The organism is Roseibium sp. MMSF_3412 (genome assembly GCF_030733265.1).
Classification (GTDB): Bacteria; Pseudomonadota; Alphaproteobacteria; order Rhizobiales; family Stappiaceae; genus Roseibium.
Genome location: NZ_JASHJI010000002.1, coordinates 1 through 115343, shown reverse-complemented (window position 1 = coordinate 115343; position 115343 = coordinate 1). Strand labels below are relative to the sequence as shown.

General features: G+C 59.6%; 106 protein-coding genes. 50 read left to right on the top strand and 56 right to left on the bottom strand.

The features are described 5' to 3' along the window. Window positions 1-10: 10 nt before the first annotated feature. The 9 genes from RBB49_RS04370 to flhA all read left to right on the top strand — a co-directional run bounded on the left by RBB49_RS04370 (window position 11) and on the right by flhA (window position 11270). A complete protein-coding gene (locus RBB49_RS04370; protein WP_306141468.1) occupies window positions 11-2080 on the top strand; it encodes a flagellar hook-length control protein FliK in 2070 nt (689 codons plus the stop codon). A gap of 34 nt (window positions 2081-2114) precedes the next feature. Further along, window positions 2115-2774: a flagellar hook assembly protein FlgD gene (locus RBB49_RS04365; RefSeq protein ID WP_306141467.1), complete on the top strand. Its 660-nt coding sequence runs from the start codon at window positions 2115-2117 to the stop codon at window positions 2772-2774. A gap of 378 nt (window positions 2775-3152) precedes the next feature. After that, window positions 3153-3428: a DUF1153 domain-containing protein gene (locus RBB49_RS04360; protein ID WP_029065927.1), complete on the top strand. Its 276-nt coding sequence runs from the start codon at window positions 3153-3155 to the stop codon at window positions 3426-3428. A 496-nt stretch (window positions 3429-3924) separates the two neighbouring features. After that, the gene (gene fliF / locus RBB49_RS04355) at window positions 3925-5538 is read left to right on the top strand and encodes a flagellar basal-body MS-ring/collar protein FliF (protein WP_306141466.1); all 1614 of its coding nucleotides are present in this window, start codon (window positions 3925-3927) and stop codon (window positions 5536-5538) included. Next, window positions 5538-6587 (top strand): flagellar motor switch protein FliG, encoded by a 1050-nt coding sequence (gene fliG / locus RBB49_RS04350; RefSeq protein WP_306141465.1) that lies wholly within the window; start codon window positions 5538-5540, stop codon window positions 6585-6587. Before fliF ends, fliG begins: the two co-directional genes overlap by 1 nt. Before the next feature lie 44 nt (window positions 6588-6631). Beyond that, window positions 6632-7324, top strand: coding sequence for a FliH/SctL family protein (locus RBB49_RS04345; protein WP_306141464.1), 693 nt, complete (start codon window positions 6632-6634; stop codon window positions 7322-7324). Further along, on the top strand, window positions 7321-7656 hold the full coding sequence (gene fliN / locus RBB49_RS04340) for a flagellar motor switch protein FliN (RefSeq protein ID WP_306141463.1): 336 nt from the start codon (window positions 7321-7323) through the stop codon (window positions 7654-7656). Before RBB49_RS04345 ends, fliN begins: the two co-directional genes overlap by 4 nt. 10 nt (window positions 7657-7666) lie before the next feature. Next, window positions 7667-9019, top strand: a complete 1353-nt coding sequence (locus RBB49_RS04335; protein ID WP_306141462.1) for a sigma-54 dependent transcriptional regulator — start codon at window positions 7667-7669, stop codon at window positions 9017-9019. A 70-nt stretch (window positions 9020-9089) separates the two neighbouring features. Next, complete coding sequence (gene flhA, locus RBB49_RS04330) at window positions 9090-11270, top strand: flagellar biosynthesis protein FlhA (RefSeq protein WP_306141461.1); 2181 nt, start codon at window positions 9090-9092, stop codon at window positions 11268-11270. 9 nt (window positions 11271-11279) lie between these two features. Here flhA and RBB49_RS04325 read toward each other — a convergent pair whose 3' ends face one another. Further along, window positions 11280-11555, bottom strand: coding sequence for a flagellar biosynthesis protein (locus RBB49_RS04325; protein WP_306141460.1), 276 nt, complete (start codon window positions 11553-11555; stop codon window positions 11280-11282). A gap of 152 nt (window positions 11556-11707) precedes the next feature. Between RBB49_RS04325 and RBB49_RS04320 the strand changes: the two genes are divergently transcribed. Then, window positions 11708-12322: a GNAT family N-acetyltransferase gene (locus tag RBB49_RS04320; protein WP_306141459.1), complete on the top strand. Its 615-nt coding sequence runs from the start codon at window positions 11708-11710 to the stop codon at window positions 12320-12322. 922 nt (window positions 12323-13244) lie between these two features. On the opposite strand, the gene mtnA is transcribed toward RBB49_RS04320, so the two are convergent. Beyond that, complete coding sequence (gene mtnA / locus RBB49_RS04315; RefSeq protein WP_306141458.1) at window positions 13245-14351, bottom strand: S-methyl-5-thioribose-1-phosphate isomerase; 1107 nt, start codon at window positions 14349-14351, stop codon at window positions 13245-13247. A 403-nt stretch (window positions 14352-14754) separates the two neighbouring features. On the opposite strand from mtnA, the gene RBB49_RS04310 reads away from it, so the two are divergent. Continuing rightward, entirely contained in the window at window positions 14755-15336 is a 582-nt protein-coding gene (locus tag RBB49_RS04310; RefSeq protein WP_306141457.1) for a hypothetical protein, read from the top strand. 855 nt (window positions 15337-16191) lie between these two features. Here RBB49_RS04310 and RBB49_RS04305 read toward each other — a convergent pair. After that, a complete protein-coding gene (locus RBB49_RS04305; RefSeq protein ID WP_306141456.1) occupies window positions 16192-17121 on the bottom strand; it encodes a metallophosphoesterase in 930 nt (309 codons plus the stop codon). 530 nt (window positions 17122-17651) lie between these two features. Between RBB49_RS04305 and RBB49_RS04300 the strand changes: the two genes are divergently transcribed. After that, complete coding sequence (locus tag RBB49_RS04300; RefSeq protein ID WP_306141455.1) at window positions 17652-18137, top strand: NUDIX domain-containing protein; 486 nt, start codon at window positions 17652-17654, stop codon at window positions 18135-18137. A gap of 24 nt (window positions 18138-18161) precedes the next feature. Here the strand turns inward: RBB49_RS04300 and RBB49_RS04295 are convergent, their stop codons facing one another. After that, window positions 18162-19136, bottom strand: coding sequence for a glutathione S-transferase family protein (locus RBB49_RS04295; protein ID WP_306141454.1), 975 nt, complete (start codon window positions 19134-19136; stop codon window positions 18162-18164). 371 nt (window positions 19137-19507) lie between these two features. Here RBB49_RS04295 and RBB49_RS04290 point away from each other — a divergent pair, with 371 nt between their 5' ends. The 3 genes from RBB49_RS04290 to RBB49_RS04280 all read left to right on the top strand — a co-directional run bounded on the left by RBB49_RS04290 (window position 19508) and on the right by RBB49_RS04280 (window position 23189). Beyond that, complete coding sequence (locus tag RBB49_RS04290; protein ID WP_306141453.1) at window positions 19508-20002, top strand: GNAT family N-acetyltransferase; 495 nt, start codon at window positions 19508-19510, stop codon at window positions 20000-20002. Window positions 20003-20106: 104 nt separating this feature from the next. Beyond that, on the top strand, window positions 20107-20490 hold the full coding sequence (locus tag RBB49_RS04285) for a hypothetical protein (RefSeq protein WP_306141452.1): 384 nt from the start codon (window positions 20107-20109) through the stop codon (window positions 20488-20490). Between the two features lie 308 nt (window positions 20491-20798). Continuing rightward, entirely contained in the window at window positions 20799-23189 is a 2391-nt protein-coding gene (locus tag RBB49_RS04280) for a bifunctional diguanylate cyclase/phosphodiesterase (RefSeq protein ID WP_306141451.1), read from the top strand. 55 nt (window positions 23190-23244) lie between these two features. Here RBB49_RS04280 and RBB49_RS04275 read toward each other — a convergent pair whose 3' ends face one another. Genes RBB49_RS04275 through RBB49_RS04260 form a run of 4 tightly spaced genes read right to left on the bottom strand, consistent with a single transcriptional unit; the run spans window position 23245 to window position 30127 of the window. Further along, window positions 23245-25320 (bottom strand): hypothetical protein, encoded by a 2076-nt coding sequence (locus RBB49_RS04275; RefSeq protein WP_306141450.1) that lies wholly within the window; start codon window positions 25318-25320, stop codon window positions 23245-23247. Window positions 25321-25328: 8 nt separating this feature from the next. Then, window positions 25329-28148 carry a DUF4159 domain-containing protein gene (locus RBB49_RS04270; RefSeq protein WP_306141449.1) on the bottom strand — a complete coding sequence of 940 codons (2820 nt, stop codon included), beginning with the start codon at window positions 28146-28148 and terminating at the stop codon, window positions 25329-25331. Between the two features lie 4 nt (window positions 28149-28152). Further along, on the bottom strand, window positions 28153-29076 hold the full coding sequence (locus RBB49_RS04265; protein WP_306141448.1) for a DUF58 domain-containing protein: 924 nt from the start codon (window positions 29074-29076) through the stop codon (window positions 28153-28155). Between the two features lie 31 nt (window positions 29077-29107). Continuing rightward, window positions 29108-30127: a MoxR family ATPase gene (locus RBB49_RS04260; protein WP_306141447.1), complete on the bottom strand. Its 1020-nt coding sequence runs from the start codon at window positions 30125-30127 to the stop codon at window positions 29108-29110. A 272-nt stretch (window positions 30128-30399) separates the two neighbouring features. Here RBB49_RS04260 and RBB49_RS04255 point away from each other — a divergent pair, with 272 nt between their 5' ends. The 5 genes from RBB49_RS04255 to RBB49_RS04235 all read left to right on the top strand — a co-directional run bounded on the left by RBB49_RS04255 (window position 30400) and on the right by RBB49_RS04235 (window position 34413). After that, complete coding sequence (locus RBB49_RS04255; protein WP_306141446.1) at window positions 30400-30999, top strand: DUF1285 domain-containing protein; 600 nt, start codon at window positions 30400-30402, stop codon at window positions 30997-30999. Window positions 31000-31086: 87 nt separating this feature from the next. Further along, window positions 31087-31704: a CoA pyrophosphatase gene (locus RBB49_RS04250; RefSeq protein WP_306141445.1), complete on the top strand. Its 618-nt coding sequence runs from the start codon at window positions 31087-31089 to the stop codon at window positions 31702-31704. Next, entirely contained in the window at window positions 31704-31964 is a 261-nt protein-coding gene (locus tag RBB49_RS04245; protein ID WP_306141444.1) for a DUF6111 family protein, read from the top strand. The genes RBB49_RS04250 and RBB49_RS04245 overlap by 1 nt, the downstream gene beginning before the upstream one ends. A 4-nt stretch (window positions 31965-31968) precedes the next feature. Beyond that, window positions 31969-33213 (top strand): CCA tRNA nucleotidyltransferase, encoded by a 1245-nt coding sequence (locus RBB49_RS04240; protein WP_306141443.1) that lies wholly within the window; start codon window positions 31969-31971, stop codon window positions 33211-33213. Window positions 33214-33318: 105 nt separating this feature from the next. Next, window positions 33319-34413, top strand: coding sequence for an HD-GYP domain-containing protein (locus RBB49_RS04235; protein ID WP_306141442.1), 1095 nt, complete (start codon window positions 33319-33321; stop codon window positions 34411-34413). 15 nt (window positions 34414-34428) lie between these two features. On the opposite strand, the gene hemF is transcribed toward RBB49_RS04235, so the two are convergent. Then, a complete protein-coding gene (hemF, locus tag RBB49_RS04230; RefSeq protein ID WP_306141441.1) occupies window positions 34429-35355 on the bottom strand; it encodes an oxygen-dependent coproporphyrinogen oxidase in 927 nt (308 codons plus the stop codon). 41 nt (window positions 35356-35396) lie between these two features. Then, on the bottom strand, window positions 35397-35867 hold the full coding sequence (locus RBB49_RS04225; RefSeq protein ID WP_306141440.1) for a tRNA (cytidine(34)-2'-O)-methyltransferase: 471 nt from the start codon (window positions 35865-35867) through the stop codon (window positions 35397-35399). 185 nt (window positions 35868-36052) lie between these two features. On the opposite strand from RBB49_RS04225, the gene RBB49_RS04220 reads away from it, so the two are divergent. From RBB49_RS04220 to RBB49_RS04160, 13 genes are all read left to right on the top strand, one after another. After that, window positions 36053-37888 carry an ABC transporter ATP-binding protein gene (locus RBB49_RS04220; RefSeq protein WP_306141838.1) on the top strand — a complete coding sequence of 612 codons (1836 nt, stop codon included), beginning with the start codon at window positions 36053-36055 and terminating at the stop codon, window positions 37886-37888. Between the two features lie 89 nt (window positions 37889-37977). Then, window positions 37978-38379 carry a DUF2177 family protein gene (locus RBB49_RS04215; RefSeq protein ID WP_306141438.1) on the top strand — a complete coding sequence of 134 codons (402 nt, stop codon included), beginning with the start codon at window positions 37978-37980 and terminating at the stop codon, window positions 38377-38379. Window positions 38380-38716: 337 nt separating this feature from the next. Further along, the gene (locus RBB49_RS04210) at window positions 38717-40468 is read left to right on the top strand and encodes a bifunctional diguanylate cyclase/phosphodiesterase (protein WP_306141437.1); all 1752 of its coding nucleotides are present in this window, start codon (window positions 38717-38719) and stop codon (window positions 40466-40468) included. 392 nt (window positions 40469-40860) lie between these two features. After that, window positions 40861-41286: a hypothetical protein gene (locus RBB49_RS04205; RefSeq protein WP_306141435.1), complete on the top strand. Its 426-nt coding sequence runs from the start codon at window positions 40861-40863 to the stop codon at window positions 41284-41286. A 2-nt stretch (window positions 41287-41288) separates the two neighbouring features. Further along, complete coding sequence (locus RBB49_RS04200) at window positions 41289-43127, top strand: ABC transporter ATP-binding protein (protein ID WP_306141434.1); 1839 nt, start codon at window positions 41289-41291, stop codon at window positions 43125-43127. Between the two features lie 303 nt (window positions 43128-43430). Continuing rightward, window positions 43431-43994, top strand: coding sequence for a ubiquinol-cytochrome c reductase iron-sulfur subunit (gene petA, locus RBB49_RS04195; protein WP_306141433.1), 564 nt, complete (start codon window positions 43431-43433; stop codon window positions 43992-43994). Window positions 43995-44019: 25 nt separating this feature from the next. Beyond that, window positions 44020-45285, top strand: a complete 1266-nt coding sequence (locus RBB49_RS04190) for a cytochrome b/b6 (RefSeq protein ID WP_306141432.1) — start codon at window positions 44020-44022, stop codon at window positions 45283-45285. Window positions 45286-45315: 30 nt separating this feature from the next. Beyond that, complete coding sequence (locus RBB49_RS04185) at window positions 45316-46155, top strand: cytochrome c1 (protein WP_306141431.1); 840 nt, start codon at window positions 45316-45318, stop codon at window positions 46153-46155. 314 nt (window positions 46156-46469) lie between these two features. Continuing rightward, on the top strand, window positions 46470-47351 hold the full coding sequence (locus RBB49_RS04180; RefSeq protein ID WP_306141430.1) for an S-methyl-5'-thioadenosine phosphorylase: 882 nt from the start codon (window positions 46470-46472) through the stop codon (window positions 47349-47351). A 144-nt stretch (window positions 47352-47495) separates the two neighbouring features. Continuing rightward, window positions 47496-48044: an adenine phosphoribosyltransferase gene (locus RBB49_RS04175; protein ID WP_306141429.1), complete on the top strand. Its 549-nt coding sequence runs from the start codon at window positions 47496-47498 to the stop codon at window positions 48042-48044. Window positions 48045-48048: 4 nt separating this feature from the next. Further along, window positions 48049-48699 carry a 5,6-dimethylbenzimidazole synthase gene (gene bluB, locus RBB49_RS04170; RefSeq protein WP_306141428.1) on the top strand — a complete coding sequence of 217 codons (651 nt, stop codon included), beginning with the start codon at window positions 48049-48051 and terminating at the stop codon, window positions 48697-48699. 10 nt (window positions 48700-48709) lie between these two features. Beyond that, on the top strand, window positions 48710-49189 hold the full coding sequence (locus RBB49_RS04165; RefSeq protein WP_306141427.1) for a GNAT family N-acetyltransferase: 480 nt from the start codon (window positions 48710-48712) through the stop codon (window positions 49187-49189). A gap of 123 nt (window positions 49190-49312) precedes the next feature. Further along, window positions 49313-49699 (top strand): hypothetical protein, encoded by a 387-nt coding sequence (locus RBB49_RS04160; RefSeq protein ID WP_306141426.1) that lies wholly within the window; start codon window positions 49313-49315, stop codon window positions 49697-49699. A 16-nt stretch (window positions 49700-49715) separates the two neighbouring features. Here the strand turns inward: RBB49_RS04160 and RBB49_RS04155 are convergent, their stop codons facing one another. Beyond that, window positions 49716-50204 (bottom strand): MaoC family dehydratase, encoded by a 489-nt coding sequence (locus RBB49_RS04155; RefSeq protein WP_306141425.1) that lies wholly within the window; start codon window positions 50202-50204, stop codon window positions 49716-49718. Next, complete coding sequence (locus RBB49_RS04150) at window positions 50201-50659, bottom strand: MaoC family dehydratase (RefSeq protein WP_306141424.1); 459 nt, start codon at window positions 50657-50659, stop codon at window positions 50201-50203. The genes RBB49_RS04155 and RBB49_RS04150 overlap by 4 nt, the downstream gene beginning before the upstream one ends. A gap of 508 nt (window positions 50660-51167) precedes the next feature. On the opposite strand from RBB49_RS04150, the gene RBB49_RS04145 reads away from it, so the two are divergent. Next, window positions 51168-52067 (top strand): GyrI-like domain-containing protein, encoded by a 900-nt coding sequence (locus RBB49_RS04145; protein ID WP_306141423.1) that lies wholly within the window; start codon window positions 51168-51170, stop codon window positions 52065-52067. 4 nt (window positions 52068-52071) lie between these two features. Here the strand turns inward: RBB49_RS04145 and RBB49_RS04140 are convergent, their stop codons facing one another. Further along, window positions 52072-53853, bottom strand: coding sequence for an SLC13 family permease (locus RBB49_RS04140; protein WP_306141422.1), 1782 nt, complete (start codon window positions 53851-53853; stop codon window positions 52072-52074). A 152-nt stretch (window positions 53854-54005) separates the two neighbouring features. Here RBB49_RS04140 and RBB49_RS04135 point away from each other — a divergent pair, with 152 nt between their 5' ends. Continuing rightward, window positions 54006-54173, top strand: coding sequence for a hypothetical protein (locus RBB49_RS04135; protein ID WP_306141421.1), 168 nt, complete (start codon window positions 54006-54008; stop codon window positions 54171-54173). A gap of 238 nt (window positions 54174-54411) precedes the next feature. After that, window positions 54412-54576, top strand: coding sequence for a hypothetical protein (locus tag RBB49_RS04130; protein WP_306141420.1), 165 nt, complete (start codon window positions 54412-54414; stop codon window positions 54574-54576). A 204-nt stretch (window positions 54577-54780) separates the two neighbouring features. On the opposite strand, the gene pcp is transcribed toward RBB49_RS04130, so the two are convergent. The 5 genes from pcp to RBB49_RS04105 all read right to left on the bottom strand — a co-directional run bounded on the left by pcp (window position 54781) and on the right by RBB49_RS04105 (window position 59403). Further along, window positions 54781-55449 (bottom strand): pyroglutamyl-peptidase I, encoded by a 669-nt coding sequence (gene pcp, locus RBB49_RS04125; RefSeq protein ID WP_306141419.1) that lies wholly within the window; start codon window positions 55447-55449, stop codon window positions 54781-54783. A 71-nt stretch (window positions 55450-55520) separates the two neighbouring features. Further along, window positions 55521-56621 (bottom strand): redox-regulated ATPase YchF, encoded by a 1101-nt coding sequence (ychF, locus tag RBB49_RS04120; RefSeq protein ID WP_306141418.1) that lies wholly within the window; start codon window positions 56619-56621, stop codon window positions 55521-55523. A 140-nt stretch (window positions 56622-56761) separates the two neighbouring features. Beyond that, a complete protein-coding gene (locus tag RBB49_RS04115) occupies window positions 56762-57781 on the bottom strand; it encodes a ribonuclease T (RefSeq protein WP_306141417.1) in 1020 nt (339 codons plus the stop codon). A 135-nt stretch (window positions 57782-57916) separates the two neighbouring features. Further along, window positions 57917-58657: an aminoacyl-tRNA hydrolase gene (gene pth / locus RBB49_RS04110; RefSeq protein ID WP_306141416.1), complete on the bottom strand. Its 741-nt coding sequence runs from the start codon at window positions 58655-58657 to the stop codon at window positions 57917-57919. Window positions 58658-58761: 104 nt separating this feature from the next. Then, window positions 58762-59403 (bottom strand): 50S ribosomal protein L25/general stress protein Ctc, encoded by a 642-nt coding sequence (locus RBB49_RS04105; protein ID WP_306141415.1) that lies wholly within the window; start codon window positions 59401-59403, stop codon window positions 58762-58764. 526 nt (window positions 59404-59929) lie between these two features. On the opposite strand from RBB49_RS04105, the gene RBB49_RS04100 reads away from it, so the two are divergent. Together RBB49_RS04100 and RBB49_RS04095 are read left to right on the top strand one after the other, a co-directional pair. Then, entirely contained in the window at window positions 59930-60502 is a 573-nt protein-coding gene (locus RBB49_RS04100) for a hypothetical protein (RefSeq protein WP_306141414.1), read from the top strand. Between the two features lie 22 nt (window positions 60503-60524). Continuing rightward, complete coding sequence (locus tag RBB49_RS04095; protein ID WP_306141413.1) at window positions 60525-62681, top strand: methyl-accepting chemotaxis protein; 2157 nt, start codon at window positions 60525-60527, stop codon at window positions 62679-62681. A 539-nt stretch (window positions 62682-63220) separates the two neighbouring features. Here the strand turns inward: RBB49_RS04095 and RBB49_RS04090 are convergent. From RBB49_RS04090 to lgt, 11 genes are all read right to left on the bottom strand, one after another. Next, window positions 63221-64513, bottom strand: coding sequence for an amidohydrolase family protein (locus RBB49_RS04090; RefSeq protein ID WP_306141412.1), 1293 nt, complete (start codon window positions 64511-64513; stop codon window positions 63221-63223). Between the two features lie 11 nt (window positions 64514-64524). Next, on the bottom strand, window positions 64525-65469 hold the full coding sequence (locus tag RBB49_RS04085; RefSeq protein WP_306141411.1) for an ABC transporter permease: 945 nt from the start codon (window positions 65467-65469) through the stop codon (window positions 64525-64527). Beyond that, window positions 65466-66548: an ABC transporter permease gene (locus tag RBB49_RS04080; RefSeq protein WP_306141410.1), complete on the bottom strand. Its 1083-nt coding sequence runs from the start codon at window positions 66546-66548 to the stop codon at window positions 65466-65468. Before RBB49_RS04080 ends, RBB49_RS04085 begins: the two co-directional genes overlap by 4 nt. Further along, complete coding sequence (locus RBB49_RS04075) at window positions 66545-68089, bottom strand: ABC transporter ATP-binding protein (RefSeq protein WP_306141409.1); 1545 nt, start codon at window positions 68087-68089, stop codon at window positions 66545-66547. Before RBB49_RS04075 ends, RBB49_RS04080 begins: the two co-directional genes overlap by 4 nt. A gap of 84 nt (window positions 68090-68173) precedes the next feature. Next, complete coding sequence (locus RBB49_RS04070; RefSeq protein WP_306141408.1) at window positions 68174-69181, bottom strand: BMP family protein; 1008 nt, start codon at window positions 69179-69181, stop codon at window positions 68174-68176. Between the two features lie 215 nt (window positions 69182-69396). Beyond that, entirely contained in the window at window positions 69397-70329 is a 933-nt protein-coding gene (locus RBB49_RS04065; RefSeq protein WP_306141407.1) for a ribose-phosphate pyrophosphokinase, read from the bottom strand. 238 nt (window positions 70330-70567) lie between these two features. Further along, entirely contained in the window at window positions 70568-71089 is a 522-nt protein-coding gene (locus RBB49_RS04060; protein ID WP_306141406.1) for a hypothetical protein, read from the bottom strand. Between the two features lie 91 nt (window positions 71090-71180). Then, on the bottom strand, window positions 71181-72338 hold the full coding sequence (locus RBB49_RS04055) for a Xaa-Pro peptidase family protein (RefSeq protein ID WP_306141405.1): 1158 nt from the start codon (window positions 72336-72338) through the stop codon (window positions 71181-71183). 29 nt (window positions 72339-72367) lie between these two features. Next, window positions 72368-73135 carry a peptidoglycan editing factor PgeF gene (gene pgeF / locus RBB49_RS04050; RefSeq protein ID WP_306141404.1) on the bottom strand — a complete coding sequence of 256 codons (768 nt, stop codon included), beginning with the start codon at window positions 73133-73135 and terminating at the stop codon, window positions 72368-72370. A gap of 94 nt (window positions 73136-73229) precedes the next feature. Next, window positions 73230-74318, bottom strand: a complete 1089-nt coding sequence (locus RBB49_RS04045) for a class I SAM-dependent methyltransferase (protein WP_306141403.1) — start codon at window positions 74316-74318, stop codon at window positions 73230-73232. Continuing rightward, entirely contained in the window at window positions 74315-75148 is an 834-nt protein-coding gene (lgt, locus tag RBB49_RS04040; protein WP_306141402.1) for a prolipoprotein diacylglyceryl transferase, read from the bottom strand. The genes RBB49_RS04045 and lgt overlap by 4 nt, the downstream gene beginning before the upstream one ends. 184 nt (window positions 75149-75332) lie before the next feature. Between lgt and RBB49_RS04035 the strand changes: the two genes are divergently transcribed. From RBB49_RS04035 to RBB49_RS04015, 5 genes are all read left to right on the top strand, one after another. Beyond that, window positions 75333-75599, top strand: a complete 267-nt coding sequence (locus RBB49_RS04035) for an accessory factor UbiK family protein (protein WP_306141837.1) — start codon at window positions 75333-75335, stop codon at window positions 75597-75599. A gap of 346 nt (window positions 75600-75945) precedes the next feature. Beyond that, complete coding sequence (locus tag RBB49_RS04030) at window positions 75946-76446, top strand: YbjN domain-containing protein (protein WP_306141401.1); 501 nt, start codon at window positions 75946-75948, stop codon at window positions 76444-76446. Further along, window positions 76443-77261, top strand: coding sequence for a pyrroline-5-carboxylate reductase (gene proC, locus RBB49_RS04025; RefSeq protein ID WP_306141400.1), 819 nt, complete (start codon window positions 76443-76445; stop codon window positions 77259-77261). The genes RBB49_RS04030 and proC overlap by 4 nt, the downstream gene beginning before the upstream one ends. A gap of 160 nt (window positions 77262-77421) precedes the next feature. Further along, complete coding sequence (locus RBB49_RS04020; RefSeq protein ID WP_306141399.1) at window positions 77422-78123, top strand: TetR/AcrR family transcriptional regulator; 702 nt, start codon at window positions 77422-77424, stop codon at window positions 78121-78123. A 65-nt stretch (window positions 78124-78188) separates the two neighbouring features. Continuing rightward, window positions 78189-78530 carry a tRNA-binding protein gene (locus tag RBB49_RS04015; RefSeq protein WP_306141398.1) on the top strand — a complete coding sequence of 114 codons (342 nt, stop codon included), beginning with the start codon at window positions 78189-78191 and terminating at the stop codon, window positions 78528-78530. Between the two features lie 18 nt (window positions 78531-78548). On the opposite strand, the gene RBB49_RS04010 is transcribed toward RBB49_RS04015, so the two are convergent. From RBB49_RS04010 to RBB49_RS04000, 3 genes are all read right to left on the bottom strand, one after another. Further along, a complete protein-coding gene (locus tag RBB49_RS04010; protein WP_306141836.1) occupies window positions 78549-79841 on the bottom strand; it encodes an ATP-binding protein in 1293 nt (430 codons plus the stop codon). A 112-nt stretch (window positions 79842-79953) separates the two neighbouring features. Beyond that, on the bottom strand, window positions 79954-80652 hold the full coding sequence (locus tag RBB49_RS04005; protein ID WP_306141397.1) for a response regulator: 699 nt from the start codon (window positions 80650-80652) through the stop codon (window positions 79954-79956). Window positions 80653-80685: 33 nt separating this feature from the next. Beyond that, window positions 80686-81243 (bottom strand): MarR family winged helix-turn-helix transcriptional regulator, encoded by a 558-nt coding sequence (locus RBB49_RS04000; protein ID WP_306141396.1) that lies wholly within the window; start codon window positions 81241-81243, stop codon window positions 80686-80688. Window positions 81244-81487: 244 nt separating this feature from the next. Here RBB49_RS04000 and RBB49_RS03995 point away from each other — a divergent pair, with 244 nt between their 5' ends. Next, on the top strand, window positions 81488-82390 hold the full coding sequence (locus RBB49_RS03995) for a branched-chain amino acid aminotransferase (protein WP_306141395.1): 903 nt from the start codon (window positions 81488-81490) through the stop codon (window positions 82388-82390). Window positions 82391-82442: 52 nt separating this feature from the next. Here RBB49_RS03995 and RBB49_RS03990 read toward each other — a convergent pair whose 3' ends face one another. The 11 genes from RBB49_RS03990 to RBB49_RS03940 all read right to left on the bottom strand — a co-directional run bounded on the left by RBB49_RS03990 (window position 82443) and on the right by RBB49_RS03940 (window position 93751). Next, complete coding sequence (locus RBB49_RS03990; RefSeq protein ID WP_306141394.1) at window positions 82443-83738, bottom strand: multidrug effflux MFS transporter; 1296 nt, start codon at window positions 83736-83738, stop codon at window positions 82443-82445. Between the two features lie 107 nt (window positions 83739-83845). Then, on the bottom strand, window positions 83846-84307 hold the full coding sequence (locus RBB49_RS03985; protein WP_306141393.1) for a molybdenum cofactor biosynthesis protein MoaE: 462 nt from the start codon (window positions 84305-84307) through the stop codon (window positions 83846-83848). A gap of 2 nt (window positions 84308-84309) precedes the next feature. Further along, window positions 84310-84561 (bottom strand): molybdopterin converting factor subunit 1, encoded by a 252-nt coding sequence (moaD, locus tag RBB49_RS03980; protein WP_306141392.1) that lies wholly within the window; start codon window positions 84559-84561, stop codon window positions 84310-84312. 45 nt (window positions 84562-84606) lie between these two features. Continuing rightward, window positions 84607-85179, bottom strand: coding sequence for a CDP-diacylglycerol--glycerol-3-phosphate 3-phosphatidyltransferase (gene pgsA, locus RBB49_RS03975; protein WP_306141391.1), 573 nt, complete (start codon window positions 85177-85179; stop codon window positions 84607-84609). 126 nt (window positions 85180-85305) lie between these two features. Then, window positions 85306-85599 carry an HlyU family transcriptional regulator gene (locus RBB49_RS03970; protein ID WP_306141390.1) on the bottom strand — a complete coding sequence of 98 codons (294 nt, stop codon included), beginning with the start codon at window positions 85597-85599 and terminating at the stop codon, window positions 85306-85308. Window positions 85600-85756: 157 nt separating this feature from the next. Continuing rightward, complete coding sequence (locus tag RBB49_RS03965; RefSeq protein WP_306141389.1) at window positions 85757-87517, bottom strand: TRAP transporter fused permease subunit; 1761 nt, start codon at window positions 87515-87517, stop codon at window positions 85757-85759. Between the two features lie 113 nt (window positions 87518-87630). Next, on the bottom strand, window positions 87631-88587 hold the full coding sequence (locus RBB49_RS03960) for a TAXI family TRAP transporter solute-binding subunit (RefSeq protein ID WP_306141388.1): 957 nt from the start codon (window positions 88585-88587) through the stop codon (window positions 87631-87633). Between the two features lie 235 nt (window positions 88588-88822). After that, on the bottom strand, window positions 88823-89401 hold the full coding sequence (locus tag RBB49_RS03955) for a thymidine kinase (protein WP_306141387.1): 579 nt from the start codon (window positions 89399-89401) through the stop codon (window positions 88823-88825). 100 nt (window positions 89402-89501) lie between these two features. Further along, window positions 89502-90605 carry an endonuclease/exonuclease/phosphatase family protein gene (locus RBB49_RS03950; protein ID WP_306141386.1) on the bottom strand — a complete coding sequence of 368 codons (1104 nt, stop codon included), beginning with the start codon at window positions 90603-90605 and terminating at the stop codon, window positions 89502-89504. Window positions 90606-90683: 78 nt separating this feature from the next. Then, window positions 90684-92660, bottom strand: coding sequence for an excinuclease ABC subunit UvrC (uvrC, locus tag RBB49_RS03945; protein WP_306141835.1), 1977 nt, complete (start codon window positions 92658-92660; stop codon window positions 90684-90686). Between the two features lie 77 nt (window positions 92661-92737). Then, on the bottom strand, window positions 92738-93751 hold the full coding sequence (locus RBB49_RS03940) for a calcium/sodium antiporter (RefSeq protein WP_306141385.1): 1014 nt from the start codon (window positions 93749-93751) through the stop codon (window positions 92738-92740). Between the two features lie 345 nt (window positions 93752-94096). Here RBB49_RS03940 and RBB49_RS03935 point away from each other — a divergent pair, with 345 nt between their 5' ends. From RBB49_RS03935 to RBB49_RS03925, 3 genes are all read left to right on the top strand, one after another. Next, window positions 94097-94765 carry an outer membrane protein gene (locus RBB49_RS03935; protein WP_306141384.1) on the top strand — a complete coding sequence of 223 codons (669 nt, stop codon included), beginning with the start codon at window positions 94097-94099 and terminating at the stop codon, window positions 94763-94765. A gap of 183 nt (window positions 94766-94948) precedes the next feature. Further along, entirely contained in the window at window positions 94949-96451 is a 1503-nt protein-coding gene (locus RBB49_RS03930) for an efflux RND transporter periplasmic adaptor subunit (protein ID WP_306141383.1), read from the top strand. Window positions 96452-96499: 48 nt separating this feature from the next. Next, the gene (locus RBB49_RS03925; protein ID WP_306141382.1) at window positions 96500-99694 is read left to right on the top strand and encodes an efflux RND transporter permease subunit; all 3195 of its coding nucleotides are present in this window, start codon (window positions 96500-96502) and stop codon (window positions 99692-99694) included. A 21-nt stretch (window positions 99695-99715) separates the two neighbouring features. Here the strand turns inward: RBB49_RS03925 and RBB49_RS03920 are convergent, their stop codons facing one another. From RBB49_RS03920 to RBB49_RS03890, 7 genes are all read right to left on the bottom strand, one after another. Continuing rightward, the gene (locus RBB49_RS03920) at window positions 99716-100366 is read right to left on the bottom strand and encodes a glutathione S-transferase family protein (protein ID WP_306141381.1); all 651 of its coding nucleotides are present in this window, start codon (window positions 100364-100366) and stop codon (window positions 99716-99718) included. A gap of 62 nt (window positions 100367-100428) precedes the next feature. Then, the gene (locus RBB49_RS03915) at window positions 100429-101079 is read right to left on the bottom strand and encodes a ribonuclease T (protein ID WP_306141380.1); all 651 of its coding nucleotides are present in this window, start codon (window positions 101077-101079) and stop codon (window positions 100429-100431) included. 13 nt (window positions 101080-101092) lie between these two features. Next, complete coding sequence (locus tag RBB49_RS03910) at window positions 101093-101539, bottom strand: cytoplasmic protein (RefSeq protein ID WP_306141379.1); 447 nt, start codon at window positions 101537-101539, stop codon at window positions 101093-101095. A 96-nt stretch (window positions 101540-101635) separates the two neighbouring features. Beyond that, window positions 101636-102484, bottom strand: a complete 849-nt coding sequence (locus RBB49_RS03905; protein WP_306141378.1) for a 23S rRNA (adenine(2030)-N(6))-methyltransferase RlmJ — start codon at window positions 102482-102484, stop codon at window positions 101636-101638. 25 nt (window positions 102485-102509) lie between these two features. After that, a complete protein-coding gene (locus tag RBB49_RS03900) occupies window positions 102510-103019 on the bottom strand; it encodes a GNAT family N-acetyltransferase (protein ID WP_306141377.1) in 510 nt (169 codons plus the stop codon). Window positions 103020-103153: 134 nt separating this feature from the next. Next, window positions 103154-104020 carry a cold-shock protein gene (locus RBB49_RS03895; protein ID WP_306141376.1) on the bottom strand — a complete coding sequence of 289 codons (867 nt, stop codon included), beginning with the start codon at window positions 104018-104020 and terminating at the stop codon, window positions 103154-103156. A gap of 213 nt (window positions 104021-104233) precedes the next feature. Further along, window positions 104234-105331, bottom strand: coding sequence for a DUF1176 domain-containing protein (locus RBB49_RS03890; RefSeq protein ID WP_306141375.1), 1098 nt, complete (start codon window positions 105329-105331; stop codon window positions 104234-104236). A 167-nt stretch (window positions 105332-105498) separates the two neighbouring features. On the opposite strand from RBB49_RS03890, the gene RBB49_RS03885 reads away from it, so the two are divergent. Continuing rightward, window positions 105499-106173 (top strand): MBL fold metallo-hydrolase, encoded by a 675-nt coding sequence (locus RBB49_RS03885; RefSeq protein WP_306141374.1) that lies wholly within the window; start codon window positions 105499-105501, stop codon window positions 106171-106173. A gap of 57 nt (window positions 106174-106230) precedes the next feature. On the opposite strand, the gene RBB49_RS03880 is transcribed toward RBB49_RS03885, so the two are convergent. From RBB49_RS03880 to RBB49_RS03865, 4 genes are all read right to left on the bottom strand, one after another. After that, complete coding sequence (locus RBB49_RS03880; protein ID WP_306141373.1) at window positions 106231-107133, bottom strand: DUF1402 family protein; 903 nt, start codon at window positions 107131-107133, stop codon at window positions 106231-106233. A gap of 342 nt (window positions 107134-107475) precedes the next feature. Further along, window positions 107476-107826: a DUF6665 family protein gene (locus tag RBB49_RS03875; RefSeq protein ID WP_306141372.1), complete on the bottom strand. Its 351-nt coding sequence runs from the start codon at window positions 107824-107826 to the stop codon at window positions 107476-107478. 58 nt (window positions 107827-107884) lie between these two features. Further along, on the bottom strand, window positions 107885-109225 hold the full coding sequence (locus tag RBB49_RS03870; RefSeq protein ID WP_306141371.1) for an MFS transporter: 1341 nt from the start codon (window positions 109223-109225) through the stop codon (window positions 107885-107887). A 31-nt stretch (window positions 109226-109256) separates the two neighbouring features. Further along, window positions 109257-109820: a chalcone isomerase family protein gene (locus RBB49_RS03865; RefSeq protein ID WP_306141370.1), complete on the bottom strand. Its 564-nt coding sequence runs from the start codon at window positions 109818-109820 to the stop codon at window positions 109257-109259. Between the two features lie 433 nt (window positions 109821-110253). Here RBB49_RS03865 and clpS point away from each other — a divergent pair, with 433 nt between their 5' ends. Next, window positions 110254-110556: an ATP-dependent Clp protease adapter ClpS gene (gene clpS, locus RBB49_RS03860; RefSeq protein WP_306141369.1), complete on the top strand. Its 303-nt coding sequence runs from the start codon at window positions 110254-110256 to the stop codon at window positions 110554-110556. Between the two features lie 37 nt (window positions 110557-110593). On the opposite strand, the gene RBB49_RS03855 is transcribed toward clpS, so the two are convergent. Both RBB49_RS03855 and RBB49_RS03850 read right to left on the bottom strand, forming a co-directional pair. Beyond that, window positions 110594-112765 carry a cation:dicarboxylate symporter family transporter gene (locus tag RBB49_RS03855; protein WP_306141368.1) on the bottom strand — a complete coding sequence of 724 codons (2172 nt, stop codon included), beginning with the start codon at window positions 112763-112765 and terminating at the stop codon, window positions 110594-110596. 170 nt (window positions 112766-112935) lie between these two features. Beyond that, on the bottom strand, window positions 112936-114426 hold the full coding sequence (locus tag RBB49_RS03850) for a hypothetical protein (RefSeq protein WP_306141367.1): 1491 nt from the start codon (window positions 114424-114426) through the stop codon (window positions 112936-112938). Between the two features lie 536 nt (window positions 114427-114962). Here RBB49_RS03850 and RBB49_RS03845 point away from each other — a divergent pair. Continuing rightward, complete coding sequence (locus RBB49_RS03845) at window positions 114963-115250, top strand: GIY-YIG nuclease family protein (RefSeq protein ID WP_306141366.1); 288 nt, start codon at window positions 114963-114965, stop codon at window positions 115248-115250. Window positions 115251-115343 lie beyond the last annotated feature (93 nt).

The window sequence follows — 115343 nt, the reverse complement described above, 5'->3', positions numbered from 1 at the left end:
ATTTGGATTGATGACCGATGTATCTGCCGGAGCCCTGGCCGCCGGTACTGGTGCGCTTCCGGGCCTGGGAAAACCGCCCGGCACACCGGTCGGGAAATCTGAGTTCGAAACGGAACTGAGCGCATTTGCGGAGGTTGTTCCCGGCGCAATGCCGGCAACGCCGAACGGCGCTGAGTTGGCCGGCGGCGAATTTCCGCTTGCTTTCGCGGCCTTGTTCAATCCGGGCGAGGCCACGTCGGGCCCTGCACCTGACGGGGAGCCGCCGGCGGCGGCAGGCCCTGCCGGCTTTGTTCCGGGTCTTTCTTCCGAACCTCTTCCGGGGGCTGAAGGGGAAGCGGGTGCGCCTGCGGCCGCAGGTGCTGCGGCTCCCCCACCGGAACCATTCGTTCCTCCTGCAAGCAACGCGGCGGGTGCACCGGAAAGCGCGCCGCCGGATTTGCCGGGCACCTTGGCACCACCGCCAGCGGAAACCGCATCTTCTCCCCGGCAGCCGGTCCTTCCGTCCGATGTCCTTTCCAGGCAGCCGGAGACGCGACCGGCCGACGTTTCATCGCCATCGCCATCACCAACGCACGTGCAACCGGTTCAACTTGGTACGGGTGAGCAGGCTGCCGGTTTGTCAAATGCTCCGGCATCATCTTCTCCGGCCGCCGCTTTTGTGCCCGGGGCGCAGCAGAATGCAGGCCCGGCGCCCGTAACACAGGCTGCCAGCATCATTGTGCCGGATGCGCCTGCACCGGAAAACGAACAGGTCACCGCCACGCCACGGCTCGCTGAACCTGCGCCGAGGCCCGCACAAGAGGATCCGCCCGCCACCCTACAGAGGCCCGCACAGAGCGTTTTCCCGGACCCTGCCGCGCAGCCGGCAGCTGAGCTGCTTGCCAATGGACGCCGCTGGCAGACCGAGTTGCCGAGCGAGTTGCGCGCACCTGCACCGGCTTTGCAGAGGACGGCGCAAACCGTCCCGACGTTGCAAGCGCCGGCAGCGCCGCCGCCGGCCGGCGAGACAGCGCCACCGCCTGCTGCTTCGAACGCACCAGTTGGCAGCAGTGTGCAGGCCCCGGCAGTTCCGGCGCAACTGCCCGTTCAGCCAACCAATCCATCGGCGACAGGAACGGCCGGAATACTGCCCGTCAGCCCTCAAAGGGCGGAGACGGCCGATTCGCTCACCACGGCCAGACCCGGAGCTTCTGACGGCGCGTCCGTCGCTCCCCTGGTGCAGGCGGCACGGCCTCTATCTCAAACCGGCGGCACTGCGCCCTTGACGGCGCAAACCGCATCAGATCCTTCACCGGAAACGGAACCGGACGGTTTCGAGCCTGTCTCCCTGAAGACGGAGGCAACGGCGAGTGACAGCAAGGCGCCCGGACAAGGGCCTGCTTCCGGAACACAGACAGCCAGCCAGGGCCAGGCCGGGGCGCAGTCCGGGCCTCAGCCTGCTGCCAATGGTGTTGACGCGCGTCCTCAGGCCGCACCGCTGGCCGCTGCCGTTCTGGCGGCCCAGCTCGCTCCTGACGATCCGGATGCGGTAACGAAACCGGTTGAAATCACAACGGCCGGCGATTTCATTGCGACGGTGCGCGGTGGCGAGACGCAGGGGGCCGTCAGAACCGAGAGCCTGCAGACGCCCAACCAGGCCCAGTCCGGCCAGGTGGCGACGCAAGTGGCCGCAGAGATCGCAAGAAACCTCAAGAACGGGCAAACGCGGTTCCAGATGCGGTTCGATCCGCCGGAACTCGGCCGCGTTGATGTCAACATGCGTGTTGGCGCTGACGGCGGCGTGCATGCGCATCTTATCGTGGAGCGTCCGGAGACGCTGGACATGTTCCTGCGCGATCAGCGCGGGCTGGAGCGGGCCCTGGAAGCTGCCGGCCTGAACGCAGATTCGGAGAACCTCCAGTTTTCCCTGAAACAGGATGGCGGACGGGGCTTTGCGTCCGGTGACGGCCAGGGCGAGCAGGCGGCGCACTTGAGCGAAGGCGCGGGCGGTTCGGAGAGCGAAGATCTGGATCCGGAGACCGAAGAGATCATCCGGCTGACACTTGCCGAGAGCCGCGGCGGCCTCGACGTAAAGATTTGACGAACGGGATGGCGGGTCATCCAAGGAGCATAGCGTGACAACCGTTTCTTCCAGTACGACTGGCACCTCGCAGAGCACAAGTACGGCCAGCCAATCGGGCCTGATGGCCAACTACGAACTGTTCCTGAGCATACTGACGACCCAGATCCAGAACCAGGATCCGCTCGATCCGATGGATTCCGCAGAGTACACAAGCCAGCTCGTGCAATATTCGAACGTCGAGCAGTCGATCCAGCAGAACAAGAACCTGGAAGAGATCATCGCCATGCTCGGCAGCAACATGAGCATGAGCTATGTCGGCTATATCGGAAACGAGGTGACGGCCGATGCGTCCACCACGACGCTGTCCGGCGGCCAGGCAACCTGGAACTACGATGTGAGCGAAGACGCGACAGGAACCTATGAAGTCCGCAACTCCAGCGGGGTGGTGGTTTACACCGGCGATGCGGATCTCAAGTCCGGGTCCGGGACGGTTACCTGGAATGGCCAGCTGTCCGCCGGCGGTGAAGCGCCCGATGGCCTCTATACCATCTCGTTCGATGTGCGCGATGCGGCCAGCAACAGGGAAACCGTCAGAACGGAGACCAAGGGCATTGTTGACAGTGTCGACCTCTCCGGTTCGGAGGTTGTCCTGAATATCGGCAGTCAGAGTATTCCCATTTCTTCGGTGACGTCCGTCTCGGCTCCCTCCTGAGGCGGCTTTCAAGCCGGTTCTGCGTCCGGCTGACACGTCTTTTCCGGGAAAACAATCAGAAACTTCCGGCTTAAGTTGCAGTTTGGCCCGGAGTTTGAGGGGACTTGCAGAAATTTTCCCGGATTATCAACTCACCGCACTGAACTCCGTTTTTCCGTTTCCGTCGATATGCCTTGCAATTTGCACGCCCGGAAAATCATGGTTAACAGAACCATGCAATACAGTTAATAACTTTAGCTTTATTCTTTGCGACTTCCTAAATATCATTCACTAAATTTAGATTTTATAGTTAATAAAAACACAATTTTGCTTTAGGCGTTTGTTAAGCGTCGTCTTGTAGTCTCATCTCACCTTGGTCATGGTTAGTGTGAGAGTACAATGACCGAACAAATTCGTTCGCGTGTAAAATATGTCATCGGCCCCGATGGTAGCCCGCTCACTATTGCGGATCTGCCACCAACATCGACGAAGCGTTGGGTTATTCGTCGCAAGGCCGAAGTTGTCGCCGCCGTTCGCGGAGGCCTTCTGTCCCTCGAAGAGGCGTGCCAGAGATATACCCTGACGGTGGAGGAATTCCTCTCCTGGCAGAGTTCTATCGAAAAGCACGGGCTTGCCGGATTGCGCGCGACGCGCATTCAGCAATACAGAGGCTGAGCGCTTCCGGTCAGTGTATTACGGTCAATGATTTGGCTCGCTTGAAAGGTCGGTTTTTCCGGCCTTTTTTATTTGCCTTGCCGGTGTATCGGGCAAGCGGCGCAACGCTGCCGATGGGCTGCTTGCGATCACCCGAAGGGCCGGTCTCCTTTGCCCGCTGACATCGTTGGATCGCACGTGTGGTGGGAAACACCAAGGCGCGCAATCCGCCTCCTCAGCAAACAAAGGAGAGACGGTCAAATCGCGCACACTTTTCGCCCGATGCTTCGATCTCGGGTTTATCCAAAAGTTAATGAGATAGGCATTTTTTCCCCACCTCGCTCGCGTTTTGCAAATTCCGAAATCCCGGAAAACCGTTGTTTTGCCGAATCAGGTCAGAAACCGTTAACCAGTTGTTAACCGTCTGGGCGGCAAATTTTGCCCATTGAGGGTGTGGCATGTCTGGCCGGCTCCAAAAAAAACGGCTTGGACATGTTTCAGATGCGGGCGGGCACTCGTGAACGGCATAATTGAATTCATAAAGACTTTGGGTCCGGCGCGGATTGCCGCCATGGGGGCTGTCGCGGCCATCCTTGTGGGCGTGTTTGCGTTTATCATTCTTCGCGTGACTGCGCCGCAGATGACAACGCTCTACAATGAGCTGACGCTTGAAGATTCCGCCGCAATTGTCAGTCAGCTTGAAAGTCAGGGCGTCCAGTTTCAGCTCACCCGCCAGGGTGCGACCATCCTCGTTGCAAAAGACCAGGTCGCCAGGCTGCGGATGCAGCTTGCCGCAGAAGGCCTGCCGACCGGCGGTTCCATCGGCTATGAGATCTTTGACCGGAGCGATACGCTCGGTGCAACGAGCTTCGTGCAGAACATCAATCATCTGAGGGCGATGGAGGGCGAGCTTTCGCGGACCATCGGATCGCTTGACCGGATCAAGGCAGCACGCGTTCATCTGGTGATCCCCGAGCGCCAGCTGTTTCAGCGGGATCGCCGCCCGCCCTCGGCATCGATTGTCCTGAATGTGCGCGGTGCACTTGGCCCCGGTGAAATTCGCGCCGTTCAGCACCTCGTTGCAACGGCTGTTGACGGTCTCGACCCGGACAGGGTGTCAATCGTTGACGAAAGCGGCCGGCTGCTTGCATCCGGGGCCGGTGCCAGCGATGAGGACATGGTGTCCACGTCGCTTCAGGAGCGGACCGTTGCCATCGAGGGCCGCTTGCGCAACCAGGTCGAGGAAATTCTGAATTCCATTGTCGGTCCCGGACGGGCGCGCGTGCGCGTCAATGCGCAGGTCGATTTCAACCGGCTCACCGAAACGACGGAAACCTTCGACCCGGAGGGGCAGGTCGTGCGCTCGACGCAGACCAAGGAAGAGGCAACCTCCTCCGTCGGCCGCAACGGGCAGGTAACCGCCGGGAACCAGCTTCCGAACGCGCAGGTGCCGCAGGACGACGATGGTCGAGACACGGCCTCTCTCACCGAGGAAGTCGTCAACTACGAGATTTCACGCTCAACGCGGACCGAGGTGGTGGAGGCCGGACAGGTCAGGCGGCTTTCCGTGGCCGTTCTGGTCGATGGCACCTACGAGCCGGACGGGAACGGCAACTCCGTTTATACGCCGCGCCCGCAGGAGACGCTCGACCGTATCGCGGTGCTGGTGCGCTCCGCGGTCGGTTTCGACGAAAATCGGGGCGATCTTGTCGAGGTCGTCAATCTTCAGTTCGCGCTGCCGCCCCAGGACGATCTTCTGGCGGAAGGCGACGGGTTGTTCGAGTTCACGCGGGACGACATCATCCGGTTCGCCGAACTCGGGGTTCTGTTCCTGATCACGATCCTGCTTCTTCTGTTCGTGGTGCGGCCGTTGCTCCGCCGGATCGTCACGCCGGAAGAAAAACAGCCGCAGGAACTCATGATCGGACCTGACGGCACGCTCGTTGTCGAGACGGATGTTCCGCAGGACGAGGACATGGAAGACGAGTTTGTGATCGAATGGCTCGAGCAGGCCAAGCAGGAAGGTGCGATGCAGGCGAGCTCGATCGCGAAAGTGGGCGACATGATCAAGGACCATCCGACCGAAGCCGTTACCATCGTGCGCGGCTGGCTGGATGAGCAGGCGGCCTGATGGTGAGCGATCAACTTCAACAACACCTAACGATCAGCGCGGACGAAGAAGACCGTGAACTGAAAGGTGCCGAGCGGGCGGCGGTTCTGTTGCTTGCGCTGGGGGAATCGCATGGTTCGCCAATCTGGGAAAAGCTCGACGAAATCGAGGTCCGTCAGGTCTCGGCTGCGATGGCAAATCTTGGACCGGTGACACCGAACATGCTGGAGAACCTGTTCAAGGATTTTGTTCGCCGTGTCAGCTCAAGAGGCGCGTTGACCGGCAATGTGGATGCGACCGAACGCCTGCTCGCCAACTTTCTTCCCGGAGACAAGGTGTCGGTGATCATGGAGGAAATCCGGGGGCCGGCCGGACGGAACATGTGGGAGAAACTCTCCAATGTTCAGGAGAATGTTCTCGCGAACTATCTGAAGAACGAATACCCGCAGACAGTCGCCGTTGTTCTTTCGAAAATCAATTCCGACCATGCCGCGCGCGTTTTGGGCATCCTTCCGGAGGAACTCGCGCTTGAAGTGGTCAGCCGCATGCTGCGGATGGATGCAGTGCAGAAGGAAGTCCTTGAAAAGGTTGAGCAGACGCTCAGGGTGGAATTCATGTCCAACCTGACGAACACGTCGCGCCGGGACAGCCACGAGATGATGGCGGACATCTTCAACAATTTCGACCGGCAGACCGAAGCCCGGTTCCTGGCAGCGCTCGAAGAGGACAACCGCGAGGCGGCCGACCGGATCAAGACGCTGATGTTCACCTTCGACGATCTCCTCAAACTGGATGCGGCGAGCTGTCAGACACTGCTGCGCCACGTGGAGAAGGACCAGTTGGCCATTGCCCTCAAGGGGTCTACCGACACGGCGCGCGAGTTCTTCTTCGGCAACATGTCTTCGCGGGCCGCGAAGCTGCTCGAAGACGATATGGAAGCCCTTGGTCCCGTGCGGCTGCGTGACGTGGATGAAGCGCAGACCGGCATGGTGAACAAGGCCAAGGACCTGGCCGCGAAAGGCGAAATCATGATTTCCAAGTCGAAGGGCGATGAGGAAATCATCTACTGATGGCACATGGGCAACCGGCAGGCACTGAAAACAGAATGGGCAGCATGACCAACCCGTCTAAATTTCTGTTCAACATGGACTTTTCCGAGCCGGAAGAGCCGGAGATCGTTGCGCCGCCCGAACCGGAAATCCCGTCCATACCGCTGGCCGATCACGAGAGGTTGCTTGCCGATGCGAAGGCCAAGGCCTTCGAGGAAGGGCGCGTTCAGGCACTTACGGACCTCCAGACCAAGCAGGAGACCTTGCTGACGGAAGAGGTCAAGCGTCTGGTGGATGTCGTCGGTCAGGCGATCGGAGAGATCGACGAGGGGCTTGCGGTGCAGGAAAAGGATGCGGTCAGTCTCGCATTTCTTGTGGCCAGACGCCTTTGTGCACACCTGATTGCGCGCCAGCCGCTGGCCGAAACAGTGGCACTGGTGTCAGAATGCCTGGGCCCGCTCAGGAAAGCGCCCCACCTGGTCATCCGGATCGCGGAAAAGGATGTTGAGGGACTCAAGGCCCAGGTCGATCCGATCGTGCACGAGAAGGGCTTCGACGGGCGTCTCGTGATCCTTGGCGAGCCGGAAATCGGGCGCGGAGACTGTCACATTGAGTGGGCCGACGGCGGCATCAAGCGCGACCGGAAAGCGCTCGAAAACGAGATCGATACAAGCATTCGAAGCTATTTGCGCGCACGCGGCGCAGGCACGAAAGGCATTTCATCCGCACCGAAGGCGGAAAAGGAAACTGACGCATGAGCGACGAGCAAGATACCAATATCCCGCTTGACGAACTGGAAGCTCCGCAACGCAGTCTGGAGGACGAGGATCTCCCATCGCCGGAGTCCGCCGCGGATCTGGAAGCTGTCTTTGACGTTCCCGTCCGGATATCGGCGGTTCTCGGGCATTCGCGCATGCATGTGTCGGAGCTGTTGAAACTCGCCTCCGGAACCGTTCTGGAACTCGACCGGAAGGTGGGTGAGGCGATCGATATCTACGTCAATGACCGCCTGGTCGCGCGCGGTGAAGTTGTTCTGGTGGAGGACAAGCTGGGCGTCACCATGACGGAAATCATCAAGACCGACCGATAGGATTACTCAGATGCGTCTGCTCATAGTCGGAACACTTGGCGGTCAACTTACAACGGCGTCGAAAATCGCCATGCAGGGCGGCGCGCAGGTCACCCATGCCGATAACGTGGAAGGCGCGCTGAAGGTGCTCAGGTCCGGCCGCGGTGCCGATCTGCTGATGGTCGAAGTCCATCTCGACATTGCCGGGCTGATCGGCAAGCTCCAGGACGAACGGGTGCATGTGCCCGTGGTCGCCTGCGGCGTGGAAACGGATGCGCAGGCCGCCGTATCGGCCATCCGCGCCGGAGCCAAGGAATACATCCCGCTGCCGCCCGATCCGGAAATGATCGCCGCCGTGCTTCATGCCGTTGCACAGGAGCGGGGCGATCTCATTTACCGCGACGAGGCGATGGCCAATGTCGTCAAGCTGGCCGAGCAGGTTGCGCCGTCGGAGGCATCCGTCCTGATCACAGGCGAGTCCGGCACCGGCAAGGAAGTGATTGCGCGGCACGTGCACAAGTGCTCCAACCGCGCTTCGAAGCCGTTCATTTCCATCAACTGTGCCGCCATTCCCGAGCATCTGCTTGAATCGGAACTGTTCGGCCATGAAAAGGGGGCCTTTACCGGCGCGGTTGCGCGGCGTATCGGCAAATTCGAAGAAGCTGACGGCGGTACGCTTCTCCTTGATGAAATCTCGGAAATGGATGTGCGGCTTCAGGCCAAGCTTCTGCGCGCGCTTCAGGAGCGCGTGATCGACCGGGTCGGGGGAACCCGACCGGTGCCGGTCAATATCAGGATCCTGGCAACGTCCAACAGGGATCTTGCCGAAAGCGTCCGGCAGGGGCAGTTCCGCGAGGATCTCCTGTTCCGCCTGAACGTGGTCAATCTCAAGCTGCCGGCCCTGCGCGAGCGTCCGGCGGACATCATGGAACTCGCCCAGTTCTTCATCAAGCATTACGCCGAGGCCAACGGCGTGGCGCAGCGCCCGCTTTCGGTTGAAGCGCGCCAGGCGCTGATGTCCAATCCCTGGCAAGGCAACGTGCGCGAGCTTGAAAACACCATGCACAGGGCCATCCTGCTTGCGTCCGGCCCGGAGATCGGCGTTGAGGCAATCCGCATGCCGGACGGCTCGCCCCTGTCCGTTTCAAGAAGTCCTGCGCAGCGCGCGGCCGAGACGGCTGAAGCCGTCACAAGATCCTTTGTCGGCCGCACGGTTGCCGATGTGGAACGGGATCTCATTCTCGATACGCTCGACCATTGCCTGGGCAACCGGACGCATGCAGCGAAAATTCTGGGAATCTCCATTCGCACGCTGCGCAACAAGCTGAATCAGTATACCGATGAAGGCATTAGCGTGCCCGCTCCGGGCGAGGCGCGGCCCTGAAGTCAGGAATCAAAGCATTTTACGGCGTGGTTTTTTCTAGTCGATCGCCTGTCAGGAACCGGAAGTAGGAATGTCGGACACGGCAGCAGGCGGACAGAGCGGGGCAGCAGAGCCCGCACCCGAAAAACCGGCGGCGGCGGCAACGCAATCCGCCGGTGGTCTCTCGGGTGTTCCGGGTGTTCAGGAGCTGATCGACACGCTGCGCAAGGGCGATGTTGGCCTTGCCACCGGCATTCTGGTCATCCTGACGCTGCTCATCCTGCCGATGCCGCCGATGATGCTGGACACGTTCCTGGCCGTGTCGATCATCTTTTCGGTCATGATCCTGATGACCGGGCTGTTTATCCAAAAGCCGCTCGAATTCTCGTCTTTCCCGACCGTACTTCTGATTGCCACGATGCTCCGGCTCGGGCTGAACATAGCTTCGACGCGGCTGATCCTTTCCAACGGTCACGAAGGAACGGCCGCTGCCGGCAACGTCATCCAGTCTTTCGGCAATCTGGTGATGGGCGGCAATTTCGTCATCGGGATTATCGTTTTCGCCATTCTGGTGATCGTCAACTTCGTCGTCATCACCAAGGGTTCGGGCCGTATCGCGGAAGTCGCCGCTCGCTTTACCCTGGACGCCATGCCCGGAAAGCAGATGGCAATCGACGCCGACCTTTCCGCCGGACTGATCGACGAAGGCGAAGCCAAGGCCCGCCGCAAGGCGCTGGAGGACGAGAGTTCCTTCTTTGGTGCCATGGATGGTGCCTCGAAATTCGTTCGCGGTGATGCCATTGCGGGTCTTCTGATCACGTTCATCAACATTCTCGGCGGGATCTTCATTGGTGTCGCCCAGATGGGGCTCACCTTTTCCGAAGCTGCCAACAACTACACGCTCCTGACCATCGGTGACGGTCTGGTGTCGCAGATCCCGGCCCTGATCGTGTCGACCGCTGCCGGTCTTCTTGTCTCCAAGGCCGGTGTGCACGGTGCAGCCGACAAGGCACTGTCCAGCCAGTTCACCGGCTATCCGAAAGCGCTTGGCATGTCGGCTGCCGTCATGGTCATCTTGGCACTTTTGCCCGGCATGCCGATGGTGCCGTTTCTCGCGCTCGCCGGGATCGCCGGCTACCTGGCCTACAGGGTCGGTGCGAACAAGAAAAAGGAGGAGGTCAAGGTTGCCCAGGAAAAGGCAATCGAGGCCGCGCCTAAACCACCCCCCGAGCCGCCGATCACCGATGCGCTCAAGATGGACGAACTCCGGATCGAACTCGGCTACGCGCTGCTGCCGCTGATCAACGGCAAGGCCCAGGGCGACGGCGATATCCTGACCGAGCAGATCAAGGCGTTGCGCCGCCAGGTCGCGGGCGACATGGGCGTGATCATGCCGCCGGTGCGCATCCTCGACAATATTCAGCTCGGCGCCAACGACTATGTCATCAAGGTCAAGGAAGTCGAAGCGGGCAGAGGTATTCTCTATCCGAACCACTATATGGTCATGGATCCGGCGGGCGGACAGGTGAAGCTGCCGGGGACACACACGACAGAACCGACATTCGGTCTCCCGGCAACCTGGGTCGAGGCGCAATATCGCGAAGACGCGTCCCTGCGCGGCTACACGGTTGTCGACCCTGCAACTGTGCTGTCGACCCATCTGACCGAGACGATCAAGACCAATATCAGCGAACTCCTGACCTACGGCGACGTCCAGAAACTGCTCAAGGAACTGAAAGGCGAGCAGGCCAAGCTGGTGGAGGATCTGGTTCCCTCGCAGATCACCGTTTCCGGTCTCCAGCGCGTCTTGCAGGCACTGCTGGACGAGCGGATTTCCATTCGCGATCTCGGCACCATTCTGGAAGGTGTCTCCGAGGCGACCGGCATGACGCGCAACACCGACACGATCGCCGAGCACGTGCGCTCACGGCTCGGCCGTCAGATCTGTGCGTCCAACCTGTCCCCGGGCGGCTATCTGCCATTGATCGCGCTGTCACCACAATGGGAACAGGCCTTCCTGGAATCGATTGTCGGCGAAGGCGACGACCGCCAACTCGCCATGCAGCCGAGCAAGTTGCAGGAATTCGTCGGCAAGGTGCGGGATGCGTTCGAGGAGGCCGCCCAACAGGGCGAGGTTCCGGTGCTCCTGACATCACCCCAGACACGGCCGTTCGTTCGATCCATCGTCGAACGCTTCCGCGCGCACACAACGATCATGAGCCAGGCCGAGGTTCATCCGCGCATCAAGCTGAAGACGGTCGGATCGATTTGAGTTAGATAGCTAAACGAGCACGTTCACCCGCGCGGCGACGGCAGTCGCGTTGGCATATGGGCCGGCCTGGTTCCGGTTCTGAAACACGAAGGCCGTGTTGGCCTGAGAGGCCTGGGTGCCGATGATGTTGAAGTTGCTGGCGAGGGCGCGCAGTTCCTGCATTTTCTGCGCGGAGGCCTGACGCCGCTTGGACCAAGCCTGATTGTAATCAGACCAGGTGGATTTCCCCTGTGACCGGAACCGGCTGTGATAATCTCTCTGGACGTAATTCCCGACCTTGGGCATGCGCGCATCTTTCCTGGATACGGTTTCAATCTCTCAGGACGTGGTTAATGAAGCGTTAAACGCGTGCAAACCGCAATTGCCGCACTTGGTCAATTGCCGGCCAACTGATAAGCCGGGCTGGTGCTTTCTTTCTCTTGATCCTGGATTGTCTCATGCCTGACCAAACGCTCAATCTGACCGGATATACGGACGTGCCCGACGGCAAGATCGCCTTTGTCGTCACCTTTCTGGAAATGCTGGCGGCACCGGCCGAACCGCTTGCACCGGCGCGCGACGATGTCGAACTGGTCAGGTGGCAAGAGCCGAATCTCACCGCCTACCGGCAACTCTTCCGGCAAGTGGGCGAGGACTGGATCTGGTTCGGCAGGCTGACCCATGGCGACGAAGACCTTCGGCAGATGCTGGCCGACCCGGCGCGCGAAAACTACCTGCCCATGAAGGGGGGGACCCCGATCGGGACGCTGGAACTGGAATTCGGCAATCCCGAAGAACCCGAGATTTCCTATTTCGGTCTCGTCCCCGAGGCGATTGGTGGTGGCCTCGGACGCTGGCTGATGGCTCAGGCTGTCGATATCGCCTGGTCGCGGCCGGAAACCAAACGCCTTTGGCTGCACACCTGCACGGGCGACAGTCCGCAGGCGATGAAGTTCTACACGTCCTGCGGTTTCAAGCCCTACAAGCGCTCCATCGAGATCGACGACGATCCCCGGCTTCTCGGGCTCTATCCGCATGAAACCGCCCCGCATGTGCCGGTGATCAAGGGGTAAGTGGCAACGCAAAAAGGTCCGGCATTCCAGACAAGCGCAGCGGAGCTGCGCGCAGATCCGGAATCCAGACCTCATTCACGCTGAAAGCCGGGTCTGAGCCAGTGCATCTGTTTTCCGGGTTCGCTGCGCTCACGCTGATATCTGGTTTCCGGATCTGCGTTCGGCTGTGCCTCACTTGTCCGGAATGACAAAGAGGGCAGACGCGGCGTTCCCCACGATCGTCACCCCGGGCGAACAACGTGAGACCCGGGGCCGGGGAGCTCGAGCCTTTGGACAGACAGATTTACGGCCCGGGGCTTCTCGGGCTCTATGCGCATGAAACGGCCCCGCATGTGCCGGTGATCAAGGGGTAGGCGGGTTTAGAGGCAGAGGTGCAGTTTCACCACACGAGTGGATTGAAACCCTGATTTGCCGCCGCAGTTTTACCTCTCCCGCGTGGAGAGATCGGCCTGAAAGGCCGGGTGAGGGACACGTATTATGTCCTCTGAGGGATCCGGCCCCTCACCCTGGCCCTCTGCCAATGGGAGAGGGTAAAACGCGGCAAGCTGGGACTGCGCAATCATGGTTGTTTCGAGATTCGTTTTGCCCATGTCAGAGTAAGTTCCGCAGTCATCCCCGACTTGATCGGGGATCCACTCGTTTCCAGAGCCGAAGATGCGCGGCGACAAGTCTCTGCAATCGCTGCACCAATTGACCAAGCCCGTGGCCGCCGAGATGTGGACTGGATCCCCGATCAAGTCGGGGATGACCCTGGAGAGAGATTACGCGCCGAAGGTGCGGCCAAAGCCATTGCAGTCGTGTTTCGGGTTCGCTGCACTCACGCTGATCTCTGGTTTCCGGATCGGCGTTCGGCTTCGCCTTACTTGTCCGGGATGACCAACGGGATGTCCCGCGCGTGAGAAACCGCGGTGAAGGCGTGGCTTCAGGCGCTCATTTTCACGCGTTCGGGAAAGGCTTCGGCGATCGCCTGGCGGTTGGGCTTCAGGACACCGCGCTCGGTTATCAGGCCCGTGACCAGCCGGGCCGGGGTGACGTCGAAGGCCGGATTGCCGACGTCGGACCCCTCGGCGACGATGTTGATTGTCTGGATGTCGCCGCGATCGGTCCGTCCGGTCATCTTGCTGACTTCCGTGCCAGCCCGTTCCTCGATCGGGATTTCCCTGACGCCGTCCGACAGGGCGAAGTCGATCGTCGGAGAGGGCAGGGCGACATAGAAGGGGACCTCGTTGTCCCGGGCGGCGAGCGCTTTCAGATAGGTGCCGATCTTGTTGCAGACATCGCCGCTTGCCGTGGTCCGGTCCGTTCCGGTGATCACCATGTCCACCTGGCCATGCTGCATCAGGTGCCCGCCGGCATTGTCGACGATCACGGTATGCGGGACGCCGTGGTGGCCGAGTTCCCAGGCGGTCAGGAAGGCGCCCTGGTTCCGGGGTCTGGTCTCGTCCACCCAGACATGGACGGGGATGCCGCCGTCGTGGGACATGTAGATCGGCGCCGTCGCCGTTCCCCAGTCGACGGTGGCGAGCCAGCCGGCGTTGCAATGGGTGAGGATATTGACCGGTTCTCCCTTGCGCTTTGTCTCGGAAATCGCGGCGATCAGCTCCATGCCGTGCATGCCGATGGCCATGTTGATGCCGATGTCCTCGTCGCAGATCTCGTTGGCCAGCGTGAAGGCGGCCACGGCGCGCAAGGCTGGGGCAACCTGAATAAGGCTCTTGCGGGCGCGGTCCAGCGCCCAGTGAAGGTTGACCGCCGTCGGCCGTGTTTGAAGAAGCGCGGAGCAGGCGCTGTGCAGCGCTTCGTCGGAGGAGTCCGCCCGCATCGCCAGCGCGACGCCATAGGCAGCTGTCGCTCCGATCAGCGGCGCGCCGCGTACCTGCATCACACGGATGGCGTGGGCCGCGTCTTCCATGGTGTGCAACTTGATGATTTCAAAAGCATAGGGAAACTTCGTCTGATCAATGATCTCGACGCTTTCTCCGTCCTGTGCAAGCCAGATCGTACGGTATTTCTTGCCATCAACATTCATGATGCAGTCTCCCCGGGGCAGGTGGACGACAATCCCACTAGTCACCTGAATCTGAAGTTCGACTTCTTTATAGCTGGCTTCGAACGAACTTCAGATTCAAGAAGGTGACTAGCCAGTCTATGTTTCGAGTGCGGTTACCGAATTTGCAGTTCGCTTCGGAGGTTGCAGAAGCAATGCTGCCAAATTCAAATTCACCGCACTAGCTTTGCATAACCCATGATTTGGAGAGAGGCCAGCGCCGCCTTGCTGGCGTTACGGTTAATTTTCCCCTAAGCTTTGTTAACCATTTTCGGATCATTGCCGGTGGACAGGCGGCAGGTGAGGGCGGAGCGCGGTTCTGCCCTTGTGCGAGTCGGTTAAGACTCAAGATCACAGACGAGAGAAGAACGGAGCCAGGCACCTCATGTCTGAAATGCAGGATAACGTAGTCCCACACACGCGCATTCGCTCCTTGCGTGACGCCATCCGCAAGGTGCAATTGGGCGAAGTTGAAAGATCGGACGTGGTTGTCGAGTTGCAGGATACGGAGCGGGCTCGGCTCGACATGCTGGCCGACGAACTGAAGGACGTCTTCAAGGAAATTCCGGAAGACGATGACCAGTTTTCCCTGCAGATCATTTCCGGCTCCACGCCGCGCCTGTGGATCGATGCCACCAGCCACGTGGCCGTCGGCGGCGACCGCAAGACCTATCGTTTCCTGAAGGACACGCGCCTGGGCCGCGTCGTCATCCTTGAAACGGCAAACATCGACGATATGGCCGATTGTCTGACCGAATACATCGCCGAGCGGGTGATCGAGCGCGAAAAGGCGCTCGAAGGCGACTGGCTGAACAACCGGCTGAAGGAGGTCGCGCAGGACTCCAAGGTGGTTCGTGTCCGGGAAAGCAGAACTTCCTGGCTGGCGGTTGCCGGTGCCTTCGGCATTGGCATCGCGGCAGGTGTCGTCGGCCTGATCGCCTTTGCCTGGTTTGCCAATCCGATTTGAGCGGTCGCGGAACAAGACTTCCGCAAGGTTCCTGCCAACGCGTGTCTTACCGACCAAGCGCCAGCCAATGGTTTGACCCGTTGCCGCGCTGTTTAACCCGCAGCAGAGCTTGCGAGATGCTCGCCTGCCCGGGGGCTTGTCTTTCCGGCTGAAGCGCAGCGGAAGGCCGGAACCCAGCAAACACAGCGCTGACCGCCTTTTTCGTTTCGAGCCACACTGGATACTGGGTCCCGGTCTTGCCGCTTGGGCGGCAAACCGGGATAACAAGTCAAAAGAATGGTTGCGTATCCTGATTTTGTGCTAACGGAATTGTGTCACTCGGCGTCATCTCATGGTTCGACCCACTGCTGTCCGGTTTAACCCGGCAATGATCGATTGCGGCGATCCCTAGTCGATGAACTTGTCATCCCTGCTGAAGCGGAGCGGAAGGCAGGGAACCAGTACCCTCTTGTTTCTCCATCTTCATCTAACCCCCAGCGACACGGCGTACTGGATCCCGGTCTTGCCGCATATGCGTCAAACCGGGACGACAAATCCGGGAAGCAAGTCAGTATCCCGACTTGGTGTCGATCGGAATTGTGAAGCTTTCTCAATAGCATAAGTTCGGTCGCAACTTCTAAACCGGACAGCAGTGGGCTCGACCATTGGATCCATGCAGTTTCACGGAGGCGGTTCGCAGTCGATGACCTCTCGCATCGGGAGAGGGACTTTGGCTTCGACCCGCGTGGCCCATCTATCGAGACGTACCTGGCGGTCCTCCCCGGGATGAAGCTTTTACCGTTCGTCCTGCTTCGTCCAACCCAGCGAGGACGCATCTGGAACAGACGCGAACTGACACCAGGAAGTCAGTCCGCATCAATCAGCCTGTGGAATGCCGACCTGCCTCTCCGCGAGCAGCTTTACCGGCGTGTCGGGAGCATCGAAACCGTGTTCTTCCATGCGGCAGGTCCAGCCGGCGTTGGTTTTTTCGATCCTGAAAAGATTGTAGCGCGCAGCCGGGTGGCGACCGCCCGGAGCGCTCGTTGCCGATGGTACGCCGACGACCGGGACAGGACCGGCCGGGCCCTCGATCTCTTCGAAACTGTCAATATGGGTGTGCCCGTGCAGAATGAGTTCCGCGCCTGAATGCTTGATGGCGGCGCGCACGCGAGAAGCGTCCGACAGCCGCTTGTGCCACTTGGTTGCGTGTTTGAACGGAGGGTGATGCAGCATCACGACGCGGAAATAGCCCGCCTTTCCGAGCTCTTCGAGCGTCTCCCGCAAGCGGCGTGCCTGTTCGGCGCCGACCCTGCCGGTTGCGAACCAGGGGGCGGTGGCTCGCCCGGTTGTGACACCCACCAGGGCGATGTCCTCGCGTGTGCGGACATAGGGAAAAGTCGCCTCCGCGCGTGCGCCTTCGGGCGGTTTGTCAGCAGCGTCGTCGGAACACATGTAAGGCCACCAGGCCGCGCGTGCCTTGTAGACGGCTCCTGGAACATAAGCATCGTGATTTCCGGGCACGACGGAAACGTCGCTCGGCTCCCCGATCTCTTCGAGCCAGTCGCGTGCACTTGTGATTTCAAGCGGGAGGCCGATGTTCACAAGGTCGCCGGTGACCGCGATGTGGTCGGGTGCCTTGGTCTTCATATCCTCGACGAGCTGGTCGAGATAGCTTGTTCCCATGATCTTGGAGCGGTTCCGCTGCCAGTTGAGGTATCCCAGAATACGCTTTGAAACCAGCTGGATAAGCTTGGGGTCGGGCAAGGGGCCGAGATGAGGATCGGAGATATGCGCAAGCGTGAACATGAGGGCGCATCTTCAAAGCAAAAAGCGCCGCGTCAAGAAAATAACGCGGCGCTCCGGTTGCTGAGCATCTATTTTTTCCGGTCGCGTTTCACCCGCGACAGGATATTACTTGGCCGCAGCGGGCCTTGCAGACTTGCCCGCTGACGTGTTTGCGGTGCGCGTTGTCTCGCGCAGCGTCGCGTTCACGACATTTACAAAACCGAGCATTTGCTGCCTCCGCAGGCTTGTCCGAAGCTTAGTTGCTCGGGAACGTGGTCAGGGCTGCAACAACGCGCGGGTTGGTCAGATCAAGGGCCGGCTTCCACTGGTAGTGGTTCTGGCGGCTGCGGCGTTTGCCGAAAATTGCGTTCAACATTGTCTGTTCCTTCGTAAGGTCACGGCAGTCTCACCTGCCTTCGAATTCATCACTGTGCACGGTATATAGGCATTCCGCGGGCGCAGGAGGAGAGCTATTCCCGCGTATCAGCCCTGCAGCGGTTGCATGGGTCAATTCGGTTTACCTTCGGCGGTCTGGCGTGCAATCTGCCGTCATGTTGAAGTTGTTGTCCTTCCTGCCGAGCGGCCTGACGAAGCGCATCGTCCAGAGCGCGGTTCTCCTCAGAAACCCCTATATCCTGGGCGTCCGTGTGATCGTGGAAGACGCAGGCAGTCAGGTGCTGCTGGTCCGCCACACGTATCTGGACGGGTGGTATCTGCCGGGCGGGGCTGTCGACCGGGGCGAAACGCTGGAGCAGGCCGCAAGCCGGGAAGTGCTGGAAGAGGCCGGGATCGCTGCCGAAAGCGCTCCGCGTCTCCTCGGCATGTATCTCAACCGGGAGGCAACAGGGCGCGATCATGTCGGCCTGTTTCACCTCAGCGCATGGAAAGAAACCCCGGCCTACCTGGCACCGAATGTGGAGATTGCAGAAGCGCGCTTCTTTCCGCTCGGCAGCTTGCCCGGAAACCTGACGCCGGCAACCGCCCGGCGGCTTTCCGAATTCAAGGACGGGTCATTTCCCTCTGGTGCCTACTGGTAAGCCGCCCTTGAGACATTGACCCGTTCAGGCCGCGGCCGGGAGCCGATCCCTGTCGTGGGGTTTCAGAAAGTCGAGAGCCGGTCCGACCGGGACGATCCGGGTCGGATTGACGCTCTCGTGGGAGCCGTAATAGTGCTCCTTGATCGTTGCCATGTCGACGGTCTCTGCAACGCCTGGAACCTGATAGAGTTCAAGCAGATAGTTGGACAGGTTCGGATAGTCGATGATCCGCCTGATGTTGCATTTGAAGTGACCGACATAAACCGCATCAAAGCGCACAAGCGTGGTGAAGAGGCGCCAGTCCGCCTCCGTCAGCCTGTCTCCCGTCAGGTAGCGGTTTTCACCAAGCACGCCTTCAAGGAAATCAAGCGTTTCAAACAGCGCGGTTACGGCTTCTTCATAGGCTTCCTGGCTGGTGGCGAAGCCGGACTTGTATACGCCGTTGTTGAGCGTGTGGTAGATGCGGTCGTTGATCGTGTCGATCTCCCCGCGCAGGTCCTGGGGATAGAAATCGAGGTTGGAGCCGGTCAGGCCGTCGAACTCGGAATTGAACATCCGGATGATTTCAGACGACTCGTTGCTGACAATGGTTTGCTGCTCTTTGTCCCAGAGGATCGGCACCGTCGCCCGGCCAGTATATTCCGGATCCGCCTTGGCATAGATGTTCCAGGCGTATTTCGCACCGGTCAGCGGTTCCGTTTCAGAGAATTCCCAGCCGTTTTCCAGCATCAGCGGCTGGACGGCGGACAGCGAGATTGCCTCCTCGAGACCCTTGAGCTTGCGGAAGATCATCGTGCGGTGCGCCCAGGGACAGGCATAGGAAACGAACAGGTGGTAGCGCCCGGCTTCTGCCTTGAAGCCACCCTTGCCGCTGGCACCGGGGGATCCGTCAGCTGTAATCCAGTTGCGGAACGCGGCGTCCTTGCGGACAAAGCGGCCGCCGCTCGACTTCGTGTCGTACCATTGGTCCGTCCAGACCCCGTTTACCAGCAAACCCATGATGCGCTCCTTCGTGTTTCCTTGTGAACTAGGTTGTGCGCCTTTGCCGGAAATCAATCAATTGAATGCTGTGTTCGAAATCCATGAACAATCAAATCCGGTTCGATTTCCAAAAAACGCTGGACCGGGAAGATGTTGCGTGATAACCGCTTTTCCTCACGAATAACCGCCGGTGCATATTAGCGCCGACGATCTCTATCAAGAGACTGGGATCCATGACCGCAGGTCTGACACTCCGACGACGAACCGACCGACGAGACATGTCTCGTCCGTTCCGTCGCGGCTGACCTCATCCCGGACCATCAAGGCCTTTCATTTCGGGTTCACGGCAGGCGCGCTTTTCTTAAGATCGCTTGTTCAGGACCAATCTCATGAAACAGACCACCTGGGTTATCCGGCCGGAAGAGGCCGCCGACACCACTGCAATCGAAGACCTTCAGGCAAATGCGTTCGGACCCGGCCGGTTCGCGCGGACAGCGTTCCGTATCCGGGAAAATGTGGGTCCCCGGGCGGACCTTTCCTTTGTCGGACTTGTCGGATCGCAGATCGCCGGCTCGATCCGGTTGTCGCCGATCCTCATTGGCGATACCGGAGCCCTGCTGCTCGGCCCGCTGACCGTGTCGCCCGACTTCAAGAACAGGGGCCTTGGCAAGGCATTGATGCGCACCGCGATGGATGCCGCGGAACTGGCCGGTGACAAGGTCGTTCTCCTTGTCGGGGACGCGCCCTATTACAGTCCCTTCGGTTTTCAGCAGGTGCCGCTCGGGCGGATAACCTTGCCGGGTCCGGTCGATCCGGCACGGCTCCTGGTCGCGCTCTTGAACGGGGCACAGATGCCTGAAGGCGCGGCGCAGGGCGGCCACTGACTTTTGTTGGTCAAACGCCAAAGTAAAGAGCTTCCCCAGATGCAGCAGAGCAGAAATGAGTTACCTGTTGCTGCCGGAAGTCAAAAACGTTCCTCGAGGCAAGCATGTTTACTCCACGCCAGGACTCAGAAACCGTCATTCACGAAATCGTCGGTGATGTCTGCGAAGGTTTCCTGATTGAACAGGAGCAAGACGCAAATGAGGTTGGTGTTTTCTACATATTTACCAACAACCATCGACTCAGGGGTTTTGTTGATGCCTGGCTACTGTTCTTGAGTGAATACGAAGGCAAAAGCCTGCCAGAAGAAGCGCTTGCGGAGCGTCGTTTTGTGCCACTGGAAGAGAGGTATCCCATCAGGGGCGTCAAAGTTACTAAGGCAGAGTTTCGCGACGCGACGCTGACGATTAGGTTTGGTGAATGTGTTGAAGTCGTCATTCAGTGCACCGATGACGACCGGTCGTTGATCGAAATTCAGCCACTGAATTAGTGCGAAAACCCAGAAATTGACTCGAGTGCCGCTAACGATGCTTTCATCGACGCGCCGAAACATCAGGCGATTCTCACTGACACGTTGTGTTGCACAATGATCTCATTTTCCACTTCGTTCGCCTGAGACCGATGGATCTGGGAAAACGGGCATAGCGCGCTGCGACTTGTTCATCTTTGTGCGCACGCAGAGGAAAGTCCGCTTTATCGCGCCATTGATTATATTTCCTAATGTTGTTTTTGTTTCGAGTTAAGAGTTTCGGCATATAGAATCCCTTGCGACAGCACTTGGCCAAGGCATTCCGGAACATGAAACTCAGATATTTTTTGCTGACGTTGTTTCTTTTCCTTTCGATGACGCCTCTGTTGCTGTTTCAGGCATGGCCACACTCGGAAGTACTGGAAGGTGAACTGGACGAGGTGCATGAGCGCCACCTGCTGCTGGCGCAAAATCTTGCGGCGGCCCTGGAACGCTATTACCGCGATCTCGTGACTACATTCGACCTTCTGCTTGATACGCCCGAAGTCTGGACCGAGACGAAGTCGATGGTGCGCGTGCTCGACAATCTGAGCTTCCGGCACGTCTGCATCGCGGACTGGGACACCGGCAAGGTGACTTTGACGCTCGCCTCGGCCTCCGCGCCTTGTCCGGACACGATCCCTGAAGAGGAACTCGACCGCCTCAAGACGCTTGCAATACCGGGTGAAGTCACCTTCGGCCCCGTCGTGCAAACCGCTGACGGGGAAAATGTGCTTCACATGGTCCGCCCGCTTGAAGACGGACTCGCCGTCGGTGCCGTACGCACGACCTATTTCCGCGAACTCGGCGAAGCGATTTCGTTCGGTGTCCGTGGCCATGCCGCGATTGTCGATCACACGGGCCGGGCGCTTTCGCATCCGCTTTCCGACTGGGTTGAAACGCGCAGGGACATGTCGAAGATCTCGGCGGTTCAGCGCATGCTTGCCCGGCAAACGGGCGTCGAGAGCTTTTATTCACCAGCGCTCAAGGGCGACATGATTGCCGGGTTCACCTTCGTTCACCCGGTTGGCTGGGGTGTGATGATACCGCAGCCAATCGCCGAATTGCAGCAAAAGGCCGATGTCGCGCGCCGGTCCGGCGTCATTGTTCTGGCGATCGGAGTGGCCTCCGCCCTGGCCCTTGCGCTCCTGGTTTCCCTGCGCGTCGTCCGGCCGATCGAACAGATATCGCGCGCATCGTCGAAGATCGCAGGTGGGGAATTCGGTCTGCCAGACCTGCAGGGTTCCAGCCGGCTTCTGCCGGTCGAGTTCAATGAACTCAGCCGGCGATTCCGGGAGATGGTGCTGCGCCTGCGCGAAAACCTGTCGACCATCAACGCGCTTGCCTACCAGGATCTTGTCACCGGTCTTGGCAACAGGACCTATCTTCATCAGCAACTGGACAACGCGCTCTCCGCCGGTCATGCCGGGGCGCTCATGCTGATCGACCTCGACGGGTTCAAGGCGGTGAACGACATGCACGGACACGACGTCGGGGACAAGGTTCTGGAGGTTGTCGGCAAGCGCCTGTGCGAAGTTCTCGGTGCCGCAAGGCTCGCCGATATCGAACCGGAAGAGACACGCCAGATTTCACCGGACGCGTTCCGCAGTTCGTTGGTGACGCGTCTTGGCGGAGATGAATTCGCGGTCTGGATTCCATCCGGGCACATTCATCGCGTCGAGGAGTTTGCCGCGCTGATTGTCGGGCGCATCAAGGAGCCGATTGTTCTGGATGACGCGCAAATACGCATCGGCGTGAGTGTCGGCTTTGCCTGCTATCCGGAACATGCGCGGAACCGCTCGGACCTGATGAAGGCGTCCGACCTTGCCATGTATGATGCCAAGAAGGCAGGCAAGGACCGTTTTGTAGCCTATTCCCCGGCCCTCAGAGCTGCGATCCAGACGGAGCGAAAATTGACGGCGGAAATTCTGAGCGGCCTGGAGAAGGGTGAGTTCCTGCCGTTCTTCCAGCCTCAATTCAAGCTGCCGGACAAGACGGTCGCCGGCGTTGAAGCGCTTGTCAGATGGAACCACCCGGAACGCGGACTGCTGTCGCCGCAGGATTTTCTGGAGACAGCCAGGGAGCTCAGTCTCCTTGCCGAGATTGATGCCATGATGCTGGAACAGTCGACAGGTCTTTTGAAAGGCCTGAGTGAACAGGGCCTCGATGTCCCCGCGCTTGCCGTGAACCTGTCGGAAGAAAGACTGACGTCACCTGGTTTTCCGGATGCACTTCAGATGGTCCGGGACCTGCCGTTCGAGTTGCGCTTTGAACTTGCGGAGACCATGGCGCTCGACAATCTTGATGCCGGGATCGCCGCAGTCCTGGACCAAATCAGGGCGGCGGGCTGCCTTCTGGATCTCGACGATTTCGGCGTTGCCAATGCATCTGTCCTCGGCCTGATGAATATCGAGCCTGCTCACATCAAGATCGATCGCAACCTGGTGTCCGGCATCGAACAGGGCAACACATTCGAGCGTCTGGTGCGCTCCATCGTCGACATGGGGCATTCCCTGAATATTCCCGTCGTCGCAGAAGGAGCCGACAGGCTGGAACAGGTCGAACGCCTGGCGCTGATCAGGTGTGATTATGCCCAAGGGTATGCCCTTGCCAAGCCGATGCATATCGACGACCTTGCCGTTTTCCTGAAAACGCATGCACAAGAAGAAAGAACCGCCTGAAGATCAGGCGGTTCCGAGGGTCAGAATGCGGCTTTTGCGCAGAAAATCTGCCTGTTCAACGCCCTTCGCGATACCATGTCAGGGACAGCATCCCGAGCAGCAGCGCCAGGCCAAGAAGCCCGATCATCAGTGGATATCGGTCGACGCCATTCAGGACGCTGGCTTCCGTCGCCTTCAAACCGATCCAGCCGTTTCCGGCATAAGTCGCTGAAGGCTGCATGGAAACGACGCGGGGAATGTCCAGATCGCCGCCAACATCTCTCAGCCGCTGGGTGCTGCCACCCGTTGCCTCACTGATCGGAGACAGTGCATCGGCGGTGGACAGAACGTCGGTGTATTCTTTCGGATTTTGCGGGCCGACATGGATCAGCGCGCTCAGGGTGCCGTCCGTCACGGAGAACAGCCCGGTCTGGTTGGCAGCCGTGTCGCCGCGCCAGAGGCCCGGCTCCCGTTCGCTCATTTCAACCAGTGTCGTGTCGCCCGCAGGCGCGGTGACGGTCACTTCGCCCACGGTGTCGCCGAGGGTCTGGCGTTCGACGACAAGGTCCGAACCGCGGATGGAGACATTCAGCGCCTCTTCCTCAAGATCGGGTTCCTGCATCAGCCAGTGCGCCAGTCGCCGCAGCAGGGGCACGTGAGGACCGCCGCCCTCGAAACCGCGCGCCCAGAGCCAGACGTGATCGGAAAGGAGCATCGCCACCCTGCCTTCACCCTCGCGGTTGAGAACGAGAAGCGGTGTGTCGCTCGGGCCGGACATCAGCTGCTGGCCGGCGTCAAGCTGGGTGTCGACCGCGCGGAACCAGCGGCTCCATGCCGGCGGATCCTGTTCGGAGCCGGGCAGACCTCTCGTCACGGGATGGCGTTCGCCCAGGCTTGCGAGTGTCGCGTGGAACGGTTCTTCAAGGATGCCGCCGGTCGGGCTGGCGGGAAGGATGGGCGCGAGCGGGGTCCGGTAAAGACTGCCCGCTTCGGCATAGTCCGGACCACCTGCGAGCAGCACAGCACCGCCGTCCTGAACGTAGCGCGCGATGTTGTCGAAATAGAGCATCGGCAAAACGCCACGTCTCACGTAGCGGTCGAAGATGATCAGATCGAATTCGTCAATCTTGACGGAGAAGAGTTCGCGTGTCGGGAAGGCAATCAGCGAAAGCTGGTTGATCGGCGTGCCATCCTGCTTTTCCGGCGGGCGCAGGATGGTGAAATGAACCAGATCGACGGAGGCATCCGACTTCAGAAGATTGCGCCATGTGCGTTCGCCCGAGTGCGGCGAGCCCGAGACAAGCAGAACCCGGAGGTTCTCGCGGATACCGTCAATCGTGACCACGGCGCGATTGTTCAGCGTCGTCAATTCGTTTTCGAGCGGCGCGGCCTCGAATTCGAAGATATTGTCGCCGCCATGCGCGATCTCGACCGGAATGTCGATCTTCTCGCCGGTACGCGCCGTGCGTTCGCTGACGATGCTGCCGTCGCGCTTGACCGAGAGCTGAACAAGGTCACCCGGTCCTGTGCCCTGTCCCTGGTCAACCACCGTGAGGCTAACCGTCTGCTCGGAGCCGACCAGTCCGAATCTCGGTGCCTTGTCGAGTACGATGCGGCGATCGCGTTCATCCGGAGCGCCGGTGATGACACCGTGGACGGGCGCGTCGAAGCCAAGCGCACCAGCACTTTCCGGGACATCATGTATCTGTCCGTCGGAAACAATGATCGCGCCGCCAACCCGTTCGGGCGGCACATCCGCCAGTCCGTTGCTGAGCGTCTGAAACAGTTCTGTTCCGTTGCCCGAGCCCGCATTGCGGGATTCCAGGACGCGCAGGTCGAAACCCTTGAGCGCGGCGACGCGGCGCTGGATCTCCGCAGCTGCTTCGTCAGTGGTTGCCTCGCGGTCAGCAAGGCGCTGGCTCTGGCTCTTGTCGACAACGAGGGCAACGACGCTGGAAAGCGGTTCGCGATCTTCGCGTTCGACTGCGGGGTTGGCGAGGGCGAACAGCAAAAGGGCCATTGTCAGGGAACGCAAAACCCATCCGCGCAAACTCAAATACCCGGAGAGGGCCGCGAGAAACAGGGCAATCGCTCCTCCGGCAACAAGCGCCCAGAGTGGCAGCAGCGGGTCGAAGGAAAGAGACCAGACCATCAGCGCTCCTATTGTCCCAGCCGTTCAAGCAGGGCAGGTATGTGAACCTGATCGGCCTTGTAGTTGCCGGTCAGACTGTACATGACGATGTTGACGCCGGATCTGAAGGCATAGTCGCGCTGCACCGGGCTGTTCGGCACCGTCGGATACATGAACTCGCCATCTTCCGTGATTGCCCAGGCCGATGCGAAATCGTTGCCCGTGATCATGATGGGCGACACGCCGTCGCCTGCACGAACCGGCCTGTCGCCGCGCGCCGCAATTTCCTCAAGGCTTTCCACCCAGAGCGGGCTTCCGGCATAGCGCCCGGGAAAGGCATCGAGCAGGTAAAAGGCCTTGGTCAGGACGTGATCGGGTGGAACCGGCTGCAGGGGCGGCACATCAAGGTCTTCGAGGATCTCGCGCAGTTTCAGGGTCGCCGGTGTTGATGAAAAGCCTGTTGCGGACGCGTTGATGTGATCCCGCGTGTCGAAAAGGATGGTGCCGCCGTTTCGCATGAAGGTGTCTATGCGGGCAATTGTCTGATCATTCGGTTTGTCTGCAACCGGGTCGATCGGCCAGTAAAGCAGGGAATAGAACGCCAGTTCGTCATTTGCGATATCGATCGCGACGGGTGATCCCGGCTCCAGTGCCGTTCTTTCAGCCAGGAAGCGGGTCAGGCCTGCAAGCCCGGCAGCGCTTGCGTCGTCGATCTCCGGGTTGCCGGTGATGACATAGGCAAGCCGCGTTTCCAGTGTCGATTCGAGCGCCAGCAATTCGTCAGATGTTGACTGCGCCTCGGCCGGAGCCGGTGCGACAGTTGCCGCAAAAGCGAGCGAGAGTGCAAGCAACCCGGTCACGCCCGCGGCGCGGCTGCGCAGGCCAATGCGGCTGAGTCCCCCGGCAAGGAGGAAAACGGCAATGGCGTCGGCGACAAGGAGCAGAAATGCGAGTGAGAAGAAGAACGCCCTGAGATCGACCGGATCGGAAGCCGGGTAAGCGGTCTTTGTCGCCCTGTCTCCGAGCAACGTCAGGTCGAGCGTTGACAGGGTGTCATCCGCACGCATGAGGTTCAGTGCGCGGAACCCGTCTTCGGTTCCGTAAAGGCCCGGAGGTGTGCGTCTGCTGGCGGCTGCCTCGCGGAAATCGGCCGCGCTGACAGGCGTGACCTCGACCGGAGGCGCACTGAAGCGTCCGTAGCCGTCTAGCAGGCGCAGCGGAGGCAGGACGCTTGATGCCGACGTGCTGTCATCCGTCGTCTCCGAAGCGGCTGCAACATTCGAAACGGCAAGGATCCTGCGCAACATGTTGAGGAACACACCGGAAAGCGGCAGGTTGGACCAGGCAGAGTCGGCTGTGACGTGGAAGAGCACAACGCTGCCTGCGCCAATCGGCGCCGCCGTTACAAGCGGTGTACCGTCTTCGAGCATCGCCCAGGTCCGGTCGGGCAGGTCCGATGTCGGTTCTGCCAGCACCTGCCGGTTGACGGTCACTTCCTCCGGGACCTTAAGGCCGAAGAAGGGGGAATCGTCCGGAAAATCGGCGAGGTGTTGCGGCTGTTTCCAGGAAAGAGACCCGCCGAGCGAACGATCACCGGCGCGCAGGCGCACGGGGATCAGGTCGTCGCTTCCGCCCGCCGTCCGCGGACCCGCGAAGCGCACGAGCGTGCCGCCATTCTCGATCCATTCCCTGAGTTCAAAAGCTGTCGTGTCCGGAAGACGGCCGACATCGGCAAGGACCAGCACGGAGATGCCCTGGTCGATCAGTTCCGGCACCGCCGAAGCAATGTCGCTGTCCTTGGACCGGCGGATATCTGAAAACGGCAACAACGCCCGTTCCAGGTAGTAAACCGGCGACAACAGGGGCTGATCGAGATCTCCCGACTGGCCGGAGATGAGACCGATCGTGCGGCGGCGCCAGCTGTCGTCCACAAGCTGGACGGCTCCGGCTGCGGCCTCCCCGGAGATTTCAACGCGGGCAATGTCGTTGCGCAATTCGCTCGGCAATTCAAATCGTGCGGTTGTTTCTGTGTTTCCGGCGTCGAAGGTGGCCTGTACCTCGCCAAGGACCAGGCCCTTCAGATCGAGGGCCCTGACGTTGGCAGTTCCCAGAGGCTGGTCGTCGTGGCGGACGACAGTAACGGAAAGCGCATCTGTGTCGTTTTGCAGGTTCTTGAGGCCCATCGGCGTGTCGAGGCCGGTCAGGACCGTGACCGGGACATTCCCCGTCATGGTGGCCAGGTCGGTCATGAACGGACCTTCCAGCTCGGTGTCGTCGGACAGCCAGACAATGGCACCGGGCATGGCATCCTGCGCGGTCTTGCGAAGACCGATATTCAGTTCGCTGCGCTGCGGCGGATAGGGGCGCGGTTCCAGCGCGCGCAGTTTCTCCAGTGCGGCGCTTGCAGCTTCCGGAGTGAAACTCTGATTGGGGCCTTCAGCTGTCGCGACGAAGACAACGGGCTGGCCGGACTGTTCAGCTGTCGTGAGTATCTGTTCGGCCGCGCTTAGCTGCGCGTCCCAGCTTTTTGCAGAAGTCCAGCCATTGTCCACAAGTAGCCAGAGCACGCCGTCTCCTGTGGCAACAGGTTCGGATGTACGCCAGACCGGTCCGGCCAGGGCAATGATCAGGATCGCTGCAAGGAGCAGGCGCAACAGCGTGAGCCACCAGGGGCTTCGCTGCGGCGTTTCCTCGTGCTGGTCGATATCAAGAAGAAGGCGCGTGGGTGGAAACGCAATTTCGCGCGGACGTGGCGGCGTCAGCCGCAGCAGCCACCAGATTACCGGCAGGAGCGCAAGCGCCGCGAGGATCCAGGGTGCGGTGAAAGTCAGGGGCAGACCGGCAAACATCAGCTCAGATACCCCCCCTGTTCATTACATCAAGCGCACCGGAAAGCGCGCTGTGCAGGACCAGAAGCGGTTCGGCCGCCGGCCGGTCGGTATGGTGAAGCACGTAGGTCCAGCCCGCGCGCCGGGCCATGTCCCGGACTTCCGCCCGGTGCGCTTCCAGCTTGGTGTGGTAGTCCTCGCGCCAGTTTTCCGCGCGGCCCGCGGTCAGGCGCGTTCCAAGCTCCGGATCGGTAAACTCGATCCGGCCATCGAACGGAAAGGTCTCTTCGATCGGATCGAGCACCTGGACCAGGTGTCCTTTCGCGCCGGTGCTGGCAACGCGGGCGACCCATTCGGCAATATCGTCCAGCGGATCGAGGAAATCGGAGACCAGAACCACGTCGGCAAAGCGTTTCACCGATGTCGTGTCGGGAAAGGCAACAGGCTTTGACAGATGGGCAAGGGCATCGGCGAGCCGCTCTGCGGCGCGTCTGTCGGAAAAGGGCCGGGTCAGTCCCGGAAGTCCGATTCGTTCGCCGGTCTCCGCCAGCATATCGGCGAGGGCGAGCATCAGCACGATGGCCCGGTCCCGTTTGCTGACCTCGGACAGGCGCGACTGGAACACCATCGAAGAGGACAGGTCGGACCACAGCCAGACCGTATGCGCGGCCTCCCACTCGCGCTCGCGCACATACAAATGGTCATCCCGTGCGGAACGGCGCCAGTCAATCCGTTTTGCCGGTTCACCCATGTTGAAGGGGCGGAACTGCCAGAAGCTTTCGCCCGGGCCGGCTCTGCGCCGGCCATGCCAGCCGGCTATGATCGAACTGGCGACGTGGCTTGCCTCCACAAGAAGGTCCGGCAACGCATCGGCGACGGACCTTGCTTCGCCAATGACGCTGGGCCACGTTTCCTGATCTATGCCTGCCTTGTTTGTCCGGGGATCCATATGGTCTGGGGCTCCTGCGAAAGACTTGGTCTCAGGCGATTGTCTCTTTGACGCGCTGTATGACGTCTCTCACAGTGTGACCATCAGCTCTGGCGGCGAAAGTCAGCGCCATCCGGTGCTGAAGAACCGGCTCGGCGAGCGCGAGCACGTCGTCCACGGACGGAGCCAGCCGCCCATCCACAAGAGCTCTTGCACGCACGGTCAGCATAAGGGCCTGGCTCGCACGCGGTCCCGGACCCCATGCAATCAGCTTGGTGACGTCGCTTTCGGCCGAGCCTTCGTCTGGCCGCGCCGAACGGACAAGTTTCAGGATGGCTTCAACAACCGATTCGCCAACCGGCATGCGGCGCACGAGTTGCTGATAGTCCATCAGTTCCTCGGCGTTCATGGCAACCTGCGCCTCCGCCTGATCCGCGCCCGTCGTTTCCAGAAGGATGCGGCGCTCCGCCTCAAGGTCGGGATAGTGAACGTCGATCTGCATGAGAAACCGGTCGAGCTGTGCTTCCGGCAGCGGATAGGTGCCTTCCTGTTCGAGCGGGTTTTGCGTCGCCAGAACATGGAACGGGCGCGGCAGGTCATGCGGATGACCGGCCACAGTTACATGATACTCCTGCATGGCCTGCAGCAGCGCCGACTGTGTGCGCGGGCTCGCCCGGTTGATTTCGTCGGCCATCAGCAACTGCGAAAACACCGGCCCGGGAATGAAGCGGAAAGAACGGCCGCCGTCGGCCGATTGTTCCATGACTTCGGCTCCGAGAATGTCGGAGGGCATCAGGTCCGGCGTGAACTGAATACGGCGCGCGTCGAGACCAAGAACCGTGCCGAGTGTTTCAACAAGCTTTGTCTTTGCCAGTCCCGGGACCCCGACAAGAAGACCATGCCCGCCCGCCAGGATGGTCACGAGCGACTGCTCGACAACGGTTTCCTGACCGAAAATGATCCGCGCGATATCGGCCTTGGCATCGCTGATGCGCGAAACCGCCCGCTCCGCGTTTTCGGCTACGGCGGCGAGATCCTCGTCACTGGGGCTGGATGGAGAAACAACGCTCATGAATCACCTTTCCCGTCTTGTCTTTTCGCGAACCCTGGCGTGGTCCGGCGCATTGTCTTCGGTTGCTGCGACTCATGCAGTCTGACACCATATAAATCTGTAGATAAGGCGCAATTGTGCGCCATACAGTGGAAAGGTCCAAGATTCTTTCCAGGTGTTGGGGAAAAGGCTGTGCCTAAAGCACGCGTTCCAGGGCCGGCAACCGACAGGTAAGTTAGTGTCTCGGCAATTTTCCGGAGGAGCCGGATTTTCTGATTAGGACTGTGAAACACATGCCAGAAAACGACAACGTTGCTGCCGCGGGCATGCCCGAAGGGTTGAAGGCGCTTATGAGCAGGGCGGACGGAAAGGACAAGTCGCTTCCTCCCGTGGAGAAGTGGAACCCGCCGTTTTGCGGGGATCTCGATATCAGGATTGCCCGGGATGGAACGTGGTTCTACCTCGGGTCGCCCATCGGCCGGCAGCCGCTGGTGAAGTTGTTCGCTTCGGTCCTGAGACGTGATGCCGACGACAGGCACTACCTCGTAACACCCGTCGAAAAGATTGGTATCACTGTTGATGATGCCCCATTTCTGGCCGTTGAAATGGCAATGTCCGGATCAGGGGAAGACCAGGACCTGACGCTTCGGACAAATCTCGGTGAACTCGTGAAAGTGGATGCAGAACACCCTCTGCGATTTGAAAAAGAAACGGACAGCGGCGGCCTGAAACCCTATGTTCTGGTCAGAGGCCGGCTGGAGGCCCTGTTCACGCGCGCACTCATGTATCAGCTTGCAGACCTGATCGTGGAGCACGATGGGGAAACGGGGCGCGAAACGGGGATCTGGAGCGGTGGATGCTTTTTTGCGATCGGTGCACACTTGCTGAAATGAATGGAATAACCACTTGCTTGTGCAGACAATAACCAAATCAGAGCCCGTTGCCGGATGAGCGCTCCCGTCGTCGGAAACAGAATTCAATTGAACCGTTGGTCGCAAGATCTGAGGGATCGTCTGGATATTGCGGCCCGGGAAACCGCACAGCCTGAAACCGGTGATCACATTCTCAACCCGGACCTTCCTCCCTATGCGCGGTGGCAGGGACCTCCCAGAGATGCGGCGGTGCTGATCGGCATTCTGGAGCGCGAAAGCGGTCTCAGCGTCGTCCTGACACAGCGCACCGGACATCTGAAATCCCATGCCGGCCAGGTTGCTTTTCCCGGGGGCAAGATCGACCCCACCGATGCAGGACCGGTCGACGCGGCGCTGCGCGAAGCGGACGAGGAAATCGGACTGGTGCCGAACAAGGTCGAACCGCTCGGCATGCTCGCCCCGTACCTGACAGGCTCCGGCTACAAGATCATTCCGGTTATCGGCAAAGTACGGGCCACCGGTCCGTTCCGGCCGAATCCGGACGAGGTCGAAGATGTTTTTGAAGTTCCGCTGAATTTCCTGATGGACCCGGTAAACCACCAGAAACAAAGCCGGGACTGGCAGGGCAAGCGGCGCTATTTCTACGCCATGCCCTTCGGCGAACGCTATATCTGGGGCGTTACCGCCGGAATCATAAGATCCCTATACGAAACGGTTTATCGCTGATGTTGCGTGTTGCACTGACTCACCTGCTCCTGTTTCTGCTGCCCTTCCTGTGTTACGCGATCTGGCTTTGGCTGACGAAGCGGAGCAAGGATCCAGACCGCTGGGCACGTGGGCCACTTGCCTGGCTGACGGTGTCGGGTCTTGTCCTTGTGATTGCCGGTTTCGTGGTGATGTCCACGTTGAACCGCGGACCCGAGGGCAGCGACTACCGGCCCACGCAAATGAAAGATGGCGTTTTCGTCCCCGGTGGTTTCGAATAGACAGATGACCCTCGGCGTTGACGAAAAGCTCTCGAAAGCCGACTGGCTTTCCGCGCCTGGAATCCAGGCTGTCTTTTCCGCCATCGAGCGGGACGGAGAAGAAGCTCGGGTCGTCGGCGGAGCGGTGCGCAACACCTTGCTGAACCACCCGGTTCCTGATGTCGATATCGCGACAACAGCGAGCCCTGAGACCGTCATGGCCCGGGCGCAGGATGCGGGCCTGAAAGCGATCGGCACAGGGATTGAGCACGGCACGATCACCGTCATAGCCGATGATTTCCCCTATGAAGTCACAACGCTGCGGGAAGACATCGAGACGTTTGGCCGCCAGGCGCGAGTGGTCTTTGGCCGGGATTGGGAAAAGGATGCAAGGCGCCGCGATTTCACGATGAATGCGCTCTATGTGGACCGCAACGGGCATCTTCACGATCCGCTTGGAGGCCTCGGCGATTGTCTTGCTCGGCGGGTCAGGTTCATCGGCGACGCGGATGGCCGGATAAAGGAAGACTATCTCCGTATCCTGAGGTTTTTCCGGATTTATGCCGCTTACGGGGAAGGCGAACTCGACCCGGAAGGCCTTGGTGCGTGTCTCAGGCAGAGGAACGGATTGCGGCAACTCTCCGCCGAGCGAATCGGTCATGAGATGCGCAGGCTGCTGCGGGCACCACGCGCCGCCTACGCCCTGCGCATGATGAATGATTGCGGCCTCTGGGAAATCGCGACCGGCGGGTTGGCCCGCATCGACGATTACGAAGCGCTTCGTTCCCTGGACGAGCTTGCGCCTCACACGCGCGACCCCGAACTCGGTCTGGTGGTGCTTGCAGGTTTTGTGCGCGAGGATTTAGCGCGTGTTTCCGACCGCCTCCGGCTGTCCAACGGCGAGCGCAAACGCATGGAGACGGCCTGGGGTGCCAGGAAAAGACTTCTTCAAGCAGACGCAAGCCCGAGTGCTGCGGCGATGGCATATGCATTCGGGCGCCAGGGCGCGATCGATGGCCTGCTGGCCGTGTGGTCCGCGCAGATTGCGGGGAAAGCGGATGACAGCGCCCGTTTCAAGGAAATGCTGTCCGCGTTCGGATCGCAGGTCATCCCCGAGTTTCCCCTGAAAGGGGCGGACCTGATATCCAGCGGGCACAAGGCCGGGCCGGAACTTGGTGCGCTCCTGAAACGACTGGAAAACGAGTGGATCGACAGTGAGTTCGCGCTCACCAGGGAACACCTGCTCGAACGGTCCAAGACTGCGTCTTAGCGAAATTTTAAAAGTAATCTCTGCAAGATATAAGTTGCCGTTCCGTTCAGGAAACCACTTGTATTTCAACTCGCACATGGCTTGAGGGTGCGAACGAGTCGATCGATGGAAATAGTTCTCATTTCAGACGGGCCGTTGCCGCTGGATTCCCCGGTCAGAAAACTTCCGTTTTTCTTTCCGGCCCGCCTCATCAACATGAACATGGTTTCGCCGAATACGGTTGGAGCGAGCAAGGTTGCGGTTGTTGAGTTGTCTGGAGCGAGTGATGCCGGGCTGACAGCGCTGAAATCGTCCTGGAACAGTATCGCGGCCATTCCGGTTATCTGCCTCGTTTCGCAGAAAAACCGGAGGGAAGTCATTCAGGCCGGTGCGCTCGGCAAGACGGAAACAATTGAACGCGATGCGCCATTCGCACTTCTTTTGAAGCGGCTCAAGAAATTCATGGAAGCCGACCTGGTTGAGGCGCTGCCGTGCACGACGCCGGAAACCACCGCAAGAGCCTACAAATCGAGCAATACATTCCTTGAGAGCCTTTGCCTTTCGACGGTTGAGGGCGCCAAGATCCGTATCAGCCTTATGAACGAGAGCGCCGAGGAAATGCTGACCGCGCTCAAGAAGGATGGCCTGTCGTGCTGGCTGAATGCCGTTGAGACCCATCATAGTGCAACATACAGCCATTCCCTGCAGGTCGCAGGCCTTGCGGGCATGCTTGCCAAACATGTCGGCTGGAGCGAGGAAGACTGCACGGAAGTCATTGCGGGCGGACTGGTGCACGATATCGGCAAAATGCGCATTCCACTGACCATCCTCGACAAACCCGGCAAGCTGACGCAGCAAGAGCGTGACCTCATCGACAAGCACCCGGTCTTCGGAAGAGACATCCTGAAATCGCGGGCGGAAGTGTCCCTGGCCGTGAAACGCATGGCCATCCAGCACCACGAGATGCTGGACGGATCGGGTTATCCAAAGGGACTGTGCGGTGATCAGATCGTGCCGAAAGTTCGCCTGCTCACGGTTTGCGACATATTCGTCGCGCTTACCGAACAACGATCCTACCGCGAGAGTGTACCGTCGCGCGTAGCCGTGGCGATGCTGAAAGACATGGGGCCAAAGCTCGACCAGAAAATTGTTGCCTGCCTCTCCCAGATGCTCTTCGGGCGCGCATTTGGCGCTGTCACCCGGGAAGCGCCGGCTGCCTGACCGCCCGCGTGGTGTTCAAGGCCACTTAACGACCGGGGGCATGGACGAGAGGATGGAGGCAACGTTGCCGCCGGTCTTGAGCCCGAAGATTGTTCCACGATCATAGAGCAGGTTGTACTCCACGTATCTGCCGCGCCTGATGAGTTGTTCTTCCCGTTCGGCCTCCGACCATTCCTTTTCGAAGTTTGCCCTCACCAGTTCCGGGTAAATGCCCAGGAAAGCCTCGCCGACGGCTTTGGTGAAAGCAAAGTCGGCGTTCCAGTCACCGCTGTGCAGATAGTCGTAGAATATGCCGCCGATACCGCGGGCCTCGTTCCGGTGCTTGAGATAGAAATAGTCGTCGCACCAGGCCTTGTAGGCGTCGTAGTCGGCAACGGCGTGGTCTGCACAGGCAGAGCGCATCGCCTCGTGAAATGCGATCGTGTCCGGATCCTGCTGTGTCCGCCGGGCATCCAGCACCGGCGTCAGATCCGCTCCGCCGCCAAACCATTGCCGGGTTGTCACGACCATGCGCGTGTTCATGTGTACTGCGGGCACATGGGGATTGTGCAGATGCGCGATCAGGCTGATGCCGGATGCCCAGAAGCGCGGATCTTCCGATGCGCCTGGTATCTGCCCGCGAAACTCGGGCGAAAACTCCCCGTGGACCGTCGAGACGTGAACGCCGACTTTCTCGAAGACGCGCCCATGCATCATGGACATGACGCCGCCGCCTCCCTTCTGACCGGAACTGTCGGTGCGTTCCCAGGGGGTGCGCTTGAACCGGCCCGCGGGCTGATCTGAGAAGGGACCGGAGCGTGCGCCGATTTCATCTTCAAGGTCTTCGAATGCGTTGCAGATCCTGTCCCGCAGGCTCTCAAACCAGGCAGGTGCCGCTGCCTTCTTGTCCTCGATATCCTCAGGGATCGGACCGCCGCGATTTTCAGGAGCAGGTGCATTCATGTGATGGGCCTTGGTTCAACGGAGACACGCCGGAGCGTGTTTCAATCCGGCTTCTTAGGAAATGTGTCTGTTTGCCGCAAGGCTTCGCCAAGTGCCATACCGGCGGATACGGCGACATTGATTGATCGCAGGCCTTCGGCCATCGGAATCGTCAGTCGCGCGTCGACCAGGTCGTGCACGCTCTGCGGAACCCCGGTGCTTTCGCGGCCCATGACCAGAATGTCGTCGGCTCGAAATTCGAAATCCGTATAGCTCTGATCCGACTTCGTGGTGAGCAGGATCAGCCGCCGGTTTTGTGTCAGCCTGAACAGTTCGAAATCCGCAAAGCTCCGGTGCCGACGCATCGACGCGCGTTCCAGATAGTCCATGCCTGCGCGCTTGAGGGCACTGTCTGAAATCGGAAAGCCTGCCGGCTCGATCAGATGAACCGTCACACTCATGCAGGCGCACAGGCGCAGGATCGTGCCCGTGTTCTGCGGTATGTCAGGCTGATAGAGAGCTATGTCGGGCATTGCTTGCGGCACTTTTTTCAACGCGGGATTTCGGGCTCGGCTGGATAACAGTTTGGCCGGTGAATGTCATTCGCGTTTGCAAAAACCACAAGTTTATTTGTTGGCCCGGCAACAGCCGGCGCGCGTAGAATGACTTTCAGAATCGCACCAGTCCCCGGAGACGGCACGTGTCCCCACTCTTTCGTATGTTTGAAACATGGATCGATCCGTTCCGCGGCCCGCCGCAAAAGGACATGCCGCGGAACGGGGTCGCTTTCCTGACCTATTTCGTGATGCAGGTCAGATGGCCGTTTGTGGCCATGCTGGTGCTCGGAGGCCTGTCGGCGTTCGTGGAAGTGACGATCTTCAATTTCCTCGGCAGGATCGTTGATCTTCTCGAAGCAGGCAACAGGCAGAGTTTCTTCTCCGACCACGCCTGGACGCTGGCCGGCATGGCGTTCGTGGTTCTTGTTCTGCGGCTGATCGTGAACGCGCTCATGGCGCTTGTCGAAGAGCAGACCGTCGTACCGGGTTTCTTCAACCTGGTCAGATGGCAGTGCCACCAGCGGGTCATGAAGCAAAGCCTGAGTTATTTTCAGGATGACCTCGCCGGGCGTCTTGCACAAAAGGTTTTGCAATCGGGTTTGTCCGCCGGCGACTTCATGGTCAATCTGCTGCAGGTCGCGTGGTTCATTATTGTCTATGCGATCACGACGCTGGTACTGGTCACGCAACTCGATCCGCGGCTCGGACTGATCGTTGCGGTCTGGCTCGTGTGTTTTTCAGGCACAGCCCTTTACTTTGTGCCCCGCATTCGGCTGGCGGCCAAGGAAACCGCGAACACCTATTCCGGCGTTACCGGTCGTCTCGTCGACACATACACCAATATCCAGTCGGTCAAGCTGTTCGGTTCGACGGAACAGGAAAACCGCGGTGCACGCGAGGCGGTTGAACACTTCATTTCCAAACTTCAGCGCTTCACGCGTTACCTGACCTCGATCAGGATGGTCATGTCGCTGATCAACGGCGTGATGATCGTGTCGATTACGGCGGTCTCGCTGCTCGTCTGGCAGGATGGCGGTATCAGCACAGGCCACGTTGCCTTCGCGCTCAGCCTGATCCTGCGGCTCAACATTCTCCTCAACCGGCTGTTCAACCAGCTCAACGGGCTGTTCCGGCATTTCGGATCGCTCCAGGACAGCATGGAGACGGTTGTCAAGCCCATTACACTGACAGACGCGGCAGGCGCTGCCGCGCTGAAGGTCGAAAAGGGTGCGATCGGGTTCGAGAATGTCAGGTTCCACTATGGCAAGGACGGCGGCGTGATCGATCATCTGAACCTTTCCATCCAACCCGGCGAGCGGGTCGGTCTTGTTGGGCCCTCAGGTGCCGGAAAGACAACGCTGGTGAGCCTGCTTCTCCGCTTTTTCGATCTGGAAAACGGACGCATCCTGATCGATGGCCAGGACATCAGCCTGGTTGCGCAGGAAACGCTGCGCCGGTCGATCGGCATGGTGACGCAGGATACGTCGCTTCTGCACAGGTCGATCCGGGAAAACATCCTTTACGGGCGCATGACGGCCAGTGAAACGGATCTGATCGAAGCGGTCCGCAAGGCGCACGCAACGGAGTTTATCGAACAGCTGGAGGACAAGCGGGGCCGGAGCGGACTTGATGCCTTCGTCGGAGAACGCGGCGTTAAACTGTCCGGCGGTCAGAGACAGCGCATCGCGATCGCGCGTGTTCTGCTGAAAGACGCGCCTATCCTGGTGCTTGACGAGGCGACATCGGCGCTCGATTCCGAAGTCGAAGCCGCCATACAGGATAATCTGCAAAGCCTGATGGCGGGAAAAACCGTCATTGCGATCGCGCATCGGCTGTCCACAATCGCCGCCATGGACCGCCTGATCGTGATGGACAAGGGGCAGATCGTGCAAGAAGGAACGCATGATGCGCTTCTGGCAGACGAGAGCGGCCTATATGCGCAACTCTGGCGCAGGCAGTCGGGTGGATTTCTCAAAGCCGATATGCAATCGGCGTGAAAGGGGCGAGAAAGAAACGGACCGGTTGCAACTGATGATCCGACGCCCGCGCGCGTACGTATCAGCCATATCTTGTTTCCGAGGGTCCCATGGTTCAATACGTCACTGCCTATTTTGCGACTGCACTGGTTTTTCTTGCGGTTGACTATGTCTGGCTGTCGCAGATCGCAACCCGGTTCTATTTCGACCGGATCGGGCACCTGTTGATGGATAAACCCAACATGGGTGCGGCCGGTGCATTCTACATCATTTACGTCGTCGGGATCGTCATCTTCGCTGTTGCACCGGCGCTGAAATCGGAAAGCCTTGCGATTGCTATCGTTTACGGCGCGATGTTCGGGTTCTTCACCTATGCGACCTACGACGTCACGAACTATGCGACGCTTCGTAACTGGCCGGTTGTCGTGACGGTGGTCGACGTGGCCTGGGGAACCGTTCTTTCGGCTTTCTCCGCAGGCATGGGCTACGTGCTGACGCGCATGGTCACATAACGGGTCACGATGTGAGCATCGTACTGTTCCGGCACCGTCCAACGAGGCCACGATCACAGGTTTTTCGCATCCGAACCGGTATTCGTTGCGTGCCCGGGTCCTGAAGCCTGTTCAGTTCTTTCGTTCCAAGCATTGTCAATATTACGACTGTATTCGTGCCGCTCGTTTAGCGTTTCCTTCAAGTTATTCTGTCACGATAGTCTTCAACGGGTGGAGCTATTGACGGGCTTGCATGGTAACCTCTCCGGCCGAGTGGCCTGCATTGTTTTTGATTGCTTGCGCCGGAGTGGGTGTCCTGACCCTCTGCGCCGGATACGCCGTGGGCAGGCGTCAGTCCGTGCGATCAGTTAAGCCTGGGTCATCCGAGTTCGGAAATGACGCCGCAATCCTGAAAACCGTTGTCGAGCATGCGCATGAAGGACTTGTGGTACAGGATATTTACGGCCGGATCGAATGGTCCAACCCTGCCTATACCCGCATAACCGGCTTTACCGCCGATGAAATCCGCGGGCGCCGGCCTCAGGAATTCATCCTGCCGCCTGACAAGCAACTCTCGCCCGACGAGCTGGAAAACTTCAAATTTGATCTCGACAAGTTTTCTTCGGGTTTCAAGGAACTGATCCAGAACCGCCGGAAGAACGGCGAGTTGTTCTGGAACCAGCTGACATTTGCGCGCATCGAATCGGAAACCGAAGACGATACGCGTATGATCATTCTTTGCCAGGATGTGACCCGCGAGGTCGAGCGCTTTGCCGAATTGGAGGAAACGCGCAAGCGTCTCAAGTTCCAGGCGGAGCATGATGAACTGACCGGTTTGGTCACACGGGCAAAGATCACGGAGTTTCTGCAGGAACACCTGAGCGCCGGCCGCGCTGATGGGCATCACATTGGATTGCTGCTGCTGGACCTGGATCACTTCAAGGACATCAACGACAGCCATGGGCACAGCGCAGGCGATGCCGTGCTGAGGCACGTCGCAGGCATTCTCAAGACGGTGGTTGGCGACCTGGGCCTGGCGGCAAGGATCGGCGGCGATGAGTTCATGGTTGCCTTCTTCAAACCTGTCGAAAGGGCGCAGCTGGAAAGCCTGGCCAGCCGGCTGCTTGATGAACTGGTCAAGCCGGTGCTGGTCGCGCACCAGCGGTTCAAGATCGGCGCAAGTGCCGGTCTTGTGCTGGCCGAGTGTTCCAAGGTCGGTCTCGAAGAGTTCATAAACTGCGGCGACATTGCCCTTTATGCCGCCAAAAAATCGGGACGTGGACGGTTTTCCTGGTACACCGAAGCACTTGGTGCGGCGTACAGGCACCGGCGCATGAACATGGCGCGGTTGGATCACGACCTGGAGAACGGCAACCTGACCCTGCTGATGCAGCCGCAATTTGATCTGCACGCGCGGCGCATCACCGGATACGAGGTCTCCGCCCACTGGCTGCACCCTTCCGAGGGACTCGTTGATCCCAGGACGCTGTTGAGCAATCAGGACGATGTGAAGCGCATTGCGCAGGTCGAGAAGTATGCGCTGGTGCAGGGGTTTTCTGAAATGGGGCGTCTTCTGGAAGCGTCGGGGACACCGCTGCGGCTTACGGTCGACCTGACGGCGGCCAGTCTGAACGATCCGGAGTTCATGGCTCTTCTGGTCCACTTGTGTGAGGACACGGGCTTTCCAATGACCGGTCTGACGATCGAACTCGATCCGGCGATCGTCGATTTCGAGGCATGTACCAGTTTGAAAAACACACTGGAGGACCTAAAGGCCATCGGATGCCGCATTGCGCTCGACAAGTTCGGAAGCCTTCAGAGCGGATTGGGACAGCTCATCGAGAGCGGGGCAAACCTTCTGAAGATCAGTCCTTCACTTGTCACCGATCTGGAAACGAGCATCGACAAGAGGCACCTGGTCGAAGCCATCATAAATCTCGCCGGAAAGTTTGACTACCAGGTCGTTGCCCTGGGCGTTGAGAGGCCGGAACAGGAGAAAATCCTGCGGCAACTGGGGTGCGGGCACATCCAGGGTGCACTCATTTCGCAATGGGTTTCGCCGCGGGAAGCCGAGATTCACGTTCGTGAGTTCGTGTTCGAGAGCCATTGACGTATCACCCCGCCGGCATCGGCCCCCGCGCGATGTGTCCGATTGGCAACAGGTGTCAGTTTCCTGAAGGTGGCGGCAAGATAGCTCTTTCCATTTTCGCTTAAAACGGTTACCAACGGCACTAGTCAACCTCACGTCGTTGACCTTTTTTGATTTTCCTTGTGGCCAACGGCCGCGCAACCAGGAGGGCTTACATGATAGATCATCATATGATCCAGGCATTTCCAGTCCCCACTGGCTGCACCAAGGTTGTCAGGCAGCTCTAGGCGCCAACACTTCCTTTTTCACATCTTAGATCTTCGGTGACCGGCTTAAGCCGTCAGTGAGCTGCGCGATTCCCGCTTCGTGTCTGCCGTCACCATTGACCAAATTCCCGTTTCGGAGCCGTTCCGATGAATTCGTTCTACCCGAAGGACCCGTCCGTGCTGGCGGACCGTCCGGATGTTGAAGTGCCGCCGCCTGCTCCGCGAGGACATGCGAGGCGCAGTCTGCTGCGTGGCCTGTTGCGCGCCGCTGCGTTTGCCGGTGTAACCTTTGTTGTTGCCGTGGTGTTGTTCGTGCCTGTGCTTGCCTACAACCTGAGCCGTGTCGAAGCTCTGGAGATTGCAGGTCAGCACATCCCCGTTTCCGTCTTCATTGACGATCTGGGTGCCTTGTTCTGGGGCACGGCGATCATTGCGCTTTCCTTTACAAGTTTGATGTCCGGCCTGTTCTTCATGAGCGCCGAGACAGTCATTCGTCCGCGTGCACAAACGATCAGCGGCCGGGATGCCATGGCGCATCTGACCGTGCTACGTTTGAGCCGCTCTGAGAGGTAGTCATGTTTGACCGTTTCGAAAAGCTCGTCGATCCATTCGAGAAGACCGAGCTCGACGTTCCGCCAAGCGGGTTCTGGGCATTTTGCTGGTATTACACCAAGCCCGTCTGGCCAATCCTGCTTGTCGTTTCCATTCTGGGAGCGCTGATCGCCGTTCTCGAAGTGATGATTTTCACGTTTCTTGGCGAGCTGGTGACCTGGCTCGGCACCGAGAACGCGGAAACGTTCTTTCAGGACAACTGGGGACAGCTTGTCTGGATGGGAATCGTCGTGCTCATTCTGCTGCCCGGGATTGCCGCCATCTGGGAGATGCTGTTTCACCAGGGGCTGATGGGCACCTACCCGATGTCGGTGCGGTGGCGCGTCCACCGCTACCTTCTCCGGCAGAGCATCTCGTTCTACCAGAACGATTTCGCAGGCCGGATCGCCAACAAGCTGATGCAGACCGCGCTCGCGGTGCGCGAGGTGGTTACGCGGATCGCGGATATCCTGGTCTATGTTGTCGTCTATTTCGTCGCGGCGCTGTTCGTGGTTGCCGAGGCCAGCATCTATTTCGCGATACCGTTCATGGCCTGGCTCGGCTGCTACCTGATCACCATGCGTGTGTTCATTCCGCGGCTCAAGGATGTCTCGCGGGAGCAGGCCGACGCCCGGTCGGTGATGACAGGCCACGTGGTGGATGCCTACACCAACATATCGACGGTAAAGCTGTTTTCCCACGCGGAGCGCGAAGAAGACTATGCCAGGTCTTCGATGACGTCGTTCCTGAAGACAGTGTTCCTGCAGATGCGTCTTGTGACCGGCATGAACATCACGCTGACAACGCTCAACATGGTGTTGCTGTTTGCCGTCGCGGCCATGTCCATCGTGCTCTGGCAGGCGGGCAAGGTGACGACCGGCGAAATCGCCGTTGCCGTTGCTCTGGTCCTGCGGTTCCAGGGCATGTCGCAATGGATCCTCTGGGAAGTATCGGGCCTGTTTGAAAACATCGGGACCGTGCAGGACGGCATCAACACGATCTCGCGTGAGCGGGATGTGGTGGATGTCCCCAATGCGCAGGCGCTTTCCGTGCCGAGGGGCGAGATCCGTTTTGACGGGATCGGCTTTCACTACGGCAAGAAATCCGGCGTGATCGAGGATCTGGACCTGACAATCGCTCCTGGAGAGAAAATCGGTCTGATCGGCCGTTCGGGCGCGGGCAAGTCGACCATCGTCAACCTGCTGCTGCGCTTTTATGACCTTGAGCGCGGGCGGATCCGCGTTGACGGACAGGACATTGCCGGCGTGCGACAGGACGATATCCGGGCGAATGTGGGTGTCGTTACGCAGGACACATCTCTCCTGCACCGGTCGATTTTCGAAAACGTTGCCTATGGCAAGCCGGACGTCGAGCGGGATGAAGTCGAGGCAGCGCTTGAAAAGGCGCATGCAATGGACTTCGTCAAAGGCCTGACCGATCTCAACGGTCGCACGGGTCTTGATGCCCATGTGGGTGAACGTGGTGTCAAGCTGTCAGGCGGCCAGCGGCAGAGAATTGCGATTGCCCGGGTCCTGCTCAAGGATGCGCCCATTCTTGTGCTGGACGAGGCGACGTCTGCGCTGGATTCGGAAGTCGAGCTGGCGATCCAGGAGAGTCTCTTCGAACTGATGAAGGGCAAGACCGTGATCGCGATCGCTCACAGGCTGTCGACAATCGCGGCTCTGGACCGCCTGATCGTCATGGATCAGGGTCGAATCATCGAGGAAGGCTCGCACCAGGAACTGCTGGATGCCAATGGTCTCTACGCGCAGCTCTGGCGGCATCAGTCCGGCGGCTTCCTGGCACCTGTGCAGGCGGCATAATTCACAATACGAAACGGCAGGACCGGGATTCATTTGAATTCCGGTCTTGCGCTTTTTCCCCAAAAAAGGGCAGAAAAGCGGCGTGGCTGTTGTTTTGCCTGCGACATATGCGTTTTGTGGCGTTTGTTTGTCTGGACAAGCGTTTCGAAGGGTGCAAAAAGACAAGCCGCTTGGCCGATGTGGAAACAGTCCGCATGCGGCCACCGAAGAGCCCGGCATGGTTCCGATCGTCCTTCTCCCGAGAGAGGGCTCGGACATGGTGCGGGCTATCGGTACAGGTAGAACTTTTGAGGGGACGCGACCTTGGCACACAACACGGATGCGGAAGAACCGAACCGCCGTGACTTTCTCTACATCGCGACCGGTGCAATGGGCGTTGTGGGCGCCGGCGCTTTGGTATGGCCGTTCATTGATCAGATGAACCCGGACGCCTCGGCTCTTGCCCTGGCATCCATCGAGGTTGATGTGTCTGCCGTCGAGGAAGGGCAGTCAATCACAGTCAAATGGCGCGGCAAGCCGGTGTTCATCCGTAACCGCACGGAAACGGAAGTTGCCGAAGCCACCGACGTTCCGATTTCGGATCTGCCCGACAAACTGGCCCGGAACGCCAACCTTCCCGCCGACGCCGAGGCAACCGACCCGAACCGCGGTGTCAAGGACAAGGAAAACTGGCTCGTACAGATCGGTATCTGCACGCACCTTGGGTGCGTTCCGATTGGCGATGCCGGTGAGTTCGGCGGGTGGTTCTGCCCCTGCCACGGCTCCCACTACGATACGGCCGGCCGCATTCGCAAAGGCCCGGCTCCCGAGAATTTGCTGATTCCGCCGCTCGAATTCGTCAGCGACACGACAATCAAGATCGGTTAACGGCAGAAATTTTTAGGAGACAGCCATGGCTGGACATTCAAACTACGTACCGCAGAGCGCTGCGGCCAAGTGGCTCGAAAGCCGCCTGCCGGTCATTTCGCTCATGCGCGGTTCCTTCGTGGACTTCCCGACACCGAAAAACCTGAACTACTGGTGGACCTTCGGCGGGATCCTGTTCTTCGTGCTGATCGCGCAGATCCTCACCGGGATCGTTCTGGTTATGCACTACACACCCAGCACCGACGCCGCATTCGACAGTGTCGAGCACATCATGCGTGATGTGAACTTCGGCTGGCTGCTGCGGTATCTTCATTCAAACGGCGCGTCGATGTTCTTCATCGCGGTCTATATCCATATTTTCCGCGGCCTCTACTACGGTTCCTACAAGGCGCCGCGCGAAATATCCTGGATCCTCGGCGTGATCATCTTCCTGATCATGATGGGAACGGCCTTCATGGGTTACGTTCTGCCCTGGGGCCAGATGTCCTTCTGGGGTGCGACCGTTATCACGAACCTGTTCTCGGCGATCCCTCTCGTCGGCGAAGCGATCGTGACGTGGCTGTGGGGCGGATTTGCCGTCGACAATCCGACGCTGAACCGGTTCTTCTCACTTCACTACCTGCTACCGTTCATGATCTTCGGCGTTGTGATCCTGCACGTGTGGGCGTTCCACACCACGGGCAACAACAACCCCACGGGCGTGCAGCCGAAGACCAAGCAGGACACGCTGCCGTTCCACCCGTACTACACGGTGAAGGACCTGTTCGCGATTGTCGTGTTCATGATCTTCTTCTCCTGGTTCGCCTTCTACCTGCCCAACTACCTGGGCCACGCGGACAACTACATCGAGGCGAACCCGCTGGTAACGCCGGCGCACATCGTTCCTGAATGGTACTTCCTGCCGTTCTACGCGATCCTGCGTGCCGTTCCGGACAAGCTTGGCGGCGTCGTTCTCATGTTCGGTGCCATCGCGGTTCTGTTCATCCTGCCCTGGCTCGACACGTCGAAGGTCCGCTCCGGAACCTACCGGCCGCTGTTCAAGCAGTTCTTCTGGATCTTCGCACTGACCTGCGTTGCTCTGGGATACCTGGGTGCGATGCCGGCGGAAGGCATTTACGTCACGCTGTCCCGTATCTTCACCGCCTACTACTTCGCTCACTTCCTGATCATCCTGCCGATGCTCGGTTTCCTTGAGAAACCGCGTCCGTTGCCGGCATCGATCTCCGAAGCGGTGCTGAAGGGCGGATCAGGGCAACCCGCCGGTGCAGCCGCCGCGCCGGAAACGAAATAACGCGAACCGGATCAGGAGTTATTTGAGACAATGAGCACCATGATCAATATGGTTCGTTCCCTTGTGGCGGTGGCATCACTTGCCATCGCGACACCAGCGCTTGCCGCCGGTGCCAAGGTGGAAATCGACTATCAGAACTGGTCCTTTGCAGGTCCGTTCGGATCCTACGACCGCGGTCAGCTGCAACGCGGCTTCAAGGTCTATCGTGAAAACTGTTCCGCCTGTCACGGCCTGAGGCTTGTCGCCTTCAGGAACCTGGCAGAAAACGGCGGACCAAGCTTCTCCGAAGACCAGGCCAAGGCGATTGCTGCCGAGTATACCGTTGTCGACGGTCCGGACGATTTCGGCGACATGTATGACCGGCCGGCAATCCTGGCCGACCGCTTCCCGTCGCCTTTCCCGAACGAGCAGGCAGCCCGTGCGGCGAATAACGGTGCATACCCGCCCGATTTCTCGCTGCTGGCAAAGGCACGTGCAGCTCAGCGCGGCTTCCCGGCCTTCGTGTTCGACATCTTCACGCAGTACCAGGAAAACGGCCCTGACTACATCTACTCGCTTCTGACCGGGTATGTGGATGCGCCAGAAGGCGTTGTTGTACCGGATGGCCAGTACTACAACCATTCGTTCCTGGCTGGTGAATTCATCTCGATGGCACCGCCGCTGTTCGACGAGGCCGTTGAATATACTGATGGCACGCCGATGACGGTCGAACAATATGCGAAAGACGTTTCCGCATTCATGATGTGGGCCGCAGAGCCGCATCTTGAAGACCGCAAGAAGATCGGTTTCCGCGTGATGGTGTTCCTGATCGTGTTCGCGGGCCTGCTCTACTTCACCAAGAAGCAGCTCTGGCGCAACGCGGACCACTGATCGGCTCAAGCACCGAGAGATCTTAGAAGGCGGGCCCCGGGCCCGCCTTTTTTGTTGACTTGCAACCTCAGCCGCACCCCACACCTCATCTAGAGGTGCAGAGCGCAGCGGAGCTTCGAAAGATGGCGGCAAAGTCGGCCTGGCGGTCCCTCCTTCGAGACGAACCCCGCGGTCCTCCTCAGGACGAGGCTGAGGTATGTTGCGGTGCTGATGGGCCCGGGCGCTGCCTTTTTTGTTTTTTGACCTGTTCAAGGTTCCCACTGCTTGTTAATCAGCTGACAGAACTGGTTCTTGTTTCAACTGGAGACTTGGCAATGGCTGATGCGGTACTTGGCATTATCGGCGGATCGGGTATCTACGATCTTCCGGGGTTGGAGAATGCAGAGTGGATCACTGTTGCGAGCCCTTGGGGAACACCCTCCGACCAGGTTCGTATCGGCGAAATCGACGGGCTGAAAGTCGTGTTTCTGCCGCGCCATGGCAGGGGACACGTCTATTCGCCGACAACGATCAATTACCGGGCAAACATCGACGTGATGAAGCGTTGCGGCGTGACCGATCTCCTGTCTGTTTCGGCCTGCGGCTCGCTGAAGGAAGAACATGCGCCCGGAACATTCGTGCTGGTGGACCAGTTTATCGACCGGACGATCGCCCGTGAAAAGAGCTTCTTCGGCACCGGCTGCGTTGCCCATGTCTCCATGGCGACCCCGGTCAGTCCCAAACTGATCGAGGCGGTTGCGGCGGCGGCGGAAGCCGAGGGTCTGGCTTATGCCAAGGGCGGAACCTATCTGGCGATGGAAGGCCCGCAGTTTTCCTCGCTTGCCGAGAGCCATCTCTACCGGTCCTGGGAATGCGACGTGATCGGCATGACCAACATGCCGGAGGCCAAACTGGCGCGCGAAGCGGAGATCTGTTACGCGACCGTCGCGATGGTCACCGATTATGACAGCTGGCATCCCGACCACGGCGAGGTCGACATTCAGGCCATCATCAAGGTGCTGCACGACAATGCCGAAAACGCGCAGCGTCTTGTTGCCAGGGTCGCAAGGGATCTGCCTCGGGACCATCAGTCCTGCCCGGCCGGTTCCGACACGGCGCTGGAATTTGCCTTCATGACGGCCCCCGAAAAACGGGATCCGGCACTGGTGGCGAAACTCGATGCCGTGGCCGGACGTGTCCTGAACAGGGCCTCCTAGGTCATGCCGCTCACCGGGCCGACCGAATAGGTTGCGACAACAATCATTGCAACATGCTGAAATCGCTTCGATAGAAGACGCAAACTTGATATAAGCGTCGGTCGGGGCATGTGCCGGAACAATCAGCCGAAGAAAGAGAGCTCGATGACCGAACAGACGATCCATGACGAATTGGTCGATTCGATCCGCACGATCAGGGACTATCCGAAAGAGGGAATTCTGTTTCGCGACATCACGACGCTGCTCGGCAACGCGCGTGCATTTCGCCGCGCCGTCGATGCGCTCGTGCAGCCGTGGGCCGGTTCGAAGGTCGACCAGATTGCCGGGATCGAGGCCCGGGGGTTCATCCTGGGCGGCGCGGTGGCGCACCAGTTGTCGGCCGGTTTCGTTCCCATCCGCAAGAAGGGCAAGCTGCCGCATGAAACGGTGCGGATCGCCTATTCGCTCGAATACGGCCTCGACGAGATGGAAATGCACAAGGACGCCATCCAGCCCGGGGACAGGGTGATCCTTGTCGACGACCTGATCGCGACGGGCGGAACCGCGGAAGCGGCCTGCAAGCTGCTGAAGTCCATGGGAGCGAATATCGAAGCCGCCTGCTTTATCGTCGACCTGCCGGATCTTGGCGGGCGCGCGAAGCTGGAAGCGCTCAATGTGCCCGTGCGCACGCTGGTGGAATTTCCCGGGCACTGACCTCATGCCTCCTCCAGCGGACGGGCCGCAGTTTTCCCTTCAGTTCCGGCAAGACTTCGAGACGCTGCTGAAATGGCGGCGCGATGTGCGCCGCTTTCGGACCGAGCCTTTACCAGACGGCATGCTCGACCATCTGCTTCAACTCGCAGATCTCGCGCCTTCGGTTGGCAACAGCCAGCCCTGGCGTATTGTCGTCGTGGAGAACCAGGAAAAACGGGACGAGGTGAGGGCCTGTTTCGAGACGGAAAACGAGGCAGCGGCACAGGAATATCCGGATGACAGGGCAACCCGGTACAGGCAGCTCAAGCTGGCCGGTTTCAAGGAGGCACCTGTTCATCTCGCCATCTTCAGCGACACAGACCCGGATCAGGGTCATGGACTTGGCCGTGCGACCATGCCTGAAATGCTGGCTTATTCCACGGTCAGCATGGTGCACACGTTCTGGCTTGCCGCAAGGGCTGAAGGAATAGGCGTGGGTTGGGTCTCGATCCTCGACCCGGCAACAATTTGCCAAATCCTTCAGGTTGACGGGAACTGGCAGCTCGTGGCTTATCTATGTGTTGGCTATCCTGAAGAAGAACATGTCGACCCGGAACTGGAGCGAGCGCGATGGCAGGCGCGCAGTCCAATTTCAAGCAGGGTTTTTCACCGGTAGGAGCGCTTAAATGCCTGTAGTCATTCGCCGAACGGAAGAAGGGGACTATCCCGCGGTGCGTCAGCTCTTGACCGAACGCTGGACCGCCCCGGAGATCATGCTGGACAACGAGATGGTCGATGCGTCCCGGCTCCCCGGCTATGTCGCCTTCGACGGAAATGATCTGGTGGGTCTGGTTACGCTGATCAAGCGGGACGGGGAGTGGGAAATCCTGACGCTGGATTCGATCAATCGCTGGGGCGGGGTCGGCAGCCAGTTGCTGGATGCCGTCGTTACGGAAGCGCGCTCACAGTCCGTTCCGCGTCTGACGGTCAGAACATCCAATGACAATCTGGATGCCTTCCGCTTCTACCAGCGGCGAGGGTTCCGCTTCGAACGGATCGGGCAGGGCGTCATTGACGAGGAGCGCGAACAGAAGCCCGGCATTCCGCTGCGCGGCGACTACGGGATCGAGATCCGCGACGAAATCCTGTTCGCGCGGACCCTTTAAGCACATTTGACCCCGATCCATTGCGGGCGAGCTGTTTCCTGACATCTGGTCCCTTGGGATTTGCCGACCCAATTGCTGTATGCTTGAGCGCACACGATGCCCTGTACGGAGGATCGAACACGCATGGCCCAGCAGCTGAAACGGCAAGAGAACCTGGTGACCGTTGCGCGCGCTTATGGTCCGATGGAATGGGCGCTGGCGGCGTCTTTTCTGGAGAGTGCCAATATCCGCGTCTGGACCTTTGATCAGGCGATTGCCTCGGTCTCGTGGGACAAGATGATCGCCTGGGGCGGTGTTTCAATCCGCGTACCGGCATCGCAGGCCGATGCGGCCTCCGCGCTGCTGGACGGGTTCTCGCCCGTGCGTGGCAGACGCGCAGTGGACAGACTGCTTGTCGCGATCCTGGTGTTCTTTCTCTTTCAGGTGCCCCCACCACCCTCTGGCTTCTTTCATCAGCGTGCCCCGGCGGTCTCCGGCAAGGAAACGGAGGATACGTCGCGCGAACCGTAGGCGGATGCAAAGGTCGTCAGTCTGACCGGGCGCCCAGCCTTTCGACAAAGACGGTTGCCTTGAAGGAGAACACAAGCACTCCGTCCTGATTGTGCGCCAGCATGTCGGAGTGAACGAGACCCCATTCAGGCCTGCTGCGGCTTTCGGTCTTGCCGGTCACGATGCGGGTGTAGGTCAGGGTGTCACCGGCAAAAACCGGCTTGATCCATTTCAGATCCTCAAAGCCGGGCGAGGGGCCGATCTTCGCAAAAGGGGCGCCGGATTCACGCGCCTCTTCCTGCATCGTTTTCAGTTTCGCGACGAACAGCTTCATGAAGACGGAAGCCGTGTGCCAGCCCGAAGCGCAAAGGCGCCCGAAGTGGGTTTTCGCCGCCCCTTCTTCGCTCAGGTGAAAAGGCTGCGGATCGTATTTTTCCGCAAATCGGATGATGTCGTCCTTTCGGAACGTGTGGCGCCCGAGTTCCAGCGTGCTGCCTTCGCGGATATCTTCAAAAAATTCGATCATAGGGCCGGCTCCCGTCTTTCAAACAGGACGGGGTTCTCCCAGTCGATGACATCCTTGCCGTTCTGGTTGGCGGCGCGGATGCGGATGAAAACGAGGCCGAGGCCGGGTTTTGAGCGCAGGGGTTTGGTTCCCAGGATCTCGGCATGCGCCGACAGGGTGTCGCCGGCAAAAACCGGGTGTTTCCATCTCAGCCTGCTGACGCCGGGCGATCCGCGGCCCGTGCTCTTGTTGAAGAGGTTCAGCGCCAGAAGACGCATGACGATACTGGCCGTGTGCCAGCCGGATGCCGCCAGACCGCCGAGCATCGACGCCTTGCCGCCTTCCTCGCTCATGTGAAAGTCCTGGGGATCGAACTCGGTCGCGAACTCGATGATGTCGTCCCGGGTGACCTCAATCGACCCGAGCGGGATCTCCTGCCCGGCGGCGAAGTCTTCAAAATATTGGGGATGTGTCATGTGGTTGGGCTGTGTTGTCTGGAACCTGAGCCGGTCAAGGATGTGGCGGGAGAGCGTTGGTGTCTTCTGTCGTAGCACAGGACCGGATGCAATTTCGATAGGCAGGACACAAAGACGCGCTCACAGGAGTGTGTGTGTTTAAAAAAAATGCCACGGCACATAGCTCAGATTCCTTCTCAACAAGTCAGCAAGATTTGTCAGATGACCCGGTGCTAGAGTCCTTTTGAATGATACGGAGTCGTTTGATGGAACCAATTCAGCTCATATCCAAGGCGCGGAGCGCAGCGCGATGCGGGGTATCGAGTAAGCTCTGCAACGCTGTAGATGGGCTGAATTGGCCCACCGAAGGCCCGGTTTTCGGGCTCGCCGGACGTTGTTGCGCTCCGCTTCCGGTCAACCAGACCGCTGCACAGAGCGCGCCTAGCCGACAAACCCGAAAAGGGGTCAAATGGCCCCGTATCATTCAAAAGGGCTCTAGATTTCCGAAATCAAGCAAGGGCCGTTTCCAATGACACAGCACGAGAAACCAGGAATATCGCCGAAGGATGATGGTTATCTCCGGCGCTTTACGCGGGTGATCGAATACATCTATGCGCATCTCGACGAAGATCCGGACCTGGCGATGCTTGCTGAAGTCGCAGCCCTGTCTCCGTGGCACTGGCATCGCGTCTGGCAGTCAGCTTATGGCGAATCTATCGTCGCGACCGTCAAACGACTGCGGCTGCACCGGGCCTCTGCGGATCTGACCTATTCCAGGATGCCGATTGCCGAGATCGCAACGCGTGCCGGTTACAGCAGCCTGGAGGCCTTCAGCCGCAGTTTCAAGAAAGTCTACGGCCAGTCTCCCTCAGTTTACCGGGAGGCCGGTGTCGAAGGCCGTCTCAAGCCCGCCAATGGCGGTGCTCCCATTCCAAAAACAAGAGGAACTCTTCTTATGCACCAGGTTGAAATCAAATCCATTCCCACCGAAAAGCTTGCCGTTATCCCGCACAAGGGTGCCTATATGGAGATCGGCAAGGCGTTTGAAAAAGCCATTGGCGTTCTGGCCAGCCGCAACCTGCTGGGGCAGGTGGGGATCATGAAAGGGCTCTACTATTCAGACCCGACCCATGTTCCCGAAGACGAACTCCAGTCGGCCGCCGGTGTGGCGGTGTCCGACGGGTTCGAGGTGGAAGCCCCTTTCGAGGCGGTGCAGACCTATGGCGGCGACTACGCCGTTCTTCACTACAAGGGACCTTACGCTGACATGAAATGGGCCTACGAGTGGCTTTACGGCGAGTGGCTCACCCAATCGGGGCGCGAGCCGGCGGATGCGCCCTGCATGGAAGTCTACCTCAACAATCCGAGGGACACGGCGCCCACCGATCTCCTGACCGACATCTGCCTGCCACTGAAACCGGCCGCCTGACGGGTCAGGCGGACAGGGGCCAGAAGACAAGGATCGCCGGGATGGCCACCGCCAGCACGAGGATCTCCAGAGGCAGGCCGATGCGCCAGTAGTCTCCGAAGCGGTAACCGCCCGGTCCCATGATGATCGTGTTGTTCTTGTGCCCGATCGGCGTCAGGAAAGCGCACGAGGCGGCAACCGCGACGGCCATCAGAAAGGGGTCGGGGTTGACGCCGAGGCTCCCGGCGATCTGCACCGAAATGGGTGCCGCGATCAGGCAGGTCGCGACATTGTTCAGAAAATCGGACAGGGTCATGGTCACGATCATCAGCACCGTGAGCGTGACCCACGCCGGCGCGCCCGCCGTCAGGGCGACGATGCCGTCGGCTATCAACTGCGCGTTGCCGGCATTTTCAAAGGCCTGGCCAAGCGGGATCAGTGATCCGAGCAGAACGATCACTTTCCATTCCACCGCGTTATAGACCTCCGAGCCGCTGACAAGGCCGGTCGCGGCATAAAGCACGACACAGGCCGCGAGAGCCACCGGCAGATAGACAAATCCGGCAACAGCCACGGCGATTGCCAGGATGAAGCCGGCAATCGCCAGCCACGCCTTGTTTCGCTGGATCATGTCTGTCCTGCGCCCCTCCAGAGGCAGGACGCCAAGCCAGGAAAAGGCATTTTCCAGGCGCTCCTGCGTACCGATCATCAAAAGCACGTCGCCAGGCCGGATGATCTCGTGCCGGACCCGTTTCTGGATACGGCGTCCCTCGCGCGAAATACCGAGCAGGGTGACACCGTGACCGTAAAGGAGACGCAGCTTGAAGGCGGTCGTCCCGGTAATGCGGGCGCTGTCGGGGGCAATTGCCTCGGCCAGAGACAGGGAGGCGCCGCCAAGGCCGCCCTTGTGCTGTTCAGAGCCGGCAAAGTCGAGCTTGGCCGCTCCCATGAAGCCTTCGATGGCCTTCGGGTCGCCCTCGACCACGAGAAAGTCACCGCTCTTGATCGGCTCGCGGCGCGCAAAGCCCTTGATCCGCCGGCCGTTCCGGATGAGGCCGATTATGGTGACATCCTTTTCTTCGGCGACCGGATAGAGATCGCCCACGGCCACGGGCTTTTCTTCCGAGACCTTGCTGATCTTCAACTCGGCCGAATAGAGACTGTCGGCGAATCCTTCGTCCTTCGGCTTTTCCCTGAAATGTGCAGGCAGAAAACGCCAGCCGAACAGGGCAACGAAGGCGATGCCGAAGACGGCCACCGTGAGCCCGACCGGTGCGAAATCGAACATGGCAAACGGGCGGCCGAGCGCGTCGGACCGGTATTCGGCAATGACGATGTTCGGCGGTGTACCGATCAGGGTGATCATGCCGCCCAAAATGGTCGCGAAAGACAGCGGCATCAGCGACAGGCCGGGAGAGCGGCCCGCTTTCTTTGCCGCTTCCAGGTCGAGCGGCATCAGCAGGGCAAGCGCTGCCACGTTGTTGATGATGCCGGAAAGGCCTGCGCCGACCACCGACATTATCGAGATGTGGCGCGCAAGGCCTCTGGAGGCTGACAAGAGATGGTTTGCGATCAGCTCGACCGCGCCTGAGTTCATCAGACCCTTTGAGACGATCAGGACCAGCGCGATGATGATGACGGCAGAATGTCCGAACCCGTTGAAAATCTCGCCGGAGGGCACGAGCCCGAGAAACGCACCGGTGATCAGCGCGGCGAAGGCGACCAGATCAAACCTGATCCGGCCCCAGACTAGCAGCGCGAAAACAATTCCGAAAAGCACAAACAAAGCGATCTGGTCAAAAGTCACGAAAGAAGCCCCCGGAGAAATGACAGTGACAACGGGCAAAGCTGAACATGGCCGAACGTTAATCTCAAGGCCACTCATCGGACATCTGCCGTGACCATATCTCGTTCAGACGCAAGGCAATGATGCACTTGCAAGAAAGGGAGTGAGTTAAAATGAACAGCAAACGCAGATCTTACGACAGTGTCGATATCATGGCCCGCGCGGCGCAAAGCCAACAGGACTTTTTCGGATCCTTCTTCGGATTTGGAAAAAACAAGGGCAAATGGCATGACAGGAAAGGTCCGAACCCGCTGACCATGCAGGGTCTGGACCGCAGCTGACAAAACCCCCGCCGGACGACCGGCGGGGGTTTTGTCGTGCGGGCCCCAAGATTGTCAAATTCTCCCGGCACACGCATCTCGATTCAACCTATAAATCTCTATTTTTTCCATTAAATCAATGTATTAGATCCTTGTGTCCGATCCGTAATGTGGCCTTCACACATTGGACATCTGGGCTCCCCATATCTCTGTCAGACGCAAGGGCAAAGGGTCCTTGCACAGGAAAGGGAGCGAGACCATGGAATACAACATTCGTCCCAACTACCAAACGCACCGCCTTGCACAGGAATACGGTGCACCGAAAACAGGCTGGAGTTCACGGTCCGGCCATCACAAGCGGCGCAAGTGGCGGGACCAGCAAGGTCCGAACCCGCTGATGATGATGGGACTTGACCGAAGCTGAGAAAAAACCCCGTTGGCAGGCCAACGGGGTTTTTCTTTACGCTGAAATTGGTCGGGCATGGTCACAGACAGGGCCGTGAGGCCCGCAGGATCCGAATGGCGGTCGCTGGAAAGCCGCGCTTGCCGTGATCGACCGATGCGCCAGGGCCGATTCTATTCTCGTGCTCCAATGAGGGTATGACCCGGAGCGCCTGTACAAGCACATCTAGATTTGCAGGCGCCCCGAGATCGGGTCGTCGATATCCTGCGGGTGCGTGACGAGCGCGGCGAGCGCAAGGCGCAGGCCTTCGGCCGCCGTTTCGACGGACATGCTCGGTGCGCCGAGATTGTTCTCCATTGCAGCGACTTCCGGCAGGTGAGGGAGGTGAACCCAGCCAGCCGGCGTTGTCCTGCCCGACTTCGCGATGTGGTGCAGGATGCCGTAAAAAAGATGGTTGCAGCAGAACGTGCCGGCGGCGTCCGAAATGTCAGCGGGTATGCCGCCTTCGCGCATGGCCCTGACCATGGCCCTGAGGGGCAGAGTGCTTTGATAGGCCAGTGGGCCGTCCGGCGCTGTCGGCTCTCCCTGAAGTGAGATGCCGGCGTTGTCCTTCAGGCCGTAGCGCGACGAATCGTTGAAATTGAGGGCGATCCGTTCAACCGTGATCGTGGCCCGGCCGCCGAACTCGCCCATCATGACAACGGCATCAGCGCCTGTTTCCGCCATGGCTTCCCTTACCGCGTCTATGCAGACGAAGAACGTGTTCGGTATGACCCTTGAGGCGATCCGCGCGCCTTCGACCGTTTCCCCCTCCAGACGGCGGGCGACCATTTCGGCCGGATTGACCGGGGTTGTCCCGAAAGCCTCGAAGCCGGTAAGCAGGATCGTTTTCATCTGCGCCTCCCTCCCGGAGATCTTATGAATCTTCCGTCACAGATGCTATCACAAGAGGCTCACCGTCTCGATCAGGTATTGAACTTGAAAAGCAGAACATCGCCGTCCTTGACGATGTACTCCTTGCCTTCGTCGCGGGCCTTGCCGGCCTCTTTCGCAGCACTTTCACCGCCGAGCGACACGTAGTCGTCATAGGCGATGGTCTGGGCGCGGATGAAGCCCCGTTCAAAGTCGGTATGAATGACACCCGCAGCACCGGGTGCCTTCGTGCCCTCGGTGATCGTCCAGGCTCTCGTTTCCTTCGGGCCGGCGGTGAAATAGGTGATCAGGCCGAGGAGGTCATATCCGGCGCGGATCATGCGGTCGAGACCGGGTTCTTCCAGGCCGATTGTTTCCAGGAACTCGTCCTGCTCTTCCTTTTCGAGCTGGGATATCTCCGCCTCGATTGCAGCGGAAATGACGACGGCAACGGCACCTTCCTGTGCCGCCCTTTCAGCAACCTTCCGCGAAAGCGCGTTGCCTTCCGCAGCTGAAGCCTCATCGACATTACAGACATAAAGAACAGGCTTCGAAGACAGAAGGTTCAGGCCCCTCAGCATCTTTGCTTCTTCCGCATCCGCGGTTTCAAGCATGCGGGCCGGTTTGCCTTCCTGAAGAAGCGCGAGCGCAGCTTCCATGATCGGCAGGAGCGTCTTGGCCTCCTTGTCACCGCCGGTTGCCTTTTTCTTCAGAGGCGCGATGCGGCGTTCCAGGCTTTCCATGTCGGCGACCATAAGCTCGGTTTCCACCGTCTCGGCATCCGCGATCGGATCGATCGTGCCGTCGACATGGGTGATGTCGTCGTCTTCAAAGCACCGCAACACATGGGCGATGGCGTCGACTTCGCGGATATTGGCGAGGAACTGGTTGCCCAGACCTTCGCCCTTGGACGCCCCGCGCACGAGGCCGGCAATATCAACGAAGGTAATCCGTGTCGGAATAAGTTCCTTCGACTGTGCGATCTCTCGGATCGCGTCGAGCCGTGTGTCCGGTACGGCAACCTCACCGGTATTCGGTTCGATGGTGCAGAACGGATAGTTGGCGGCCTGGGCCGCAGCGGTTTTTGTGAGCGCGTTGAAAAGCGTGGACTTGCCGACATTCGGCAGCCCGACAATGCCGCACTGAAATCCCATGGGAGATCGCTTTCGGTTCGTTTGTGAAACTGTCGCCGCGCTACATGCCCGAGCGGGCCGGGCAGGTCAAGACTTGCCGCCCGGCGCGCTGCTTTTTCCAGGCCTTGCCGGGAGTTGATGCGGTAGACGGAGCCCGTCGACTATTGCAGTCCTGCAGGGTCTATAACGCCTTTCCTGCAGCCCATGGCCGCCGGTTGTGCAGCGCGCATCAGGTCACCGATATCCGACGTCTGCGTGATCGTTCCGCCGAGACTGAGCCAGATCTCGTTGATCAGGGTCCTTCCGGCATCGGGTGTGCATTTGATCTGGACCCTTTCGCCGCTCCCGCTTCCGAAGCTTGCATCGAACGCGGCCCTGATTTCAGCGCCGGTGATTTCCTTGCCGACATTGTCGAAGAAAAGATCGCCGACCGCGCTGTCGTTGACCAGTCCAGTGAGATGGAGCGTGTCGTCATAATATTCATCGGCGCCGCCTTTGCCGAAGTAACAGGTGCCGTGCTTGATCCATTCATGATGGTGCAGGAAGCTCGCGAAACCAGGCATGGCGGCCTGAAGCGCATCGGCGGTGTCCGTGTCGATTTCAGGCGCGGGCAGGCGATGCCAGTTCTCCGGCGTGTCGAGGTTTTTGACGGACGCGGGCACGCCGCAATAGTCATTGCCCCTTGGCTGGGGCCAAAGTCCATGGATCGACAATTGCCGCGTTGTATGCGGCAGGTTGCCGTCATTCAGGGCCTTGCATTCCGTCTTGCCCGGCCGGGTCTCGCAAAAGGCGGGCTGCCAGCTGAGGGTCAAAAGGTTGTCGGTCGATTCCGCGCCGTTCCGGTCCACGACCGGGCCATTGTCGTGCTGAGTATCCGCGCTGGTCGTTGTATCCGCCCTGACAACGTGAAGACCGCAAGCGGCGTTGACCCAGCGCGATGTCGTGACAGGCGCGTCCGGCACCTCGACCTGAAAGAAATCTCCGCCTGTCCTGTTGATGCCGAGCATCTTATAGGCAGTGCGCGGAAGCGTGGTGATGTTGCCGGGATTTGTCTGCCGGTTCTTGCTCTGAAAGGCCTCGCAGGTTTTTTCGGCAATGAAATAACCTTCGAGTTTGACGAAGGCGAGGGCCGAGCTCAGACAGGCAAACGAAAACAAGAAGAAACACAAAGCTCTCAACATGGCGTTTCCCCCAAGGCGAACCAGGTAACATACTGATTTTGCTGGATAAACATGTCCATTTTGTGACGCGAGTCACATTTTTCGTTCTTGTTAAAGTTGTGTCTTGGTCAGGCAACAGAGCCTTGGATCTGCATTTCAGCTGCCGCCAAGCAGCTTTTTCAGCATCGCCGCCATCGGTCCCGATTTCGGGAGTTCCGGCGGCTTTCCCTGGCGGGCCTGCCTGATGTGGCTCTGTCCCTTGGGCTTGCTGGATTTTGCGTCGGCCGCGGAAGATTTGCCGGCCTTGTCCTTCCGTTGTGCCTTTTCGGGCTCCAGTGCCAGCGTAAGCTTGTTGGCGAACTGGCTGTCCTTGCCTTCGGCGAGAAGGTTTGCGTGGTCGGCAATGTTCGACAGGAGCGGTTCGAGCCAGTCGCGGTCAGCCTTGGCAAAGTCGCCGAGCACATAGTTGGACACGAGCTTCTTGTCGCCCGGATGGCCGATGCCCAAACGGAGCCTGCGATAGTCCGCACCAATATGCGCGGTGAGGGACCTCAGGCCGTTGTGACCACCGTGACCACCGCCTTTCTTCATCCGGAATTTGGCCGGCGGCAGATCGAGTTCGTCATAAAGAACGACAATGTCCTCCGGTTCGATCTTGTAAAAGCGCATGGCTTCGCCGACGGAGCGGCCGGATTCGTTCATGTAGGTTGACGGCTTCAGCAGCAGGACTTTCTCGGATCCCAGGCGTCCCTCGGAGACCTGGCCCTGGAAACGGGCACGCCAGGGCTGGAAGCCGGAATGACGGCGGTGGATCTCGTCGACCGCCATGAAACCGATATTGTGCCGGTGTCCGGCATATTTGGCTCCCGGATTGCCAAGTCCGACGATCAGTTTCATCTGGCACCTACATCATCAGCGCTGAAACGAAAAGGCAGCCGAAAACGGCTGCCGGGGGAGGGAGGCGGTGGCCGCCTCCCGCAAAATCCAGTCGAAGCGATAGCTTACTCGCTTGCAGCCTCTTCTTCGGTTGTTTCTTCATCCGAAGCCTCGCCGTCGGCGTCTTCTTCTTCCTGAACGCCGGCCGGTGCAGCGATCGTCGCGATGGTGAAGTCGCGATCGGTGATCGTCGGCTGGCAGCCTTCGGGAATTGTGACCGCGGAAATGTGCAGGCTGTCACCCGGCTCCGCATTTGCAAGGTCAAGCTCGAGGGCTTCCGGAATGGAATCCGCCGGTACCGTCATTTCAACGGTGTGGCGAACAACGTTCAGAACGCCGCCCTTCTTGAGGCCCGGGCAGATTTCTTCATTGAGGAACTGAACCGGAATTTCGACCGTGAGTGTCGCACCTTTTGCGACGCGCAGGAAATCGACGTGAAGGACATCGTCGCGCACGGGGTGCAGCTGATAATCCTTGGCGATGACCTGGTGCTTTTCACCGTCGACATTGATGATACCGATCTGTGCGGTGAAACCGCCCTTGTGCAGGGTGATGGTGGTTTCCTTCACCGGAATGGTGATCGGCATTGCAGGTTTCTTGTCGCCGTAGATTACGGCAGGTAGAAGGCCTTCGCGACGCAGTGCCCGTGCGGCCCCCTTGCCCACCCGGTCCCGTGCCGACGCCTTCAGCTCATAGCTGGCAGCCATGGCAAACTCCTTGAGTGTATGGTAGCGGACCGGCGAACCGCCGTATCAACATGACGCAAGCTGTTCGGGATCGGTCCAGATGCGCCTCCTCCAGGGGTGCAGGCGCGAGCGCGCGTATAGCGGAAAAGCAAAACCGATGCAATAGTTCGCGTGAAATCTCTGTCGGTTGCAGCCGATTCCGCAGAGCGGACGGGGTGGTCAAGAGGCGCTGCCGACTTGTTGCAAGGCGGGTACACGTCATGCGGGTGTTTTCCGGATTACCTGCCATTTCGTAAGCCTCTAATGGGCTGCCTTTGAAGCGAAATTTGACTTTCTTGGATTCGGGTACAACTTTGATTTTCATTCTGAGATTGTATTTTTCAATCAAAAATAGTGTAATGTGAAAAATGTATTCGTTTGGTATATTAGTATTTTTCTCGGCATTCGACTTAACATATTGTTATTTTAAGCATTAAGTTCTTCATATACTGAATTTTAATCTGCTGAGTGCATCATTTCCCCGGGTTAAACACCTTGGGAGAGCAGAATGAAACATCTCGTCTACACTACAACCGCCCTTTGCTTCCTGTTCGCCGGCACGGCGACGGCAAACGAATTCGAAAGCGAGCTGCAGACGCTTGCTGCAGGTAAGATCGCCGAGATCGCCGCCTCCAGCGAAGTCATTGATGCGGTCCGCGCCCAGAACGGCGAAACGGCTGCATTCGATCAGGCCAAGATCGATGAACTCGACAAGACCTGGCGTGCGGAAGCCGAGGCAGTCGACCAGCCGATGATCGATACGGTGCTGGAGCGCCCGCTGTCGACCTTCCTGGCCGATGTCCAGGAAAGCAGCGATGGTCTCTTCACCGAGATCTTCGTCATGGATGGCAAGGGACTGAATGTCGGCCAGAGCGATGTGACCTCCGACTACTGGCAGGGTGACGAAGCGAAGTGGCAGGACACCTATTCCAACGGCAAGGGTGCCGTTCACATCAGTGAATTGGAAGAAGATGAGAGCACGCAGACCCTCCAGAGCCAGGTCAGCGTTACGGTGGTCGACCCGGATAGCGGCAAAGCAATTGGCGCCGTTACCTTCGGCGTCAACGTAGAAAACCTCTGATCTTGACACATGCGGGAAGGCGATGCCTTCCCGCGAAATTCTGGAGAATTCCGTGAAGGTTGCGGCAAAACTTCCTGCGCTGGTCCTTGGGATCGCGCTTCTGTGTTCTGCAGGCGTGGGCATTGCAAGTTACGTTTCGAGTGCAAACACCGTCAAAGGACAGGCAGAACAAAGACTGATGGCCTTGGCGGAAAGCCGCCGGGACAGCCTGCTGGAACTTTATCACGGGAAACAGAGAACGATTGAAGGGCATGTGCAGGGCAAGACGCTCCGGGCAGCCTACAGTGCGTTCGACGCCGCCTGGGCGAAATACAAGGACAAGGCGTCCGCAACACTCACGAAGATCTACGTCACGGATAATCCGCACCCGGTCGAAGAGCGGGACCAACTGGTCAAGGCCGGCCGCAAGCCCTACGACAAGGCGCATGCCAAGCACCACACACCGCTCCGCGACTTTGCGGATGCGAACAATTTTCCCGACCTTCTGCTTGTGAACCTAAGCGGCGACGTCATCTACAGCGCGCGCAAGCTGGGTGACTTCGGTGTCAATGTTCAGACGGAAGGCTGGCAGAACACACCCCTGGCCGATGCCTACAAGACGATTGTCGTCGACGGCAGCCCGTCAGTGGTTGCCTACGATCCGGAGCACTATCCGGGGCGGGACAACGAGGCCACGGGTTTTCTCGCCGCGCCGATTTCCGTCGGCAGCAAGACGATCGGCATGGTGGTCTATGAAGCGCCGACAGGGGAGGTCACAACGCTGCTCGGCAAGTTTGCAGGCCTGGGAGACACCGGCGAAACCCTGCTTCTCAATGCAGACGGCCTTGCGATGAATGACAGTCTGCGCACGGCCGACGTCTCTGAACTGCTCAGCGACAAGTTCAACGCACCGGAAATCGCGGCATCGATGGGAGGCGGCAAGACCTTTGCACGGTTGCCGGATTTCAACGGACAGGACGTTTTCGCCGCGATCGTGCCCGTGACCGCATTCGGGCAGAACTATACCGTCGTCGTCGTGCAGGCCGCCAGCGAGGTCCTGGCGCCGCTGACGACGCTGCAAATCTGGATTTTTGCAAGCGCGATCGTCTGCGCGCTGATCGCCGGCGTGTTCGGGCTGGTCACGGCCAGGGGGCTGTCAGGCCGTATCTCCGGCCTCGGCGACGTCATGAACAAGCTTGCCGGCGGCGACACGAGCGTCGATGTTCCGGCACAAGCGGCACGCGACGAAATTGCCGAGATGGCGGCCTCTGTGCGCGTTTTCCGCGAGAACGCCCTGGAGCGTGGGCGGCTGGAACTGGAACAGAAGGAAACAACCGTCGAGCAGGCGCGCCAGGCGGACGCGGTCGCAAGCCTAATTTCCGATTTCAGGTCGGAAGTTACTGAAATGCTTGACGCCGTTTACAGCAACAGCGAGCAGATGCGGACGGCAGCCGAAGAACTCAACGGCGTTGCCGACGAAACGGCAGGCGAGGCTTCCAATGCGTCCAGCGCCTCGGAAGCAGCCTCGACCAACGTGCAGACCGTTGCTTCCGCCTCGGAAGAGCTGTCGGCATCGATCCAGGAAATTCGCCGCCAGGTCCAGTCGACGACCGATATCGTTCAGAGCGCAACCCAGGCCGCGATGCAGACGAACACCAAGATCGAAGGTCTCGCTGAATCCGCACAACGGATCGGTGATGTCGTCAACCTGATTTCGGCAATCGCCGAACAGACCAACCTGCTTGCGCTCAACGCGACCATCGAGGCGGCGCGGGCCGGAGAGGCCGGACGCGGGTTCGCCGTCGTTGCCTCCGAGGTCAAGGAACTCGCCACGCAGACGGCCAAGGCCACGGAAGAGATCGAAGGACAGATCACGGAAGTCCAGGCGGCCACCAAGGAAGCGGTATCCGCGATTGCAGGGATCACCGAGACGATGAGCCAGGTGGACGAATACACCGGCACGATCGCAGCTGCCGTCGAGCAGCAGGGTGCTGCGACCAACGAGATCTCCGGCAATGTCCAGGATGCCGCCAAGGGAACCCAGGACGTTGCGCAGACCATCATCACGATCTCCGAGAAGGCCCAGGTGACCAGCTCATCTGCCGGCCAGGTTCTGAACGCATCCACCGATGTGAATGCCCGCACCACGGATCTGCGCGAGACTGTCGACCGTTTCCTCAAGGCGGTGGCAGCTGCCTAGCCGCATCTGGCTTCAGCTACTTTCCCCGACGTGCCATGGTTCAACCATGGCATCCATGCCGTTTCGTGTCCAAGGCACGCTGGTTGTCCAGTTGAAACGTGACGGCATGGATTGCCGGATCAAGTCCAATGCTGTCCGGCTTATCGCTAAACAGGTCGCTCGCATCTGCAGACTTGTCGTCCCTGCTGAAGCGCAGCGGAAGGCAGGGACCCAGTAACCGCATGTTTCTCCGCCTTCTTCCAACTTCAGCGATACGGCGTACTGGCTCCCGGTCTTGCCGCGCGTGCGGCAAACCGGGACGACAAGCCGGAGAAAATTCGCTATCCCGATTTGGCACCGCAAAGAATTGTGCCGCTCTCTCAACTGCATAAATTCGACAGCACTTTCTAAACCGGACAGCAGTGAATCAAGTCCGGCAATGACGAGGGTGAAAGCATCCTGAGAAAGGCGAAAGGCCAGCCCCGAAAGGGGGGAGACGCACCCGGAGCGCGGCCTATGTTATCGGCGTGGCTGCTCAGATCACTTTCCCGATATCCCGGTCAGTCTTCGTCGGGTGCATAGCTGCTCGGATCGACGGTCGCGGGCCGGTCTGCGAGGAAAAGGTCAGCCTTGCGTTCCGGCGTTGCGGCGATGACCCTGCCGCCCTTGACCACCTTAAGCCGCGTCGCCTTCAAGCGGATGGCTTCGATCGTATCGCGGGCCTGAAGGACGACAAAGTCGGCCTTGCATCCTTTTTCGAGACCATAGCCTTCGAGACCCATTGCCTTTGCCGGGTGCGCGGTGACGCAGTCATAGGCGTAGCGGATGTCATCGCGGCTGGTCATCTGGGCGACGTGCAGCCCCATGGAAGCGACTTCGAGCATGTCGCCCGATCCCATGGAGTACCAGGGGTCCATCACACAGTCGTGGCCGAAGGAAACGTTGACGCCATAGGCACGCAGTTCCGGCACGCGGGTCTGGCCGCGCCGTTTGGGATAGGTGTCGTGGCGGCCCTGAAGGGTGATGTTGATCAGCGGGTTGGCGATTGCATGCACCCCGGCCTCGGCAATGAGCGGAAGCAGCTTGGACACATAGTAGTTGTCCATGGAGTGCATGGAGGTCAGGTGAGAACCGGCAACGCGGCCCTGAAGTCCCAGCCGCTGGGTTTCGTACGCGAGCGTTTCGATGTGGCGCGACATCGGATCGTCCGTTTCATCGCAATGCATGTCGACCATGAGGCCGCGTTCAGCGGCGATCTCGCACAGTCTTGCGACCGACTTGGCGCCATCGTCCATGGTGCGTTCGAAATGGGGAATGCCGCCGACAATGTCGACACCCATATCAAGCGCCGTGAGCAGGTTCCTTTCCGCGTTTGCCGAGCGGTAGAGGCCATCCTGAGGGAAGGCGACCAGTTGCAGATCGATATAGTCCCGGACCTTTTCGCGGACTTCCAGAAGGCCTTTCACACCGGTCAGCCGGTCGTCGCAGACATCCACGTGTGTGCGGATGGCCAGAAGGCCCTGTGATACGGCAAGATCGCAGTATTTAAGGGCCCGTTCGACAACGGCCTCGACCGTCAGGATCTCCTTGAGTTCACCCCAAAGCGCAATCCCTTCCAGCAGCGTGCCGCTGCGGTTCATGCGCGGCAGCCCGAGTGAGAGCGTTGCATCCATGTGAAAGTGACTGTCGATGAAGGGCGGCGAGACCAGTTTTCCGGCCGCATCGATGATCTCGCCGGCGTCCGCACCTATACCAGCCTCGACGGCCTCGATCCTGCCGTTCCTACAGGCAATGTCGATCCCGGTTCTTCCGTCGGGCAGGTTTGCGTTCTTAACCAGAAGATCAAGTGTCATCGGGTGTTACCTCAGCGTTGGCCCCTGAAATACGGAACGAGCAGTGCGCGCGGATAATCGGCCCGCCTCGCCACCACGATCAGCGCCGCGATCGACAGGATGTAGGGCATCATCAGGAAGACCTGGCCGGGGATGAAGCTGCCGACTTCGGTTTGCAGCCTTACCTGGAAGGCGTCGAACGCACCAAAGAGCAGGGCGCCGACCAGTGCCTTGCCGGGACGCCAGGAGGCGAAGACGGTGAGAGCGATACAAATCCAGCCGCGCCCGTTGACCATGCCGAAGAAAAATGCGTCGAATGCGGACATCGTCAGGAAAGCACCACCGAGCGCCATGATCGCCGAACCGGCAACCACGGTTCCCATGCGGATCGCATAAACGGACAGCCCTTGCGACTCGACCGCTGCCGGGTTGTCTCCGACGGCCTGGATCGCTAGCCCGAGCGGGGTTCTGTACAGGACATAGGCTGTGGCAAGCACCAGGAAGAGAGCCAGGAAGGTCAGCGGCGTCTGTTGAAACAGCGCAGGGCCGATGAAGGGCAGCTCGCTCAGAACCGGAATGTCGAGGGGCTGGAAGGCATCGATCCGGGGAGGCGAGGACACATCCGGCAAGGCCGTGCGATAGATGAAATAACTCAAGGACGTGGCAAAGAGCGTTACGCCAATGCCCGAAACATGCTGGGAAAGCCCCAGCGGTACGGTGAGGATCGCGTGGATCAGCCCGAAGAGGGCACCAGCACCTGCGGCCACCAGCACACCGCCCCATAGACCGGCGCCCAGCCAGACGGCCATCCAGCCGGCCATGGCGCCGGCTGTGAATATCCCCTCGATGCCGAGATTGAGCACGCCAGCGCGCTCGCAAATCAGCGCTCCGATCACGCCGAAGATCAGCGGGGTGGCGATGCGCAGGGCAGCTGCCCAGAAATTGGCGGACAACAGGATTTCGATGATCTCGATCATTGTCCTGCCTCCCTGGCTGACGGTGCTGTAATGAACTTCACCTTGAAGCGCAGGAACAGACCTGAGACGAGGACACACAGCAGCGCCATCGCAACGATGAGATCCGCCAGATAGTTGGAGACGCCGGTGGCACGGGACATGGAGTCCGCTCCGACAAAGATACTGGCGATGAAAAGGGCCGCAAAGACAACGCCGATGGGCGACAGGCCCGCCAGCATGGCAACGACAATGCCGGAATAGCCGAAGCCGGGCGACAGATCCGCTGTCAGATATCCCTTGAGCCCGGCAACTTCACCGACACCGGCGATCCCGGCAAGTGCGCCGGAAAGGAGGCCGACACGCATGAACGTCGCCGTGACCGGAATGCCCGCGTGGCGGGCGGCCGCCGCGTTTTCGCCGACGGCGCGGATTTCAAAACCCCAGACGGTTCGCTTGAGCAGGAAATAGACGCCGAGCGAGGCCGCCAGCGCAAGAACGAGACCCCAGTGGATGCGCATGCGGTCGAGCAGCTTGGGCAGGGCGGCTTCATCGACGATCGGCTCCGACTGCGGCCAGCCCATGCCCATCGGGTCCTGCATGGGACCTTCCAGCATCATCTGCACAAACAGCAGGACGATGAAGTTCAAGAGGAGCGTCGTGACGACCTCGTCCACGCCCAGGCGGGTCTTCAGCAGGGTCGGACCAAGCATCAGCAAGCCGCCTGCCAACGCGCCTGCAATGACGACCAGAGGTATGAGAACAAAAGCCGGGGCGGCGATTGCGCCGGTGCCGACGGCAACGGCGGCAAGTGCCCCCACGTAGAGCTGACCCTCGGCGCCGATGTTCCAGAGCTTGGCGCGGAAGGCAACGGCTGCCGCAAGCCCGGTCAGGATTAGCGGCGTTGCCCGTGTCAGCATCTCGGTGAAGGCAAACAGCGACCCGAAGGCTCCCTTGACCATCAGACCGTAGGCCTCGAACACCGACAATCCGGCAAAGAGCATGGGAATGGCTGCCAGAACCAGAGCGGCCAGGGCCGCAGCAAGGGACACGCCGAGCATGCGCGACACGGACGCCGGCGGGCGCGGTTCAAACCGGATCATGCTGCTTCTCCACTCTGGCCGGCCATGCGCAATCCGAGCGTTCCGCGATCAAGCGCTTCGGTCGGATCAGCGGCTGAAAGACGTCCCCTGTGTATCACCGCGATGCGGTCGGACAGGCGCATCAGTTCGTCGAGATCCTCGGAAATCAGGATCACGCCGGCTCCCCGGTCGCGCGCCGCCAGCAGGCGTTTGTGGACGTCCGAGGTCGCGCCGACATCCAGACCCCGGGACGGCTGTGCGGCAAGAACCACTTGCGGTTCGGGATCGAGCGTTCGCGCGAGCACGATTTTCTGGATGTTGCCGCCGGAAAGAAGCCGTGCCGGGCTGTCCTCACCCTGGCAACGGATGTCGTAGGTTTCTATCAGCCGCCTGGCGGTTTCGCGCATGGCGGAAAAGCGCAGCAGCCCGAAGCGCTGGTTCTGGGGCTTGCGGATGGATTCGATTGCAAGGTTTTCCGAAACGCTCATGGCGCCGACGATGCCGTCGTGATGACGGTCTTCGGGAATACGGGCGAGGCCTTCGTCGATCATCTTGCGCGCATTCGCACCCGTCTCGTCGTTTCCGGCAAGTGTCATTGTTCCCGAGGCCGGCACCTGCAGGCCCGAGATAACGCGTGCGAGCATGGTCTGGCCATTGCCCGAGACGCCCGCGATCCCCAGGATCTCGCCCGAATTCAAGGTCAGATCGACCTCGTGCAGGGCGTCCCGTCCTTCGCCGGCTGAAACAGCGTTCAAGGCGAGAAGCGGTGCTCCTGGCGATCCCTTGCTGCGCACCGTTTCCACGATTTCGTGGCCAACCATGAGTTCCGCCAGTTTCCTGAGATCGCAATCGGCGGTGGGAAGATCTGCCACCTTGCGTCCGCCTCGAAGAACGGCGACGCGATGGGACGAGGCGATGACCTCGGCAAGTTTGTGGGAGATGAAAATGATGGCGAGCCCGTCGTCCGCGAGCTTTTTCAGTGTGGCGAACAGGGTGTCGGATTCCTGCGGTGTCAGCACGGCGGTCGGCTCGTCGAGAACCAGGACGCGGGCATCGCGGTAGAGCGCCTTCAAGATTTCCACGCGCTGCTTTTCGCCGACCGAAAGCTGCGAAATCCGGGCATCCAGCGGCACGCTCAATCCGGAGCGTGCAATCAGGTCTTCAAGTTTCTGTCGGGCAGGTTTGCGGGCGGAGGTCAGGGCGGAGAGGTTTTCGGTGCCGAGCACAATGTTGTCGAGGGCACTCAGGTTCTCTGCAAGCGTGAAGTGCTGATGGACCATGCCGATGCCCGCTTCAAGCGCGGCATGGGGCGAGCCGGCTTCCAGTTCACTCAACCCGGTTCCGGGCGAGGCGATATACACCTGACCCTCGTCGGCCACATAGTGACCGAACAGGATGTTCATCAGGGTGGTTTTCCCGGCACCGTTCTCGCCCAGAAGAGCCAGAATTTCCCCCCTGGCGAGGTCGAGCGACACGTCGCAATTTGCCGTCAAGTCGCCAAAGCGCTTGGTGATACCGTCCAGCCTGAGAACGGTCTCCGCCGCTTGTATGGGGTCCGTCATGCGGAGCTCCGGAATTTGGTTTGTCGGCCGTAAAGGCGGCTTGGGCGGGAACTGCCGGCGGCGGTCAGCCGCCGGCAGAGGTCTTTACATCGTCGACTTGGGTTCGCTGTCGTTCACATTGACGCGGAAGAGACCGTCCAGAATTTCCTGTTCCTTCTCCTTGGCAGCCGCCACGGCTTCCGGATCGGCCAGGCTTTCATCCACGATGAAGCTGCCGCCGCCATAGGACATGAAGCTGAACGGACCGTAGTCGGCCGGCTCAAAGCTGCCGTCGACAACAGCGGTAACCGCGCGGTCGATGGTCGGTTCCATGTGCCAGAGCGCGGAAGACAGGATCGTTCCGGGATAGTCCGCGGACGTGTCGATCACGTTGCCGATCGCAAGGATTTCTTTTTCCTTTGCCGCGTCGGAAACACCGAAGCGCTCGGCGTAAAGAATGTCGGCTCCCTTGTCGATCATGGCAAAGGCTGCTTCCTTGGCCTTGGGCGGGTCATACCAGGAGTTGATGAAGGTCACGAGGAACTTCACGTCCGGATTGACGGAGGTCGCGCCATCCATGAAGGCATGCATCAGGCGGTTGACTTCCGGAATGGCATATCCGCCGACCATGCCGATCACGTTCGACTTCGTGCTGGCACCGGCGATCATGCCCGACAGGTAGCTGGGTTCGTGGATCCAGTTGTCGAAAACGGCGAAATTCGGCTTGGCCGGACCGAAGGAAGACCCCATCAGGAAAGCCGTGTCCGGGTATTCGGCTGCGACCTTGCGCGCTGCGCGCTCCACGGCGAAGGCTTCTCCGACCACGAGATCCATGCCCTGTTCGGCATATTCGCGCATCACGCGCTCATAGTCGGTGTTGGCGACATTTTCGGAGAAGGTGTACGTGATTTCACCCCGCTCCTGCGCCGCTTTCAGCGCCTTGTCGATCCGGCTGACCCATTGCTGTTCAACCGGAACCGTGTAGATCGCGGCCACCTTGATCGGATCGGCGGCCATCGCGCCGGCAGCCGGCAATGCGACGGTGGCTGTGACGGCCAACGCGGCCGACAACAGGGCCCTGCGGACCCTGGAAAATTGTTTTGATACGAGCATCGGAATCCCCTGGAAGTATTTTTACCCGAAAAGTTGATCACAAAATATGCGTGCTCACAAGCTGTGCACGGGCTCTCAAAGCGAATTTTTTGATCAATTGGGAAAATTTTTTGGGCGCATGCCCGTCAGGCGCGAAGCTTGCCGCCTTGCATGACCGGCACCAACAAAAAAACGCCGGTGCGACCGGCGTTTTTGAAGCGTCCCTTTGGCCGGTCTCAGCTGAACAGGCTGGAGACAGACTTCTCCAGGGCCGTTCGATTGATCGCCTCGCCGATGAGGGGGGCAATCGAGATCGTGCGGATGTTGGCTGCAGCAGTTATTGCCGCTGTCGGTTCGATCGAATTGGTGATGACAAGCTCTTTCAGCTTCGAAGACGTCACCCGTGCCACGGCCCCGCCCGAAAGCACGCCATGGGTGATGTAGGCCGTGACGGATTCCGCTCCCTGGGACAGCAGGGCCTCGGCCGCATTGCAGAGCGTGCCGCCACTGTCGACGATGTCATCGACAAGAATGCAGTCATAGCCCTTCACCTCTCCGATGATGTTCATCACTTCCGATTCCCCGGGCTTGTCACGCCGTTTGTCGACGATCGAAAGCGGGGCGTCGATCCGTTTGGCGAGTGCACGGGCGCGGACAACACCGCCGACATCGGGCGACACCACCATCACGTTGTCGGTCGCGTAGCGCTCCTTGATATCGCGGGTCATCACGGGAGCGGCGAAGAGGTTGTCTGTCGGTATGTCGAAAAAACCCTGGATCTGTCCGGCGTGGAGATCCAGGGTCAAAACACGGTCAGCGCCTGCGTTGGTGATCAGATTGGCCACCAGTTTCGCCGAGATCGGTGTGCGGCCGGAGGCCCGGCGATCCTGACGCGCATACCCGAAATAGGGGATCGCGGCTGTGATGCGCCTGGCGGAGGAGCGGCGGAGCGCATCGATGATGATGAGCAACTCCATCAGGTGATCGTTTGCCGGGTAGCTGGTCGGCTGCACGACGAATACATCTTCGCCGCGCACATTTTCTTGAATTTCTACGAAGATTTCCTGGTCGGCGAAGCGCCTGACCTGGCATTTGGCGAGAGGTACATCCAGGTAGTTGGAAATTTCCTCAGCCAGGGCTCGGTTCGAATTGCCCGCGACGATCTTCATGAGCCGCAAGTCCTTCTGGTGCGACGGCGGGAAAGAGGGCTGTCATGACCCTGCAAACACGCTGAAAAGGCCTATGTCGTGTCGAGTGCCCGGTGCCGCAGGTTGTGTTCAGGCGACCCCCGGCAGGCGGCGGCGTTGTAACAACCAAGCAACCGGACCACAACAGGTGATAGGCCCTCAAACAGTCTTTTTTTGATTTTTTGTGACGCAGAGCGATCATTGCCCGGCTAAGAGAGCATTATCGGTTGAGCCAGGCCTCGATTTCCACCATCGAGCGCGTTGCGATTCGCGACAGGGTCGACGAGCTGACCGCCTGCCAGGGGTCGCCGGATGCTCCCCCCGTCGACTCGGTTCCGGAGATTCGTTTCAGCCGGCTGCCGTTGGCGTCAACGATATCGAAGACATAGAACACGGTTCCGTTGGACGGTTGACCCGTGGCGGCAAGGTAACCGTTGACCCGATAGGTTGCGGCTGCTCCGACACGCCTGACAAGTGTAATTCCCTGCTGGCGCGCTTCCCTGCCGATATATTCCGAAAGTTCGTCGGCAATATTGCCCGGAGCACCGGTAAATGGCTCGAACGCGAAGGTTACGACGTTTTCGTCAACTGCCTGCCCGGCAATGGAAGGCGCGGAGACCGGCCCGGAAATCGGTGCCGGCGTCTGTGTCGACGACTGGCATGCGGCGAGGAAGCCGAGAAGCAGCAGACCCGCCGCCGCCCGCAAAACGGAATAGGAGTTCTTGCTGGAAAATGAGAGCATAAAATGGTCCGGCTCTAGATGTCTGCGTCATTCCGATCCAGGACCCGCCATACAGATACACCGTCAGGCCGATCCCCGGTTCGCATTTGGTTTATCCTGACTTTACCGGCAGGTCGAGGGGCAGCGTGGATAAGCACTCCGGCGCTCCTTCGGTCGTGAGGTAGGTCTGGCCAAGCGTCATGGCGGTGTCTGTGATCGAATCCATCAAGATCATGTGCATGAAGATCACCATGTTCGGTTTCACTTCGGCCGGATTGGATCTGTAGGCCATCGGCGTGTCCATCCAGCTTGGCGTGAAGCGGGCTCCCAGAGAATAGCCGCAGGCGTTGAGCCGGTGCTGCATCATGCCGTGCGCATCCACGCGCTCCGCGTGCGCGTCGAAGATATCTCCGAAGGTCTTTCCGGGTACCATCTGCGTTTCGACCGCCGCCAGCGCCTCGCGGGTTGCAAGATACATCTCCTGATGCCGGTCGGACGGCGTGCCGATCACGATCGTTCGCATGGCGGCCACATGATAATGCCGGTAGCTTCCTGCCCATTCGAGCGTGATCTGGTCGCGTTCGTCCAGAATGCGGCGGCCGGATTTGTAACGGCACAGAAGGGCATCGTGGCCGGAGCCGATGATGAACTCGTTGCCGGGGTAATCTCCGCCGCCCTCGAAAATCGCACCCTGCATGGCGGAGAGGATCCGGCCTTCATCGGCGCCCGGGCCGATTTCGTCCATGGCGGCGTGAAACGCCTTGTCCGTCAGTTCCGCTGCCTTACGGACATAGGCGATTTCCTCCGGGCTCTTGACCGAGCGAAGCTCCGGTATCAGCGTGGACGCGTCGCGCAGATCGGCAAAACTGGTCAGCTCGGCGTTGATCTGAAGTGCGATCTTGCCGGTCATGCCATGCGTGTCGTATTCGATCCCGATCCGGCTGCCGAGCAGATCCATGTCGAACAGCATCTCCTTGAGCTGCATCACGGGGCTTGCCGAGCCCCGGTCGATCCAGATCCGGATGTCGGATATGTTGGAGGTGTGGCGCGCCTGACGCTGATCGGCTGAGCGCGTGAGCAGAACCTTTTCACCGTTCTTTGTCACGACCAGGCACTGAAAGAAGCAGAAGCCGAACGTGTCGTATCCCGTCAGCCAGTACATGCTTTCCTGCGCGAAAAGCAGCATGGCGTCGAGCTTCTCGGTCTCCATGACCGCCTTCAATTCGGTAAGGCGGCGTTCAAATTCGGCGTCTGAAAAATGAAGTGCCATGATTGTCCTCACATTCGCTCGACCTGGCGTCAAGCCTCAAGGGATATCGCGCTGATCTGGCGGCCATAATCCGGCTCGCCGCGGTGGGTTGTCCGCCTGTAGGAAAAGAAGCGGTCTTCGTCGCAATAGGTGCACAGGTTCAGGTCGGCGACCTTGCCCAATCCGGTCTCCCGCAGACGGTCGGTGATGAATGCCGGGAGATCAAACATGAAGTGGCCATCGCGTTCGGACGGCTTGAAATAAACATCGTTGCCTGCCGCATCGTTGACAAAGCGGTCATGGAACTCCGGTCCCACCTCATAGGATTGCCGGGAAATTGTCGGTCCGAGAACGGCAACGGTATTTTCACGTGCTGCGCCGCGCGCTTCCATCGCCGAGACCGTGTTCTCAAGGACACCGGTGAGCGCGCCTTTCCAGCCCGAATGCGCCGCACCGACGACGCCGGCAGCCGGATCGGCAAAGAGGATCGGACCGCAATCTGCAGTCAGTATGCCGATCGCCAGCCCCGGTCTGTCAGTGACCAGCGCATCTGCCTTTTTGTGTTGGCCGTCTTCCCAGGGCCCTTCCACGATCAGGACGTCAGGCGAGTGTATCTGATAGGGCGACAACAGCCGGTCAGTGGACACGCGAAGCGCATCGGCGACGCGGCCGCGGTTCTCCAGCACCGTGTCGCGCACGTCTTCGGAGCCGAGGCCGACATTGAGGCTCTCGTAAATGCCTTTCGAAACACCGCCTTCCCGTGTGAAAAAGCCGTGGCGGATTCCTTCCAGGTTCAGTGCTTCTGCTTCGATCTTCATGAACTGCCCTAAAACTGACGCGCGCGATCGCAGCGTCCGGACCCTGACCTCCGGTTTGCTTCGATTCGTTCCCGACCTGTGATCCTTGGTTGCTTCATGAGGCGCTGTCAAATGGTGGAAAGGGTGCGGATGTGCTTGCAAGGGCCAGAACCTTGAACAGGTCCCCCATCTGACCGGGGGCTGCGAGGCGCTCGACCGCGTCGCGAATGGCTTCCTGGTCCTTGTGCGTCTTTCCCGCACCAAGTGATCCTGCCCGCTCCAGAAGACCCGACTGCAGCAGGAAGTCGCCCTGGGTCAGCACAGCATGCGAAGCCGCGCCGCCGTGAACTGCCGCGCCCGCCAGGGCTTCAAAGTTCACGTGGGCCGTCAGGTCGGCCTCTCCGGGATGTGCCAGAACATCATCATATGCGTGCCGGTAGAGCGCCTGCAACGTGTCGCCGGTCGCCGATTTCAGATAGCCGTAGTCGAAAATGATCGCCGCGCCACCATCGCGCGCGAGCCTTTGTCCCAGTCTCTCGGCGATCGCATTGGCGGCTGGTTGTGTCTCGAATACCGATCCGGTCGAAGCGTTCATGAATTCGTCAGGTATGTCACCGTACGTGATACGCGCGGCGCCGGCGCCGAATGCGAGCTCGCCGTCCGCATCCAGCCCCACGACGCGTTCGTGCCAGCCGCCGGGAGTTTTGACGAACTGGTGTATCGGCAGCGCGTCGAAAAACTCATTCGCGACGACAAGAACAGGTCCGTCCGGGATGGTGTCGAACGTGTCATGGAAGGCTGCTGTCAGAGGTGCTCCGGCCAGCGTTCTTTCCTGGATCTGTCTGAGACGCGGGCTCGTCTCCACCAGATGCAGACGGGCCGCCGCAACAAAGCCCGGGCGCAGTGACGCTGCCCGCAACAAATCGGCCATCAGGGTTCCGCGCCCCGGACCCAGCTCCACCAGATGGAAGGCCTCCGGATGCCCGAGACGGTCGAAGGCAGAAACACAGGCGGCACCGACAAGTTCACCGAACATCTGGCTGATTTCCGGAGCGGTGACGAAGTCGCCCCGGCTGCCAAAGGGTTCCCGCGTTGTATAATAGCCCAGTTCCGGGTCTCCGAGACAGATGGCCATGTACTGCGCCACCGGCATGGGGCCATCATTGGCGATGGCGGCCCGGATCTTTTCCTTCAGGCCGGTCAAGCCGCCGCGGTCCCTGATGGTCGGCGTGCAGCCCAGATCATGAGGGCAAGTCCGGCGAGTATCATCGGCAGCGACAGCAGAATCCCCATCGTCAGGAAGCCTGAGAGGTAACCGATGTGTGCGTCTGGCACCCGGTAGAATTCCGCGATCGAGCGGCCTATGCCGTAGCCGAAGGCGAATGCGCCGGCGAGAAAACCGGGTTTTTTCAGCAATTCAAACCGATGGCTCAGGAGCCGAAGGACAAAGAACAGAACCACGCCTTCGAGCGCGGCCTCGTAAAGCTGGCTCGGATGCCGCGGTTCCGGCCCCGCTCCGGGAAAAACCATGGCCCAGGGCACATCTGTGGGCCGTCCCCACAGTTCGGCATTTATGAAGTTGGCCATGCGGCCGAAAAAAAGACCGATCGGAGCCGCACAGCCGGCAAGGTCGAACAGCGTCCAGATGGGCAATCCCCTGCGCCAGGCGAACAGGATCATGGCGATGACAGTGCCGGCAAAGCCGCCGTGGAAGGACATGCCGCCGGACCAGATCGCGAGCGCCTCACCCGGATTGGCAAGATAATAGGCCGGATTGTAGAACAGCACGTAACCAAGGCGTCCGCCTATGATGATGCCGAGCGTTCCCCAGAGGACAAAATCGTCGAGTTCCGCAGGTGAGGGCCGCTTTGCGCCACTCCAGAGCCGGTCATTCAGGACGAGGCCGCGCATGTAGCGCCATGCGAGAAGGATGCCGACAATATAGGCCAGTGCGTACCAGCGGAGCGCGAAGGGGCCGACTTCGATGATCACCGGATCAATTGCCGGAAACGGCAGGACGAAAACAGCTGGCACGTGAGGTCCTTCCTGGCAGCTTGTCGCACTCGTAAATTCGGGCAAACGCTTGCGCTATCTTTTCCGCGCCGTCAAGCGTGGTGGCCGGCCCGCACAATCCGGTGCGACGGAAATGGAGCTTGAACTTGCCACGTTTCACCCATACCTGTTTGGTGTTGAACTTCTTTTGTACAAGGAGGGTCTGATGACCCAAGGTCCGAACCGCCTTCTCGATGATTTTGCCAAACTGATGACGGATGCCGCAGGTGTCGCCCAGGGCGCACGGCGCGAGGTGGAGACCGCTTTCCGGGCGCAGGCCGAGCGTTTCCTGTCGGATATGGACATGGTTTCGCGCGAAGAACATGAGGCCGTGAAGGACATGGCGGTGCGTGCACTCGACCGGATCGAGGAACTCGAATCACGGCTGGCCAAACTGGAAGGCGGCGACACGGCGGAAAGCGGAGACGCCTGATCAGGCTGATTGACGCCGAAGTGAGCAGTTTCTGTTAATTGTTGATGACAGAATTGCGACCAAAAAAGTTGGCGGGAATGCAGAGATTTTGGGCAGGTTGATCAGAATTTCTCCAAATTCTTCCACAAGTTTCAGCTTTTTGATCCGGTTTGGTGTGTATCCATTAAATCATTCCTGATCCTATACTCGAAGCAACAGGGATTCGTCGGAGCAAGACGGAACCGGTTCGATCGTTACGGGCCACAAAAGGACGCGTTTTGCTCCTCAGGCATGGGACTTTTCCCGGCGGCCCGCCCGGTTATCCTGATCGGGTTCCCGGCCTCCGGCTCGGAAGGGGAGTAGGCAAATGAGCCTCATCGAGATCGAATTCGAGCGACCTGGCAATCCCGTTGATACCATCGAAACCGTTGCCGCGCTTAACGACTGGGCGTTCGAGCGCTCGGACGATGACGAAATCACAATCTCCCTTGGAGGCAGTTGGTGTGATTACCACGTCTCTTTTTCCTGGATGGAAGAGGTGGAAGCCCTGCATCTGGCCTGCGCGTTCGACCTCAAGGTGACCGAACCGCGCAAGACGGAAGTCCTGCGGCTGCTGGCGCTCGTCAATGAACAGCTCTGGATGGGGCATTTCGACCTCTGGCACAAAGAAAACGTGATCATGTTCAGACAGTCGTTGCTTCTGAGTGGAGGTGCCGAGGCGTCGTCCGCGCAGATCGAAGGCATGCTGACCAACGCGCTGGAGAATTGCGAGCGATTTTATCAGGCCTTCCAGTTTGTCGTCTGGGCCGGGCATTCGGCCACCGAGGCGATGAACTCGGCCTTGTTCGAGACCGCAGGAGAAGCATGATTTTTTCGAAACAGCGCCCTTTTCTTCTTGTCGGCGCCGGCAAGATGGGCGGGGCCATGTTGTCCGGATGGATGGCGGAAGGGATCGACCCTTCTGCCATCGTCGTTTGTGATCCGGGTCTGTCTGACGAGATGGATCAGTTGCTGACCCGGCACGGCATCCGGCACGTGACGGCGGTCCCGGACGATCTCAAGGCGGGCATTGTCCTTGTCGCGATCAAACCTCAAATGATGGACACGGTACTGCCGGGAATAAAGCCTGCGGTTCTTCCCGACACGCTGGTCATGTCGGTCGCTGCGGGAACGCCTGTTTCAAAGTTCCTGTCGGTCTTTGGAGATGTTCCGGTCTGCCGCTGCATGCCGAACACGCCGGCAATGGTCAAACGCGGCATAACGGCTGTCTATCCGACCGAACTGGTCAGCGAAGGCCAGAAGGAAGCCGTTGCAAACCTGCTGTCGGCCGTCGGCAAGGTTGTCTGGCTCGACGGCGAAGACCAGATCGATCTGGTGACAGGTGTCAGCGGATCAGGACCCGCCTATGTCTTTTATCTCGCGGAAGCGCTCAGCAAGGCAGGCCAGGATGCCGGACTGCCGGAAGAGATCGCCCATGAACTGGCGGTCGCGACCGTCAGCGGCGCGGGGGAACTGCTGCATCAGTCAGGTGAGCACCCATCCGTTCTGCGTCAGAACGTGACCAGCCCGAACGGAACAACGGCAGCGGCGCTCGATGTTCTCATGCATGACGAGGGGCTTCAGCCTGTTCTTACCGAAGCCGTTGCGGCTGCCGTGAAGCGGGCCCGCGAACTCGCCGGCTGAGAGGTGAAACCGCAACGTTGTTTTTCGTGTCACACAGGAACCAGTGCGGCCTAAACGGGCGCGTCTGCACGCAAATTCCTGAACTGCGGCAGTGCGCCACCCTTTTCGGCGTGACTTCCATCTCCTATCTTTGTCGGCAAGAGCCAAGGGAGATTGCTCCATGACGACCGCCAAGACGAAGCAGAAGATCCTCCAGACATTTCTCGACCTCCTTTCAGAACATGACTATGAAGATGTCTCGTTGCCGCTGATCGCGGACAAGGCCAAGGTCAAACTCTCGGAGATGCGCAGCGCATTCGGATCGAAACTGGATCTTGTCGCGGCTTTTGCCGAAAGTGTCGACAAGGCGGTGCTGGATGAACGCGACGAGGACATGCACGACCAGCCTCCGCGCGATCGCCTGTTCGATGTCCTCATGTCACGGATAGATGCGCTGGAGGCCAACAAGGACGCGGTCAGAGCCCTTCACAGGGCAGCGCGCAAGGATCCATCGCTTGCGCTGGAGTTCAACCGTCTGGAAATGCGTTCGCAGAAATGGATGCTGATTGCAGCCGGGATCGATATATCCGGACTGAAGGCTGGTATCGTCGCACAGGGATTGTCGGTTGCTTTTGCGCGTGTCGTCAGGGTCTGGCTGGACGAAGACGATGAAGGCATGCCCCGGACCATGGCGCGGCTGGACAGGGAACTGGACAACGGCACTCAGTTCATGAAACGCCTGAACGGGATCGAGGGGATTGCCAAGGGCATGCGTTCCTTTCTCAAAAAGGCGTCCTCGGGCCGGCGCAGACGGCGCGGACGCGGGGAAGATGACGCCGATCACGAGACGGGGTATTCCGGCGAGGAGCCAGTCGGCGCCTGACGCGATTTCCGCTTGCAGCAGACGCCGCCACCGGTCATGGTCGCCCGGGAAAAGAGGGGTAGACCATGAGCAACGAAATCAGTTTCGACGACTTTCTGAAAGTGGATGTCCGGGTTGGCCGGGTCGTTGAAGCGGAAGAGTTTCCCGAAGCACGCAAGCCTGCCTACAAGATGAAGATCGATTTCGGTCCGGAAATCGGCATCAAGAAAACCTCGGCCCAGATCACGAAGCACTACACCCCGGAAACGCTTGTCGGAAAACTTGTCATGGCGGTCGTCAATTTTCCGCCGCGCCAGATCGGGCCGGTCATGTCGGAAGTCCTGACCCTCGGTGTTCCGGACGAGGAAGGCGAGGTTGTTCTGCTGACGCCCGGCAAGGATGTTCCGATCGGAGGACGGCTCTATTGAACACTGGAGGCTGTGCCGTCAGGCGGGAATCCTGAGCCTTGCCCTCAGGCCGCCGAGCGGACTGTCTTCCAGGTAAAGGTCCCCTCCATGGGACCGGGCGACGTCCCGCGCAATGGCAAGGCCAAGGCCGCTGCCCGACTCGTCCTGGTTCCTGGCGAGGTCGAGGCGATGAAAGGCGCGAAATGCAAGTTCGCGGTCTTCGTCCGGAATGCCGGGTCCATCGTCGTCGACCACGATCGTCAGCCAGTCCCTTTCGATCGAGCCGGTGACTTCGACCCTGTTTCCATATTTGCAGCCATTGGTTACCAGGTTGGACAGGCACCTCTTCAGGGATAGCCGTTTGACCTGCGCATCCGTCGGCCCCTCGAAACGGGTGGTCACGTGAAGTCCGGAGATTTCGGCCTCTTCCTCAAGCTCTTCCAGCAGGAGGCTGATATCCGTTGTCTGTGCTTCCTCGTCGCCATCGCCGCTTGCGAAGGCGAGATAGTCTTCGAGCATGTGGCTCATCTCGTCGACATCCTTGCGCATGGCCTCGCTTTCCGGCGATTCAGACAGGAAGGCGAGCTGCAGCCTGAGACGGGTCAGGATGGTTCTCAGATCATGGCTGACGCCGGCCAGCATCGTGGTGCGCTGCTCAATCTGCCGTTCGATGCGCCGCCGCATGTCGATGAAGGCAACGCTGGCGCGGCGGACCTCGCGCGCACCGCTGGCGCGGAAATTCTCAACCGGGCGGCCCTTGCCGAACGCTTCCGACGCGTCGGCCAGCCGAATGATCGGCCTGATCTGGTTCCTGAGGAACAGCAACGCGATGATCAGAAGGACAAGGGAGGTGGAAAACATCCAGACCAGGAAGATGTGCGAGTTCGATGCGAAGGTCTGGCTGCGGCGCGTAAAGACGCGCAGGATCGAATCCTCGAGCTGAATGCGAATTTCCACAAATCGCGAGCGGCCAACCGTGTCGATCCAGAAAGGCTTTCTGATTTTCTGGCTGATCGCCAGGCTGAGTTCCTTGTCGATGACGTCGAAAAACGGTTTGGGTGCAGGCGGCGGCAAGGGTTCGAGCGGCAGAATTGTCGTTGACATGCCGAGCGCGCTCGACGCGAGCTGTTCGATTTTCGCGTGATTGGCGTCCTGCGGATAATTCTCCAGAACATATACGATCGCGGCGATCTCGCGGACAACCGCTTCCGACATGCGTCGCGACACCAACTGGTAGTGCCGCTCCATAAACACGAATACCAGGACCGACTGCAAGATGACGATCGGGGCGACGATGATCAGAAATGTCCGCGTATACAGGCCCTTCGGCATGAGCCGGTACAAGAGACGGGAGACAGACCTGTAGGCACGCAGAAACGGTCTGAAAAAAGCCGACTTCGTTATTTTCTGGAACAGGACTTCTGTGTTGGCCATTGGGACCCGTTCAATCGCAGGCCAGACGGTAGCCGATGCCGCGCACGGTCTGCAGATAGATCGGATTGCCCGGGTCCGTTTCCAGCTTGCGCCGCAGTCTGTTTATCTGAACATCCACGGTGCGTTCGCCAAGTCCGCTTTCGCCACCAACGATCTTGTGGCGCGGAACCGTGGCGCCGGGCTGTTCCGCAAAAATCGACAGGATCTGTTTTTCACGATCCGTCAGCCGGACGATTGCATCGCCATTCTTGAGTTCACCGCGGGAACTGTTGAAGGAAAACGGGCCAAACCGGATTTCCTCGCTCACGATGACGGGCTGGCTGTTGCCGCGCCTGAGAATGGCAGCCATCCGCAGCATGAGCTCGCGCGGTTCGAAGGGCTTGGGAAGATAATCGTCAACACCTGCTTCCAGACCCGCGATCCTGTCGGTTGCTTCCGATCTCGCCGTCAGCATCAAGATAGGCACTTCGGAGTCTTCCCGCAGCGAGGCTGCCAGCTCCAGGCCGGTCTCTCCGGGCATCATCACATCGAGTATGATCAGGTCGAACTCCAGCCCGGACAGGCACTTTCTTGCCTCGGCGGAATTGGCAGCCGTCGAGACGCGGTAGCCGTTCTCTTTCAGCAGCCTGGAAAGCAGATCCCGGATGCGCTTGTCGTCATCGACGAGAAGGATGTGATTGGCGTTGTCGTCGGGCACATGGGCTTTCATGTCGGCAGCTGTTCCCTCTGCTATCGGCGGCGTTCAGTCCTTGAGATGAAAAGGGCTTCTGACAAGTTTCAGAATGTCTGCATGGGCGTCGGGATCGATCATCTGCAGCAGAAACCGCCGCACGATTTCCTCGCTGCCATCAGGCAATCCAATTAGGGCGCGTTCAAGGCGCTCCTGCTGCAACCGGGCGAGTTTTTCCGCGAGCGTGTGGCCGCGATCGGTCGTGTAAAGCAGACGCTGGCGGCGATCGTTCATCCCTTCGCGCTGCTCGATGATGCCCGCGTCGACAAGCTGCTTCAGAACCCGGCCGAGACTTTGCTTGGTGATGCGCAGGATACCGAGAAGATCCGTCACCATGATGCCGGGGTTGCGTTCGACGAAATGCAGCACGCGGTGATGTGCCCGGCCAAATTCGAACTTGGCCAGAACGTCGTCCGGATCGCCGGTAAAATCCTTGTAGGCAAAGAACAGAAGTTCAATCAGGTCGTAGGGCAAAGTGTCTTCAGCCGGTTGCTGAGCCGGATCGGACAGGGCACCAGCCCGGTCTTGCAAAGCGGCGGAAAGGGCAGTTTTGAAATTTACGTCAGTCATATTGACATAATTCTGGTCGATTGTTACTTGTCAGCAGCCGCGCGCGAAATGATCGGTCTCAAAGATGCATTTTTGGGCATCCGTCGACAACCGAATCCGTTCAACGCCGCTGCGGTCATCAGGATACCGATAGTTCGCGTGCTGTGCAAAAGATACAGCAGCAAAACAGGCGCAAGTCTCTGGCGTTACTCGTGTCTGTTGAAAGAAATCAATAATCGCTCTTTGAGCGGGCGGGAGAAGAAACATGGCGGGAGCGCCTTTTGATCAGCTCAGTGGTGACATCTGGTATGATGGCGAGTTCGTGCCATGGTCGGATGCAAAACTCCACATCCTCAGTCATGGTCTGCACTACGGCAGCAGTGTCTTTGAGGGGGAGAGAGCCTACGGCGGGCGGATCTTCAAGTCTGAAGAACACACCGAGCGCCTGCTGGAGTCCGCGCGTACCCTCGGTTTTGAGATTCCCTGGACGGCCGAGCAGATCAATGAGGCCAAGGAAGCGACCCTGGCGCGCATGAAACTCACCGATGCCTATATCCGTCCTGTTGCCTGGCGCGGCAGCGAGATGATGGGTATCTCCGCGCAGAACAACACGATCCATCTCGCCATCGCGGCCTGGGAATGGCCGAGCTATTTCAAACCCGAGGAACGGCTCAAGGGCATTCGCCTGGACATGGCCCAGTATCGTCGGCCCGATCCGGCAACGGCACCTTTCAAGGCAAAAGCCGCGGGCCTCTACATGATCTGCACGGTGTCGAAACACGCAGCCGAAGCCAAAGGCTACACGGACGCCCTGATGCTGGACTGGCGGGGACAGGTTGCGGAATGTACCGGTGCGAACGTGTTCTTCATCAAGGACGGCACGATCCACACGCCGGTCCCGGACTGTTTCCTGGACGGTATCACCCGCCGCACCGTGATCGATCTGGCAAGGGCCCGCGGTCTCGAAGTGGTCGAGCGTGTAATCATGCCTGAGGAAATCCCCGGGTTCGAACAGTGCTTTGTCACAGGAACGGCAGCGGAAGTCACACCGGTTTCGGAAATTGCCGGCACGACATTCGAAGTCGGTGAAATCATCGAGACACTGATGAAGGACTATGATGCTGCCGTCAGACCCGATGCTCCGGCGCTGCAGGCGGCAGCCGGCTGATCAGTTCCGAATGTTAGCAGATCCACGAGGCGGGCCGATCAGCCCGCCTTTTTCATTTTCTGCCGTCATGCAGGGCGTTGAACAGGCGGCCCTTTTCGGCAAACAGGACGCAGGCGATCGCCGCCAGTCCATAAATCGCGAAAGCCAGCCCGAGCGGTTCGGTGGTGCCGTCGAACAGCTGTCCCATGAAGTGTCCCAAGAGAGCGCCGCCAAGTGTCGTGATGAAACCGATCACGGATGCTGCCGTTCCGGCGATCTTGCCGAGCGGTTCCATGGCCATGGCATTGAAGTTGGCTCCAACGAAGCCGAAGCACATCATGACGATCGTTGTCAGAATGAAGAACGACGCGAGGCTCTCCAGGCCAAGGGCGGAAACGGCGAAGATCAGGAAACCGAAGACCGTGTAGACAAGAAGCGCGGCGTGCGACAGGCGGCGCAGCCCCATCGCTTCGACCAGTTGTGCGTTGGTGAAGGAGGAAATCGCCATCGCGATCGCGATCGATGCAAAAACCACCGGAAACAGGTGTCCCAGATCGAAGATGTCGACGAAGATCTGCTGTGACATGGCAAGAAATGCAAACAAACCGGCGAAGACGAACGCGGTCGCGACCGCGTAGCCGACACAAACGCGCGTCGTGACTGCCGTCCCGTAGGCGTTGACGATTGCCGACAACTCGATCGGGCGGCGGCGGTCAGGGGCCAGCGTTTCGGGCATGCGCAGCATCGACCATGCCAGAACCGCCAAACCGGAAAACAGCAAAAACGCGAAGATCCAGTGCCAGCCGGCCATCAGCAGAACCACCTGGCCAACCGACGGCGCTATGACCGGAACCGCCATGAAGACCATCATGACCAGCGACATGACCTTGCCCATGCTGCGCCCGGTGTAGCAGTCCCGCACCACCGAAAGCGCGGCCACGCGGGCTCCGGCGCAGCCGACCCCCTGGAGCACGCGTGCGACCAGAAGCGTATCCAGGTCCGCTGCAAAAATCGCCCAGACGCTCGCAAGGCTGTAAAGCGTGAGCCCGCCTATGAGCACCTTCCGGCGGCCCAGGGCGTCGGTGAGCGGGCCGAAGAACAATTGAGCCCCGCCAAAACCGGCGAGATACATCGTCAGAATGAGTTGGCGATTGTTTTCCTCGATGATGTTCAGCGCATCGCCGATCGCGGGCAGGGCCGGCAGCATGACATCAATCGCCATGGCGTTGAGCGCCATGATCATCGCAATGATCGCGACAAATTCCGTGAACGGGATGCCGGGTTCACGCAGGACTTCGCCAGCGGTCCGGGGAACGCCTGCGGACGAGTCGGCAACGGCAGCATCGGAATGCTCGATGTCGTGTTTCACTGTATCGGAACCAGTTCAAAGATTTAGGCCGCTTGGAGGCCGCCGCGGAAAAAAGTTGCGGGGCTGCTGACGGACTGAGAGAACCCCAGTCTATGCGGTTGGAACGCTCAGGTCCAGCGTGCGGCGTCCTTGTCGTCACAATCCCTGGCTTCAACCCATTCGCTTTCACCACCGGTAACGAGGTGTTCCTTTTTCCAGAACGGGGCGCGCGTCTTGAGATAGTCCATGAGAAAATCGGCTGCCTCGAAGGCTGCGCGGCGGTGGGACGAGGCCGCAATCACCAGAACGATGTTTTCGCCGGGCGGTATCTTTCCGAAACGGTGAATCACAGTCAGGCCGGTCAAGGGCCAGCGTTCGATCGCCTGTTCGGCAATGCGGGTCAGTTCGGCTTCCGCCATGCCCGGATAGTGTTCCAGTTCAAGCGCGCTCAATGTACCGGCTTCGTCGCGGCAAAGCCCGGTGAATGTCACCAGCGCTCCAACGTCCTTGCGGCCTTCGGTGAGCAAGCGGGCTTCGTCCTGGGCGCTGAAATCGTCCGCCTGAACCACGATCCTGGGCTTGACCGGCATCCTTATCCACCTGTCATGGGAGGGAAGAAGGCAACTTCGCGAGCGCTTCCGAGTTCGGCGTCCGCCTCCACATGTTCCTGATCAAGCGCCACGCGTATCGCGTCTTCTTCCTCGAAGGCGGCGGCGTGATAGTCGTCGAGCCCCTTGAGGTGCGAAATCAGGTCGGCAACCGTTTTCACGTCGGCCGGAAGTTCCAGAGTTTCTTCTTCCTTGCCAACGCGTTCACGTACCCAGGCAAAATAGCGAATGTTCATGAGACCTCTTACTGAACTGCCCTTACGGCTACGGAAACAACTGGCCTACTCCGTGATGAGATGACCGATGCCGGCGCGGAAATAGTCGTAACCCGTATATAGGGTAAGAACGGCGGCGATCCAAAGTGCGGTCAGTCCCGTCAGGGTCGTGTATGGAAAGATCGTGTCACCGGCAGGTCCGGCAAGCAGCACCGCGATGGCAACCAGCTGGACCGTGGTTTTCCACTTGGCAAGTTTGGTCACCGGAACGCTGACCTGCAACTCGGCCAGAAACTCTCTCAGGCCCGAAACCAGGATTTCTCGGCACAAGATGATGATCGCGGCAACAAGCGACCAGCCCCCGATCGTGCCATCGGCGGCCAGCATCAGAAGCGAGACGGAGACGAGCAGCTTGTCGGCAATCGGATCGAGCATCCGCCCGAGGGCTGATTGCTGTTGCCAGGCGCGGGCGAGATAGCCGTCGAAGAAATCGGTGATCGCCGCCACGATGAAAATGCCGAGCGCAATCCAGCGCGGGGTCGTTCCTTCGAAATAGAAACAGAACGCGACTGCCGGCACAGCCAGAATGCGCCCATAGGTCAAAAGGTTGGGCAGGCTTAGGGCTACGTTACGTTTCATGTCTGCTTTCAATTCGGGGACAGTGCGGGACGCCGGTCCGGTCCGCATTGGTTCGGGGCCGCTCAGCTGTTTCAGGCAAATCTGGATCGTGCTTTGCCTTCGCTTAACATCTCAGCGCCGTTCGCCTCAATCGAATATTCGCTCACCCTGCTGATCGATCATCATTTTCGCCTTGCGGATCATCTCGTTGGCGGCGTCCGCTTCTCCCGGCATCACGTCGGCGCGTATGAACCGGTGCGATTTGGTCTCTTCGCCGACCTGCTTTTCGATCCGGCCCGCGACCTGCCACTGGCCACCTGAGGATTGCGGCTCAGCGATGATCTGAAAGCCCTCGTGGTCAACGATGGTGGCTTTTGCAGAGCTCTTGGCCTGGCCCCCTTCGGACGATCCGAAAAGGGATTTGAACATTTTGCCGAGCATAACGCCCACTCCTTACTGTTTGTTCCCTTTTAGGGGCAGTAACAAGGGGCTTCAAGAGGGACAGGTTTACGATTTCGTCATGCTCGGACTGCCGGCTGTCCGCCTCAAGGCCTCAGTCAGAGATCACGCAGCGCGGAAAGTTACGAGGGCAGCGGGTTCAGGTTACGAACAAGGAGCCGAAGATGATCGCCAGACCGGCACCTCCTGCGAGCAATCGATACACGGGGTTCCGGAAGCCGATGATGGCGTAGGAGATCAGGGACAGCCCCAGTCCGATCTGAACAGCGGCCAGCAGCGCACCGAGCGGATTGCCCTCAAGGCGGATGAGCGCCGGGTTTGCGATCATGGCGAGCGGAATGATGTAGAGGCCGATACCAAGCGCCATCGCAGTGAGCGCGACCTTCAGCCAGTTTTCGTTGATCATGCCTGCGGCGATGAAGACCGCGCCGCAAACGGGCGGTGTAATTGTCGAGAGCAGGGCGAACCAGAAGACAAACAGGTGCGCCTGCAAAGGTTCCAGGCCCAGTTGAATGAGGGCAGGGCCTGCCACAGACACGCAGATCACATAGGCTGCGGTCGTCGGGACTTCCATTCCGAGTACCATGCAGGCGAGTGCCGTGAGGAACAGGGACGGCCACAGAAGGCCGCCGGACCCGGAAAGGATCAGCGAGGTGATCTTCACGCCGAGACCGGTGATCGACAAAACGCCTATGATGATCGACGCACAGACGATGATGGCGGCGATCATCGACACCTGGCGCGCCGAATTGACCAGGGCACGTTCAATCCGGGCCAGGCTTTCCTTCAGGGTTCCGAGCCCCCTTGCGTTGAAAAACAGGAGCAGAAAACTGGCGAGGATTGCCATCGACGCGGAGTATTGCGGTGTAAACCGGATCCAGAACATGCCGACAAGCAGAACGGTGAACGGGATCAGGAAGAAACAGGAAGTGATGACCACATCCCGGCCCGAGGGCTGGTCTTCCGCGTCAAGCCCGGCGAGATCGTGGTGGCTGGCATAGGCGTTGACACCGATCCAGACCGCGAGAAAGTACAAGATGGCGGGCAGGAGCGCCGCGGCCATGATGGACGTGTAGGGTACGCCCGTCAGCTCGACCATCACGAAGGCACCGGCTCCCATCAACGGCGGCATGATCTGCCCCCCGGAAGAGGCAACGGCTTCAACGGCGGCGGCAAGGCGCTTGGGATAGCCCAGCCGCGTCATCGCCGGCAGCGTGATCGCGCCGGTGGAGGCGACATTCGCCGATGCCGAACCGGATATTGAGCCGAACAGCGCCGACGAAAGGACCGACACCTTGGCAGCGCCGCCCTTCAGCCGTCCCGCAGCCGCCGAAGCGATGTTCATGAAACCCTGTCCGGCTTCGCCCGCGTTCAGGACCGCTCCGAAGATGACAAAAATCGCAACCACGTTGACCGACACACCGGTCAGGCTGCCCCAGATGCCACCTTCGGCAATGGTCAGCGTTCCAAGGAAGCTCGCAATCGGCGTGCCGGAGTGGCCGAATTCACCGGGGATATGCTGGCCGAAGAGGCCGTAAAGGAGGGCCAGCAGCGCCACGAGCGGCAATGGCCAGCCGATTGCGCGCCGGGCAGCCTCCAGAACGACAACAAGCAGGAGGGCGGCGACCGCGAACTGGAAGTCGCCTTCAAGAAACCCGTACTGGTCCGAGAGCCTGTTGTGCGACAGCGCCACCCAGAGACACGCGCCGACGCCGAGCACGCTCAGGATGATGCCGCTCACCCTTGAAAACAGGCCCTGCCGGGCCGCGATCAGGATCCACGGAAGCGCGAAGGCAAGATGGAGCGGACGGCTCACGAGGTTGGGAACGAGCCCTGAAAAGATCAAAGCAAGGTGAAACGCAACAAGACCGAGCGCTGCTGCGATGATCAATGGTCTCAAGACGGTGTTCCCGGTAGACGCAACGAGCGCACGAGGAACCGGCGCGGTCGGCGAGGCTGGAAGGAGAGGCTTCTGCGCGCGGGCGCGCAGAAGCAATGCGCTAGCGCGGACGTTTACTGCTGCTCAGGGGTCAGTTCAAACCCGGCTTCCTTGTAGTAACGCAAGGCGCCCGGGTGAATTTTGCCGGTGATATTGCCCATCAGGCCCTTGTCGACACCGTTCCACCACGGGGCAGCATTGCCCATGTCACCCTTCTGTTCCCAGAAGGTCTTCGTCAGCTCATAGGCCGCGTCGTCATCCATCGCGGTGGTGGTGTAGGCGACGACCGGAAGCGATGTGGTGACAATGTCTTCCGACTGGCCGGCATAGGTTCCGGCGGGAATGACAAGCCGGGTGCGTTTGGTTTGCGCGATCTGGTCGTCATTCAGGGAGATGACTTTCACGCCTGTCGACGCGGCAGCCTCGATCACGTTGGGAGCCGGGAACGATCCGGCGGTCACGAAGCCGTCGATCTGGCCGTTTTTCAGCGCGGCAACGGCATTGGAGAGTTCAACTTCGGCAAGGTCCACCTTGCCTTCAAGGCCGAACAGCTTGAGGTATTTTTCACCTTCGCGCGCGCCGAAGGAGCCCTTGCCGAGCAGGATGGTCTTGCCTTCCATGCCTGAGAAATCGGTCACGCCGCTGTCTTCGGACATGACGAAATGCATGGTGAGCGAGGGGATCGGGAAAAGCGCGCGGATGTCATTGAACTTGGGGTCAGACTTGCCCTCGAACATGGCCTTGCCGCCCTGGGCCAGTCTCACGAGCACCGGTGGCGTCGTGAAGACGTAGTCACCGCCGCGGGCCCTGACTTCCATGACGTTCTGCACCGAGCCCTGGCTTTCCTCCACCGTGACGATGATGTCGCCATCGGACCCTGCCTTCATGGCTTCCGCGATCTGCACGGCCATCTGATAATAGGACGACGTCGACTTGGCGGATTTATAGGTGATGCGCGTCTCAGCTGACGCCAAGCCGGATGCCAGTCCCATCGAGGCTGCAAGCGCGAGGGACAATAGGGTCTTCTTCATGGATTTCCTCCCTTAAATGAAAGTCTTTGTTGTTCGCCGGCCGGTCAGACCGAAGAATTTTGAAAATACGGATCGTTTGACCGAACCCTGTCCCGATCTGTTTTATGCCTCACCTTAGGTCGCATCAAGAGGTTGAGAGGGTGTCATTGTGCGAAGTTGCCATACCTGCCTGATGCGGCTCAGGCGGTCTTATGAACCCGGTTCTCAAGCGCGGATCGCGGAACATTTCCCATGACTACGCCAGCTCCCGGCGGCTCCAGTGTTTTCGGCAAAGGGAAACATATGTCTCGTTGCCGCCGATCACGACCTGCTCACCTTCCTCGACAATGCGGCCATTGCCGTCGAGACGGGCAACCATGGTCGCCTTGCGTCCGCACCAGCAGATCGTCTTGATCTCCTTGAGATTGTCCGCCACGGCCAGCAAAGTGGCGCTGCCGGGAAAGAGTTTTCCCTGGAAGTCGGTTCGTAGCCCGAAACACATCACCGGAATGCCCATTTGGTCCGCGAGGCCGGCCAGTTGCCAGACCTGCTCTTCGGTCAGAAACTGTGCCTCGTCGACCAGAACGGCGTCGACCGGGGTTTTTTCGTTCACCTTTTCAACATGCCGGAAAACGTTGTCCTCGGCGGTGAAGATGTCGGCATCCGCCGCCAGACCGATGCGGGACGCGATCCGTCCCTTGCCACCCCGGTCGTCGAAGGCGGCGATCATGAGCAGGGCATTCATGCCGCGCTCTTCGTAGTTATAGGCAGCCTGCAGCAGCACGGTGGATTTGCCGGCATTCATGGAGGAATAGTTGAAATAGAGCTTGGCCATTCTGATCGTCGGAGAATCGGATTGAAGATCTCCGCAGTGTTCCCAATCTGCGCGGCAGCCTCAAACACTTTTGCCCTGAAGTCACAGGGAATAGCCGGGATCAGTTCTTCGCAGGCAGTTCGATCTCCACAATGAGCGGCAGATGATCGGAGCCGATGTTGGGTCCTGTCGATACATTCAGAACCTTGACGTCTTTCGAGACGGCGAACTGGTCGACGGGAGACCCCAGGATCCAGTAGAGGCGGTAGTCGAAGAAGAACCGCGTCGTTCTTGGCCAACCGCCGGGATAGGCGGTCCGCAGTTCGTTTTCAAACAGCGTTCTTTGAAAGCGCGCGGACCAGGGCGCGCTGTTCCAGTCCCCGATTACGAGCAGCGGATCGTCGTTTTCGTCCTGAAGACCACGGATGGTTCTATCGGCCTCTTCAAAGTACCGCCTCTTGTTTTGCCATCTGATTTCGTTTCTTGGACTGTCGGGATGGACGGAAATCAGGTTCAGGGGCCGGGCTCCCGTGTCCAGTGTCGCTTCAAGGAGTTCCCGGTCGGCCTGGTGGATCACGCTGGCGCCCTCGTGCAGGTCTCCAGGCACGATTTTCGATCTGGTCTCCAGAATGGGAAGTTTCGAGTAGACAACGAGGTTCTCGTCCGCGCCGACGGCCAGGTGTTCCGGAAAACCGTTTTCGCCCCGGCTTCCCACGGGAAGCTCAAGACGTTTCCAGCGGCGCTGCTGGAGCCACCACAACACTTCCTGAAAAACGACTATGTCGGGATTTTCCCGCTCCAGGAAGCTCGTCAGTCTCTTGTCGCCCAGGAACATGCCTTCAATGTTGATCGAGGCGATTTTCAGGACGCGTCCATCCGGGCCCTGATCCTCGATCGCAGCCGTGTTTTCCAGGGTGCGGGTTACGGTTGCGATAGTCAGGATCGCGAAAGCGACAAAGGCAAGGCCGAACGCCGACCTGTAGAGCCAGACAAGCCTGTGAGGCAGCATCAGTCCAAGCGCACCGGCAGCGCATCCCGCAAGTCCGCCGGCAAGAAACTGCCTCAAAAAGAAGCTCATGTTGTCAGTGAACCAGAAGTCCGGCGCGACGAAAGCAGAGATACCGAGCGAACAGAAGACCAATGCGCCGAGCGATCCGCACCAGCAAATGAATGACGCGAGCGAAGGGAGAATGCGCAGCCGTCGTTTGGGTTTTGAAGAAGACATTATGTGGTCAGGTCCTTGGCGCACGTACGGCTTTCAATGTCACGGTCCGCACTCATGATCCGGTTCGGGAGCCGGCGATCATTCATGGAAGTGGTCGTAGACCAGTTTGGCAATCGCTTCGGAAATTCCGGGGACCGAGGCAAGATCGTCCACGCCTGCCTTCGAGACGGCCTTGGCCGTACCGAAATGCTGCAAAAGCGCCTTCTTGCGGGTCGGTCCGATCCCGGCAATCTCGTCCAGCGGGTTCCTGGCAATGTCCTTCTTCCGCCGTGCCCGGTGGCTGCCGATCGCAAAACGGTGGGCTTCGTCTCGCAGTCGTTGCACGAAGTAGAGCACGGGATCGCGTTCCGGCAGCATGAACGATGGTTTGCCGGGAATGAAGAACTTCTCGCGTCCGGCGTCGCGGTCCGGTCCCTTGGCGATGCCGACAAGGGGAACGTCCGTGATACCGAGTTCTTCCAGGGTTTCCCTTGCCGCGTTCAACTGCCCGAGCCCGCCGTCAATCAGAACCAGATCGGGCCAGTCAGGCATGTCAGCGGTGCTTTCCTGCGCGCTTGCGTCGGCTTCGGTGCCGTCAGCTGCGAGATCTTCTTGCGAAGCGGGGTTCGCCGCACGGGCACTTTCTTTCAGCAGGCGAGAGAAACGCCGTGTCAGAACCTCGCGCATCATGCCGTAGTCGTCTCCGGGGACGAGGTCTTCGGACTTGATGTTGAACTTTCGATACTGACCTTTCGCGAACCCTTCCGCGCCAGCAACGATCATGCCGCCAACCGCGTTGGTGCCCATGATGTGGGAGTTGTCGTACACCTCTATCCGGCGCGGGGCTGCGCTCAGCGCAAAGGCTTCCGAGACCCCCTTGAGCAGACGGGCCTGGCTGGAGGTTTCCGCAAGCCGCCGTCCGAGCGCTTCGCGCGCGTTGGTCAGCGCATGATCGACCAGATCCTTTTTTTCGCCGCGCTTGGGAACGGCGACATCGACCTTGCGGGCCGTCCGTTCGCTCAGCGCCTCGGCGAGCAAATCCTGCTCGGCAAGTCCATGCGACAACAGGATCTGTTTCGGGGCGGGTTTGTCGTCATAGAACTGTGCCAGAAAGCTCTCCAGCACTTCCGCTTCGCCGAGGGTCTTGTCGGCTTTCGGGAAATAGGCCCTGTTTCCCCAGTTCTGACCTGTCCGGAAGAAAAAGACCTGCACGCAGGACTGGCCGCCTTCCTGATGAATGGCAAAGACGTCCGCTTCCTGAACCGACTGTGGGTTGATCCCCTGATGCGCCTGCACGTGGGACAGGGCGGACAGTCTGTCCCGGTAGATTGCCGCGCGCTCGAATTCCAGGTCCGCGGAGGCAGCTTCCATCTGCTCGGCAAGCTGCTTCTTGATCAACTGGCTGCGGCCCGACAGAAAGGCCTTTGCCTCGGAGACCAGGCCTGCATAGTCCTGCGGATCGATCTCGCCTGTGCAGGGTCCGGCGCAGCGCTTGATCTGATACTGGAGACAGGGGCGCGACCGGTTCTCGTAATAGCTGTCCGAACACGTGCGGATGAGAAACGCTTTCTGAAGCGCGTTGATTGTCCTGTCGACCGCACCGGCGGAGGCAAAGGGGCCGAAATAGTCGCCCTTGCGCTTGCGGGCGCCCCTGTGCTTGACGATCGCGGCCGCCTCGTGGTCGCCGGTCACCAGGATATAGGGAAACGACTTGTCGTCCCTGAGCAGGACATTGAACCTCGGCCTGAGCCGCTTGATCAGGTTGGCTTCCAGAAGCAGGGCTTCGGGTTCCGTCTTCGTGACCACAAATTCCATCGCGGCCGTCGACAGGATCATCCGCATGATCCGGTTGGACTGTCCCTGGAGCCGGGTGTAGCTGGTTACTCTTTTCTTGAGGCTTCGCGCCTTGCCGACGTAAAGAACGTCACCGTTTTCGTCCAGCATCCGGTAGACGCCGGGACCGTTCGGCAAACGCTTTACTTCATTGGCAATGACCTCCACGCCCTTTTTGGTTTGAGCGCGGTCTTCGGCTGGCGTGTCGCCGCCGGCGACTGGAGAATCGGATCCGTCCTGCATACCAGACATTTAAGCGCCCCAGGCCCTTTGGGAAAGAGGGTTTGCCTAGTGGCTCCCGCGATCAACTGCCTCATACGTCAGTTGACGTGGCCGAGCATGTAGACCGTGGTGATGTAAAGGCAGTAGGCGGCCGTCATCGCGAGGCCCGAAATCTTGCCCAGACAAATGCGGAAGCCTGAGAGAACCGCCAGCAACACGGCGCAAGCCAGCATGACCCAGACATCGAGCTTGAGAACCTCCGGCGGCACATCGATCGGAACAACGACCGCCGTGATGCCGATGATTGCAAGCAGGTTGAAGATGTTCGAACCGATGACGTTGCCGATCGCGACGGCGCCGTGCTGCCGGATGGCGGCCATCACCGTTGTGGCGAGTTCGGGCAGCGACGTTCCAAGCGCGATGACCGTCAGGCCGATGACGGCTTCGCTGACGCCCCAATGGGACGCAATGTCGGTGGCCCCGGTAATCGTGAAATGCGCACCCAGTGGAAGTCCGACGAGACCAAGCACAATATAGACAAGAGCGATCCAGACCGAGTCGGGCACATCCTCGACATCATCCAGCGTATCGTCCTGTTCGATCTCGGCGTCGGCAACGGCAGCTCCCGCCGATGCGGCGGAGATGGACCTCTGCTCCTTCCGGTGACGGCGTGCGGTGATTGTCGAAGCGGTGAGAAACATCGCAAGCAGAACCAGCAGCACGATCCCGGCCGGAAGCCCGATTGGCGTAAAAAAGCACAGGCCGATGAAAACGACGGTGACAGCAACCATGAAAATGGCGTTGCGGGTCGCCCCGTCCTCTCCGCAGGGTGTCGCCGCGATGAGCGCCGGCATTCCGAGCACGAGCAGAACATTGGCAATGTTGGAGCCGACCACGTTACCGATCGCGATGCCGCCCGCGTCTTCCAGCGCGGCCTTCAGAGAAATGACGAGTTCCGGTGCGGACGTTCCGAAGGCGACAATAGTCAGACCGATGACCAGATTGGGAATCCCCAGCCGCTGCGCGATACCCACAGAGCCCCTGACCAAGACATCGCCGGCAATAATCAGCACAACCAATCCGCCAGCGAGGCTAATATAGTCAAACAGCATCTACGAGTTCCGGTTCGGGTTTTTGCGATCCGCGCGCACGGTTTCGGAGGGAGCGCGCAAATCAGTTGGGCGCCTTATACGCAATAGATTGGTACGGGGAAACCCGGGGACAAGCATCTTTGTTCCGGTTTCATCGCAAATTGCAACTCGCTTAACGCCGCGTTCATCTTGACAGATTGTTGCCCTGATTTGTCATCAAAACTCCCAAATCTAAATCCCGATCCGCCACAAACGCTCCCCATATGTCGTTACCGGGGGAGTGAGGGCGCGGCATAACCGTCCCTTTTGCCTGGTCAAAGAACTTGGCCAGCTCAGTATGGATAGTATGGATCTGGAGTATCATTCATGAAACGTCTTGCGCTTGCAGGCCTGGCAGTGACTGCCGCAACAGTGGGAACCGCCCCGGTTCTGGCTGCGGACCTTCCTCAGGCACCGGCCCCTGCCTATGAGGCTGTTCCGGCCCAGCAGCAGAGCATCGACTGGACCGGCATCTATGTCGGCGGCAATCTCGGCTGGTCATTCGGAAGTTTCGACAACCGGTTCGGCGGAACCAACCTCGATACCGATGCCAATGGCGTCGCAGGCGGTCTTTACACCGGCTACAACTACCAGGTTACGCCCAACGTCGTCGTTGGTGCGGAAGCGGACTTCACCTTGTCCGATCTGGAAGACACGAAGTCGGCCGGCGGTGTCTCGCTGAAGTCCAAATCGGACTGGAACTCGAACATTCGCGCCCGCATCGGTTATGCCTTCGACCGGTATCTGGTCTACGGTGCAGGCGGTCTGGCACTGGCGGATCTTGAAGTCTCCGGCAACGGCGACAAGGACAGCAAAACCGCTGTCGGATGGACGCTGGGTGTCGGCGGTGAAGCTGCAATCACCAACAACGTGACCGCGCGCCTCGATTACGCCTACCAGGATTTCGGCGACCAGGATTTCAACCTGAACGGGACTGGCGTGACGTCCGACTTCAGCAATCAGCTCGTGCGTTTCGGTGTCGGCTACAAGTTCTGACACCCGTCGCATCTGATTTCAAAAAAGACCGGTTCCGGAAGGGGCCGGTTTTTTTGTTACAAGTGGATACAAGCTTTTACGAAATTTGCTCCAAGTCCATGGTAAAACAGGGTCTCGGCGCCATATTGGATGTCAGGACAGCGCACTTGGCAGGTTGGCACGGCGGTTAAAGTGGAGAGGTGAATGCGGTTTTTGATGCGCGGACTTGTCGGTCTGGCATTGATGGCGATCATGGTCGGCTTCGCAGGTTTCGGAGCCTACAGGTTGTATGGTGCCATGACGGCCGAGGAAACCGTGCGCGAACGGCCGGCGCGCGAGCGCAGCTACACCGTCAATGTTGCGCCGCTCACGCCGCAATCGATCAGCCCGGTCACGATTGCCTATGGTGAAATCGAAAGCTGGCGAACCCTCCAGCTGAGGGCAAGTTCCGAAGGGCGTCTCGTTGATGTCGCGAGCAAGTTTCGTGACGGTGCGGCCGTTGCCGAAGGTGAACTCCTCCTGAGAATTGACCCTGCGAACGCAGAATTCCAGTTCCTCGATGCGGAGGCTGCGCTTGCCGATGCCGAAGCGCAAAAGGCCGAGGCCGAAGAAGCCATCATTGTCGCCGAACAGGAACTGGAAGCCGCGCGCCGCCAGCTGGACCTGCGCAAACAGGCGCTGGAACGGCAGTCTCAGTTGAAGGACAAGGGCTATTCGACCGCCGTGCAGGTTGAAACGGAAGAACTTGCAGTCGCTTCGCTGGAGCAGTCTTTGAACAACCGGCTGCAGTCCGTGATCGCTGCGCGCAGGCGCGTGGAACGCATGGACCTGACGGTGCAGCGCGCCAGCCTGGCTCTTGAAGATGCCGAACGTGTCCTGCAGGAAACCACACTCACAGCGCCGTTTTACGGGTATCTGGCGGAAGTTGATGCAACGCTCGGACGCCGCGTGAGTCCTTCCGAAACGCTGGCGATGCTGATTGATCCCACGGCCCTTGAAGTGAAGTTCTCGCTGTCGACCGCTGAATTTTCGCGTCTTCTCGACCAAAGCGGAAAGCTGGTCAAGGCACCCGTCACGGTCACCCTTCAACTCGGCGGCAGGTCCGTCGAGGTTCCCGGACGCATAGACAGGGCAGCTGCGATCGTGTCCGAAGGCGAAGCCGGAAGAACATTGTTCGCAACTCTGGAGATCGAGGCCGGAACGGTTCTGCGCCCGGGGGATTTTGTCAAGGTTGCGGTTGAGGAACCGGAACTGGCGAATGTTGTCGCGGTGCCGGCGGCGGCCGTCACGGAGGACGGACGGCTCCTGATCGTTACCGAAGACGAGCGCCTGGATGAGATCAGGGCGCGCGTCCTGCGGCGCATGGCGAATGATGTGCTGATCGCCGACGTTCCGTTCGGCACCGATTACGTGCGCGAACGCCTTCCGCAACTCGGCAAGGGCCTGAAGGTGTCGCCGCGCCGAGGTCAGGGAGCGGAGCCTCAGAACGACTCTCCCGTTACCGCAAGCGCAACAGAAGGGGCCGCACAGCCCGCTGGCGACCTGGTTGCCCTGGAACCGGAACGGCGCGCGGCGCTGATTGCCCAGCTGACGAATTCCAACATGCCCGAAAACCGCAAGGCGCGTCTGCTCGCGCTGTTGAACGAGCCGATGGTGCCCAAGGACCTGGTTGACCGGCTTGAAGAGCGGCAGGGGCGCAAGGGTTAGGGCAGGTTCACCGCGCGTGCCCGTTCGTGCCGAGACTGGAGTGATTGAATGCGTTCTCCCGGCGGACCACGGTTTGCATCCTTTCTGGACTACATGGTGCGCCACCGCACAGCGGCGAACCTGCTTCTGGCGTTGATGCTTCTCGCCGGTATTGCAGCCGGATCGCAGATCAGAACGCAGTTCTTTCCCGATTTCGTGCGAGAGGAAGTCGACGTCGACATTTCCTGGCCCGGCGCCGGCCCCGACGATCTCGACCTGTCGGTGGTGGAAATTCTCGGTCCTCAGCTTCTGGCCATCAACGGTGTCGACGAGGCGACGTCGGTGTCGCGTGAAGGCCGCGCGTCGATCAATCTTGAGTTTGAAGACGGCTGGGACATGGGCCAGGCGACCGACGAGGTCAAGGCCGCCGTGGATCAGGCACGATCCAGCCTGCCAGAAGGGATTGAAGAGCCTGTCGTCAGCCGCGGTGTCTATAGGGACCGGGTCACGGATGTCGTGATTTACGGTCCCGTGGATATCGACCAGTTGGCCCGATTTGCCGAAGATCTGCAAACCGTGCTGTTCCGTGATGGCGTTACACGCGTGTCGATCCAGGGGCTGGCAAATCCGATTATCCGGATCAATGTCGGCGAAGGTATGCTGGTGCGGCATGATCTGACCCTTCGTGATGTCGCCGATGTCGTAACCTCGGAAATGGAAACCACACCGGCGGGAGATGTCAGCGGCAGCGGTGCGCGCCTGAGAACCGGTCAGACGCGGCGCAGTGAGCAGGAACTGGGGGAGATCGTTCTGAGGGCTCCGAGCCAGGGTGAGAAGCTGGAACTTCGAGCCGTCGCGGATATCGTGACCGAAGGCGTGGAGAGCGGCCGGGCCTATTATCACAAGGGTATGCCTGCGGTCGTTCTGCGTGTTGACCGGAGTGCCCAGGGAGACACGATTTCGATCCAGCGTGCGGTCGAGCGCATCACTGCGGAGTATCAGAAGACGCTTCCGGAAAATGTCGTGGTTCAGCTGACGCGGACACGTTCGCAGAACATCATCGACCGGATGAATATCCTGGTCGAAAACGGTCTGTTCGGCCTCGGGCTGGTTCTGGCCTTCCTGTTTCTGTTCCTGTCCGCGCGCACGGCCTTCTGGGTTGCGGCGGGGATTCCCGTCGCCATGTTTGCAACCATTGGCCTGATGTATGCCTTCGGTCTGACCCTCAACATGGTGTCTGTGTTCGCACTGATCATCTGTCTCGGTATCGTGGTGGATGATGCCATTGTGGTGGGCGAACACGCGGACTCGCTGCATCGGAAAGGCTACCCGCCCCCGGAGGCCGCAAGCCTTGCCGCGCGGCGGATGACGGCGCCCGTCTTCACCGCATCCATTACAACCCTGATTGCCTTTGTCGGGCTGATCTTTGTCGGCGGCCGGTTCGGAACGCTCATTGCCGACATTCCCTTCACGGTGGCCGTGGTGCTGATCGCGAGCCTGGTGGAGTGTTTTCTCATCCTGCCCGCGCATATGAACCATGCCCTTTCCGCCAGCAAGAAACAGCGCTGGTACGACATGCCCAACAGGGTCTTCAATCGTGGCTTCGTCTGGTTCCGGGAGCGCGTCTTCCGGCGGTTTATCGGCTGGATCCTCACCGTCCGCTATCCGGCGCTCGGGTTTGCGTCAATGGTGCTGCTGCTGTCGCTGGCGCTGTTTTTTGACGGCAGTGTCCGCTGGCGGTTCTTCAATGCTCCGGAACGCTCGGTTGTTTCCGCCAGCATCGCCATGATGCCCGGCGCGGACCGGGACGACACCAAGGCGATGATCGCGGAAATGGAGCGGGCCCTGGATGTCGTCAACCAGCGGTATGGCGAGCAATACGGCGATGCTCCGGTCCGGTTCGCCCTGTCGACCGTCGGTGGCACCGCCGGACGCGGTCTGAGCGGTGCCGACAGCAAGGACGTCGATCAGCTCGGCGGGATCTCGATTGAACTGATCGATCCGGATCTGCGGCCCTATTCCGCGTTCAAGTTCATCGGCGACTGGCGCAAGGAAATCCAACGACCGCCACTGCTTGAAACGCTTGCCGTGCGTGGTGAACGTTCGGGCCCGGGCGGCGATGCGATCGATGTCCGGCTTTACGGAACCTCGACGGAGAACCTGAAGGCGGCGGCGGAAAGCCTCAAGCAGGCACTGGCACCGCTTCCGGGCGTCAGTGCGCTCGAGGATACGCTGGCCTATGACAAGCCGGAGCTCAATCTCAGCCTGACACCCAAGGGAGAGGCGCTCGGTTTCAGCACCGATGATGTAGCGCGCATCCTGCGCAATCGTCTTGAGGGCATCGAGGTCGCGGAGTTTCCGGTCGGCCGGCGCACCGCAAAGGTGAAGGTGCTGATGCCGGACGAGGAAACGGACGCGTCGTTCCTCTATTCCACACGCATTCGCACGGAGGCGGGCACCTATGTTTCCCTGAGCGAGATCGTCCAGGCCGACAGCACCTACGGATTTGCGTCCATCCGGCGCAGCGACGGCCTGCGAACCCTGACGGTCAGCGGGGATGTTTCGGAAGACGATCCCGAGGCGGCGGCCCGGGTGACGGCTTTCCTGGAAAACGAACTGTTGCCGCAGCTGGCTGCCGAGTTCGATGTTGAGAGCGAGTTGGCCGGACTGGCCGAGCAGGAAAGGTCCTTCCTGTCGGACGCAATGATCGGCTTCGCGCTTTGCCTTGCCGGGATCTATCTCGTGCTGTGCTGGATTTTCGAATCCTGGACGCGGCCGCTGATGATCATGATCATCATACCCTTCGGTTCGATCGGCATGCTTTGGGGGCACTACATCCACGGTGTGCCGCTATCGATGTTCTCGGTCGTCGGCTTTATCGGCATGTCCGGAATCATCATCAATGACAGCATTGTGCTTGTGACCACGATTGATGAATACGCGCGCAACCACCCGTTCCGGCAGGCACTCATCAACGGGGTCTGCGACCGGCTGCGTGCTGTTGTCCTGACAACCGCGACGACCGTGTTCGGCCTGGCGCCGCTGCTCTTTGAGACCAGCCGCCAGGCGCAGTTCCTCAAGCCGACCGTCATCACGCTTTCCTACGGGTTGGGCGTCGGCCTGTTTCTGGTGATCCTGCTTGTGCCGTCGATGCTTGCGATCCAGAGGGATTTCGGCCAGTCCGTCGCGAGCGGACGCCGGCTGCTCAGGGCAAAAGGACGCCCTGCGCTGCCCGGCAAAGGCAGCGAAACGCCAACAAGCTAAGCTGCCGTCGTTTGCGCCTGTCTAGCGAAGCTCGACGGCGGCGTTGTCCGGAACCGGCGCTGCCGGCTGACGGGTGCCGGCAAAGGCAGGGACGGCGGCTTCAAAGGCCTTCAACCAGGCAACAAGTTTGGGATGGCTCTCGCGCCAGCCATCGCCAAAGCGCATGTCAAGGTAACCGAGCGCGCAGGCCAGCGTCAGGGTGGCTGCGTCCACGTCAGCGGCTGTTGCCGGTGCCGGGGGAGTGTTCTGTTCGAAATGGGCAAGACCGCGTTCCACCTTCGAGCCCTGGTAGGCATCCCAGGCCGGATCCCGGTAGTTGGGCTGCTTGAAGCGCTTTTCGTAAACACGCAGCAGCGCGGCATCCATGACGCCGTCAGCAAGCGCCTGGTCGCGCAGAACCGCAAAACGGGCTTCTCCGAGCGGAAACAGTTTTCCGCCTCCCGCCAGAAAGTCCAGATATTCCAGAATGACCGCGCTGTCGTAAAGGACATCGCCATTTTCAAGAACGAGGGCAGGGATTTTTCCAAGCGGATTTTGCCCCCGAAGACTGTCGTCCGGGTCCGCGGTGTTGGCATCAACGACCTCGATCCGGTCCTTGAGGCCAAGCATTGCCATGGCCACTTTCACCTTGCGCCCGAATGGCGAGGGCGGCGACGAACGAAGTTTCATCATGATCGTGTCTCCTGGAAATGAGCAAATGGGTCCGCTCGGGAGGTGGTTTCCTGTGACCGCTGTCAACGGCCTGGTGGCGGAACCGAAAGGCTGTCGGTGCGGCAGCCACGCCGGTCGACATTGGGGCAGGATCTGAACTCAAGGTCTTTGGTCAGACAGATCCGTATCTCGTCGAATTCCCCGCGGGAACAGGTAACTGCCATCGCACTTTCGTCAAGGCCCGGGTTTGCCAGACGAAAGGCTTTCTCCACGGTCTTCGGGGAGGTCTTGCCGCGCCTTTGCAGCTTGGCGAACGCACCGGGTACCGAGATCTTCTCAAAGGCGCGCCGCGTCAGGTCGAAATATTCCTCCGGTTCCAGACCCGAACAGGTTCCGTGCTTGCGCCATTGATGAAAGACAAGCCCGTGACTGGGCATAATGTCCTCCATTTCGACCGCAATGCGTCTGTCGATCCTCTTGGGACCCCGGCACGATTGAGGGTAGCCGCGCTCATATTGCGGCCACAGACCGTGCACCACGAAGCGAAAAGGGTCTCGAACGTCGCATTGATGCGGGTTCGCATCCGCGCCTTCCTGTTTGCAGTAGGTCGGCGACCAGGAGAGGGACAGTACATAGAAATCAAAGTTACCGGGCTCATCCGCGGCAACTGCCGCAGACAAGAGAACGGACACCAGAAGTGCGGTCAGACCGCACGCACGGCACAGAAGGGCCATGGCAGGGGCAGACTTACTGAGGTTTTGTGGTTCTGCAGTGAGATCCGTAAACGCGCCACTTGTCGAGTTCGGACAGGCAGGCCTCAACGTTCCAGCTCACGCCCACGAAACCGGCATGTTCCTCGATCAGGTAATGCAGATGCTGGTTGGAACCATCCGACATGCTGGCGGTGCCGGTGCAGTGACGGCGGGCAAGCGGGCTGACTTCGTTCACCTTGAAGGCGATTTCGGTAATACCGTCGATACCGACGATCCGTCTGCCTTCGTAATAGTCAGCGTAGGCCCGGGCGACAGATCTGCGGACCGCTTTCTGTACCGAGTTGGCAGTGCATTCCGGCAAACGGTTCTTGCCGCTCAAGGAGAGATAGGCGCGATTTTCCTCAGCCACGGAAGGAGAGGCGAGAAAAGCGCAGACGGCGAGAGTGGAGAGGATCAATCGGGCGAAACGGGCGATGTGCACGGCATGGTCTCCGAGAGGCAAATAATGTGACAGACGATGGGGGAGGGAAGCCTCAAGGTCAAGGACTTGCTGCATCAAAAGAGCCAGAATATGCAGTTATTCGCCAATCAGTTGGGTTACTTCCCAGCCTGACCCGGGTCCCTGGCGCAAAACGTCGCCAAACCAGGGCAGAAGTGTTCGCATCTCGTCAGCAAGCGTGAAGGGTGGATTGATGAGCGTCATGCCGGACCCGAGCATTCGGGTATCGGGTCCGCTCTTGCCGACCTTCAGTTCAAGCGAGAGCAGATCCCGGACGCCCGCGGCGGCAAATGCATCATGCATCGCCTTGATCGCACGCGCGTCTTTCAGGGGGTACCAGAGCGCATAGGTTCCGCCCGCCCATTTCTTCCAGGCCTTGAGCACCGAAACGGTCATACGCTCAAACTCGTCGGTAACCTCGAAAGCAGGGTCGATCAGCACAAAGCCTCTCTTCTCCTTTGGCGGCAGGAAGCTGCCCATTGCCAGCCATCCGTCCAGATGAATGGTCTTGACCTGGAAATCACCGGCGAAGCGTTCCGACAGGGTCCTGAAGTCATCCGGGTGAAGTTCGGTCAGCGTCAGCCTGTCGGACCTGCGCATCAGCCGGCGCGCAAGCACAGGAGAACCGGGGTAGGTTTCCAGCGCGTTGCCGGGGTTCATGTCTCGCACGGCTCCCAGCCAGGGTTGCAGCAGCGCAGCGACCCTGTCCGGCATGTCCGCCTCCAGCACGCGGGCAATGCCCTGCTGCCATTCGCCTGTTTTCAGGGTTTCTTCCGAAGTCAGATCGTATTGACCGATACCCGCATGCGTATCCAGCATTCGAAACGGCTTTTCCTTGCGCTGGAAATAGACGATCAGGCGTGCAAGCACCGTGTGTTTGAGCACGTCGCCGATGTTGCCGGCGTGATAGGCGTGTCTGTAATTCATGTCGCTTTGTCAAACCTGATAGGTATCACCGCGCGGGTTCCGGATCGCGCCGCATGTAAATCACGGATGTTGCGCCGTTGTCCGCGCGTCCGATTTCCTCAAATCCCAACCGGGAGTGAAATCGCAACGAACCCGGGTTTGGCGGACGTTCGTTGACCTCACACGTGAAACACCTGCCCGTTCCGGCCATGCGGTTAAACAGTTCCGAATAGAGCGCGTCTCCGATCTTCTGACCGCGCTGGGTATCGTCCACGAAAATGCGGTCGGTATAGGCGAAGTGCTCGAACCTGTCGCTGAGCCAGCGGTAATTCGGACTGGCATAGTCGGCACCTTCGCCAAAGCAGAGGAGCATGCCGACGGGTGTGTCATCGAGGAGCGCGACAAGGCACTCAAGGGACTGGTTCACGAGATCGAGCATGTCCTCCGCGCTCAACTCGTTGACGGCCGGAACCGCCGCGCTGTTCAGCGAAAGCAGGAGGCTGAGATCGCCAGGCTGAAATGACCGGATCTTTGCCGGCGAGAGTGATTGTGTCATTGCAAACGCACCTTGACGGGTGGCGATCCGCTGCAGGTGCGGCTCGATGCTTGCTGCAAAAAGAGATGGGCGGAAAAAAGAACGAGCGCAGACAAGCTGCGCTCGGTCATGTCGGTCAAGCCTTCAAGGCGGACTTACTCGTCTTCGGGCGTTCCTGCCTCAGGCGCAGCGTCTTCGGCTTCTCCGGCCTCTGCGCCTTCTTCGATCACCTGCAGGTTCACCGCTTTCGGGCCCTTGCCGCGGCGATCCGGTTCGGTTTCGAACGAAATGCGCTGACCGCTGTCAAGCGTAGCAAGGCCGGAGCGTTCCACGGCTGAAATATGCACGAACACATCGGCTTCACCCTCATCGGGTGTGATGAAGCCAAATCCCTTGTCCGTCTTGAAAAACTTCACGGTTCCGCTTTGACGCGGGCCGCGTTCCACGGGTGGCCCGTCACGCCGGGGCGGGCGTCCCTGACGGAAGCCGTCACCGTCACCGCCGTCACGGCCGCCATAACCACCGCGGCCACCGCCGCCGCCGCCATAGCCGCCATCGCGTCCGCCACCGCCGTAGCCGCCGCGGCCACCGCCACCGTAGCCACCGCCGTCGCGTCCGCCACCGCCATAGCCGCCGTCGCGCCCGCCGCCATAGCCGCCGTCGCGTCCGCCACCACCGTAACCGCCGCGGCCGCCACCGCCGCCGCCATATCCACCGTCGCGGCCACCGCCGCCGTCGCCGTATCCGCCACGACCACCGCCGCCGTATCCGCCATCACGACCGCCGCCGCCGTATCCGCCATCACGACCGCCGCCGTAGCCGCCGTCCCTGTTGTTGTCGCGGCCGTAGCCGCCACCAAAATCATTGTCGCGTCCGCCACGGTAGCCGCCATCCCGGCCACCGCCATAATCACCGCCGTAGTCGCCGCCGCCAAAATCGCTGCCGAAGTCTTGCGGACCGCCAAACTCGCGCTTGCCGCCGCGTCGACCACGCGACCGCCGGTCCGAATCGCCATCGTGCATTACTGAATCACCTTAATTTCCGTGCCCCTCCGGCACATGCCAGCCTATCTCACCCGCCTTCTCAGTCGAGTCACTCCACCGGACGCACTTGGTGCGTCTTTCCAACATTCTGGGATCGGGCTGAAACAAGTTTGCCGCATCCCTCACCAGCCGCTGCGGCACTATCATAAGGGCGTGAGGCATGAAATCGCAAGAAATTCCTTGGTCGGCGGCCTAATCGAGCGCGTTTTTTAAAGGCCAGGTGCTTGACCAGTTGGACAAGTCAGGTTCCGTACCGTCACATGTCTTTCGCGTTGCTTCTTCCATTAGAACAAGACCCGTGCCGTTCCAGAACCACCTGTTCCAGAGACCGCATTCTCCAACGCCTGATCCCTTGAAATAGCTGACGAGCTGCTGATCAGCCGGAATCCACCTTGCATTGTAGATCAGGTCCGAGGCGATCGGACCTTTTTCCGACATGCGGGCAACGTGTATTTGACGGGCCGCTCCATCCTTGCCCGAGAGAACCGCGACATAAGGGCTGTTATAGGGCGTCGGCGCACCGCAGGGGATGATATACAGGGACGCATTTTCTGCCAGCGGCACACGAACCGCATTAAGGCTTGCGAAAATCGCCGGATCGATCGCAGAGCAGAGCCGGTTTGCCGACCAGATCGCGGCGACCTCGGGTGGAAGCTGATCGGCGCTCAGGATCGGCAGTGCATGTGGTGCGTCCTTGGCAGGGTTGGTGCCCGGCGAAACGATCGCGGCCTCCGTTCCCGTGCGGTCCTGCCTGTTGTCGAGCCACAGCAGGCTCGATTTCAGGCCCTGAAGCGGCACCGGCACGGATATCGGGTCCGCGTCTTCACCTGCCGGCATGCGCACGGTCAGAACCTTTCCCTTCTGCATCGCGTCCAGGAGAGTTGCCGAGGCAGGGCCCGCCGGATACCAGAAGCCATCGCCGCCCAGCGGACGGAAACCGGTTGGAGGCGTAATCGATGACTGCATCTCACGCAGTTGCTCGATGGGCAGTTCTTCAATCGTCGATCCGTCGACATCAAAGAGCAGCGTGCCTTCCTGCGGCAGCTCCGTGTTTGTTGTCAGGCGGACGAGCGGCTGGGCCTCCGCCTGCCAGTCCCGGACGATCCTGACATCCACCCAGACGGACTGGCTGCGCGTGAATGTTGATGCAAAGCAGGCTCCGGTATTGCCGCAATCGACCGTCCAGCCCTCGAAGCTGGGCGCAGTCCGACCGGGCTGCGCCGAGCTTGCGGTTGCACTCAGAAAGCCGATCGCCGCAATCGTCAGGAAAGTTTGCAATCTAAACGTCATTCTATCCGGTTACCCGATTTTGATTGCCATTTTCTCATGGGCTTTTACATCTTGTACGAAATGCAGGCCGCAAGGTGAAGCCGATAAGCTACATTAAGTCGACGCGGGTTCCGATTGTCCCGCGTTTGTTAGCGTGTCGGGGAAGGTTGTTTCAAAAGGAGACAGGTGTGTCGGAAGAAACCAGCAACAGCGAAACGGATGACATGCCGCCGATCCAGGTCATGGTCGTGCCGGTAACGCCGTTTCAGCAGAACTGTTCCATCATCTGGGACCCGCAGACAATGCGCGGAACCGTCGTCGATCCAGGCGGCGATGTCGAACATGTTCAGGAAGCGATCCGCAAGCACGACGTGAAGGTCGAGAAGATTGTGCTTACGCACGGTCATATCGATCACATTGGTGGTGCCGCGGACCTGGCGGCTGCACTCGACGTTCCCGTCGAAGGCCCGCATGAGGCCGACAAACCGCTTATTGAACGCGTTGCGGATCAGGCCGCCCAGTTCGGCGTGCCTGAAGCAAAACCCGTTTCACCGGACCGGTGGATGGAAGACGGCGACGAGGTCGAGATCGCCGGCCGCACGTTCGAAGTGCTGCATTGCCCGGGCCATTCTCCGGGGCATCTCGTTTTCTTCGACAAGGAATTGCGGTTTGCGATTTCGGGCGATGTCCTGTTTGCAGGATCCATCGGCAGGACGGATCTGCCACTTGCCGATCATGCGACACTCATAAAGTCTATCCACGAACGCTTGCTGCCGCTCGGCGACGATGTTTCGTTTCTGCCCGGACACGGTCAGGCGTCGACACTCGGGCAGGAACGGCAGACAAACCCGTTTTTGACCTGACGTGGATCGGCCAGGGACAGGTCTTGTCGGCTCAAGTTTTGAGGAAGACGTCGCGGCTCAAAGAAGCGCGCGCAGGTCATCGATCCGGTCGTTGACCAGCCAGCCGTAGTAGTTCTCGCGCGGCCAGGACCGCCCGGTGCGGCGGAACTTGGCGGCGCGGCTCCAGGGATCGCCGAGATTGTAAAGGGTTGCCGTCAGGCCCGGGTTGTTGGAAATGTCCACCTTGCCGACGGATTTGTAGGCTGCGATCGAGTCCTGGATGATCGCGGCCATGTAGTGCAACGAGATGTTCGGGTCCATCGTCGCCTTGTAGACCGCATCGGAATTGGACGCCTTGAGCTTGCGGAAATTGCTCTGACGCGACACGCGGTCGGTCATTTTCAAGACGGTGAGCGGGCTGAGCTGGCCGAGCCCGAAACTCTGACCCGCATAAAGAGGCTGGAAAAAAGCCTCGTTGAAATTCTTCTTCGGATAGCGGACGCCTTCAACCCGTTTGCCGCGGAACTTGCTGTTCCAGACATTTTCGTAACAGGACCAGCGCCGGTCGCTGCTTTTTTGAATATGTTCCTTGCGGCACCGCTCGAACTGAGGCCGCTCGACAAAGGTGTCGACATGTTCCCCGTTGAGCTCGAAGTCGAAATTGATGCCGGCATAGGCCAGCGCTTTCACGTAATAGGACTGGGCACTGTCGAGCGTGTCGTAATTGTAGGTGTGCTCTCCCACGATCGCGCCGATGATATGGATGGGATCAATGTTGTATTTGCGCGAAACACGCTTGATCGATCCCATGAGCCGCCTGTCACGTTTCAGGACCGCCAGCACTTTGTTGAACTTGGCATCGTAGCTGGATTTCGCCGAAGAGGTACGCCGCGCGGATGCATACGGGATCTTCGGCTGGTTCTTGTATCTGTTGCCTTCCGGCACAGTGCGAACGGACTGGGCGTGGGCCGACTGTGTCAAACCTATTGTCGGCAAAGCCGGGCTCAGCAACAGCGCCAAAGCGAGAATGCAGGTCAATAAATTCGGAAAAACGCTCAAGGGGCCAATCTTTCTGCACATATTAATCGCTCTGCGCTTGGCATTTTTGTCTAATCGGGTGCCGGGCGAAATTCTGGGTACCGGTCAACCTGCATTATCTACATAGTTCAAACTATGCGCCGGTAAATAACATACATATCGATAACCACCCGTAAAAAACATTGCTATGGCACAGATGCAACATCTTCCTGTCGTTACGGCATTTCAATCAACAAAGAAGTGATCACCGTCACACGCAAACTTTCCCGGTACAGCAGGTGATTTTCACCGGTTAACACGGTCCTTGATAATACTTGCAGGGCCCATGCAAAGACGCACGGACCTGGGGACGCGCAGATGATCATTGAATTCCCGGTGCTGCCGCAATCCGCAAAGTTCCCGCTGTATCGTCACGTGCCAGAGTGCCTCGCCGGCCTCGGCCAGACGGTCGCGTTTCAGATCATCCGTGGCTGCCGGGTCGGCTTCCGCGTCGCGCAGATGCTCCAGAGCCTTCTCAAGCTTCTTGATCAAACGCGACAGCGTGGACGCCTTTTCGCTGAAGATTTCCTGCTCCAGCGCGGCAGCCAGCGGATCCTTGTCCGCGGGGTTTGTGAATTGAGGCGGTCGAACTGACATGGCCGGTCCCAAAAGACGTCTGCATTGTGACGGAGTTTCGCGCCAGGCGCGCTGCGGATCAGGTTGAACGCCGGGCCTTCAGATCGGTCTCGAAGAGCAGCAACCCACCAAGGGCAGCCAGTTTCAGGACGCAGGGCAACCCGGCATAGGTAACGCTTAGCACGAAATTGAGCTGGGGTGTCATTGCAATGTTCGGATGGTATCCGAACAGGCCAAGCAACGGCAGTGCAAGCCCCGTGGCCACCGCGAGCGCCGATTTGGACAGAAACGCCATCACGGAAAAGAGGCGCGAGGCCTGCTGCTGCTTTGCATCTGCCTCGATGTGGTCGGCAAGAATGGCAGGGGGCAAGGCGAGATCAGCGCCAAGTGCAAGACCCGACAGCGCGCATACGATTGCATATGCAACAAGATCGCCGTCCTGCAGGAGTGCCGCCCAACAGAACGTGAAAATCGCGGCAGCAAGGGAAAACTGCCACGCGCGCAGCTTGCCGAACTTGCGCGCTGCTGCGGTCCAGATGGGCATCGACAACGCGCCGGACAGAAAATAGGTCAACAAAAAGAGCCCGGTATAGGCTTCCGCGCCAAGTCGGTCGCGAATGAAAAAAAGCACGAGCACCGCTGGAATGGCGCTTGCGAACGTGTTCAGGAAAACCAGGCCGAAGAAAATCGCTCGCCAGCGATTTTTCATGAGAGAGATCCAGCTTGCCTGTCTGCCGTGTTCCTGGGGAAGATCGAGCGCGGTAGCGTGCATCCAGCGCACCAGAAGCCAGAGCGCTATGCACAGGAGCGGCAGGTAGGCGAAAGACAGCCAGTGGAACGCCTGGGACGGCCCGACGATCTGTGTGAGCACCGGCGGCGTGACGGCGGCGACCAGCAGGCCCACGAGACCGATCGCCTCCCGGCTCGCCGTGACCCTGGTCCTTTGCGCGGACGTTGTGTGCCAAAGGCCGCCAAGCGCCTGAAAATTGATCGAAACGACCGAAAAACCGGTTGTGCAGATAAACACCGACGCAGCGAACCAGAGCACGGGATAGGCCGCTGCCGGATGAAACAGCATCCAGAAACCAACCCCGAGCATCACCGCGCCAAGTGCAAGGATGAAGGTTCGTGCGCTATGAAACCTGTCACTCAGGTCGCCGATGATCGGATCCTGGATGGCGTCTACAAGCCTGAGGGCGAGCAGAACGGACCCGAGTGTTGCCAATGGCAGTTGCATCGTCACGGCGTAAAAGTCCGGGGCGTGCAGGTAGATCGGCAATCCGACGAAGGCCAGTGGAAACGCCATGGTGCCATAGGCAACGAGGCTTTTCACACTCAGTGGCGATAAGGTCTGATCCGCAGCGTTTCGATGACTGTTTTCAAGCCGGACCGAAGGCGCGTGTCTCTCGTCAACGGACACTGCAAGCTGTTCCTGTTTCTATCTTGCGGCCTTACGAACCAGCCCCGACCAGTCGTGCCCGCAGCCGTGGATTGCGGGTCTTGTTGCCAAGCCAGATTGAGAAGAACTTCTTTGTGAAAGCAGGATCGCTGATCGTGCCGAGCTTGCGCCCGCCGAGATAGAACACTGTGCTGCCTTTCGCGGTTCTGACACCGGTGATCGCTTGCCCGGCGGAGACGTTCGGGAAGATGGCACTCATCTGCTTTTCCCAGGACGCCAGTTGCGCCGCGGACGCACCGCCCTGCCGCTTCATCTCCTTGACAGAGCTTTCAGTGATCGCCGAGCCCTTGAAATTTCTCAGGTATTTCAGTTTGAGCGCGAACGGGCCGGATGCGCTGTAAACACCGTTTGGCGCATAAAGCTCCGCGTCAAAGACCTTGAAACCGAGATAGGTCATGCGTCCCTTGCCGACGAGTTCCGCCGACGGAACGGTTCGTGCTGCCGGGCCGATATCCGCCGCAGCCGGTGCCGTTGCCATGCCGGCAAAGGCGAAAAAGAGACAGACAAGGGAAAGAATGGGCCAGTTCAAGCCTGCCGACATGATACGCGAAGTCACGGGACAATCCTCCGGGTGGTTTCAGCACTTACCTCGGATTGCATACGCAGCCGGCAGGAAGACGGATTTCCGTTTCTTTCCGTAAAGTCGTCTTCAGAGGCTCATCGGCTGGACGCGTGATGGAATTCCGGGCCTGGCAACCGGAATTCCGGGCTGTCCATGTTTCCTTTGATGGTGCGATGCATTATAATACGCTCATTAGGTTGCTGACCGATCCGATTGCGCTTGTCCGCACCGGCGTTTCGTTGGCGATCGAACCTGCCGGGAATAGCCCGGCTCAGCTTCTATGATATCGGCGCATGGTTTCCCTGTTTCGGGACGCAGGCGCGCATTCTGATTTCAGATGGTTGGCTGAAAAGTCCGGGCATTTGAAGCTCAGCCAATATGGTGAAGCTCCCGCCATCTGGAGGGGGCACAAGTTTGGGCCAGTGTTATGAGCGATTCCGACCTGAAACCGAAATTGAAGCAGAAGACCAAGGTCCAGAAACCGAAACTCTACAAGGTCATTCTCCTCAATGACGACTTCACACCGCGCGAGTTCGTGGTGCTGATCCTGAAGGCGGAGTTCCGTCTCGACATGTCCCAGGCCGAGGTCGTCATGATGACGGCGCATCAGAAGGGGGCCTGCGTCGTGTCCGTCTATCCCAAGGACGTCGCCGAGACAAAGGCAACGCGGGCCATCGATGCGGCGAGCCAGCTTGGCTATCCGCTGCAATTCACCGTCGAACCAGAGTGAGATTGCGACAGGTGCAACAGCCTTCGATGCGAAAAAGCTAGTCGGTCGTCACCGTGTTCACCGGGCTGATCCAGCGGCGATGCATGTCCTGAATAACCCCTGCCTTGCGTGACAGGTCCATCCAATAGTCAAAATAGGCTGCCAGACCCGGCGAAGACGGCGGCATCAGGTAGGCGAACAGGAAACGGCTGGCGGTGTTTTCCGGGACAACGGCCGAGTAGCCGTCGAGCGATATTGCCAGCGCGCGGGCTTGTTCACGCGTCCAGAGCGCCGCATCAACGTCCTGAACATCGCTGAGCTTGCTGTAGTCCGGCAAGACGCGGAGCTTTGCGGACGGAAATGTCCGTTTGGCGAGCGGGATCAGTACCGGATCGTCGAATACGGCAATCGTCAGATCCTTGTTCTGCGAAATGACCGACTTCGACTTGAACTCGTCGACACGATCGCTTTTGACAATGAGCGCGAGCGGGCTCTCGAAGTAAGGCTCGCTGACTGTGAGCGTGTTCAGTCGTTCGTCGGTTATGTAAAGTCCGCCGACGGCGATATCGAATTTCTGCTGCTTGAGATCGTCGGCGAGGCTCTGCCAGTCATAGGGCACGAATTCCAGGCGCACATTCATGCTCTGCGCGAAACGGTACATCAGTTCGACATCGTAGCCGACGAGCCTGCCGTCATTGTTCCGGTAGGCGAAAGGCATGACATTGGGGTTGATGCCAACACGCAGGACGCTTGTTGTCTCGATCCGGTCGATGGTGTTGCGCGCGGACAGCTCACTTGTTTGCGGCGCCGTTGTTTTCTGCGGGGCGTCGGTATCCGCTGCCGGTTCAACGCTCGCTAGCCGGTTCGCATCGCTGAGCTGCTGTACGTAGTCCGGAAGGCCTGCCGCCCGGTAGCTGACTTCGGAATGCAAAGGAGCGTGCGTGCCGCCATAACTGCCGATCGCCCAGATCCCTGAAAACGCGGCCGCAGAGACAGCCAGGGTCACGACCAGTGCCCGCGGGTTGAAACGCACCTTGCCATGAAAGAGGAACGTTATGGCGGTCGCCACAAAGGCAAAAGCGGACACGGACGTGATGACCTGGCCATAACGCGTGATGGCCATCGTTTCCACGTAGAGGTCCGTTGTTCCTTGCGGCAGGCCCAGCCAGTCGGCCATGAAGGTGACGGCACCAATGGAAGAGGTGGGGGAGCCGATGCTGGAAATCAGGGTGACGAAGGGCAACTCCAGCAGCTGCTGCTTCTCGATTGGCAGGTAATAGTAGTAGGCGGCGTAGACAAGGAAGACCAGAATGAAGAAGTTTCCGATCTGGGCCAGGGGATAGCTGACGGAAAGGGTCGTTTCGATGATTTCCTTCTGCTGCTGTTCTTCGCCTTCGTTCTCGTTCAGTTTCCGCGCGAGTTTCTGCGTGGCCTGCTGTATCAGCGGCAGGGAGGCGACAGACAGGGAGGTCACCACGGCCACCATGAAGGCTTCACGCAGACCGGTCAGGATTTCGCGGTAGGTGAGCGGCAGGAACACCGTCAGCAGCATCGGCAGCACCCAAAGCGCAATTACCAGCGAGCTCAGCATGACGACGGCGATATAGATCGACAGGGCGGCAAAGCCGGTCAGGCTGACAGAGCTGATGGATTCTGCAAACAGCGCGCAGACGCCCACGGGTGCCAGGTAGACAATCCAGCCCCAGATACGCACGCATGCGTTCCGGATGATCGTCAGCATGTCGAGCAGCGGCGTCGGCTTGACACTATGCTGGATCGCGATACCGAAGATCACGCCCATGAGGACGACCGAGGGGATGTAGTTCTGGCTGAGCGCTTCAAAGAAATTGTCCGGTATCAGCAATTCGACGAGCGAAACCGCGGAACCCTTCTCGTCGGGCAGGCTTGCCGAAAAATCGACGACGGTTGCCGTGCCGACAAGCGGGACCGTCGAAGCAGCGACAATCAGACATGCGAAAGTGACGCCCCACAAGAGCAGATAGACAGGCCAGCTCTTGCGAAAGAGCATCAGCGCGGTCGCCGGGGACAATCGGCCAAGCCCAAGAAGCAGAGAGGAGATCAGATAAGGGAGGACAACCACCTCCATCAGACGAATGTAAGCATCGCCGAACGGCTGCAGGAATGCTGTCAATGCCGGGCTCACCGAACCGATGGTGATCCCGAGCGCACCGCCGATCAGCACAAGGAGGGGCAGCAACTTGCTATTCACAAAGAGCGCTCCTCACCCGGAATGATGTGAATGCATTTCGCACAGGTACCAGCACATGCGCTCCTGTCGGATGCGCATGTGCTGGTGTTTCCTGTTCGTGATCTTGCCGGAAAATCAACCGCTTGGGAAGCAGGCAGGCCGTGCCGGGCGGGGGGCTGCCTGCGGGTCGATCAATCGCGCAGTTTGACGATCTTGTCGTCGCCGCCGGGGTTGTCATCGTCGGGACCGTCTGTCTCCGGCACCACGGTTTCGTCGACGTCGATTGCGACCGTCCCGGCGTCCCCTTCAAACGGTTCGGTGATGCCCAGATCGGCGGCCGGATCGTATGTTTCCGTCAGGCCGAGCTCCTCGGCCGGGCCCTTGCCTTCCATGGCCATCTGGTAATTGGCAATCACGGACTTCAGCTGAACGATCTGCTCGTTGGCGGTGTCGACCTGGATCTTGTAGCGCTGCAGGCGCTTGTTCTCATCCACGAGGTCTTCCAGATTGTCGGCAAATTTCTGGTTCTGGTTGCGCTGGTGGTTCAGGTCTGTGAGCGCGGAATTGTAGCGCAGATTGACTTCCCGCAGCTTGGCCGATGTCGCCATCAGTTCGTTGCGGTCCTTCTCGTGGTTCGTCTGCGCGCTGTCCAGCAGGTGTTCGACTTCCTGCATCCGCTTGAGGATATCGCGGCCGCGCTCTTTAAGGGCCGAGTTCTCGCGGGCCATTTCCTGAAGCGATTGCGCCCCGATGCGGCGCTGCGACGAGAGGTTCTCGATCTCTGCGTTCAGCGCGTAGATCTCATTGTCGTGCTTGCGCTGTTCTTCCTCGAGGCGCGACTTGGCATAGACAAGTTCCTGGTTGGCGACATCAAGATGCGACTTCAGGTCGATGTTGTCATTGCGGAATTCAATCAATTCGCGCTTGGCCGCTTCCAGATCGCTTGTCGCCTGGTTGTTCTTGCGGATCTCGTCTTCCAGGAGCTTGGCGCTTTCGGCAAGGTTCTGCTGGAGTTCCTTTTCGCGGTGCTTCACCGCTTCAAGGTCTTCCTTCAGGCTGTCGGCATGGCGCTCCAGCGTTTCATGCTTGGCAAGCAGGTCGTTGTACTTGCCGCTGAGGTCGGCAATCTGGGTGTTCGCCTCCACCAGCTTGGCGCTCTGCAGGCGATATTCCTCGTTGACCTTCTTGTTGTTGTCGCGGATCGACACGATGTCGTTGCGTGCCGTTTCAAGCGCCGTTCGGGTTTCGGTGGCGCGCTTGCGGAGGGAATGGACCTCTGCCTGGGCGTCTTCAAGCTGAGTCGTCAGCGAGCGCACCTTGTGTTCGGCATCCAGCAGATCGGTCGAAATCTTCGCATTTTCCGATTTCAGCCGGACCTCGGTTTCCACGCTGTGGCGCGAGGTCTCGATATATTCCGCCATCATGCGGATGCTGGTCTGGCTCTCGGAGGCGAAGGCCGCCATCTGGTCGAACATCTGGTTGAGCCCGCCGACGCGCGACTTCAGACCGTCCAGATGGTTCATCTTTTCCTGCATCTTGAGCGCGAAAGGAGACAGTTTCTCCACGTTGCCGGTCTGATCGGGCGCGTCCGATGTCTCGTTTGTGACTTTTGCCTCGTTCTGGCTCTCGGCCCGCTGCTCCTGACCGCTGCCCGGGCGCGGGGACTTCGAGAAAATGCCCATTCCTGTCTCCTGAATTTCCCACCGGTGCCGCTCCGGTGGAATTTACGCACTCTTTACTCTTTCTTAACTCATGTGTCGTGGGCGTTTCAACGACTCAGACGGTTTGACAAACAGAATATATCTGCAAGCGGAACCCCAAAAAGTGAAATGTCCCCGGCAAGCGGCGGGGTTTAAACCTATGGTTAAAAAATCACCACTGCCCGGTTGTGTTTTTCAGTTTGAGGCACTGGAAGAATTGCTGATGCGCGTGACGAGGGAGGATCAGCCACTATGCACCTTACATGCCCCATGCTGGCGTGTGTCTCGCCGCGAGATAGTGGCGTGTAACTTCGCTTTCGCTCAGGCTGATGTCTGGATTCCGGATCTGGCCATGCAGCTTCGCTGCAGACCGTCCGGAATGACGGAAAAAGGAAGCAAGCACCGTCATTCCAGACAAGTGCAGCCGTGCTGCACGCTGATCTGGAATCCAGATGTATTCCTGCCGCAGGCAGTCGAAGTCACTTGAAGAATTCATTTTTACACGCAAAAGTAGCGCAATGACCGCATACGTCTATATGCTTGCCTCCGGTCGAAACGGCACGCTTTATCTCGGCGTGACCACCGATCTCAGCCGCAGGCTTTACGAGCATCAGAAGGGCCTGCTGGATGGGTTCTCGAAGCGCTATGGTGTCACGCGGTTGGTCTATGTTGAAGAGCATGAACGGGTGGATGACGCGATCGGTCGCGAAAAGCAGCTCAAGGGGTGGCGTCGAGCCTGGAAGATCGCGTTGATCGAGGAGAGTAATCCGGAGTGGCATGACCTAAGCGAAGGTGGACTTTTCTAAAACGATCAGGATTGGTCTTCGCTTTCGCTCAGGCTGATGTCTGGATTCCGGATCTGGCCATGCAGCTTCGCTGCAGACCGTCCGGAATGACGG

Coding starts and splice junctions, on each gene's coding strand:
- RBB49_RS04370 (WP_306141468.1), top strand. CDS start 11: ATGACCGATGTATCTGCCGGAGCCCTGGCCGCCGGTACTGGTGCGCTT.
- RBB49_RS04360 (WP_029065927.1), top strand. CDS start 3,153: ATGACCGAACAAATTCGTTCGCGTGTAAAATATGTCATCGGCCCCGAT.
- fliG (WP_306141465.1), top strand. CDS start 5,538: ATGGTGAGCGATCAACTTCAACAACACCTAACGATCAGCGCGGACGAA.
- RBB49_RS04345 (WP_306141464.1), top strand. CDS start 6,632: ATGACCAACCCGTCTAAATTTCTGTTCAACATGGACTTTTCCGAGCCG.
- fliN (WP_306141463.1), top strand. CDS start 7,321: ATGAGCGACGAGCAAGATACCAATATCCCGCTTGACGAACTGGAAGCT.
- RBB49_RS04335 (WP_306141462.1), top strand. CDS start 7,667: ATGCGTCTGCTCATAGTCGGAACACTTGGCGGTCAACTTACAACGGCG.
- flhA (WP_306141461.1), top strand. CDS start 9,090: ATGTCGGACACGGCAGCAGGCGGACAGAGCGGGGCAGCAGAGCCCGCA.
- RBB49_RS04325 (WP_306141460.1), bottom strand. CDS start 11,555: ATGCCCAAGGTCGGGAATTACGTCCAGAGAGATTATCACAGCCGGTTC.
- RBB49_RS04320 (WP_306141459.1), top strand. CDS start 11,708: ATGCCTGACCAAACGCTCAATCTGACCGGATATACGGACGTGCCCGAC.
- mtnA (WP_306141458.1), bottom strand. CDS start 14,351: ATGAATGTTGATGGCAAGAAATACCGTACGATCTGGCTTGCACAGGAC.
- RBB49_RS04310 (WP_306141457.1), top strand. CDS start 14,755: ATGTCTGAAATGCAGGATAACGTAGTCCCACACACGCGCATTCGCTCC.
- RBB49_RS04305 (WP_306141456.1), bottom strand. CDS start 17,121: ATGTTCACGCTTGCGCATATCTCCGATCCTCATCTCGGCCCCTTGCCC.
- RBB49_RS04300 (WP_306141455.1), top strand. CDS start 17,652: ATGTTGAAGTTGTTGTCCTTCCTGCCGAGCGGCCTGACGAAGCGCATC.
- RBB49_RS04295 (WP_306141454.1), bottom strand. CDS start 19,136: ATGGGTTTGCTGGTAAACGGGGTCTGGACGGACCAATGGTACGACACG.
- RBB49_RS04290 (WP_306141453.1), top strand. CDS start 19,508: ATGAAACAGACCACCTGGGTTATCCGGCCGGAAGAGGCCGCCGACACC.
- RBB49_RS04285 (WP_306141452.1), top strand. CDS start 20,107: ATGTTTACTCCACGCCAGGACTCAGAAACCGTCATTCACGAAATCGTC.
- RBB49_RS04280 (WP_306141451.1), top strand. CDS start 20,799: ATGAAACTCAGATATTTTTTGCTGACGTTGTTTCTTTTCCTTTCGATG.
- RBB49_RS04275 (WP_306141450.1), bottom strand. CDS start 25,320: ATGGTCTGGTCTCTTTCCTTCGACCCGCTGCTGCCACTCTGGGCGCTT.
- RBB49_RS04270 (WP_306141449.1), bottom strand. CDS start 28,148: ATGTTTGCCGGTCTGCCCCTGACTTTCACCGCACCCTGGATCCTCGCG.
- RBB49_RS04265 (WP_306141448.1), bottom strand. CDS start 29,076: ATGGATCCCCGGACAAACAAGGCAGGCATAGATCAGGAAACGTGGCCC.
- RBB49_RS04260 (WP_306141447.1), bottom strand. CDS start 30,127: ATGAGCGTTGTTTCTCCATCCAGCCCCAGTGACGAGGATCTCGCCGCC.
- RBB49_RS04255 (WP_306141446.1), top strand. CDS start 30,400: ATGCCAGAAAACGACAACGTTGCTGCCGCGGGCATGCCCGAAGGGTTG.
- RBB49_RS04245 (WP_306141444.1), top strand. CDS start 31,704: ATGTTGCGTGTTGCACTGACTCACCTGCTCCTGTTTCTGCTGCCCTTC.
- RBB49_RS04240 (WP_306141443.1), top strand. CDS start 31,969: ATGACCCTCGGCGTTGACGAAAAGCTCTCGAAAGCCGACTGGCTTTCC.
- RBB49_RS04235 (WP_306141442.1), top strand. CDS start 33,319: ATGGAAATAGTTCTCATTTCAGACGGGCCGTTGCCGCTGGATTCCCCG.
- hemF (WP_306141441.1), bottom strand. CDS start 35,355: ATGAATGCACCTGCTCCTGAAAATCGCGGCGGTCCGATCCCTGAGGAT.
- RBB49_RS04225 (WP_306141440.1), bottom strand. CDS start 35,867: ATGCCCGACATAGCTCTCTATCAGCCTGACATACCGCAGAACACGGGC.
- RBB49_RS04220 (WP_306141838.1), top strand. CDS start 36,053: ATGTTTGAAACATGGATCGATCCGTTCCGCGGCCCGCCGCAAAAGGAC.
- RBB49_RS04215 (WP_306141438.1), top strand. CDS start 37,978: ATGGTTCAATACGTCACTGCCTATTTTGCGACTGCACTGGTTTTTCTT.
- RBB49_RS04205 (WP_306141435.1), top strand. CDS start 40,861: ATGAATTCGTTCTACCCGAAGGACCCGTCCGTGCTGGCGGACCGTCCG.
- RBB49_RS04200 (WP_306141434.1), top strand. CDS start 41,289: ATGTTTGACCGTTTCGAAAAGCTCGTCGATCCATTCGAGAAGACCGAG.
- RBB49_RS04190 (WP_306141432.1), top strand. CDS start 44,020: ATGGCTGGACATTCAAACTACGTACCGCAGAGCGCTGCGGCCAAGTGG.
- RBB49_RS04185 (WP_306141431.1), top strand. CDS start 45,316: ATGAGCACCATGATCAATATGGTTCGTTCCCTTGTGGCGGTGGCATCA.
- RBB49_RS04180 (WP_306141430.1), top strand. CDS start 46,470: ATGGCTGATGCGGTACTTGGCATTATCGGCGGATCGGGTATCTACGAT.
- RBB49_RS04175 (WP_306141429.1), top strand. CDS start 47,496: ATGACCGAACAGACGATCCATGACGAATTGGTCGATTCGATCCGCACG.
- bluB (WP_306141428.1), top strand. CDS start 48,049: ATGCCTCCTCCAGCGGACGGGCCGCAGTTTTCCCTTCAGTTCCGGCAA.
- RBB49_RS04165 (WP_306141427.1), top strand. CDS start 48,710: ATGCCTGTAGTCATTCGCCGAACGGAAGAAGGGGACTATCCCGCGGTG.
- RBB49_RS04160 (WP_306141426.1), top strand. CDS start 49,313: ATGGCCCAGCAGCTGAAACGGCAAGAGAACCTGGTGACCGTTGCGCGC.
- RBB49_RS04155 (WP_306141425.1), bottom strand. CDS start 50,204: ATGATCGAATTTTTTGAAGATATCCGCGAAGGCAGCACGCTGGAACTC.
- RBB49_RS04150 (WP_306141424.1), bottom strand. CDS start 50,659: ATGACACATCCCCAATATTTTGAAGACTTCGCCGCCGGGCAGGAGATC.
- RBB49_RS04145 (WP_306141423.1), top strand. CDS start 51,168: ATGACACAGCACGAGAAACCAGGAATATCGCCGAAGGATGATGGTTAT.
- RBB49_RS04135 (WP_306141421.1), top strand. CDS start 54,006: ATGAACAGCAAACGCAGATCTTACGACAGTGTCGATATCATGGCCCGC.
- RBB49_RS04130 (WP_306141420.1), top strand. CDS start 54,412: ATGGAATACAACATTCGTCCCAACTACCAAACGCACCGCCTTGCACAG.
- pcp (WP_306141419.1), bottom strand. CDS start 55,449: ATGAAAACGATCCTGCTTACCGGCTTCGAGGCTTTCGGGACAACCCCG.
- ychF (WP_306141418.1), bottom strand. CDS start 56,621: ATGGGATTTCAGTGCGGCATTGTCGGGCTGCCGAATGTCGGCAAGTCC.
- RBB49_RS04115 (WP_306141417.1), bottom strand. CDS start 57,781: ATGTTGAGAGCTTTGTGTTTCTTCTTGTTTTCGTTTGCCTGTCTGAGC.
- pth (WP_306141416.1), bottom strand. CDS start 58,657: ATGAAACTGATCGTCGGACTTGGCAATCCGGGAGCCAAATATGCCGGA.
- RBB49_RS04105 (WP_306141415.1), bottom strand. CDS start 59,403: ATGGCTGCCAGCTATGAGCTGAAGGCGTCGGCACGGGACCGGGTGGGC.
- RBB49_RS04100 (WP_306141414.1), top strand. CDS start 59,930: ATGAAACATCTCGTCTACACTACAACCGCCCTTTGCTTCCTGTTCGCC.
- RBB49_RS04095 (WP_306141413.1), top strand. CDS start 60,525: ATGCCTTCCCGCGAAATTCTGGAGAATTCCGTGAAGGTTGCGGCAAAA.
- RBB49_RS04090 (WP_306141412.1), bottom strand. CDS start 64,513: ATGACACTTGATCTTCTGGTTAAGAACGCAAACCTGCCCGACGGAAGA.
- RBB49_RS04085 (WP_306141411.1), bottom strand. CDS start 65,469: ATGATCGAGATCATCGAAATCCTGTTGTCCGCCAATTTCTGGGCAGCT.
- RBB49_RS04080 (WP_306141410.1), bottom strand. CDS start 66,548: ATGATCCGGTTTGAACCGCGCCCGCCGGCGTCCGTGTCGCGCATGCTC.
- RBB49_RS04075 (WP_306141409.1), bottom strand. CDS start 68,089: ATGACGGACCCCATACAAGCGGCGGAGACCGTTCTCAGGCTGGACGGT.
- RBB49_RS04070 (WP_306141408.1), bottom strand. CDS start 69,181: ATGCTCGTATCAAAACAATTTTCCAGGGTCCGCAGGGCCCTGTTGTCG.
- RBB49_RS04065 (WP_306141407.1), bottom strand. CDS start 70,329: ATGAAGATCGTCGCGGGCAATTCGAACCGAGCCCTGGCTGAGGAAATT.
- RBB49_RS04060 (WP_306141406.1), bottom strand. CDS start 71,089: ATGCTCTCATTTTCCAGCAAGAACTCCTATTCCGTTTTGCGGGCGGCG.
- RBB49_RS04055 (WP_306141405.1), bottom strand. CDS start 72,338: ATGGCACTTCATTTTTCAGACGCCGAATTTGAACGCCGCCTTACCGAA.
- pgeF (WP_306141404.1), bottom strand. CDS start 73,135: ATGAAGATCGAAGCAGAAGCACTGAACCTGGAAGGAATCCGCCACGGC.
- RBB49_RS04035 (WP_306141837.1), top strand. CDS start 75,333: ATGACCCAAGGTCCGAACCGCCTTCTCGATGATTTTGCCAAACTGATG.
- RBB49_RS04030 (WP_306141401.1), top strand. CDS start 75,946: ATGAGCCTCATCGAGATCGAATTCGAGCGACCTGGCAATCCCGTTGAT.
- proC (WP_306141400.1), top strand. CDS start 76,443: ATGATTTTTTCGAAACAGCGCCCTTTTCTTCTTGTCGGCGCCGGCAAG.
- RBB49_RS04020 (WP_306141399.1), top strand. CDS start 77,422: ATGACGACCGCCAAGACGAAGCAGAAGATCCTCCAGACATTTCTCGAC.
- RBB49_RS04015 (WP_306141398.1), top strand. CDS start 78,189: ATGAGCAACGAAATCAGTTTCGACGACTTTCTGAAAGTGGATGTCCGG.
- RBB49_RS04010 (WP_306141836.1), bottom strand. CDS start 79,841: ATGCCGAAGGGCCTGTATACGCGGACATTTCTGATCATCGTCGCCCCG.
- RBB49_RS04005 (WP_306141397.1), bottom strand. CDS start 80,652: ATGAAAGCCCATGTGCCCGACGACAACGCCAATCACATCCTTCTCGTC.
- RBB49_RS04000 (WP_306141396.1), bottom strand. CDS start 81,243: ATGACTGACGTAAATTTCAAAACTGCCCTTTCCGCCGCTTTGCAAGAC.
- RBB49_RS03995 (WP_306141395.1), top strand. CDS start 81,488: ATGGCGGGAGCGCCTTTTGATCAGCTCAGTGGTGACATCTGGTATGAT.
- RBB49_RS03985 (WP_306141393.1), bottom strand. CDS start 84,307: ATGCCGGTCAAGCCCAGGATCGTGGTTCAGGCGGACGATTTCAGCGCC.
- moaD (WP_306141392.1), bottom strand. CDS start 84,561: ATGAACATTCGCTATTTTGCCTGGGTACGTGAACGCGTTGGCAAGGAA.
- pgsA (WP_306141391.1), bottom strand. CDS start 85,179: ATGAAACGTAACGTAGCCCTAAGCCTGCCCAACCTTTTGACCTATGGG.
- RBB49_RS03970 (WP_306141390.1), bottom strand. CDS start 85,599: ATGCTCGGCAAAATGTTCAAATCCCTTTTCGGATCGTCCGAAGGGGGC.
- RBB49_RS03960 (WP_306141388.1), bottom strand. CDS start 88,587: ATGAAGAAGACCCTATTGTCCCTCGCGCTTGCAGCCTCGATGGGACTG.
- RBB49_RS03955 (WP_306141387.1), bottom strand. CDS start 89,401: ATGGCCAAGCTCTATTTCAACTATTCCTCCATGAATGCCGGCAAATCC.
- RBB49_RS03950 (WP_306141386.1), bottom strand. CDS start 90,605: ATGTCTTCTTCAAAACCCAAACGACGGCTGCGCATTCTCCCTTCGCTC.
- uvrC (WP_306141835.1), bottom strand. CDS start 92,660: ATGCAGGACGGATCCGATTCTCCAGTCGCCGGCGGCGACACGCCAGCC.
- RBB49_RS03940 (WP_306141385.1), bottom strand. CDS start 93,751: ATGCTGTTTGACTATATTAGCCTCGCTGGCGGATTGGTTGTGCTGATT.
- RBB49_RS03935 (WP_306141384.1), top strand. CDS start 94,097: ATGAAACGTCTTGCGCTTGCAGGCCTGGCAGTGACTGCCGCAACAGTG.
- RBB49_RS03930 (WP_306141383.1), top strand. CDS start 94,949: ATGCGGTTTTTGATGCGCGGACTTGTCGGTCTGGCATTGATGGCGATC.
- RBB49_RS03925 (WP_306141382.1), top strand. CDS start 96,500: ATGCGTTCTCCCGGCGGACCACGGTTTGCATCCTTTCTGGACTACATG.
- RBB49_RS03920 (WP_306141381.1), bottom strand. CDS start 100,366: ATGATGAAACTTCGTTCGTCGCCGCCCTCGCCATTCGGGCGCAAGGTG.
- RBB49_RS03915 (WP_306141380.1), bottom strand. CDS start 101,079: ATGGCCCTTCTGTGCCGTGCGTGCGGTCTGACCGCACTTCTGGTGTCC.
- RBB49_RS03905 (WP_306141378.1), bottom strand. CDS start 102,484: ATGAATTACAGACACGCCTATCACGCCGGCAACATCGGCGACGTGCTC.
- RBB49_RS03900 (WP_306141377.1), bottom strand. CDS start 103,019: ATGACACAATCACTCTCGCCGGCAAAGATCCGGTCATTTCAGCCTGGC.
- RBB49_RS03895 (WP_306141376.1), bottom strand. CDS start 104,020: ATGCACGATGGCGATTCGGACCGGCGGTCGCGTGGTCGACGCGGCGGC.
- RBB49_RS03890 (WP_306141375.1), bottom strand. CDS start 105,331: ATGACGTTTAGATTGCAAACTTTCCTGACGATTGCGGCGATCGGCTTT.
- RBB49_RS03875 (WP_306141372.1), bottom strand. CDS start 107,826: ATGTCAGTTCGACCGCCTCAATTCACAAACCCCGCGGACAAGGATCCG.
- clpS (WP_306141369.1), top strand. CDS start 110,254: ATGAGCGATTCCGACCTGAAACCGAAATTGAAGCAGAAGACCAAGGTC.
- RBB49_RS03850 (WP_306141367.1), bottom strand. CDS start 114,426: ATGGGCATTTTCTCGAAGTCCCCGCGCCCGGGCAGCGGTCAGGAGCAG.
- RBB49_RS03845 (WP_306141366.1), top strand. CDS start 114,963: ATGACCGCATACGTCTATATGCTTGCCTCCGGTCGAAACGGCACGCTT.